Origin of the sequence: Pollutimonas nitritireducens, assembly GCF_002849615.1 — a bacterium.
GTDB lineage: Bacteria > Pseudomonadota > Gammaproteobacteria > Burkholderiales > Burkholderiaceae_B > Pollutimonas > Pollutimonas nitritireducens.
On the sequence record NZ_PDNV01000005.1, the window covers coordinates 113,688 to 228,699 of the forward strand.

Sequence of the window (115,012 nt, forward strand, 5' to 3'; positions counted from 1 at the left end):
CAAGCCTGAGAGGGGTCAGTTTGCGTTACGGCAAGACACTGGCCTTGGACAATATCAGCCTGGACCTGCCGGCGGGCATGATGGTCGGGCTGATCGGTCCCGACGGAGTCGGCAAGTCGAGCTTGCTTTCCTTGATCGCCGGCGCACGGAAAGTGCAGGATGGCAGCGTCATAGTACTGAATGGCGATATTGCTCAACGCAGGCATCGCGAACTTACGTGCCCGCAAATCGCCTATATGCCCCAGGGTCTCGGGAAAAACCTGTATCCCACGCTGTCGGTGGAAGAGAACCTGCAATTCTTCGGCAGCCTCTTCGGACATGATCTGAACGAGCGCCGTCGCCGCATTGATGCGCTCACCCGCAGCACGGGCATGTACGCCTTCCTGGACCGGCCAGCCGGTAAATTGTCCGGCGGGATGAAGCAGAAGTTGGGGCTATGCTGTGCATTGATACACGACCCCGTCCTGCTCATTCTGGACGAGCCGACAACCGGCGTGGATCCCCTGGCGCGGAGTCAATTCTGGGATCTGATCAGGCATATGCATGCCAGCCGTCCAGACATGAGTGTGCTGGTTGCGACGGCGTATATGGAAGAAGCCGATCAGTTCGACTGGCTGGTGGCCATGGATGCGGGCAGGATACTTGCAGTTGGCACTCCCGAAACATTACGTCAGCGCACCGACACGGATACACTTGAGAAGGCGTTCATCGCCTTGCTGCCCGACGATAAGAAACGCAGGCACACCCCTGTAGTCATTGCTCCGCTTTCCAGCGACATGACCGAGGACGTTGCCGTTGAAGCAGAAGGCCTGACCATGCGTTTCGGAGATTTCGTGGCAGTCGATCACGTAGATTTCCGTATACGGCGCGGCGAGATTTTCGGCTTTCTCGGCTCCAACGGTTGCGGCAAATCGACCACCATGAAGATGCTTACGGGTCTGCTGCCGGCCAGCGAGGGAAAGGCGCGGCTGTTCGGCCAAGAGATAGACCCGAGAGACATGATCACCCGCCGCCGGGTGGGTTATATGACTCAGTCATTCTCGCTCTATACCGAGCTCACCGTGCGCCAGAACCTGCTGCTGCATGCGCGCCTGTTTCAGGTGAGCCCGGCCGACATTCCGGGCCGAATTGAAGCGATCGTCGAACGTTTCGGGCTTGGTGAGGCTGTCGATGCCATGCCCGGTAGCCTGCCCATGGGCATGCGACAGCGCTTGTCCCTGGCTGTGGCCGTGGTGCATGGGCCGGAACTGTTGATTCTGGACGAGCCGACCTCCGGGGTGGATCCCATAGCCCGGGACATATTCTGGCAACTGATGATAGACCTGGCGCGCAAGGACAAGGTCACGATTTTCATTTCCACGCATTTCATGAACGAGGGTGAGCGGTGTGACCGCATTTCACTCATGCATGCCGGCAAGGTGCTGGTCAGCGACGCACCCGGCGAGCTAGTGCGTAAGCGCGGCGCAAGTACGCTCGAACAGGCATTTATCAGCTACCTGGAAGAAGCCGTCACTGCGCATGAACCTTCGACCCCGGCGAGCGCCATCGCATCGGCGGCGCCCGGTCCGGACGTGGTGCGCGCCTTGGATCAGCCCGCCGATACGCCATCGTCTGCTTCTATCGGTCCGCGCCGCTTCAGCCTGGCCAGGGCGCTGAGCTATACAAGGTTGGAGGCGATGCAGCTACGGCGCGATCCGGTGCGCAGCACCCTGGCTCTGCTGGGCACGGCCATTCTGATGTTCGTCATGGGCTATGGAATTACCCTGGACGTCGAAAATCTGACCTATGCGGTACTCGACCGCGACCAGACCACCTTGAGCCAGAATTATGCCTTGAACCTGTCGGGTTCCAGTTATTTCATTGAACGGCCCCCCATCAGCGACTACGCCGACCTGGACCGGCGCATGCGCAATGGCGAGTTGTCTCTTGCCATCGAGATACCAGCCGGCTTCGCGCGTGATCTCAAGCGTGGCAACGTGGTGCAGATAGCCGCCTGGGTGGACGGCGCCATGCCTGCCCGAGCCGAAACCGTGCAAGGATACGTGCAGGGTGTGCATCAAAGCTGGCTGGCCAGCATGACCACTGAGCGGCTGGGCTCGGGCGGGCAATCCGGGCTGGCCAATATCGAAACCCGCTTCCGCTACAACCCCGATGTTCGAAGCCTGACGGCCATGGTGCCCGCGATCATACCTATATTGCTGCTGATGATCCCGGCCATGTTGACAGCGCTGTCAGTCGTACGGGAAAAGGAGCTCGGCTCCATCATCAATCTTTACGTGACCCCCGTGACCCGCGCCGAATTCCTGCTCGGCAAGCAGTTTCCCTATGTAATTCTCGGGATGCTCAATTTTGCGTTGTTGGTGGTCTTCTCGACAACGATTCTTGGGGTTCCACTGAAAGGAAGCCTGCCGGCGCTCAGCGCGGCGGCTCTGCTGTATGTGGTGTTCTCGACAGGCTTTGGGTTGTTCGCGTCCAGCTTCACCCGCAGTCAGATTGCCGCCTTGTTTTTTACCATGATAGGCACCATATTGCCCGCCGTGCAATTCGCCGGCATGCTCAACCCAGTCTCGTCGCTGGAAGGAGCGGGAGCAGCCATAGGACATGTCTATCCGACCACCTATTTCCTGATCATCAGCCGCGGCGTCTTCAATAAGGCCCTGGGGTTCACTGACTTGGGGAGCTCCTTCTGGCCCTTGCTGGCCGCTGTGCCAGTACTACTTGGCCTGGCCATAGCACTGCTGAACAAGCAGGACCGCTGACCATGCTTACCCATCTGGCCAATATATTCCATCTGGGCATCAAGGAATTATGGAGTCTGGCGCGCGATCCCATTATGCTGGTTCTGATCGCTTACACCTTTACCATTGCCATCTATGCGTCCGCGACCGCGATGCCCGAAACGCTGCATAGGGCGCCGATAGCAATCGTCGACGAGGATGGGTCTGCGCTGTCGGCGCGTATCGCGGGAAGCTTCTATCCCCCACACTTCATGCCGCCCCGTATGATCTCCCTCGCGCAGATGGACGCCGGCCTGGACGCGGGCGACTACACGTTCGTGTTGAACATTCCGCCCGATTTCCAGCGCGACGTACTGGCGGGCAGTCAACCTGATATACAACTTAATGTCGATGCCACGCGCATGTCGCAAGCGTTCAGCGGCAGCGGCTATATTCAGCAGGTTGTCATCGGCGAGATAGCGGAATTTCTGCAAGGACATCGTGGCCCCAGTGTGCCGCCGGTCGAGCTGGCCTTGCGCATGCGCTTCAATCCTAATCTGGAGCGTTCCTGGTTCGGCTCGCTTATGGAAATCATAAACAGCATCACCATGCTGTCCATCATCCTAACCGGCGCTGCATTGATACGCGAGCGCGAGCATGGCACCATCGAACACCTGCTTGTCATGCCGGTGACACCGGCCGAGATCATGCTATCGAAGGTCTGGTCGATGGGCCTGGTGGTGTTGGTCGCGTCGGGGCTTTCGCTGATACTGATCGTGCAAGGCGTCTTGCGCGTGCCGATAGAAGGCTCCATCGCGCTGTTCCTGGCTGGCACTGCCCTGCATTTGTTCGCCACCACGTCGATGGGTATATTCATGGCCACGCTGGCGCGAACGATGCCGCAGTTCGGCCTGTTGTTGATATTGACACTGCTGCCTTTGCAAATGTTGTCCGGCGGCACGACACCCCGAGAAAGCATGCCGTCCTTCGTGCAAGACATTATGCTGGTGGCGCCTACTACGCATTTTGTTTCGCTGGGACAGGCTATCCTTTACAGGGGTGCCGACTTCACTTCGGTTTGGCCGCAGTTCCTTGCGCTCCTGGTCATAGGACTCATCTTTTTCTTGATAGCGTTGGGCCGATTCCGTAAGTCTTTGAACCATATGGCTTAACGATGTATCTACACTAATCCGCAAAGTACACGCTGCGAACATTAAGCGCCACAACGCGCGCGAGGACTATGTCATGAATGAATCCGTCAGTTACAAGCGTTTGATCCAAACCGCGGGACAGCCAAACGACAGGGTCTGCGCAGTGGCGCATCCTTGCGATAAGACCTCGCTGGCCGCGGCGCTTGAGGCAGGTCGCCTGGGTATTTTCACGCCAGTGCTGACCGGCCCGGAACGCCGCATACAAAAGCTGGCCCAGGAGTTCGATCTGGACCTCGATAACGTACAAATTATCGACACGCCGCATAGCCACGCTTCAGCTGACGAAGCCGTCGCCCAGGTCCAGGCGGGTCGTGCAAACTTGCTCATGAAGGGTAGCTTGCACACCGATGAGCTGATGTCCGCGATCCTGAATCATAGTGGCGGGCTGCGCACCGAGCGGCGTATAAGCCATGTGTTCATCATGGATGTCCCCAGCTATCCCGGACTCTTGTTCATCACCGACGCCGCCATCAATATCTTCCCGGACCTGGAAACCAAGGCAGATATCATCAGGAATGTTATCGATTTGCATGTGGGCCTGGGGCTGGGCGCGCCACGCGTGGCAATACTCTCGGCAGTCGAGCAGGTGAGCGGGAAGATCCCCAGCACCCTGGACGCTGCCGCGCTTTGTAAAATGGCGGAACGCGGACAAATCGAGGGCGGCATCCTGGACGGACCGTTGGCAATGGATAATGCCATCAGTCCAGTGGCGGCACGCATGAAGGGCATCAAGTCCGAAGTAGCCGGGCGGGCGCAGGTTCTCGTAGTACCTGACCTGGAGGCGGGCAACATGTTGGCCAAAAACCTCACCTTCCTGGCCGGTGCCTACGCGGCCGGGATCGTCCTGGGAGCTCGAGTGCCTGTTATTCTTACTAGCCGTGCCGACAGCACCGAGACGCGCCTTGCTTCGTGCGCAGTGGCGGCGCTTTACGCAGACTACCGAATACGCACTAAACCGGTCTCGGCATGATGCGTTTACGACAGATCTCAACCCGCGGGGCTATATGACGCACGATATATTGTTGGTGATCAATGCCGGCAGTTCAAGCCTGAAGTTTCACGTGTACGACCTGGGGACGGACGGCTTGTCGTTCGCCTATGGCGGGCAGCTTTCCGGGATAGGCGGCACGCATTCGGATATCACTGTCCGGAACGCGGAAAAGGTCGTGCTGGTACAGCGCGAACTGAAAGGCACCGAAGCGTGCGACCTTGCAGCCGCCCAAAAGACGCTGGGCAACTGGCTTGCCACGACAATCCATCGGGCGCCGATCGCCGTGGGCCACCGGATCGTTCATGGCGGGCCGCGGTTCGCCGACAGCGTTCTGGTCAACGACGAAGTCCTGCGATATCTGGATACGCTGGTACCGCTCGCGCCATTGCACCAGCGCAATAACCTCGCACCGGTCCGCGTTATACACGAGCAATGGCCAGACATCCTGCAGGTCGCGTGTTTCGATACGGCATTCCATCGTACGCATGACAATGTCGTCGAACGTTTTGCGCTGCCCCAATCGTTCTATGACCGTGGCGTGAGGCGCTATGGATTTCATGGTCTTTCTTACGACTACATCGCACATCGCCTGCGACGCGAAATGCCAGAAGTGGCCCGGGGCAGGATAGTAGCGGCCCACTTGGGTTCCGGAGCGTCAGCCTGTGCCATGCTGGACGGAAAAAGCGTTGAAAGCACCATGGGATTCACTGCGCTTGACGGGCTGCCCATGGGCACGCGGCCCGGACGGCTGGATCCCGGCGTGGTGCTCTGGATGTTGGAGCAAGGCATGACTCACGATGAAATCCAGCATCTGCTGTATAACGAATCGGGCTTGAAGGGCTTGTCTGGTATCAGCGCGGATATTCGCGACCTGCAGGCCAGTAGTGCCCCATCGGCGCGGCTGGCGCTGGATTATTTCTCTTACCGGACAGCCGAAAGCATTGCCGGCTTATGCGTTTCGATCAAAGGCCTCGATACCCTGGTCTTTACCGCGGGGGTCGGCGAGCACAGCGCCTCTGTGCGTTCGTCCATTTGCCGCAACCTTGGCTGGCTGGGAATCGAACTCGACGAGGCGCTGAACCAGGCCAACTCGCCCCGCATTTCGACGACGCGCAGCCTTGTATCCGTGCAAGTGGTGCCCACCAATGAAGAGTTCGTCATCGCCCAGCAGACGCTGTGCACGATAAGCGCGGAAAAGCGGCCATGATTCCAAGTATGCCAGTCGCGATGAACAGGCCCAGCCCCCACAGGGCATACTCCAGGCCCAATAAATCCACGCGCGCGTCCATGCATGACGCAAAGATACCGAATAACCACGGCAGGTGGGCGTCCAGTCCGCTATTGACCATGAATCGATCGGCAAATGTCATGTCGCAGGAAAACAAATTGGCGGCGACTGTGTATTGATACCAGGCGGCGAGCGCGCCGCCCACGCTCAAGGCGAGGGTCAGCAACGCGGCGATCCGGTGGACGGCAGCGCGGTGCCGGCCAAGCAGCAGTCCGCCTATGCAAATTGCCGCGATCGCCAGAAATATCAGGCGCTGCAGGACACACCAGGCGCAAGGCTGCATTCCGAAGACATGCTGCGAGACAAGGGCTATGGACACGGCGGCCAAGCAAAGAAGGGCGATGACAGCAAGTAGCCGGGAAGTAATCGAACTCATGGAAAATTCCTGAAGAGAGAGGCTTGGCGCAGTAGTCCCAGCAATAGTTCCTGCATGCCGTCCCATACAATCTGTACGCCGAGGCACAAAAGAATAAAGGCGGACAGCCGCATCAGCACGGCAGTGCCATTCGGACCCAGCTTGTGCAGAAACTGAGCAGCAAAGCGCAGGCAAAAATAAACGACCAGCGACGCAATGGCGATGGCCACCAGGGAGCCCGTCAGATTGGCAGCTGTATCAAATGAAGCTTCGGTGTGCAGCGTCGCGCCGACCGTCAGTGCCGCCGATATGGCGCCTGGCCCGCAGATCATCGGAAAGGTAAGGGGGTAAAATGCTTTGGAGCGGACCTGGTCCAGGGAATAGGTTTCGGCCATGTTCTGGGCGTGTTCCGCATCGTAGTCCGAAGCGCTGACCAGGCGCCAGGCCGTGGCAACGACCAGCAAGCCGCCGCCGACACGAATGATCGGCAACGATATCCCGAAAAAATCCAGCACGACGTTGCCTGCGATCATCGCGATGGCCAGCATCACGCAAATATTGACAGCCACACGATGGGCCAACTGTTCCCTCGTACCGGCACTGGCGCCTTCCGTGAGCGTCAGGAAGATTGGCGCTACCGCAGGAGGATTGAGTATGGGCAGCATCGTTGCGAGGGCGAAGAGGAAACTGCGCCCGAAGTTTATTACCAGATCATTGAAGGCCATGGTGGTCCCGGAAGGAAGGCTAGGTGATCACGTACCGGAGGTGTCGAGGGTGGCCAGTATATCGCGCTCGAATTGCAGTTGCGCCCGGGGATGCCCAAGCCTGTCGCCTTCGATGATGAAGATATCCTCGATGCGATCGCCCAGTGTCAGGATCTTGGCCATTTTTAGATTGATGGCATTCGCAGCAAATACCTGTGCCAGACTGTATAGCAGACCGGGCCTGTCGGCAGCGGTTACTGAAAGACGCCACGAGGTGCTGTGTTCGTCCGGCTGCAACTCGACGTTGGGAACGATGGGAAAGATGCGCGAGCGCCTCGACCCGGCTCGTCTGGTGACACCGCTATCTGCCTGGCGAAAGGACTGTTCACGGGCGAGCGTGAGGTGCGCATGCAGTTCATGTTCGACCAGCGAAGCATTCGAGCGATAGTCTTTATCGTGGGCGGGAAGCAGCACGATGAAGCTGTCCAGCGCCCAACCGTGGTGCGTGGTGTGGATGCGGGCATCCTGAATGCTTAGGGCTCTGTGATCAAAGTACTGGCATATCCGGACAAAGAGATCATCGCTATCGGGCACATAAACCATTACCTGCAACGCCTCGTTGTGGCCCACAACACGGGCCTTGACGACCGGTTCTGGCGAGTTCACGCGATAATACAGCTGGCGCGTGTGCCAGGCTATCTCGCTGGCTTCATGGCGAAGGAAATAAGCAATATCGAGCTGATTCCAGAACGCGTCGCGGCTCTCATCCCGCAGGCCCATCAATCTTATCTCATTCGCGGCCTGTTCTCTGCGTTGCGCCTGTACCGAACGGCTGTCGGATTGCGCACCGCCCAACGCCGCCAGCGTCAGGCGATAGAGGTTCTCGAGCAGCTTGCCTTTCCAGGAGTTCCACACCTTGGGACTGGTGCCTCGTATGTCGGCAACGGTCAAGAGGTAGAGCGCGGTAAGCTGCCTCTCGTTTCTGACGGATGTCGCGAAATCGCGGACCACCTCGGGATCGCTGAGGTCGCGCTTTTGAGCGACCGTCGACATCGTCAAATGCTGTCGCACCAGGAATTCGGCCAGTTCGCTATCCTCGCCTTCAATGCCGTGGTCTTCGCAAAAGCGCCGGACTTCCAGCGCGCCCAGCTCGGAATGGTCTCCGCCACGGCCCTTCGCGATGTCATGGAATAGCGCTGCGACGTAAAGCAGCCAATGGCGATCGAAACCTGCGATCAGCTGGCTCGCCAGCGGATATTCCTGGGCGTGTTCCGGCATAGTGAAACGGCGCAGATTGCGCACCACCATGAGCGTGTGCTGGTCCACCGTATAAGCATGAAAAAGATCGTGCTGCATCTGGCCCACAATACGGCGGAACACAGGTAGGTAACGCGGCAAAATATTCAGCATGGTCATGCGGCGCAGGGCATGTACGATGCCGCGCGGCTGCTGCAATATCTGCAGGAACTGATGGCGGTTGACCGGATTATGTCGGAACTGGGCGTCGATACGCCACCTGGCGTGCCACATCGCGCGCAGTGCCTGCGCCGAAATGCCCAGCAGTTCCGGGCGCTCCTGCATGACAAGGAAGGCGCGAAACAGCAGGGCGGGGTTGCGGTCGAAGCTGTCCTCGCGCCTTATTCCCAAGCGACCGCGTATCATGCAGAAGTCATCGTCGATGATATGCAACTGGTCGTTGGGCGGCGGAAATAGCAATTCTTCGATGCTTTGCATCAATATAATATTCAGCTGGCTTACCACCCTGGCAGCCCAGTAGTAGCGCTGCATCAGAATTTCGCTGGGCCGGCGGGCCTTGGTGCCTTCGAATCCATAGATGGCGGCCAGACCAGGCTGCAGGTCGAACAGTACGCGATCTTCACGGCGACCTGATAACAAATGCAGCTCAATGCGCAGGCGCTTGAATGCGACATCGGCGCGGCGCAAGGCGCGAAACTCCGCCGCCGTCAGCAGGTCGCTGCGGGAAATCTCGAGCCAGGTGCTGCCGAGTCCTGCCGCCTGGGCCACCCATAGAACCACTTGCAAATCGCGCAAGCCGCCGGGTGCTTCCTTGCAGTTGGGCTCGAGGGCATAGGGCGTGTCCTGATGCCGGGCATGCCGCTGCTGCATTTCAGCACGCTTTGCCTGAAAGAACGCTTGTGCATCCAGCTGCTCGCTCATTATTTTAGACAGGCTGGCAAGCAGCGACTTGTCGCCGGCAAGCCAGCGCGCTTCCATCAGCGCCGTTTCGACGGTGATGTCGTTTGCCGCTTCGTGCTTGCAATCTTCTATGGTGCGTACGCTATGGCCGGGTTCGATGCCCAGATCCCACATGGCGGCAATGAGCGCTTCGATCATTGCGTTGTCGTCGCCGCTGGGCGGCTCGTGCAAAAGCACCAACACGTCGACATCGGAATACGGGTAGAGTTCGCCGCGTCCGTATCCGCCGACGGCCGCAAGGGCAGCGCCTTGCGGAAGAGGGTAGAGCGTCAGGAGCTCAAGCAGTGTCTGGTCCATAATGCGGCGCAAGGCCGTGAGCAACAGCTCTGGCCGCAGATGCTCACGGAAGCCGCGTATGGCTTCGCTGCGTCGCTCCGCCAGCTGCGTCCGCAGCAGCATTATCGTTGGCGCGCGCATAGTGCTCCTGTTGAACAGAGTCAGCTGACCGACACGAATGGAGGAGGTGCAGGCATGCCTTTGGAGACAGTGAGTACTTCGTAGCCAGTATCGGTTACCAGAATGCTATGTTCCCACTGGGCAGAAAGGCTGTGATCGCGCGTCACGACCGTCCAGCCGTCGGCCAGCGTGCGAATTTCCTTGCGACCGGAATTGATCATGGGCTCGATGGTGAAGATCATGCCAGCTTCCAGGGCAATGCCGGTGCCCGCTTTACCGTAATGCAACACCTGAGGGTCCTGATGAAACTTGCGGCCGACACCGTGGCCGCAGTATTCGCGCACGACGGAAAAGCCATTTTTTTCGGCATGTTTTTGGATGGCATGGCCAATATCGCCCAATTTTGCACCTGGACGCACCTGCTCGATACCGAGCCACATGCACTCATAAGTGGTTTCGGTAAGCCGGCGTGCGAGGATGGAGGGTTCGCCTATGTAGTACATGCGGCTGGTATCACCGAACCATCCGTCCTTGATGACTGTGACGTCGATGTTCATGATGTCGCCGTTCTTCAGGACCTTGTCGCCCGGTATGCCGTGACAGATCACGTGATTGACCGACGTGCAGATGGAAGCGGGAAAAGGTGTGTAGCCGGGCGGTGCATAGCCAACCGTGGCTGACTCGACTTGAAGTTCGTTGGTGATGTAATCGATGCAAAGCCTGTCCAGCTCAGCGGTGGTGACGCCGGCACGTACATGCGGCTCGAGGAAGTCCAGGGTGGAGGCCGCGGCCTGACAAGCGGCGCGCATTTTATCGAGATCTGCAGGGTCTGTAACGAGACTACTCATGGTAACTTGAATTAGGTGGGATAAAAATAGTAGAATTATGGGCTTTCTTAAATTTTATTAAGAAAGCGGCTGGCTTCTGAAGTTCTTGGGCATTATAACCCTGGGGCTACTGGCCGCCTTTTGAAAAATCGCGTGCCTGGTTGACTCAGGGTGTTCGCCTTAGCCATTGTGTAATCACACAATCTGGCGGATGCAGACCTGGCACAAGACCAAACCCTCGGAGAATATTATGTCGTTAATGCGTGAAATGCTTGAAGCTGGCGTGCACTTTGGCCACCAGACCCGCTACTGGAACCCGAAGATGGCGCCGTACATCTTCGGCCATCGCAACAAGATCCACATCGTCAATCTTGAACAGACTGTCGTCAAGTACCAGGAAGCAGCAAAGTTCGTGCGCCAGATTGCTGCCCGTGGCGGCAACGTTCTATTTGTTGGCACCAAGCGCGCCGCACGCGAATTCGTGGCCGCCGAAGCAGCCCGTTGCGGTATGCCTTATGTCGACAGCCGCTGGCTGGGTGGCATGATGACTAACTTCAAGACGGTCAAGAGCTCGATCAAGCGCCTTAAAGAGATGGAAGTCCAGATTGCCGACGGCGCCACCGAGCGCATGAGCAAGAAAGAAGCCCTGATGTTCGATCGCGAACTCGAAAAGCTGAACAAGGCCATCGGCGGCATCAAAGACATGAACACTCTGCCCGACGCGCTGTTCGTTATCGATGTCGGTTATCACAAAATTGCTATCGCAGAAGCCAAGACCCTGGGTATACCGGTCGTCGCCGTAGTCGATACCAATCACTCGCCCGACGGCGTGGAATACATCATTCCTGGTAACGATGACTCAGCCAAGGCCATTGCGCTGTACGCCCGCGGCATGGCAGACGCTGTACTGGAAGGTCGGGAACAGAACCTGAACGGTCTGGTCGAAGAAATTGCCGAAGGCGACGAAGAGTTCGTCGAAGTCGAGCAAGAGCGCGAGTAAGCGCGACGACCGTCCCGGTCGTACTGCCAGGCCGGGCCAGGAGTTTGCTGTCATCAGGCGGCAAGAACCTGATCGTATCGTTGTGCACCTGCCCCGGCTATGCCGGGGAGTGTTTTAGTGAACTGGAGAAAAAAAGTGGCTCAAATTACCGCATCTATGGTTAAAGAATTGCGCGAGAAAACCGACGCGCCCATGATGGAATGCAAAAAAGCGCTCACCGAAGCCGAAGGCGACCTGGCCCGTGCTGAAGAAATTCTCCGCGTGAAATTGGGAAATAAAGCCAGCAAAGCTGCCACTCGCGTAACCGCTGAGGGCCTTATCGGCTTGCACATCTCGCCCGACAGCAAGCGTGGCACTGTGGTCGAAGTCAACTGCGAAACCGACTTTGTTGCCAAGAACGACGATTTCGTCGGATTCATCAATCAAGTCGCCGAATTGATCACCGAAAAGAATCCGGCCGATGTGGCTGCACTTTCTGAACTGCCCATGGGCGAAGCCACCGTCGAAGTCACCCGCTCCGCACTGGTAGGCAAGATCGGCGAAAATATTTCCATTCGCCGTTTTCAGCGATTTGAAACCAGCGACAAGCTGGCCAGCTACGTGCACGGTGGAAAGATCGGTGTGCTAGTTGATTTCGCGGGTCCCGAAGAGACGGGCAAAGACCTGGCCATGCATATTGCCGCGACCAAGCCACGCGCACTCGACGCAAGCGGCGTGTCGCCGGCTGATATCGCGACCGAACGCTCTGTTGCCGAGCAAAAGGCAGCCGAATCGGGCAAGCCGGCCGAAATCGTTTCCAAGATGGTCGAGGGCTCCGTCCAGAAGTTCCTGAAAGAAGTAACGCTGCTCTCCCAGCCTTTCGTGAAGAACGACAAGCAATCCATTGAACAAATGCTCAAGGAAAAGGGCGCCAAAATCACTGGTTTTGCCCTGTATGTCGTTGGTGAAGGCATCGAGAAAAAGTCCGAAGACTTCGCAGCGGAAGTTGCCGCGGCTGCCGCCGGTACTGCCTGATATTGCTTCGTCAGAAAAAAGCCTGAATTGCGCTGCCATGCAGTCGCGGTTCAGGCTCGAACATTCGTTGGACTGCCCACCTAGGATTCTATCCATGACCACCAGATCGTATAAGCGCGTTCTTCTCAAACTTTCCGGCGAAGCGCTAATGGGAGAAGATGCGTTCGGGATCAACCGCGCCACTATTTTGCGCATGACCGAAGAGATCGCCGAGGTGGCTGCCATGGGCATTGAGCTTGCCATCGTGATCGGCGGCGGCAATATTTTCCGGGGCATTGCACCCGGCGCCCAGGGTATGGACCGCGCCACGGCCGACTACATGGGCATGATGGCAACAATCATGAATGCTCTGGCCCTGCAAGACGCGCTGAAGCACCGTGGTATCGATACCCGCGTGCAGTCGGCCCTGAATATCGATCAAGTCGTTGAACCGTATATTCGCCCCAAGGCCTTGCGTTATCTCGAAGAGGGCAAGATCGTCATCTTCGCCGCAGGCACTGGCAATCCATTTTTCACCACCGATACAGCCGCCGCACTTCGCGGCGCCGAAATCGGTGCTGAGATCGTCCTGAAGGCCACCAAGGTCGACGGCATATACAGTGCGGATCCCAACAAAGATCCTACCGCCACCCGATACGCGCGTATCAGCTTCGATGAAGTGATCGTACGTCGCCTTGAAGTCATGGACGCAACGGCGTTCGCCCTGTGCCGTGACCAGAAACTGCCCATCAAGGTGTTTTCCATCAACAAGTCCGGTGCCTTGAAGCGCGCCGTGTCAGGTGAAGACGAAGGTACACTGGTACACGTTTGATAAAGGAACAATTATGAGTCTTTCTGAAGTCAGAAAATCGACTGAATCACGCATGGTCAAGTCGCTTGAAACGCTCAAGGTCGCCTTGTCCAAAATTCGCACAGGTCGCGCTCACGCCGGCATACTGGACCACATTATGGTGGAGTACTATGGGTCGCCAGTGCCTATCAGCCAAGTTGCCAATGTCAATCTGGTGGATGCGCGCACGATCAATGTGCAGGTATGGGAAAAGAACATGGCCGGCCCGGTGGAAAAGGCCATCCGTGATTCCGACCTGGGCTTGAATCCCATTTCCATGGGCGACAGCATACGTGTACCCATGCCGGCGCTTACCGAGGAGCGGCGACGCGACCTGGCCAAGGTTGTGCGCACCGAGGGCGAGGACGCCAAGATTGCCGTGCGCAATTTACGTCGTGATGCCAACGATACGCTCAAAAAGTTGGTCAAGGAAAAGGAAATTTCGGAAGACGACGAGCGTCGCATGCAGGACGAGGTCCAGAAGCTTACCGACAAGCATGTCATTGATATCGATAAACTCGTTGCTCAGAAAGAAGCCGAAATCATGACGGTCTGAACGTCATTGTCACCGAACTCTTACATGCTTCCTAGCACGACTCTGTCGGTGCCCGAATGTACGGACGTCCCGCGTCACATTGCCATCATCATGGACGGCAATGGCCGCTGGGCAACCAAGCGTTTTTTGCCCCGTACCGCCGGCCATGTCCGTGGCGTTCAGGCAGTTCGACGCGTGGTCGAAGCCTGTGGCAAGAAAGGTGTCGACTACCTTACCCTGTTTGCCTTCAGCTCCGAAAATTGGCGCCGCCCGGCCGACGAAGTTTCCTTGTTGATGCGCCTGTTCATCAAGACTCTGCAAAAAGAAGTCGACAAGCTCGACGACCGGGGCGTGAAGCTGCGCATTGTTGGCGACTTATCGCCATTCGAACCTCGTTTGCAAGACCTGATCAAGCTCGCCGAGCAACGTACAGAACACAACACAGGCCTGAATCTCACCATTGCCGCCAACTATGGCGGGCGCTGGGATATTCTACAAGCCATAAAGAGTTTGTTGCAGGCACGGCCCGACCTGGCCGTCAATCCGCAGTCCATCGATGAAACGCTTTTAAGCGACTTCCTCTGCATGGCGTTCGCTCCCGAACCCGATCTCTTCATTCGCACCGGCGGCGAACAGCGAATCTCCAATTTTCTGGTTTGGCAACTCGCCTATACTGAACTATATTTTTCCGACGACTTTTGGCCCGACTTCGGTGCCAAGGAGCTGGAAGCCGCTTTCGAGTGGTATCGGACCCGGGAACGCCGATTTGGCCGCACCAGCGACCAGATTGCAAAGAAACCCTGAACGCGGAGTCCTCCCTATGTTGAAGCAGCGCATCATAACGGCGATTGTCTTGCTCGCGGTATTGCTCGGGGCCCTGTTGGCCCCGGGACCCTGGCCCATTGTCCTACTATTTACGATCATCGCCGCGTGCGCCCTCTGGGAATGGCTCAGGCTCACCCTGCCTGGCGGAGGTTCCCAACTACCCGTGGCGCTGGCTGTGTTTACATCAGTGATTCTGCTGGTTGTGGCGCGGCAATGGCTTTCTTCGGAACCAGCGCCATGGTCTTTACATACGCAAAGCTTGCTCAACCGGTGGCTGATTCCTGGCATGGCCGCCATCTGGGTCGTTGCCGCCACGAGTTTGGTAGTACAGGGGCAGACCAAGGTGCGTACTCATGGCGCCTGGCTCAGCATGTTCGGCGTATTAGCCATTCTCGCCGTCTGGGCTGCACTTGTGCAGCTCTTTCTTGCCTATGGCGCCTGGTTCCTGGTATCGCTGCTCGCTCTGATCTGGTTCGCCGACATTGCCGCCTACTTCACGGGCAAGGCGCTGGGGAAACACAAGCTTGCGCCCCGCATCAGCCCTGGGAAAACCTGGGAAGGGGCCATCGGCGGGGTGGTTGCAGCGACAGTGTGGGTATGGGCATCCACCTTTTGGCCGGGAAGTTTCGGCGCAGTCCTATCCCAACGCTGGCCTTGGTGGGGGGTGTTGCTGATTGCGGTATTCCTGGCTGCACTGTCCATCGTCGGCGATTTGTTCGAGTCCTTGTTGAAGCGGCGTGCCGCGGTCAAGGACTCCAGCCATTTGCTGCCCGGGCATGGCGGCGTCTACGATCGCATTGACGCGCTGTTGCCTGTGGCGCCTCTGGCATTCCTGCTGGTAGAGGTGTTGCCTCGATGACGCACCAACAGATATGTGTGCTCGGTTCTACGGGTTCAATCGGCGAGAACACCCTGGATGTCATTGCAAGACACCCCGACACCATGTCGGTGTACGCCCTGAGTGCACATAGCCGGATCGAGCGATTGGCCGAACAGGCTCTGGCTACACGAGCCAAGGTGGTTGTCGTGCCGTCGGATTCAGCCCGCAGCCGATTTCTGCTCGCCTGGACGGGGCCTGGGCCCGTACCGGAACTGCGCGTCGGCAGCCAGGCACTTGCCGATACGGCAGCCGATCCTCTGGTCACCACGGTAATGGCTGCAATTGTCGGCGCGGCCGGGCTCCCAGCGGCGCTGTCCGCGGCGAAATCAGGCAAGCGTGTCTTGCTTGCCAATAAAGAAGCGCTGGTCGCCGCGGGTGGCTTGTTCATGCGGGCCGTCCGCGAAAATGGGGCCGAACTGCTTCCTATAGACAGCGAACACAACGCCATCTTCCAGTGCATGCCTCAAGGCAGCAGGGCTGCCGCGCCCACTACGCCAGCCAAAGGTGTCCGACGCCTGCTGCTCACCGCATCGGGTGGGCCGTTTCGCACGACCCCGCTGGCCCAGTTGCCAGACGTCACTCCAGACCAAGCCTGTGCGCATCCCAACTGGAGCATGGGCCGCAAGATTTCCGTCGACTCTGCAACCATGCTCAACAAAGGCCTGGAAGTCATCGAAGCTCATTGGCTGTTTGCCATGCCGGTGAATCAGATCCAGGTCGTCGTGCATCCGCAGAGCATGGTGCACTCGATGGTCGAATACGAAGATGGCTCTATCCTGGCCCAGATAGGCCAGCCGGACATGCGCACGCCCATTGCTTACGGCCTGGGATTTCCCGAGCGTATTAATAGCGGCGTGGGTCTGCTGGCCTTGACCGCCCTGGGCCGCCTCGATTTCGAAGAGCCGGATTTCGATCGGTTCCCTTGCCTGCGTTTATCCTTTGATGCGCTCCGGTCCGGCCAGGCCGCCTGCGTGGCGCTTAACGCCGCGAATGAAGTCGCCGTAGACTGCTTTTTGAACGGACAGATTCGCTATACTGAAATCGCTGGCGTGATCGAAGACTGCCTGGACCGAATGGAGGGCATGTCTCATCCAGAACTGTCGACGCTCGACGACGTCCTGGCGCTGGATGCCCAGGCTCGCAGCATAGCCACCGGGCTCTGCCACCTCCAAGGTTAGTAGCGCCGTTTTCCAGGAACTCCATGCTTTTCACTTTGCTCGCTTTTGCCATCGCACTCGGCGTGCTGATTACTTTTCATGAATTGGGCCATTACTGGGTCGCGCGTTGCTGCGGGGTTCGGATACTGCGCTTTTCGGTGGGCTTTGGCAAAGTACTCGTGCGTCGCACCGATCGGCATGGAACCGAATGGGCAGTGTCCGCAATCCCCTTGGGCGGCTATGTCAAAATGCTCGACGACGCGCCTCAGGACGGCACGGCGCAAGAGGCCGCGGGCGCCTTCAACAATAAATCGCTGATTCAACGCAGCGCGATCGTGCTGGCCGGCCCCGTGGCCAACCTCGTACTGGCCGCATTGCTGTATACCGCATTGGGTTTGGCCGGAACCAACGAGCCCGCCGCCATTCTCGGTGCCCCGCCACCCAGCACGACCGCGGCACAGGCCGGGTTCCAGGCGGGTGACCGCATCATGAGCATCAATGATGAACCGATTCAATCCTGGAGCGAAGCCCGTTGGCAGTTGCTCGACGCGCTCACCAGCGGAGGCGAGGCCCGGATACAGGTGAACACCATTTCAGGCGGGTCGCGGGAACGCCACCTGATTTTGCCGCCAGCCACGATAGAGCCAGAAGGTTCCGACCTCATGGCGGACGCTGGCCTGATGCTGGCCACTCCGCGTCCACTCATCAATAAGATCACACCGGGCGGCGCTGGAGAGCAGGCGGGCCTGCGCAATGGTGACGTGGTCATCGCCCTCGGGTCGCTCAACGAGCCGACGGCCAGTACCGTGGTGAGCGAGATCCGTAATCGTGCAGGCCAAGCGCTGCCAATAACGGTTCTCCGGGACGGTGCTCCTGTCACGCTGACCATCACGCCACATGCCCAAGCTGCAGACGATGGCGCGACAATAGGGCGGATAGGAGTTTTGCTGGGTGCCGACTTTCCAATGGTGACAGTGCGCTACGGCCTTTTCGAAAGTCTGGGCCGCGGGATTGCCAGGACCGTGGATACGGCATGGTTCTCGCTGAAAATGATGGGACGCATGGTGACCGGGGATGTTTCGCTGCGCAATGTCAGCGGTCCGGTTACCATCGCGGACTACGCAGGCCAGACCGCGCGCATTGGATTGGCTGCCTACGTTGGGTTTCTCGCACTGATCAGTGTTAGTATCGGCGTGTTAAATTTGCTGCCCGTGCCCATGCTGGATGGCGGTCATCTGATGTTCTACATCATAGAGGCGATCCGGGGCAAGCCGATACCCGACAAATGGCTGGAAAGCAGTCAACGTATCGGCCTTGGTTTGCTGGCAGGCTTGATGGGCCTGGCATTTTTCAATGATTTTTCCCGCCTTTTCACATAGAGGCATTGTGCCTTACAATCTCTCACCAATCATTCCCCCAAGGATCCTCCAGGATGTCGTTTAGCCGGAAATTCCCATTTGCCAAGCGCGCCATGCCCGTTTTGCTGGCAGCTATGCTTCTCCCCAGCCTTGCGAGCGCCTTTTCGCCATTCGTGGTGCGCGACATCCAGGTCAATGGCATCCAGCGTGTCGATGCCGGTACGGTATTCAGCTACCTTCCGGTCAAGGTGGGAGAGCAATTCACCGAAGCGCAGGCCAGCGAAGCCATTCAGCGTCTGTATGCCACTGGTTTCTTCAGCGATGTCAAAATCGATACTGTCAATAATGTGCTGGTCGTGTCGGTCAAAGAAAGACCGACCATTGCGTCCGTGACGTTCAACGGCATGCACGAATTCGACCCCAAAGCCATCACCAAATCGCTGGGCCAGGTCGGTTTCGGCCAAGGCCGCGTATTCGATCGTTCAATGTTGGAACGCGCTGAATTCGAACTCAAGCAGCAGTACCTGTCCAAAGGCAAGTACGGCGTTGAAATCAACCCCATCATCACTCCGCTGCCACGTAACCGGGTTGGCGTCAGCTTCGACGTATTCGAAGGCGACCTGGCGAAGATAAAGCAGATCAATATCGTCGGCAACGAGACCTTCTCAGAAGGAACCTTGCTTGATGAAATGGAACTCACCGATTCCGGCATGATGACCTGGTACACAGGTACAGACAAATATTCGCGCGAAAAGCTCGAAGGTGATATCGAACGTGTCCGCTCCTTCTACCTTGACCGCGGCTATCTTGAATATTCGGCCGAACCGCCACAGGTCACCATTTCGCCCGACCGCCAGGACATCTTCGTTACCCTGACTATCCACGAGGGCGAACCCTACACGCTGCGCAGCGTGAAGCTGGCGGGCGATCTTCTCGGGCTCGACGCGAACATACAACCGCTCCTGCAAGTGAAGGAAGGCGAAAAGTTTTCCGCAACGAAAACCAACGCAACGGTAAAAGCGATTACAGAATATCTCGGCAGCCTTGGCTATGCGTTTGCCAACGTGAATCCCAATCCGGTGCTTGATCGCGAAAGCCACGAGGCCGATCTGACCTTTTATGTCGATCCCGGCCGGCGTGTCTACGTTCGACGCATCCAGATCGGTGGAAACACGCGTACGCGGGACGAGGTCATTCGTCGCGAAATGCGCCAGCAGGAGGCGGCCTGGTACGATTCCTCCAACATCAAGTCGTCGCGTGACCGTGTCGATCGCCTGGGCTATTTCAACGACGTCAATGTCCGCACTACGCCAGTCGCGGGATCACCCGACCAGGTCGATGTCAACGTGGACGTGAAGGAAAAACCCACCGGCTTGATCAATCTGGGCGTGGGCTATGGCTCGACCGACAAAGTCATTTTATCGGCGGGTGTCAGTCAGGATAATATTTTCGGCAGTGGCAACACCTTGTCCTTGCAGGTCAATACCAGCAAGACCAACCGCGCGGCTATTCTTTCACATACCGATCCATACTGGACACGGGATGGAATCAGTAAAACCACATCACTGTATTACCGCCGCACCACGCCTTACGATAGCGATAACGCCTACGGCGACTACGAAGTCACGGCCATAGGTGGCGGCCTGAACTTCGGCGTACCCATTTCCGAATATGATCGCATTTTCACGGGCGTCAGCTTCGAACATAACAAGCTGGGCCGCCTGAATGAGAATACACCTCTAGCGTACGAGGAATATAAGAACGAATATGGCGAGGGCACGAACTCGTTAATTTTCAATCTGGGCTGGTCGAAAGACACACGCGATAGCGCTCTTGCACCGACGCGTGGCAGCTACACGCGCCTTTCCGGTGATCTGTCCACTGGTGATCTGCGCTATTACATGCTTAGCGCGCAGCAGCAATATTACCTACCATTGGGCAAAGCCTATACGTTGGCATTCAATGGCCTTGCCGACTGGGGTAAGTCCTATGGTGGCAAATCGTATCCGGTCATCAAGAACATATATGGTGGGGGCATCGGATCAGTGCGCGGCTACGAAGGGGCGTCGCTGGGCGGGCGTGACGAACGTACAAATGATTACCTTGGAGGTTCCCGACGGGTTGTAGGCAGTATACAGTTGTACTTGCCGTTCCCCGGGGCGACGCGTGACCGTACCTTGCGCTGGTTCCTGTTCACCGATGCGGGCCAAGTCACAACAACCGGCAGCTCCGAATGTGCTCGCGGACCTAGCAATAATCGCGCGGAAGATCCATGCGGTTGGAAATATTCGGCTGGTGTCGGTTTATCGTGGCAGTCGCCACTGGGTCCGCTGCAGTTATCTTACGGGCGCGCGCTCAATGCCAAGCCGGGCGATGACAAACAGGCCTTCCAGTTCCAGATCGGTACAGGTTTCTGATTCCCGCCATTTAATGGCACAATAGCTTTTTTATCTCTGCTACATTGCAAGGTAGATTTTCCATGAAGTCTCAATTAGCTTTAAACGTTTCTGCTTTAACCCGTAATATCGGCCGTGGCAATCGTGCACTCGTCCTGGCTGTGGCCTTGGGCGCAAGCGCCATGGCAGCGGCGCCTGTTTATGCCCAGTCGACCAAAATCGGCTTCGTTAGCACAGAACGCATCCTGCGAGACTCCAAACCCGCCAAGGCAGCACAATCCAAAATTGAAGCCGAATTCAAGCGCCGCGATGACGAATTGCAGAAAATGGCCACCAGCCTGCGCTCCCAAGCACAGAAATTCGACAAAGACGCACCGGTTCTATCCGAATCAGAGCGCGTCAAGCGACAGCGTCAACTAGCTGATCTCGATTCGGACCTGCAACGCAAGCGCCGCGAATTCCAGGAAGATTTCAATCGACGCCGCAACGAAGAGTTCTCCAGCATTGTCGAAAAGGCCGACGCCGCGATCAAGAAAATTGCAGAGCAGCAAGGCTATGACCTGATTGTCCAGGATGCGGTTACGGTAAGCCCCAAGGTAGATATCACTGACCAGGTCATGAAAGCACTGGGCGGCTAACTTCAATGCCGGTATTGCTAGCTCCTGATCAGGCGCCCACTCTTCACGAACTCCTTGCCGAAGCGAACACCGTCGGTCTGGACTGCAAACCGGTCGATACCAGCAACGAATCCGAGCCGCGCATCCAGGGGCTGGGTTCGTTGACGTCCGCGGGACGTACCGAGATCAGCTTTCTGTCCAATCCTAAGTTGCGAAATCAACTGTCCGATTGCAAGGCGGCAGCAGTCATCATGACCGACGCCGATTACCAAACGCTCGACATCGAAAATCGGTCATACCGTGTTGTGCTTTGCAGTCAGCCTTACCTGATGTATGCCTTGTTGGCACAATGGTTCGACCAACGTAGAATCAGCCGCCTGGAAACAGGGATACACCCAACCGCCATCGTTGCCTCCAGCGCCGCCGTGGCCGCCAGCGTCAGTATCGGACCCTATTGCGTCATTGAAGAGGGAGCCCGTATCGGGCAGGGCACGCGGGTGGGTGCTCACTGTACAATCGGTGCGAATTCGGTATTGGGTAAAGACTGCCTGCTGCATGCGCGGGTAACGCTCTACCATAATGTCACAATTGGTGATCGAGCGATTCTTCATTCGGGCTCGGTGTTCGGTGCCGATGGTTTCGGGTTTGCGCCCGATCCTCATAACGCTGCAGGAGCCTGGGCCAAGATCGCCCAGATCGGTGGGGTGGTTCTTGGGAATGATGTCGAAATCGGAGCCAACACCACGGTAGACCGTGGCGCGCTCGAAAATACACTGGTTGGCAACGGCGTCAAGCTGGACAACCAGATAATGATCGGACATAACGTCCAGATCGGCGACCATACCGCCATGGCAGCCTGTGTAGGCGTTGCAGGCTCGACCATCATAGGACAACGCTGCACTATAGCTGGCGCCGCCATGCTGTCGGGCCATCTCGTGCTGGGCGACGACGTCCACGTATCGGGCGGTACTGCCGTCACCTCCAATATCAGTACTCCGGGGCGTTATACCGGGGTCTATCCGTTTGCCGAACACAGCCAGTGGCAGCGCAACGCCGCGGTCTTATCTCAACTGGCTCAGTTGCGTCGTCGCCTGCGGGCGATCGAAAAAGCGCAAAACAATCAGTAATCGTATCGTACGATTCAAGCACGCAGGATATAAACAAAGATGGAACTCGACATCAAACAAATCATGGAGCGGCTGCCGCATCGATTTCCGATGCTGCTGGTTGACCGTGTCATTGAAATGGTACCGGGCAAGAGCATCGTGGCCATCAAGAATGTGACGATGAACGAGCCCTTTTTTACCGGACATTTCCCACACCATCCGGTTATGCCGGGGGTGCTGATCATCGAGGCCCTTGCCCAAGCTGCTGCCTTATTTTCATTCGAGGAAAGCGACGCCAAGCCGGCCGACAAAAAAATGGCCTACTATCTTGTAGGGGTTGATGGCGCGCGCTTCCGACGTCCGGTGGTCCCGGGCGACCAGTTGCGCCTCGAAGCAACGGCCGACAAAATCAGCCGCTCAATATGCCGATACAACGCCAAGGCGACGGTAGATGGTCAACTCGTGGCTGAAGCCAAGATCATGTGTGCGATTCGCGTCCTGGAAGATTAGCAATGCCCGGTCTGATACACCCCACGGCAGTAATCGCTGACGGAGCAGTCATTGCCAACAATGTCAGCATAGGCCCTTTCTGCGTCATCGGCGAACATGTATCGATAGGCGAGGGTACGGTAGTAGGCCCGCACTGCATGATAGACGGCCACACGACCATAGGCGTCAATAATAATTTCTACCGGTTCTGCTCGGTAGGCGGAATGCCGCAAGATAAGAAATACCGTGGCGAACCAACCCGGCTCGAAATAGGGAATGGCAATACGGTGCGCGAGTACGTCACCATCAATACCGGTACCGCGCAGGATGCCGGTGTTACGCGCATTCTGGATGATAACTGGATCATGGCGTATGCGCATATCGCGCACGATTGCCAGATCGCTAACCATACCGTCATTGCCAATGGCGTGCAGCTTGGCGGGCACGTGCATATCGGCAACTGGGCAATCCTTGGAGGCCTCTGCGCCGTCCATCAATTTGTACGCATCGGCGACCACACCATGATAGGTGGCACCAGCACCATGCGCCAGGATACACCGCCTTATCTCATCGGTGCGGGCGATCCGTTTCGTCCGGTAGGCATCAATTCTGAAGGGCTTAGCCGGCGCAACTATACGCCAGAGGCCATTGCTGCCCTGAAAGAAGCCTACAAGCTGCTTTATCGTCGCAATCTGAAACTCGACGAAGCATGCGAAAAAATGCGCGTCTTGCAGCAGGAAAGACCATTGGCCCATGACGCACTCCAAGTCATGATTGATTTCCTCGCGGCATCGACCCGCGGTATCGCGCGTTCATGACGTTGCGCGTCGGCATGGTAGCGGGAGAGCCATCGGGCGATCTCCTCGCTGCCAGGGCGATTCGGGGCATTATGCAGCACGCTCCCGACGCCCGGTGCGAAGGGATAGGCGGCCCTGCCATGAGCAGGCAGGGTTTCGACGCATGGCACCCCATGGATGCGTTGTCGGTCTTTGGGTATGTGGATGCAATCAAGCGACTGCCCAGCCTGCTTTCGACCTATTCCAATGTAAGGCGGCGCTGGCAATCTCAAACGCCGGACGTATTCGTCGGTATTGACGCGCCAGACTTCAATCTGCGCCTCGAACTCCAATTGAGACGCGCCGGAGTACCAACTGTTCATTTCGTCGGACCGTCCATCTGGGCGTGGCGCTACGAACGTGTCCACAAGATACGCGAAGCAGTGTCCCACATGCTTGTGCTGTTTCCGTTCGAAGAGGAAATCTACCAGAAAGAGAACATACCGGTGACCTACGTCGGACACCCCTTGGCCGAGCTTATTCCCATGGACCCCGACCGTGACGCGGCGCGCCGCTACTTGAAGATGGACACCGGCGCGCGCGTTCTTGCATTAATGCCAGGAAGCCGAACCTCCGAGATCAAGCTGCTTGGGCCTCGCTTCCTTCAGGCTGCGCAATTGTTGACTCAGGAAGACCCGTCGCTGCTCGTGCTGGTGCCCATGGTCAACGCACAGCGCCGACAAGAGTTCGAGGTCTTGCTTCGCGACTATCCCGTGCCGAATTGCCGTATCATTGAGCAGGCGGCGGGTGCCACGACAGCCTTTTCCTCGGCCATGCCTACACACGACAACGATGCCTTTTTCGACGCACGCCCGGCAGCATGGAATGTCATGCAGGCTGCCGACGCTGTCCTGGTTGCCAGCGGAACCGCGACGCTCGAAGCAGCCCTGTTCAAGCGACCCATGGTCATCTCCTATGTGCTTTCGCCCATGATGAAACGTCTTATGACCTGGAAATCAGGACAGGCGAGGCCTTATGTTCCATGGGTAGGCCTGCCCAACGTACTGGCCCGTGATTTCGTCGTCCCCGAGCTGTTGCAGGAAGATGCTACGCCACAGGCGCTCGCTGACGCCACCTGGAAGGCTCTCACTGATACACCCTATGCACAGCAGGTGGTTCGGCGGTTCCGTGCCATCCACGAATCGTTGTGGCGCGACACGCCCACCCTGGCTGCCAACGTCATACTCGAGCAGGCGCGGCATGCTCAAAACTGATCTTTTCTTCTCCAACCTGCCGGCGGCCATGCGCGTGGCGGGAATTGATGAAGCGGGTCGAGGTCCATTGGCGGGGCCGGTATATGCCGCTGCGGTCATACTCGACCCTGCGCGGCCCATCATGGGTCTGGATGACTCGAAAAAGCTGACTCCCCAGCGGCGCGAAGAACTTGCCCTCGAAATACGCAGTGACGCGCTGGCATGGTGTATCGCCAGCGCCACGGTGGAAGAGATCGACCGCCTGAATATCCTCCAGGCCACCATGCTGGCGATGCGACGCGCCTGCGAAGGCCTTGTCATCATGCCGGACTTGGCGCTGGTTGACGGCAATTGCCTGCCGCGCGGACTTGCCTGCCTGGCCGAAGCGGTCATAAAGGGAGATGCAACCGTTGCATCGATTTCAGCAGCATCGATACTGGCCAAGACGGCACGCGACGCAGACTGCCTGGCGCTGCATGCTGTTTATCCCGACTACGCCTTCGACCAGCATAAAGGCTATGGCACCGCCTTGCATCTTGTTCGTCTGGAAAGCCATGGTCCTTGTCCCGCGCACCGACGCAGTTTTTCGCCAGTCAGGCGTCTCTTGCCTGGATATTACGACTCGCCATGAAGCACATCAGTTCCCGCGATAATCCCGCCTACAAGCGCGTGTTGCGACTGGCTTGCGGCAAGCGCGATGAGACAGACGATGGCGGGCCGTCCGGCCACCATGCGGTGCTCGAAGGCATACATCTTTGCCAGTCATGGCTGCAGCATGCAGGCAGCCCGCAACTGGCACTGTTCGACAGCGACCGCCTTCAACATAATGATGAAGTCGCGAAACTGGCGCAGTCGGTTGATGCACGGCTATGCCTGTCCTGTGAGCCCCGCCTTATGAAATCGCTGTCCCAGGTCGAGCATGGGCAAGGCGTCTGCTTTGTGGTGGCCGTACCTTTGCGCAGCCTGCCAGCGCGCATAGACCATAACAGCATCTGGCTGGATCGCATTCAGGACCCCGGCAACGTCGGAACACTGTTGCGCACGGCGGCAGCCGCAGACATACGCAACGCCTACCTATCGCAAGGCTGCGCATCGGCGTGGTCGCCCAAGGTATTGCGTAGCGGCCAAGGTGCACATTTTGTAATGTCCATCCATGAACACGTGGATTTGCGACATGCACAAGAACGCGTCACCGTGCCGCTGATCGCCACGGCACTTGAAAACGCGACGTCGCTTTATCAGAGCCCCTTGCCACCGACAGCCGCCTGGCTGCTCGGCAACGAAGGGCAGGGCATCGATCCCGCCTTGCTGGCGCTGGCCGACAGGCGAGTGTTCATCCCGCAAGCCGAAAACGTCGAATCCCTGAACGTAGCCGTCGCAGCAGGCATCTGCCTGTTTGAACACCGCCGCCAGCACACCCGCTGATCCTAATATATTCGAACGCCGCTCAGTGGCAGGAATCCATCTCAATGCATCAGAAGGCCCGGCAGGCGGGCCTTCTGATGCGAGCGTGTTCACTCTTTCTCATCACCAAAATCAGCGGCAAAAACGCCAAGCACCCAACTCCACCCTGGTACGTCTCGTCAATTCCAACGGCGTATAAGAAAGCAGAGTCACGGATAAGAAAGCAGAGTCAGGTCTCAGGAAATAGAATGCATGCAAAGAGCGCTGCCCGTCACTTATGACCAGCAGGCGGCACGTCAATAAATCCGCCTATCCAATCCCACTTCATCCAGCACCTTGGTGGAGATCTCCTCGATCGACTTCGTCGTGGTCGACAGCCAGGGGATGTTTTCCATTCGCATCAGGCGCTCTGCTTCGGCGACCTCATGGCGGCATTGCTTGATCGATGCATACTGGCTGTTAGGCCGACGTTCGTGACGAACCTCGGCCAGACGGGCTGGCTGTATGGACAAGCCAAACAGTTTCTTCCTGAACGGGACCAGCGTGGCTGGCAGCATCCCTCTGTCGAAATCCTCGGGAATCAACGGAAAGTTTGCAGCCTTCACCGCATACTGCATCGCCAGGTACAGGCTCGTCGGTGTTTTACCGCAGCGGGACACACCCACTAGAATCACGTCTGCCTGCTCGAGGCCATGAATAAACTGGCCGTCATCGTGGGCCAGGCTGAAATTGATGGCTTCGATACGATTGTTATATTGCTTGGACAGTCCTCCCATATGGGACCGGCCAACTGAATGGCTGGACTTTACACCCAACGCCGTTTCGATATGCTGGACAAAAGTACCGAACAAATCGAGAAAAGTGCAGTTTGCCGACTGGATCTTAAGCGCTATTTGCGGATCGACCAGGGTACTGAAGACCAATGGCGGCGCGTTTTGCTCTTCGGCGCAGCGATTGATGCGCAGCGCCGCCGAGTTGGCTTTTTCTATGGTGTCCAGGAAAGGGATGCGTATGGCCTCGAATTTTATCTGTTCGAATTGGGACAGCACCGAATTGCTGAAGGTTTCGGCGGTAATGCCGGTGCTGTCAGAGACAACAAATACCGTACGCTCGATAATGGGAGTGGTCATGTAAGTTGATGCAGAAGATGCCGGAAACGGTACAATCGCAAGATTAACAGTCGCCCAACCAGCAGGCAAGGCTGGTTTGCTTAATGCGTAGCCCCTACATGCTCTCAAAAGACATGTCATGCGAGTGTTGCGCAATAAGCAAACAAGCTTTCTTCTATAGTTCAAAGGTGACTTTATGTCTTATGTTGTATCTTTCGAGCAGCTCCGCATGACGGACGTCGACTCGGTGGGGGGTAAAAATTCATCGCTCGGTGAAATGATCAGTCAACTGTCAGAGGCGGGTGTCCGCGTACCGGGCGGCTTCGCCACGACGGCCGACGCTTTCCGCGATTTCCTTAAGTCCACGAAACTTGACCAGCGCATTGCAGACCGGCTACTCACGCTCGATTCCGAAGACGTGCGCGAGCTCGCCAATGCCGGCGCGGAAATCCGTCAGTGGATCATCGACACGCCATTTCCCGCTGACTTCGAGCAATCGATCCGCGGTGCGTTTGCCAAGCTGGACGCCGACGGCAAGGGCTCGTTCGCCGTGCGTTCGTCCGCCACGGCGGAAGACCTCCCTGATGCATCCTTCGCCGGGCAGCAGGAAACCTACCTGAACGTCGTTGGAATCGACGAGGTCCTGGAAAAGATTCGCCATGTATTCGCATCACTGTATAACGATCGCGCCATCTCCTATCGGGTGCATAAAGGCTACGCCCATGCCGATGTCGCCCTGTCGGCTGGTATCCAGCGCATGGTCCGTTCCGATCGGGGCGCCGCAGGCGTCATGTTCACGCTCGATACCGAATCGGGATTCAAGGACGTCGTGTTCATCACCTCGTCCTACGGGCTTGGTGAAACCGTGGTGCAGGGTGCCGTCAATCCCGATGAATTTTATGTCTTCAAGCCCACACTCGACTCGGGACACTATCCCATCATCAGCCGTCGCATCGGGTCCAAGCTATTGAAAATGGAGTTTGATCCCCAGCGTTCGAACGGGCACGCCGTTCGAACCGTCGATGTTCCCGTATCCGAACGAAATCGTTATTCCCTGACCGATGATGAAGTCATCGAGCTCGCGCGCTATGCCGTGATCATCGAAAAGCATTATCAACGGCCGATGGACATCGAATGGGGCAAGGACGGTATTGACGGCAAACTGTACATCTTGCAAGCCCGGCCCGAGACGGTGAAGTCCCAGATGGGCCACCACGACGTTCAAGAACGCTATCGCCTGAAGGCAACTGGCGAAGTCCTCATCACGGGCCGTGCCATCGGTCAGAAGATCGGCTCCGGCCAGGTACGTGTCGTCGGCGATATTTCCCAGATGGATCAGGTCAAGCGGGGTGACATCCTCGTTACCGACATGACCGATCCCAACTGGGAGCCTGTCATGAAGCTGGCCTCGGCCATCGTCACCAATCGCGGAGGACGCACCTGCCACGCGGCCATCATTGCCCGTGAACTGGGCATTCCGGCCGTTGTTGGCTGCGCGAACGCCACCGACGTGCTTAGCGACGGAAGGGAGGTTACGGTATCGTGCGCGGAAGGCGACGAGGGGCGTATCTACGATGGTCTGATCGAAACGGAGATCGAAGAAGTCCGTTGGGGCGAAATGCCCGACATCGGTCTCAAGATCATGATGAACGTCGGCAATCCGCAGCTGGCCTTCGATTTCTCGCAGATTCCCAACCACGGTGTAGGACTGGCTCGCCTCGAGTTCATCATCAACAACAATATCAATGTGCATCCCAAGGCGGTGCTCGATTATCCGAATGTGGATGCCGAGCTCAAGAAAGCCGTAGAGTCGGCGGCTCGCGGTTATGCAAGTCCCAGAGCTTTCTTTGTCGAGAAGCTCGCCGAAGGCATCAGCACACTGGCTGCCGCCTTCTATCCGAAACCCGTCATCGTGCGCCTCTCCGATTTCAAATCGAATGAATACCGCAAACTGGTGGGCGGCTCGCGCTACGAGCCCGAGGAAGAAAACCCGATGTTGGGCTTCCGCGGCGCGTCGCGCTATGTATCGGCAGAGTTCGAAGAGTGCTTCAGGATGGAATGCGAAGCGCTCAAGAAGGTTCGGGACGACATGGGCCTGACCAATGTCGAGATCATGGTGCCTTTCGTGCGCACCTTGCCCCAGGCAGCCAAGGTTGTAGACCTGCTTGCCAAGAACGGTTTGGCGCGCGGCGAAAATGGTCTGCGATTGATCATGATGTGCGAAGTGCCTTCCAATGCGATCCTGGCTGACGAGTTCCTGCAATATTTCGACGGCTTTTCCATTGGCTCCAACGATATGACACAGCTCACACTGGGTCTGGATCGCGATTCCGGCCTGGAGTTGCTGGCTGCCGACTTCGATGAACGCGATGAGGCGGTCAAATTTATGCTCAGGCGCGCCATCAAGGCATGCCTGGCCGCAGGAAAATACGTAGGCATCTGCGGTCAAGGCCCCAGCGATCATCCAGACCTTGCGCAGTGGCTGCGCGATGAAGGCATCTTGTCGATGTCCCTGAATCCGGATACCGTAGTCGATACGTGGCAGCGCCTCGCCAACGAGTAATGATGGACAGCGTCCTGGCGCAAGATTTACCCGGACGCCGCAGCGACACTATGCGTCACCACACCGCCCAGTAAGGAATCCTTGGAGACTTTATTGGGCGGTTCCGTACAGACGCAGGAAAATATCCACAATGCAGCCTGCCTTGCGTTCCAGTTCCTTGTCGTCCATCACACGACCGGCTCCCAAGAGATTGCGTATCAGTTCTGATTCGCACAGGCTGCGCAGCAGCATTGCCATCTGGTCCGGATCGCTATTATGCAAATTCCCTTTATTCACCTCATTGCGCAAGACCTTGGCGATCTCGATCCAGACGCTATGGGTTCCCAATTCATAGAACTGGCGTCCGATGTCGGATGTACCGCCTACCGAAATGGCCACACGCAATATTTCGATAGGTTCCGAGGAACCGATGAGCTTAAGCAGCGATACGACAAAGCGGTGCAACTGGGTGGGGAAATTATCAGATTCCAGCAATAATTGCAGGACTTCCTGTGCGTACTTGTCACCGGAATGCAGCATAGCAGCAAGCAGCAACTCCTCTTTAGACGAAAAATAGTTGTACAGCGTCGCCTTCGAGCCGCCAACCCGGGCCGCAATCTGTGACATGGACGCCGCGTCAAAGCCGACTTCGCGAAAAACATCCAGGGCCACGGACATAATGGCCGCGCGTCTGGCTTCACTTTTCGTTCTCATCTCATTCTCATAATTTTGTACCAACCCGTACAGTTTTGCTTGACACCGCTATTTTGTCAAGCGTAAGATGACCGTACCGTACGGTTAATACATTCACTTTATGAGTTTCTATGACGCCACATGCACGCCAGCCGTTCATCCAAACCTTATCAGCGTTAGCGGGCGTGCTCGTTCTGGCGGGATGCAGCCAACCAACCGCTCAAAGCGGACCGCCTCCGACGCCCGAAGTCAGCGTAGTAACGATAGCCACCCAGCCCATCTCATTAACCACCGAGCTCGCCGGCCGCACCAGTGCATTCATGGTGTCCGAAGTCCGCCCGCAGGTGGGCGGTATCGTCAAGAACCGGTCATTCAAGGAAGGGAGCGATGTCAAAGCGGGGGAGACCTTGTACGAGATCGATTCCGCGAGCTACAAGGCCAGTCACAACAGTGCCAAAGCAGCGCTTACCAAGGCCCAGGCCAACCTGAAAGTCGCAGGGCTGACTGCCGGGCGCTATAAAAAACTCGTCAAGATCAACGCAGTAAGCAAGCAAGACAACGATCGGGCCGCCGCCGAACTTCTTCAGGCGCAAGCCGATGTCGCGTCTGCGAAGGCGGCTCTTGAGATGGCATCCATCAATCTTGGTTATACCCGTGTCACGGCGCCGATTTCCGGTCGTATCGGCCAATCGAGCATCACGCCGGGCGCTTTACTTTCAGCCAATCAAGCCAGCCCGTTGGCGACTATCCAGCAACTTGATCCTATCTATGTGGACGTCACGCAGTCCAGCATCGAACTGATGCGCTTGCGCCGTGCGCTGGACTCCGGGTCCTTATCGGCCTCGACTGAAGCACGGGCCAATGTCCGGCTCATCCTTGAGGACGGCATGGAATACGGCCATCCCGGCGAGCTGCAGTTCTCGGACGTCAGTGTCAATCCCGGTACAGGCATGGTCACCCTGCGTGCCGTATTTCCCAATCCAGGGCAGCAGTTGCTGCCTGGAATGTATGTGCGCGCCATCCTCGAAGAGGGAGTTCGCGACCAGGCCATATTGGTTCCGCAGCAAGGTGTGACCCGGGATTCAAAAGGTAATGCCACCGCGCTTCTCGTCAATGTCGACAGCAAGGTCGAAAGCCGAGCGTTGACGGCGACGCGTACTGTTGGCGACCAATGGCTTGTCGATACAGGCATCGCTGCTGGCGAGCGGGTGATTGTGGAAGGGGTGCAGAAAGTACGCCCGGGCGCACTGGTCCGGGCAGTTGAAATCACTGCCGGTTGAACCCGACTCACACCTGGAATACATCGACCATGTCACGATTTTTCATTGATCGCCCGATCTTCGCCTGGGTAATTGCCCTGGTGATCATGCTTGCGGGCGGATTATCCATCCTTGGCTTGCCCGTCGCGCAATATCCAAGCATTGCTCCACCTCAAGTCACCATTGCTGCAACTTACCCTGGCGCGTCGGCCCAAACGTTGCAAGATACGGTCACGCAGGTCATCGAGCAGCAAATGAAGGGTATTGACGGCATGGACTACATGTCGTCGACCAGTGACTCGTCGGGCCGCATGACGATCACTGTTACGTTCGCAGCAGGTACGGATCCCGATATTGCGCAGGTACAAGTGCAGAACAAGCTGTCAATAGCCACACCCATGCTGCCGCAAGAGGTACAGCGCCAGGGGGTTATCGTCACGAAATCGACCGCCAACTTCCTGATGGTGGTCGGCCTGATCTCCGAAGATGGAAGTATGACCGCCACCGACTTGGGCGACTATGCGGTCGCCAACCTGCGCGATCCCATGAGCCGGGTTGAAGGTGTGGGCGAGTTGGAAGTCTTCGGCAGCCAATATGCCATGCGCGTGTGGCTCGATCCCAACAAGCTGTATAGCTACAATCTGGTGCCGGGCGACGTCGTCAGTGCCATACAGGCGCAGAACGCCCAGGTTTCAGTCGGGCAGCTGGGCGCAACGCCCTCGGTTCCAGGCCAGCAGATCAATGCCACTATCACCTCCCAATCCTTGCTACAGACTCCGGAGCAGTTTGGTGAAATACTGCTGCGCACCACACCCGATGGCGCGGCGGTACGGCTACGCGATGTGGCGCGCCTGGAAATGGGCAGCGAGACCTACAACGTTGTAGCGCGCTACAACGGACTGCCGGCCGCCGGGATGGGTTTTAAACTGGCCACCGGGGCGAATGCGCTCGACACGGCAGAAGCCATCAAGGCACAGGTCAGCGAGTTGGAGAAAAACTTTCCCGCCAGCATGAAATCGGTGATCGCCTTCGACACGACGCCTTTCGTGGAAGTGTCGATCTCAGGCGTCGTGTCTACGCTGATCGAGGCGGTCATCCTGGTATTCCTGGTTATGTACCTGTTCTTGCAGAATTTCAGGGCAACGATCATTCCCACGATTGCGGTTCCTGTGGTCTTGCTGGGTACCTTTGGTATTCTTGCCGCTTTCGGCTTCTCTATCAATACCTTGACCTTGTTCGGCGTGGTGCTGGCAATTGGCCTGCTGGTCGACGATGCCATCGTCGTGGTTGAGAACGTTGAACGCCTGATGACGGAAGAAGGCTTGTCGCCGAAAGAGGCAACGCGCAAGTCCATGGACCAGATTACCGGGGCTCTGGTGGGTATCGGTCTGGTGATTTCGGCCGTCCTGGTGCCAATGGCCTTCTTTGGCGGTTCCACCGGTGTGATCTATCGTCAGTTCTCGATCATCATTGTCTCGGCCATGGGGCTGTCCGTGCTGGTCGCCATTGTGCTGACGCCGGCTCTCTGCGCAACCATGCTCAAACCAGTTGCCAAGGGCGAACACGCTCCCCGGGGCCGTTTCTTTACCTGGTTCAATCGCAATTTTGATCGCGGCACCCAGAAATACCATTCCTGGGTCGGGCATATGATTGCCCGCAGCACCCGTTATCTGCTGATTTATCTGGCGCTGGTGATCGTCGCCGTCTTGCTGTTTATCAGGATGCCTACGTCTTTCCTGCCGGACGAGGACCAGGGCGTGCTCTTTACCCAGGTCCTGTTGCCGGCCGGTGCAACCCAGGAGCGCACGCTGGCCTCGCTCGACAAGATGGAAGCCCATTTCCTGGCTAATGAAAAAGATAATGTCGAGTCCGTTTTCACCGTGGGAGGGTTCAGCTTTGCCGGCGCCGGCCAGAACGCGGGCCTGGGGTTCATCAAGCTGAATGACTGGAGCGCGCGCCCTGGTGCGGAAAATGGCGTTGCGGCGATTGCCGAACGCGCGTCGGCCGTCCTGTCGGAGATTAAAGACGGCATGATATTCGCGTTTGCTCCGCCCGCCGTACTCGAGCTGGGCAATGCCAAGGGCTTCGATATGTATCTGCAGGACCGTGCCGGAATGGGACATGAAAAGCTGACAGAGGCCCGCAATCAATTGCTGGGCCTGGCCGCCCAAAATTCCGATCTGATCGCCGTGCGCCCCAACGGGCAGGATGACACACCGCAGTATCGCATCGAGATCGACCAAGCCAAGGCAGGCGCTTTGGGACTGAGCATGGGTCAAGTCAACAGTACGCTTTCCAGTGCATGGGGCGGTGCCTATGTGAACGATTTCATCGACAAAGGGCGCGTCAAGAAGGTTTATGTGCAGTCCGAAGCCGACTTCCGCATGGTGCCCGAGGACCTGCAGAAATGGTACGCACGCAATGCGTCGGGCCAGATGGTTCCCTTTTCGGCCTTTGCAACGGCACATTGGGAGTACGGTTCGCCTCGCTTGGAGCGATACAACGGTATCCCAGCAGTGCAGATTCAGGGCGAACCGGCACCGGGCGTAAGCTCAGGCGACGCCATGGCGGCGATGGAAGAAATTGCAGCGCAATTGCCAGCTGGTTTCGGTATTGAATGGACAGGACTGTCGTATCAGGAACGCATGTCCGGCTCCCAAGCGCCGGCCTTGTACGCCATTTCCTTGCTCGTGGTCTTTCTGTGTCTGGCCGCCTTGTATGAAAGCTGGTCCATTCCAGTCGCCGTCATGTTGGTTGTGCCCCTGGGGGTACTCGGGGCTCTCCTGGCCGCCAACGGGCGGGGAATGTCCAACGACGTGTACTTCCAGGTCGGCCTGCTGGTAACCATAGGGCTGGCTGCGAAGAACGCCATCATGATTGTCGAGTTTGCACAGGGCCTCATGGACGAAGGCATGGGCCTGATTGAGGCAGCATTGGAGGCAGCAAGGTTGCGCTTGCGGCCTATTCTGATGACATCCATCGCATTCGGACTAGGGGTAATGCCCTTGGCCATCAAGACAGGTGCCGGTTCGGGCAGCCAGAATGCCATCGGTACCGGAGTGCTTGGCGGAACCATTGCGGCAACCGTTCTTGGTATTTTCTTTATCCCTGTGTTCTTCGTGGTGGTGCGCCGGCTGTTCTCGTCAAAGAAGAAGGCCGATCAACCTTTGTCCGACTCCACGGCAACGCCCTCCGAGCAGAAGATCTGACATGAAATATTTATCTTTGACATCAATCGCCGCAGCGATGCTGCTGGCTGGCTGCACAAGCATGGCGCCCAGCTATCAACAGCCAAGCGCAGCGGTGGGCGCAGAATGGCCCACCGGCGCTGCATATGGTAAAGAGGGCGGGGAAGCCGCGCCCGGGGCTCCTCTGGCCGCCGACATCGCCTGGCAGCTGTTCATAGTCGATGCCGACCTGCGCACGATTGTTTCCATGGCGCTCGAGAATAATCGCGATCTACGGGTGGCGGCCTTGAATATCGATCGTGCACGAGCGCAGTATCAAATCCGGCGTGCCGACAGCTTTCCCTCTATAGGAATGTCTGGCTCCGGCACAAGCCAGCGCTTGCCCGCTGATCTTTCCGTTACGGACGAGGCAGGGATAAGCCGTCAATATAGCGCAGGCGTAGGCATGAGCGCATATGAACTAGACCTGTTTGGCCGCGTGCGCAGCCTGAAGGACGAGGCCTTGCAGCGTTACCTCGCCACGCAGGAGGCGCGCAATGCCGTCCAGCTGTCGCTGGTCGCCGAGCTGGCCAATGCTTACCTTACCCTTGGTGCGGACCAGGAGCGTTTGCAGCTTGCCCAACAGACGTTAAGAAACCAGCAAGATGCCTATGCCCTGATCCGACGCAGCCACGAACTGGGCGTCGCCTCGATGCTGGACCTTCGACAGGCGCAAACCGTAGTCGAATCAGCCCGCGTGGACGTAGCTCGCTTTACCAGCCAAATCGCGCAGGACAAGAACGCATTGGTTCTGCTGGTGGGTGGAGACGTTCCCGACGAATTGCTGCCGACGTCACAACACGACGACAAGATGACCCTGGCGCAGTTAAATGCAGGTATCCCTTCCCAGGTCTTGCAACGGCGCCCTGACGTCGTCGAGGCGGAACGCCTGCTGCAGGCGGCCAATGCCACGATCGGTGCGGCACGAGCGGCATTTTTTCCTAGAATCAGCCTGACCGCCTCGGCTGGAACCACCAGTAGCGCTCTGTCCGGTCTGTTCGATGGCGGTTCTGGATTCTGGAGCTTCGTGCCTCAGATCAATATACCCATATTCGAGGGCGGACGAAATCGCGCCAACCTGAAGATGTCCGAAGTGGATCGCGACATCGCGCTTGCCCAGTACGACAAAGCGATACAGACCGCGTTCCGGGACGTGGCAGACGGTCTGGCCGAGCGCGGCACTCTGGACGAGCGGCTCAGCGCTCAAACGGCTTTGGTCGACGCATCGGCGGATAATCATGTGCTTTCCAACGCGCGCTTCAGAAGCGGCGTGGACAGTTATCTTAATGTGCTGGACGCCCAACGCGGCCTTTACGCGGCCCAGCAAGACCTGATAACTTTACGATTGACCAGGAACAGCAATCACGTAGCGCTGTACAAGGCCCTGGGAGGTGGATGGAATTCAGTACCCAGCGTAGCCGTTCCTTAGTATCCTGTGCAGGTCTATCGTGGGCAAAGGAAAAAAATGACGCACACAGAAGCACACCGGGTCGTGATCATTGGCGGTGGCGCCGGTGGCCTCGAGTTGGCAGCCAAGCTGGGTCAGAAGTTTGGGCCGCAACACGTATTTCTGGTTGACAAGGCGGGTGACCATATTTGGAAGCCTTCCTTGCACGAGGTTGCTGCCGGCACACTGGACATACATCGCGAAGGCCTCTCCTACTTCATGCTGGCCAAGGATAAAGGTTTTACCTTCATATTCGGCGAGGTAGCCCATATCGATCGGGAAGCCAGAAGAATACTGCTCGAACCGGTGTTCTCCGACCAGCAGATCGAAATATTTCCGGCGCGCACGTTGCCATTCGACACACTGGTCTTGGCGGTGGGCAGCAAATCGAATTTCTTCGGAACCCCGGGCGCCGCTGAATTCGCGATCGCCCTTGATTCAACGGAAGAAGCCGAGCGGTTCCGGCTCCGCCTGTTGCATCAGCTTGTCACCGCGAATCAGAAGAAATCCGATCACGCCAGCTACCAACTCAATATCGGAATCGTCGGCGGGGGTGCCACGGGGGTGGAACTCGCCGCTGAACTCCGCGAAGCATGCGCCGATGCGGTTTTCTATGGGCTCAACAGCCTCGATCCTCAGGAAGACATACAAATAACGTTGCTTGAAGGCGCCGATCGAATTTTGTCAGCACTGTCGCCCAAGATGTCCGCCGCGGCCCAGCAACTGCTGACCGACCGTGGAATTTCGGTAAAGACATCGGTACGAGTAGCCCGCATCGAGGCGGACGCCTTGTACGATTCCAACGATGTGCGATATCCTGTGGATCTGTGTGTATGGGCTGCGGGTATAGAGGCTCCTGCGTTTCTGACACTTTTGGGGCTGCCGACAAATCGCATCAATCAACTTGTCGTGGATGGTGGCTTGCGCAGCAGCGACCCTTCAGTCTTTGCCATGGGCGACTGCGCCCAGGTGCCCTGGGGGGAGCAGGGACAATTTCTGCCGGCCAAGGCGCAGGTGGCCCACCAGCAAGCTGTCTTTTTGCTGCCCATCATGGCTGAACGCATTCAAGGCAAGGAAGTGCAGGCACGCCAATTTCAGTTTCGGGACTACGGATCGCTCGTTTCCGTGGGCCACACCCGTGGCGTCGGCAGTCTCATGGGTGTGCTCACGGGAAAGAACTGGTTCGTACAAGGGCTTCTGGCCAGAATGATGTATATGAGCCTGCACCTCATGCATCATTTTGCCATACTCGGTTTTCTCCGGACGACTTCTCTGGCGCTGGGACGCCTGTTGATGAAACGGGGCAGGCCGCGGGTCAAGTTGCATTAGAAATGACGTGTCTTTATTTGCGAAGAGAAGGCCATGAGGTTTAACGCGCAGATGCCGTCGCCGCTAGGCAACATGCTGCTGTCTTCCAATGGTAGCCACCTGACTGGGGCCTATTTCATCGGTCAGAGCGACTGTCCGTCGCTCGCCGGCGCCACCTTATCCTCACGCCAACATGGGGGCCCCTCAGACGGATTGATGGCCGGGCTGCCCATCAAGAATTTCAGAGTCCGCCGGGTCGACCAGACTGATCTCTTTGCCAGCGTCATGCCACCTGAATGTGGATTCGATATTTCCGCGCTGGAACCAGGCCGACAGGTCTCGAGCCTTACGGTGCAACCCGACACCCCCGACCGCGTGCAGGCGCTTTTCGAACAGGTTCAGCAAGAGCTCAACGACTACTTTGCGGGCCGACGCCAGTCGTTCACCGTGGCACTGCATATCGAAGGGTCAGAGTTCCAGCAGCGAGTATGGCAGGCCTTGCGCGAAATCCCTTATGGGGAATCGGCAACCTACGGCGACGTTGCGCGCGCGGCAGGCCTAACGCCGCAACACAGCCGCCCGGTAGGTACGGCGGTAGGGCGCAACCCTCTCTCCATCATTATTCCCTGCCACCGCGTGTTGGGCGCAGGCAGCATCCTTACGGGCTATACCGGCGGACTCGAGCGCAAGCTATTGCTCTTGCAACGGGAGGGCTTCACATTGGGGTGATCAGCAGCTGAGCCGCATATGGTCATCAGGCGCGCGTGTCGTGCTTCATGATGCGCTGTTTTTCGCGTTCCCAGTCTTTGTCGCGCGCAACATCGCGTTTATCGTGCAGCTTTTTGCCTCGACCCAGTCCAAAATCCAGCTTGATCCGGCCATTCTTGTAATGCAGGTTAAGCGGTATCAATGTAAAACCGCGCTGCTCAACTTTACCGATAAGCTTGCTGATCTCTTCGGCATGCAACAACAATTTGCGCGTGCGCGTCGCGTTAGGATGGATGTGGGTGGAAGCAGTTGGCAATGGGCTTATATGCATGCCGATGATCCATAATGCTCCGTCACGAACAATGACGTAGCTTTCCTTGAGCTGTACATGACCCGCACGTATGGCTTTTACCTCCCAGCCTTCCAGCACGAGTCCCGCCTCGTAGCGGTCTTCAATAAAGTAATCGTGCGCGGCTTTACGGTTGTCGACAATGCTCATGAATCAATTCGGTTGTAGGCTGTAAAATCAGTACATTCTATCCATTAACTACTTTCAATGCATAAAGTCCAGCGATCCGTCCTCGTTCCCTATAGTCGTTCGCAAATGTTCGACCTCGTCGCCGATGTGGCCAGGTATCCGGAATTCATGCCGTGGTGTGGGGGCACGGTAGTACACAAGAACACTGACAAGGAAATGGAAGCATCCATTACCATTAGTATCGCCGGTATAAAACAAACATTCACCACACGTAACCAGCATGACTACCCACGCCTTATCACCTTTCATCTGGTGAATGGGCCTTTTTCCGCCCTGACGGGAAACTGGGAGTTCCACGCATTGGACGACAAAGCCTGCAAGGTGGTATATGTCATGGAGTACGCGTTTTCCAGCCGGACGCTCGAAGCGGTAGTCGGGCCTATTTTCAACCGCATTGCCAGCAGCTTCATCGACTCGTTCACTCAGCGCGCGCAGGCCATCTACGGTGACTAATGACCGACTTGAATAGCTTCTCGATACAGGTTGTGTACGCCCAGCCCGATTCCGTCTGGGACGTGACCGTACGGCTGTGGCCCGGGGCCACTGCCGCCCAGGCTCTTGAAGCCAGTCATTTCGCCAGCGACTTTCCCAATTACCCCGGTGCGGCCGTATTGATGGGCATATACGGTCAGGTATGCACTCCCGAGCATGTCCTGGTCGACGGCGACCGCCTGGAAATCTACCGGCCGCTAACGTTTGACCCTACCGAATCCCGGCAGCGCCGGGCCTTGCACCGCCAGGCTTTCATGACAAAATCAAAACATCGGCCCAAACGGCGCAAGGCAAAGGCGGCAGCCGGTATCCTGGATCCCTGAAAAGGCAGATTGTCATGCACATGACATAAAAGCGAACAATAAGGCGCTAAGGTAGGCACCACAAAAACAAGCGCGCGGCAAGCCAGGAATAAGCCGCCATTCAGGAGACAGGCAATATGGAATTTCAACTCAGCGATGAACAGCAGGCATTTGCCCAGGCGGCACGGGATTTTGCCGTTGGCGAGCTCCAGCCGCATGCGGCCCGTTGGGATGCCGAGGGCATCTTTCCCCGGGAAACCTTCGAAAGAGCCGGGGCAATGGGATTTTGCGGCATTTATGCTCCCGAGTCGATCGGCGGATTGGGGCTGCCCCGCCTGGATGCCTCGCTCGTGTTCGAAGAAATGGCCGCCTACGACCCCTCCACCACGGCCTTCCTGACCATCCATAACATGGCGACATGGATGATCGGGTCGTGGGCTACCGAGCCCGTGCGCAAGGCCTGGGGGCCGTCGCTGGCCGCTGGCCAGAAGCTCGGGTCCTACTGCCTGACTGAACCGGGTGCCGGGTCAGACGCCGCCTCGCTGTCCACCAGGGCGGAAAAACGCGGAAGCGCATACTTCCTCAACGGTGCCAAGGCATTCATATCCGGCGCCGGAGACACCGACCTGCTGGTCGTCATGGCCCGCACGGGGGTCGCCGGCGCGCAAGGCATTTCGGCTTTCGTGGTCCCGGCCGACACCCCTGGGGTCAGCTATGGGCGGAAAGAGGACAAAATGGGCTGGAACAGCCAGTCCACCCGTCCGGTGGTCTTTGAAAATGCCGAGATTCCGGCTGAGAACCTATTGGGCCACGAAGGCGAGGGTTTCAAGTTTGCCATGAAGGGCCTGGACGGCGGCCGTATCAACATCGCAGCTTGCTCGGTGGGTGCCGCGCAAGGGGCTTACGAAGCGGCGCGACGCTATATGAGCGAGCGCAAGCAATTTGGCCGTGAGTTGGCCAGCTTTCAAGCCTTGCAGTTCAAGCTGGCCGATATGCTGACCAACATTGTCGCTTCGCGGCAGATGGTGCGCCTGGCCGCCGCAAAACTGGATGAAGGCGACCAGCAGGCGTCCACCTATTGTGCAATGGCAAAACGCCTCGCCACCGATTTATGCTTCCATGTGTGCCTGGATGCTCAGCAGATCCACGGTGGCTATGGCTACCTCAAGGATTACCCGTTGGAGCGACTGGTACGCGACACCCGCGTCCATCAGATCCTTGAAGGAACCAACGAAATAATGCGCGTAATCATCGCGCGCCAGATACTGGACAAAGGAGCCGATATCCGATGAACTCCCCCTTGTTGTTCCAGGTGATCGAAACTGCCGCCACGACCAAGGTGGGTATCGCCACACTCAATACGCCGCAAACGCTTAATGGCCTGTCGCTCGAAATGTGCGAACTGTTGGCGACACAGCTTGGGGATTGGCAAGCCGACGAATCCATCGCAATGGTCATCCTTAAAGGCGCGGGAGACCGCGCATTCTGCGCCGGCGGAGACTTGCATGGGCTGTACAGGTCAATGCAGGAGAACGTCGGGAGACTGGCCTGGGACAATGTCTACGCGCGTCACTTCTTTGATACCGAATACCGGCTCGATTATCAAATACATACCTACTCCAAACCCGTGCTTTGCTGGGGTAGCGGCATTGTCATGGGAGGTGGCGTGGGCCTGATGATGGGTGCCAGCCACCGGGTCGTCACCGAAACCACACGGTTCGCGATGCCCGAGATAACCATCGGCTTGTATCCCGATGTCGGCGGTTCGTGGATGCTTGCGCGGCTTCCTGGCGGTACCGGCTTGTTCCTGGCGCTGACGGGCGCCCAATTAGGCCATAGCGATTGCCGCTACCTGGGCCTTGCCGATTACACCCTCGACTCCGGCCAGTGGGACGAACTGGTCCGTCAAATCCAAGCTGCAAGCTGGTCTGTAGCCGACAGTGAGAATCACGTCCTGCTAGAACGCCTGTTGCGCGGAATGCAATCCGCTGCGGGCGCAGAACCAGGACCTCTGGAAAAAAGCCACGCGCTTATCAGAAAGGCCTGCGATGGTAAAGATTTCGACGCCATCTGCTCAAATATTGCATCCTTCAGCGATAACGCAGATCCGTGGTTGAAGCGCGCCGCCACGACGTTCATGGCCGGGTCGCCAGGTTCGGCCCGTCTGTGCTTTGCATTGTTGGATCGAGTACGCCTCCATTCACTGGCCGATGTGTTCCGGGACGAATACATCGTGTCGTTGCACTGCGGTGTCGAAGGCGACTTCCAGGAAGGCATACGTGCTCTCCTCATTGACAAGGACAAGCAGCCCAGGTGGAATCCGGCCACACTCGCGCAAGCCACCGACGCCTGGGTACAGCGTTTCTTCCAGCCACCATGGCCAGAGTCCATCGGCCATCCGCTGGCCGACCTGGGTGAAGAACGGACTAGCGGGAAAATCTGAACCAACAATGTGCCTTCGGCATGACATCAATCGACAAGAACTAGGAGACAAACAATGAGTCGCATCGCTTTTATTGGTCTGGGTCATATGGGTGGCCCAATGGCCCTGAATTTGCTTAAAGCGGGCCATGATCTGGCCGTTTTCGACCTGGTGCCGGCGGCCATCAAGACACTGGTCGACGCCGGTGCAACGGAAGCGGATTCCGCACAAACGGCGGTCGAAAATGCAGAAGTGGTTGTCTCCATGTTGCCGGCCAGCAAGCATGTCGAGGGCTTGTACCTGGGTGAAACCGGACTTCTGAAATACGTCTCGAACAACACCCTGGTTCTGGAGTGCAGTACCATTGCACCCGAGTCCGCCCGCAAGGTTGCGCAGGCCGCACACGAGTGCAATGTACGCATGATTGACGCGCCGGTTTCGGGTGGCACGGGTGGCGCCGTGGCTGGAACACTGACATTCATCGTCGGCGGCGACGCCGACGATCTGGAAGCAGCCCGGCCTTATCTTGAGAAAATGGGCAAGAACATATTCCATGCAGGAGCCGCCGGTGCAGGACAGGTGGCTAAAATTTGCAATAATATGTTGCTTGGCATACTGATGGCAGGAACGTCGGAAGCCCTTGCGCTCGGTGTAAAGAACGGACTGGACCCCAAGGTACTGTCCGACATCATTGCGAAAAGCTCGGGCCGTAACTGGGCCACAGAGCTTTACAACCCATGGCCGGGAGTCATGGAGCATGCGCCCGCCTCCAAAGGCTATGCGGGCGGTTTCGGGGTTGATCTCATGCTGAAAGACCTTGGTCTGGCCGCCGAGGCCGCATTGACTACCCGTGCGTCGGTGCCGCTGGGCGAGCTGGCGCGCAACCTGTATTCCATGCACAGTGCTCAGGGCAACGGGGCACAGGATTTCTCCAGCATCCTGAATCTATTCAAGAAGTAGGGCGGGTGTCAGCTTTCGGTCTTGACTTGATAAGGCAAAGGAAGCAGTTCGATGGCAGGGCCGTCGGCCTTTCCCAGGCGAAAGGCCGACGTGGGAAGGTCGGATAGCTGCACCTCCATCAATAGATGCAAATCGCCGCAAATTGCCGCGTTGATGATACGCCCGCAAGGCATGTCGGGGTTGCCCGCCTTATAGATATCGGCGCCTGGCAGTGTTACGGATTCGATATCGCGGGCGCCAGTAACAACGCCATAAGCCATACGACGCTTGACTGTGCCTCGGTAATGGCTGCGCGCCACCACTTCCTGGCCCGGATAACATCCCTTGGAAAAACTTACCCCATCGATCAGATCGAAATTGAGCGTTTGAGGAATGAAAAAATCCTGGGTGGCTGTACCCACCCAAGGCAAACCGGCGGCAATATCCCCCGCACGCCAGCATTCACTGGAAGTGTCGGCGGCCGGCGTCCCGGGGGCCGGGGCTTTGGCATCTGGCGTGTCGAGCTGTTCAGCGTACTCCTGGGGATCAGACGCCGCGAACCACCAGCGAGCCGTATCGACCGTGGCGGAAGGCGCTGAAATCCACGTGCCGGCGGCGCTACGAACAACATCCCACGTACTCTGTTGCGCCGACATAATGGCAGCTTGCTTCATGATATCCGTGGACGGTATGTTCTTATCGGTTCCCGATTTATTGAACGTTACGCCCAGCACCTGCAATGGTGACTGCCTGAAGACGACCTGGGCGCGCAATACGAACATCGAGAGTCGCTTGATGAGGGCGGACGCGATATCGGCCTTGACAAGCGCATACAGCTGGGTGGCTCCGTTAGTTCTATGTTCAGACCAAATCACCATGCTGCCCAGCAAACGTCCCTTGGCAGTGCAATAACCAGCCAGACGGGCCTGGTCGGACGCCATTCCCGTGATGTCATGGGTGAGTTGACCATGCAAGAAAGAAGCAGCGTCCGATCCGGAAACTTCAATGACGGCGAGGTCATCCAGGAGAGCAACAAAATTCGGGAGGTGAGTCATGGGTAAAAGTGGGCTCGCGACAAGAGACATAGACAGAGGTAGCGTTTATGATAACGGGCTTCGGCAGATTATGCAGTGAAACTCATTATCGGGCGATGTGTCCGATTTCCACCGGCTCGTTAGTTCCCGGCCGGGATACACTTTGGTTCAATGACAAAATTCAAATCTTTCGTGCTGTATACGCTTTTACTGCTGGCACTGATCGCCACTGGTCTGAGTGGAGCGGCTTGGTACTGGGTCGAGCGCCCCGTCGCCATGGACACCGAACGCGTCGACTTTGTGGTCGAATCGGGAAGCCGCCCGCGGACCATCGCCCAGTTGATGAACAAATCAGGCATAAAGATCAACGAAGACGCCTTTGTCGCTCTGGCGCGGCTGACAGGACGCGATACGTTGATCAAAGCGGGGGCCTACGAGGCGGTGCGCGGCGACACGCCCCGTGCCTTGCTCGAGCGCATGGCCAATGGCGATATGTCCCAAACGCAGATCACCTTGGTGGAAGGGTGGTCTTATCAGCGCATCCGCCAGGCCCTGGAGCAGAATCCACAGGTCAAGCAGACACTTGCCTCAGTGTCCGACGAAGAAATCGCACAAAAACTGGCCATTACTGAAAGTAGCCTGGAAGGGTTGTTCTATCCTGACACCTATGTATTCGTTCCCGGCTCGTCCGACTTCGATATTCTGCGACGCGCCTATCATGCACAGCAACAGCTCCTTGCTTCCGCCTGGGAGGAGCGTGATCCTGACCTGCCTCTGACGAAACCCTACGACGCCCTGATCCTCGCCTCTATCGTAGAAAAAGAGACCGGTCACAGCGCAGACCGACAACGCGTGGCCGGGGTGTTTATCAACCGGCTTCGACTAGGCATGCCTTTGCAAACCGACCCGACGGTCATATACGGGATGGGCGATACATATCAGGGCCGAATACGCAAGAAAGACCTGACCACCGACACGCCATGGAACACCTACACACGTGGTGGCTTGCCGCCGACGCCCATTGCCAGCGCCGGTAAGGCTGCCCTGTTGTCGGTCCTGCATCCTGAAGCGCACAAGTTTCTCTATTTTGTATCCCGGGGCGATGGGTCCAGCGAATTCTCCCAGAATCTTGCGGATCATAATCGGGCCGTATCTAAATATATATTGGGACGACGCAACTGATGCAGGTTCAGCGTGGCTGTTTTATTACTCTGGAAGGATTGGACGGGGCGGGAAAAAGTACGCATGTCCAATGGATTGTCGACCAACTGCAGAGTCGCGGCCTCCCGGTCGTTTCAACCCGCGAACCAGGCGGTACGATGTTGGGCGAACAACTGCGACAATGCGTGCTGACCCAACCTATGAACCTTAAAACGGAAACGCTGCTCATGTTTGCAGGGCGGTGCGAGCATATCGAGACGGTGATCAAGCCTGCACTAAATGCCGGCAGGTGGGTCGTCTGCGACCGTTTCACCGATGCTACCTATGCCTATCAGGGCGGCGGACGACAACTGGGCGAAAAAAGCATCAACTGCCTGGAACAATGGGTGCATGCCGACCTGCAACCCGATCGCACCTGGCTTTTCGATATTCCGCTAGCCGTGGCGCGCGAGCGCCTTGGCAGGACCCGGGAATTGGACCGATTCGAACAAGAAGGCGACGCTTTTTTCGAACGGACTCGCTACGCTTATCACGAACGCGCGCGCCAGCATCCGCAGCGCATGCGTATCATTGACTCAACTGAATCCATTGCAGCGGTACGCCGTACCCTTGTTGCCCAACTCGACGACCTAGTCCTGGCACATCAGAATGGTGGTGGGGCATGAGTGAGCCGGCGTCTTTCCTGCCCTGGCAGGAGCCGCTGGCGGCTTTGTGGCTTGCGCAACGCGAAAGGTTTGCGCATGCCTGGCTGATCCACGGTGTGCCCGGTATCGGCAAGCGGCAATTCGCTCTGGCGGCAGCAGCCAGCCTTCTATGTGAATCGCCACTGAACGGCCTAGCCTGCGGCCGATGCGCCGCGTGTCACTGGATGGCCAGTGGCAATCACCCTGACTTGCGCCGTATCAGACCCGAGGCCATGGCTCTCGAAGAGGGGCCGGCCGCAGCGGATTCAGACGATGAAGGCCTCGCCCCTGGCACGTCCAAGAAGGCGCCGTCCAAAGATATCCGGGTCGAACAACTACGAGGATTGAGTTCCTGGTTCAATACGGCGACCCACCGTGGCGGCTGGCGGGTAGCCGTGCTGTATCCCGCTCAGGCGATGAACAGCATTTCTGCGAATGCCCTGTTGAAAGTGCTTGAGGAGCCTCCCGAACATACGATTTTCCTGCTCGTGGCGGACGCCCCCGATCGTCTGTTGCCCACATTGCTTTCGCGCTGTCGGCGCCTGCCTTTGCCGGTTCCGGACAAAGCAGCAAGTCTTGCATGGCTCGACCAGCACCAAGTAAACGATGCGCCACTATGGCTTGCGGCAGCGGGCGGAGCGCCCTTGTTGGCGTTGCAATTGGCTCAAACGAGTGCAAGTCCATGTCCCGAGTGGCTTGGCGACCTGATCACGCCATTGGTCCAGGGCTGCGCAATCGACGTCGGACCCCTCGCTGACCACCTGGAAAAAGTGCCCGCCGAAATATGGATAGACGCGCTTCAACGCCTGTTCATGGATCTTCTGCTGGCGGCCAGCGATGCACCGCTGCGCTATTACCCTGGCCTGGAAAAAACCATACGTTTGGCGGCTGGGCACGCAACATTGGTCAACCTGGCTGAAACAGCAAAATGGCTGGCGCAGCAGCGGGCCGTTGCCCGACATCCCCTCAACGCCAAGTTACTTCTACACAGCACTCTGCAACGGGTGGCGCTGGCGTGCCGCCCATAGGAACGAACATGTATGTAGACTCTCATTGCCACCTCGATTTCCCTGAGCTGGCTCAGAACTTGCCTGATATCCTCGACCGCATGGTCCAAAACCAGGTTGGCCATGCATTGGTGGTGAGTGTAAACTTGCCGAATTGGCCCCGGCTCATGGAGCTGGTTGCACCGCATTCCCATCTCCATGCATCGGTAGGGGTGCATCCTGACTACGAAGATACGCCCGAACCGTCAGTGCAAGACCTGGTCGACATGGCCCAGTCGCCAAAAGTGGTGGCCATAGGAGAAACAGGGCTGGACTATTTTCGTCTAGCCGAACCCCTGGATTGGCAACGCGACCGTTTCCGCACGCATATCCGGGCGAGTCACGGCAGCGGCTTGCCCTTGATCATCCATACCCGCTCCGCCAGTGCAGACACCCTGCGCATCATGAAAGAAGAGGGCGCCGACCGATACGGGGGCGTCATGCACTGCTTTACTGAGTCCTGGGAAGTGGCGCAAGCTGCAATGGAAATGAACTTTTATATTTCAATTTCGGGTATCGTTACCTTCAAGAAGGCACAAGCACTGCAGGAGCTGGCCACCAAGCTTCCGCTGGATCGCCTGCTGATTGAAACCGACTCCCCATATCTGGCGCCGGTTCCTCACCGCGGTAAACTGAACGACCCGTCCAACGTCATGCATGTGGCCGAAAAAATCGCCGAACTGCGCGGCATTCCCGCCGGCGACATAGCAAAACACTCAACTGATAACTTCTTCAGACTTTTCAATAAGATAAGACGATAACCTAATGAATTTTATAGATCAAGAGGAACCGGCTTTAAAAGCAATGATGTGTAGAATATAAACATTCAAAACAATGACTTGTACAACATTGTTAAATCATAATGTTTAAAGTTAAATAGTTAAAGTACTTTGTTTAAAGTGAATTATGAGATCTAGTCTTTCCGCAACCGTCATCGTTCGTTCCTGGGCGCTGGGCCTGGCAATGGCCTTCCTGTGCGTGGCCGTCCAGGCGGCCAACCCTGCCGACTGGTGGGTGGACATAGCGAATGATCGCGTCTCCAATGTCAAGACCATGCTGGCACAAGGCGCCGATCCAAATGAACTCAGCTCAAAAGGACAACCGGCCATCATGCAGGCCATTCGCGACGGTGCCTGGGGCGTCTACGACGTCCTGGCGGCACATCGAAAGACCTCACTGAATGCCATCAACATCAATCGCGAGACACCATTGATGTATCTGGCAGTCCTGGGCGAAACGAAGCGGGCAAAAGATCTGATCCGACGTGGAGCAATGGTGAATCGCCTGGGCTGGACGCCCCTGCACTACGCAGCATCGACGGGCAAGCTGGAGACGGCCAGGATGTTGATAGCAAACAAAGCCATCATTGATGCGCCTGCGCCGGACGGAACGACCCCGCTGATGATGGCGGCACATTCCGGAAGCGAGGCCATGGTGCGGTTGCTGCTGGACCACGGGGCAGAAGTCACGACACAAAACCTTCAGAAGCTGGACGCCGCCGACTGGGCCGTCAACAATAAGCATGTTGCGCTGGCCACCATGCTCGAGACCATGATCGATAAGACCTTGAAACAGCGCGCTGCCGCGCGCCAGGGCGAAAGCCAGGCCCCCGGATCCGGCAACATTGCACCGGATATCAGGGCGATAGATCCGCTTGAGATTGATGCAGGCGCCACAGCACCCGAACGCAACGTTCCCCAAGTGAAGACCGACAAGCCGTCATCGACATCACCCTATTTCGACCTTGAGCGATTCAAATAAAATGCATGGTCTGTTAAATGCCCTGCGTTACCCAGATCTCGTCGAGCAACGCAGATAGGCGCAACGCAGATGCCTCCCGATCGTCAAGTCGGGATAAATTCGGGGCGCAATATTCCTCGTAACCGTTCATAGGGAATCAGCAGCTCCGGCTGTCCAGACGAATAGGGCGCGATCTGGTAAGAATCATATTTCACCAGCAGCCCGCCATCCGTGAACGCAAAATTACTGCTCGCCTGGAACGGCCACAAGCGGTCGTAGGCAGCCGGATCGCGCATGGCATCCGGGTTGGACGCCAGCCATTGCGCATGCACCTCTTTCAAGGCGGCCTGAAAGGCGTCCTGTTTTCCATCTTCCAGCACATGGGTCAAGCCGAGCACCTTGCCGCTGTCGTTGTCCCAATTCAAAAACTGGGTGGCTGATATTCCGTGAGCGGCCCCAGTGTAATACTGCCAGGTATTCAATTCAACGACTGTCAAGTACTTGTTGCGGTAACGTGTTTTGGCTGCCAGCAACGTTGAATCACGAGGTGCCGCAGTCTTCCAGAAGTAAGCCTCGTACTCCTCTACCGTTGCATAAGGAGGAGCGCCGCTGCTGCCGACGCCGGTCATGACGGCTAGAGCGTGATCCACCAATTCCGTCAGCCTGGCTATGCCTGGAAAAACAATGGAGTCCAGTTTCACGGTTGGGCATTCGCCCTCGCACCCAGGCTTCTTGTGTTCCCACTTGACGTCTTGCGTGAACAGGCCGACTTTGCTGGTTTGCGCAGCGGTCTCCGCAGGGATGAGCGAAATGTTGTCAGGCGGTCCACTGGCACACGCCGTCATCAGAGATGCAGCGCCTATGGCGAGGGCCAGGCGCACGGATACTGCAGGAATCATTTTATTCATTTGATTGTGGTGGCATCCTGGCCGAAAAGAATTTGACGGGACGCTTCGTCGCTCACTGAAGGCGTCGTGTTGATTTCGTCGGCGAGTGCGTACGCGCGAGTGGTGGCCGGGCGCTGACGTATGGCGTCGAACCAGCGCCGCAGGTTGGGGAAATCATTCAATTCTTGTGCCTGGCGTTCGTGCGGAACAATCCATGGATAGCATGCCATATCGGCGATGGAATAGTCGCCGGCAATGAATTCACGACCCTCAAGCCGCCGGTCCAGCACTTTGTACAAGCGTGCGGTCTCTCGCACATATCGGTCTATGGCGTACGGGATCTTCTCGACCGCATAATTATTGAAATGATGATTTTGTCCGGCCATGGGGCCCAAACCGCCCATCTGCCAGAATAGCCATTGCAAGGTATCGACCCGGCCTCGCAACGTATCCGGAATGAATCGGCCTGTTTTTTCCGCCAGGTATAACAATATGGCGCCCGACTCGAATACCGGGATTGCAGAAGCGCCGTCTGCAGGCGCATGATCGACAATGGCAGGGATACGGTTATTGGGCGCAACCTGGAGAAATTCGGGCTGGAATTGATCACCCTTGCCAATATTGACCGGAATGATTTTATAAGGCAATCCTGTCTCTTCAAGAAACAGAGTGATTTTGTGTCCGTTCGGAGTCGTCCAGTAGTACAAGTCGATCATGCTGATCCTTTATTTCGTTGCGAGCGAGGCTGCCTGCGCCTTCAAGGCCTCTTCGATATCCTTGCGCAAGGCATCGGGCTTGGTGGTCGAACCGTAGCGTCGCAGTACCTGCCCGTGGCGGTCCACCAGAAATTTCGTGAAATTCCATTTGATATTGCGCGTGCCCAGGACACCTGCTTTCTCACCTTTGATCCAGGCGAACAGGGGATGGGCACCCGGCCCATTAACCTCAACCTTGTCGAACATGGGAAAGGAAATTTCGTAGCTGCTGGAACAGAAGCGGGCAATTTCATGAGCGTCGCCGGGCTCCTGGTGCCCAAACTGATCGCAGGGGAAACCCAATATGGAAAACCCGCGATCGCGGTACTCACGGTAAAGCGATTCCAGTCCCTGATATTGCGGCGTGAATCCACACTGGGAGGCCACGTTGACGACAAGCAATACCTGGCCTCCATAGCGGGAGAGGTCAATAATTTCGCCACTCAGCGCCTGGGCCGAAAAAGAATAGATTGATGTCATCGCTTACGTATCGCGTCCTGGCTATTGATTTTTGTACTTTACCATTGAAGCGATCGCCTTAAGACAATGGATGCCGTGCGCGTACAAACCCAGTTCAGGCAAGCTGAACGTGCTCATTTATTTTTGGCTACCCAATCCTTTACCGCAGCCATGGTGTTGGCTACGTGACCGTCCGGACTCATGCTGCTGTAGTGATAGTAAATTTTCTGATCCGGCGTTATGACATAGGAAATACGATTGGCCATATCGGGCTTGAACGCCATTTGCGCATCGTAGGCCTTTATGACCTTTGCATGCGGGTCGGCGCCAACGGCGAACTTGCTCTGGCAAGCACTGACGGAGAACTTCTTCAATTTATCGAGATCGTCGGCCGACACGCCGAGCACCGTCGCGCCGTGCGCTTTATATTCGTCAGTCGCTTCGGCGAAATCATGCGCCTCAATCGTACAACCCTTGGTGAACGCTGCAGGATAAAAATACAGTACGACAGGGCCTTTCTTCAGGGCATCGTTCAACGAGAACGCGAAGGCGTTGCCCCCAAGGGCAGCATCTATCGAGAAGGCTGGCGCGGTGGCGCCAACCTTGAGTTGTGCGTGGGCAACGAATGGCAATGCGAACAACAAGGCGATGGCACCACACACGATGATCTTGAGTTGGCGAAAAGAATTCACGATTGCTCCCGATGGACGAATCAAAGCGCTAAGATAGCGGACCTTACAAGATTTCAAATTTATGTCGATGACCACGATCTATCATAATCCTCGTTGCGGCACGTCGCGCAATGTGTTGCGAACACTGCAAGACCGCGGCATAACGCCCACGATTATCGAGTATCTCGAGACTCCGTTGTCGAGCGGTGAATTACAAGGGCTCATACGCAATGCGGGCCTGGCCGTGCGGGACGCCATACGCAACAAAGAACCGCTGTTCGACGAACTTGGCCTGGGCGATCCCGCATTGACGGACGGTCAGTTGCTCGATGCCATCGCGGCACATCCCATCCTGTTGAATCGGCCCTTTGTCGTCACCGAAAAAGGCACACGTCTGTGTCGACCCGCTACGGCCGTGGAAGAAATTCTGTAGACACGCCGCAACAATCAAGACCCACAGAATCTCGATGACGCTCCAAGTATTCCTGTTGGTCGTCGCCGCAGCCGCGCTGCACGCGTCCTGGAACCTGATATCCAAACGTGCGGCCGGCGCCGGGGCGTCGTTCGTCTTTTGCTATCGATTGATGTCCACCGTCCTTTACGCCCCATGGGTGGTCTACATACTGTGGAATGAGGGCATGACGTGGACCTGGGAAGTGGCCGCATTCATCGGTATTTCCAGCGCCCTTCATCTGGGGTACAGCATCTGCCTGATGCGCGGTTATCGTGCGGCCGACCTGTCCGTGGTCTATCCGGTAGCGCGCGGCACCGGCCCGCTGCTGGCCAGCGCAGGCGCTTTCCTATGGTTGGCGGAAACGCCCTCCGCCCTTGGAGTCCTGGGCATCTGCAGCGTGGTGGCAGGCATACTGCTTATCGCCACTCAGGGAAACTGGCGCAAGTTTGCGCAAACCGAGGCCTGGGTGGGAATACGCTGGGGCTTGTTGATAGGCATGTTCATCGCCGCCTACAGCCTGAGCGATGCCTACAGCGTCAAGGTCTTGCTGGTCGCGCCGGTTCTGCTGGACTGGCTGTCCGCCTGCGGCGGGACAATATTGCTGGCCCCAAGCACCTGGGTGCGCCGCAGGAGCATGATGTTGCAAATGCAGGGAAAATGGCATCTAGCGCTGGCTGTGGGTGCGCTGTCGCCCATGGCATATATTCTGGTCCTGTATGCCTTGCAACAGGGCGCCGATGTAAGTGTCGTAGCCCCTTTGCGCGAGATGTCGATGATGATGGCAACCTTCGCCGGCTTCCTCATACTCAAGGAGAAAGTGCCGCCGACAGGATGGCTCGGATGCATCGTCATCATTGCGGGTGTAATCCTGCTGTCTGTCCGCTAAGGACCGAGCAAGCACTCTCGGCGATAACTATGCCGCATGGTCCAGGAAAATATGTACCTGGCGCGGCTGGACCACAAGGGACTCGCTCTCTTTCAGCTGCAGATGCCGCAACCTGTCCTGCGATATCACCACCTCGATCAATTCGTCGGTATCGCTGCGCAGCAGCTCGAGCTGTGCCAGCGGACCGACAGCATGGATGCGTTCCAGACGAACGACCAAGCCCTTGGCGCCCGCCGTGTATCGTTCAATATCGATGTCATGCGGACGCACATAGGCCGTGCCTTGTATGTCACGCACATCCTGGTGGGTCGGCGCATGAAAAGAGGCGTCCCCGGTCTCCAGGTAACCATTGTGCACGCGCCCCCGGAATAGGTTTACATCGCCCAGGAAGCTATACACGAACGGCGTTGCGGGCTGGTTGTACACCGATGCGGGCGTGCCCACCTGCTCGACCTTGCCATGATTCATGACAACGATTTCGTCGGCAACCTCAAGCGCTTCCTCCTGGTCATGTGTCACAAATATGCTGGTAACCTGGAGCTCGTCGTGCAGACGGCGCAGCCAGCGGCGCAGTTCCTTGCGGACCTGTGCGTCCAGGGCACCAAAAGGCTCATCCAGGAGCAGCACCCGCGGTTCGACTGCCAAGGCGCGTGCAAGGGCGATACGTTGTCGCTGGCCGCCCGACAAGGCGGCAGGTTTGCGGTCCGCCAGCCAGTCCAGCTGTACAAGTTCCAGTAGTTGCGCCACTTTTTCGCGTATGGCGGCTTCGGATGGACGAAGCTTGCGGGGCTTTACCCGCAGGCCGAACGCAATGTTCTCGAACACGGTCATGTGTTTGAAAAGTGCGTAATGCTGGAACACAAAACCTACGTGGCGTTCGCGCACGTGCCGCTGTGTTGCACTTTCATTGTCCAACAGAATATGGCCCGAGTCCGGATGCTCGAGTCCCGCCACAATCCTCAACAAGGTCGTCTTGCCGCAGCCTGAGGGACCCAGCAGGGCGGTCAGCTTACCGTCGGGAAACTTCAGCGTCACGTTGTCCAAGGCGGTAAAATCGCCAAACTTCTTATGTATATTGCGTACTTCGATGCTCATGACCCATGCTCCCGCGCATATTGTGATGGCAGTGCGTGCCATTCAATCCACGACTTCAGACCCAGCGTCAACAGGGCCAGCAACGCCAGTAACGACGCTACGGCAAACGCGGCAGAGAAGTTGTATTCGTTATAGAGAATCTCCACGTGCAGTGGAATCGTGTTGGTGAGGCCTCGTATATGGCCTGATACGACCGATACGGCGCCAAACTCGCCCATCGCCCGGGCGTTGCACAGGATGACGCCATACAGTAATCCCCACTTTATGTTCGGAAGGGTGACATGCCAGAACGTCTCCCAGCCGGAAGCGCCCAGCACCAGCGCTGCCTCCTCTTCTTCGCTGCCTTGCGACTGCATCAACGGGATGAGTTCGCGGGCGACAAAAGGAAAAGTGACGAAAATGGTCGCCAGCACGATGGCCGGCAAGGCGAAAAGGACTTTGATGTCGTGCACATACAGCCACGGTCCCAGCCATCCCTGCGCACCGAAAATAAGCACATAGATCAGGCCAGAAATAATTGGCGACACGGAGAACGGAAGATCAATTAAGGTGACCAGCAGATTCTTACCACGGAATTCGAACTTGGCCACTGCCCAGGCGGCGCTCACGCCGAACACAAGATTCAACGGCACTGAAATCAAGGCAGTCAGCAAAGTCAGCTTGATGGCCGACACCGCGTCCGGCTCAATGATGGCCGCAATATAGGCATCCCAGCCTTTACGAAGCGCCTCTGTAAAAACCGCGAACAAGGGGATGAACAGGAACAAAACCAGGAAAAGCAAGGCAATTGTTATCAATCCTACCTGGACCCAGCGAGGTTCGACGGTGGCCGCCGTCGCGCGGGCGGAAGGAACATTAGGGATCACCGCAGCGGGCAGGGCGAAGTCGGGGTTGGACATATTCAATTTCTCGCTACTTTGGTGCGTCCGCGCGTCCAGGCTTGCAACAGATTGATAGCCAGAAGAAGCAGGAAAGAAATCGAAAGCATGACGACAGCAATGGCCGTCGCTCCAGCGTAGTCATACTGTTCGAGCCTGGTGACTATCAACAAAGGAGTGATCTCCGAAATCATCGGCATGTTTCCAGCTATGAAGATCACCGAGCCATACTCGCCTGTGGCGCGGGCGAACGCCATGGCAAAGCCGGTAAGCAAGGCGGGCAGCACGGTCGGGAATATCACCCGGGAAAATGTTTGCCAGGGTCTCGCACCAAGACTGGCGGCGGCTTCCTCAAGCTCGCGTTCCGCCTCCTCCAGCACCGGCTGCACGGTCCTGACGACAAAGGGCAAGCCGATGAATGTCAATGCCACCACGATGCCCAGCGGGGTAAACGCAATCTTGATGCCCAGTGGCTCAAGATGTTGGCCGATCCAGCCGTTGGGCGCGTACAGAGCGGTAAGGGCTATTCCTGCGACCGCTGTCGGAAGTGCAAAAGGCAGGTCGACCAACGCATCGACCAACCTTTTTCCGGGAAAGCGATAACGAACCAGAACCCAGGCGACAATGCCGCCAAAGACGACATTGATAGCAGCCGCTATGAGCGAGGCCCCGAAGCTCAAGCGATATGAAGCCATGACGCGGTTCGACATTACGGTTTCCCAGAATCCGTCCCAGCTCATGGTGAACGTCTTCAGGAAGACCGCCGACAACGGAAGTAGAACAATCAGGCACAGATAAACCAATGTGAATCCCAGGGTAATGTTGAATCCGGGGATAACACGAAAGGGTGTGGATCGCGTGGCAAGTATGCCGGCAGTGTTGGACATGAATCAGGCTCTTCGATGATGCTCTATTTCTTTCCGGGGACGTATATCTGGTCGAAGATGCCGCCATCGCCAAAATGTGTCTTCTGGACCCTGTCCCACCCGCCGGCCACGTCCTCGATGGTGAAAAGTTTTACGTCGGGGAATTGCTGCGCATACTTCGCCGCGATTTTCTCCGAGGTGGGGCGGTAGTAATTCTTGCCCGCAATATCCTGTCCTGCATCGGTATAGAGGTATTGCAGATATGCCTGTGCAACGTTACGGCTGCCTTTCTTGTCGACCACTTTGTCCACGATGGCCACAGGCGGCTCGGCCAGGATGCTGACCAATGGCGCAACGATTTCCACTTTGTCCGGACCCAGTTCCTTGATGGCCAACAAGGCTTCGTTCTCCCAGGCCAGCAGTACATCGCCGATGCCACGTTCCACAAAAGTAATGGTCGAGCCTCGCGCACCGGAATCCAGCACTGGCACTTGCTTGAACAGCTTGGCCACGAATGCTTTTGAGCTCTCTTCACTGCCGCCCGGTTGCTTCATCGCGTAACCCCACGCCGCCAGGTAATTCCACCTTGCGCCTCCGGACGTTTTAGGGTTGGGGGTGATGACCGAGATACCCGGCTTGATCAGGTCATTCCAGTCTCTGATTTGTTTTGGATTGCCTTTTCGCACAAGGAATACGATGGTGGAGGTGTAGGGTGAACTGTTGTGCGCAAAGTCTTTCTGCCAATCCGTCTTGATGACTCCGCGCTGCGCGATGGCATCGATATCCGACGCCAATGCCAGCGTGATCACATCGGCGTCGATGCCGTCAATGACGGATCGGGCCTGCTTTCCTGAACCGCCGTGCGATTGCTTAATGGTTACGGTGTCGCCCGTGGCGTTTTTCCAGTATTTGGCGAAGGCCTGGTTGAACTCCTGGTAAAGCTCGCGTGTGGGATCATACGAAACGTTAAGCAGTGAGATCTCGACAGCGCCGACCGACTGCGCAGCGAAGGCGCTTGCCATGAGCAAAGCTTTGATGAAAAGTGGCGACAACATGAATGCTTCCTTGTTTTACTGCTATTTTTGAATACAGTCTCAAGGCTAAGCGGCCGCGCAGGAAAACAGAACGAATAGTTTGGTCATTGTTAATAAGCCCAGGCCATAAGATTCGTACGCTATATGTTGATATAGCGCCAGGATAGTAAGCGAGGTGTGGAATATCGTGCCCGAGGCTTGCATACTCCTTATATGGAGCATAGAATAACCACAAAAGGAGTTTCATCATGAGCCTCGCTTACGCTTATCCATCTAGCCGGTTCGAACCGGCACCTGTTATCGACCTCAGCGACAAAGCCACGCGCGAACGGCTATCGAAATCCGCCTTGCAAGGCTTTTTCAAGCTCGCACAGGCATGGAAGCTTCGAGACGAAGATGCCTGCATTTTGCTGGGCGGGGTTTCCAGCAGTGCTTTCTACGAATGGAAAAAAAAGCCCGGCCGTGTACTCGAGGTAGACCGCATTACTCGCATTTCCTATCTCCTGGGTATCTATAAAGCGCTGCATATTCTGTACGGCGACCAGCTCGCCGATCAATGGGTAAGCATGCCTAACCGGAACGTCATCTTCGGCGGCAAGACACCGTTGCGCTACATGCAGGAAGGCGGCTTGCTCGCCATGCAAACGGTGCGCACCCTGCTGGATGCACGGCGTGGGGGCATGTAACGTGCGCGTGCCGCCTCTTGCACTGATACGCCAGCTGGATACCTGCCGTTTGCTGCCTTCGCGCTTCGTCGATCAAGAAGACTCTGTACTGGCGCCGCTGGCTGAAAGCGCAGCCCATCTCAAGGATTTGTTCGACCTCGACAACGCAAGCAACCGGCGCCTGGCGGCCGAACGCGGTGCCATGCCTGGCATCGGTATCGACGAACTCGTGTTTGGCGTGCCAAATTTCCGGATGATCAATGCGGCCTATGCCTATGCCAGACCAGAAGGCAGTCGATTCAACACCGGTGAGCGCGGAGCATGGTATTGCGCTTTTGAACTTGAAACAGCATTGGCCGAAATCGTATTCCATAAAATTGTCGAGTATGCCGAAATCGATTATTTCCACGATACGGTCAGCTATCAACTGGTGCTGGCCGACTTCAGCGCCGAATTTCACGATCTGCGCAGCACTGCGTCGTTCGCAGCTTGCCTCGATCCCGCCAGTTATGTTGCCTCGCAAAAGCTCGCCAGCCGTTTACTCGAGCTAGGTTCCCTGGGTATTGTCTATCCCAGTGTCAGGCGCAAGGGGGGCACCAATCTGGCCTGTTTTCGCCCGGCGTTGGTTGGCAATGTAAGGCGGGGGCCTGCCTACACACTATGCTGGACAGGTGATCCGCAGCCTTCCATCGCAGCAGTTGCCAGCACACCCAAAACCAAAGTAAAAACACGATCCAAGCCGTCCAAATAATAATTCCCGACAGGTGGAGACCTCATGAGCCTATACGCGCAGCTTCAGCAACGAGCCGCAACGAATAATCCGATCCGGATCGGCCTGATTGGCGCCGGAAAATTCGGTTCCATGTATCTTGCGCAACTTCCTCGCACACCAGGAGTTCATCTGGTGGGCATAGCCGATCTCTCGCCAGAGACGGCCCGTCGAAATCTGGCGCGTGTCGGTTGGAAACCCGAACAAAGCGAAGCTCCATCCGCCCAAGCCGCACTGTCGACGGGTGGAACGTGGATCACCGACGACTGGAAAGCGCTTGTGAGCCTGCCTCAGCTCGATGTTATCGTCGAATGTACCGGTAACCCGATAGCCGCCGTCGAACACTGCCTGGAAGCATTCGCCTACGGAAAACATGTCGTCAACGTAACCGTCGAAGCGGATGCATTCTGCGGCCCGCTGCTGGCATCCAGGGCGGCAGCCGCCGGCGTTATTTATTCCATGGCATTTGGCGACCAACCGGCCCTGATCTGCGATTTGGTCGACTGGGCTCGCACCTGCGGCTTCCCCGTGATCGCGGCTGGCAGGGGACACAAATGGCTGCCTCATTATTCAGAATCGACGCCAGAGACAGTTTGGGGTTACTACGGCCTCAGCCCCGAGCAAGCTCGGCGCGGCGGCTTGAATCCCAAAATGTTCAATAGTTTTCTGGACGGTTCCAAACCCTCCATCGAAAGCTGCGCTGTAGCCAACGCAACGGGCCTGTCCGTTCCTTCCAACGGCCTGCAATACCCTCCGGCAAGCATAGAAGATATCCCTTTCGTTACGCGGCCCGTCAGCGAAGGCGGCGTACTGGAACGCAAAGGGATGGTTGAAGTAGTTTCGTCTCTGGAGCCCGACGGACGGCGCATACCGTATGACATCCGCATGGGCGTGTGGGTAACGATAGAAGCCGAAACCGACTATATAAAGAATTGTTTTGAAGAATACAATGCGCACACCGATCCTACCGGCCGGTATTTCACCCTGTATAAGCGGTGGCACCTCATCGGTCTAGAAGTCGGCATGTCGGTCGCATCCGTCGCGCTGCGCGGCGAAGCCACGGGCGTAGCCACTGCCTGGTCGGCGGACGTCGTTGCCACCGCAAAGCGCGATTTGCGTGCGGGCGATGTACTGGACGGCGAAGGCGGTTACACGGTTTGGGGCAAACTGCTGCCGGTTGAAACGTCGACCCGCATGGGCGGCGTACCGCTTGGCCTCGCGCACGATGTCAAACTGCTGCGGACAGTAAAAAAAGGACAATGTGTGACCTGGGACGACGTTGCCATAGACACGACAACAGCCGCCTACGCCTTGCGCAAAAGCATGGAACTCCTGACTAAATCCGATTAGAATCCCACAACTCCTCGGCGCTTCTGAAAGAATCTGAAATTGAATAAACAATGGCTTACACGCGGCGCCTGCCTGTTATTCCTGGCCGGCGCAATCACTGCCCACGCGGGGCCGGCATTTGTTCAATGCAATGGCATCAAAGACCTCGTTTTTGTCGCACATCAGGACGACGATCTGCTGTTCATGAATCCCGATATCCAGTCCACTATCGATTCAGGCGGGTGCGTTCAAGTGGTATACCTTACTGCCAGCGAAAGAGGTGAGGGCGAAGGCTACATGCTGGGCCGCGAACGCGGGGTACGGTCTGCATATTCCTATATGGCGCAGGAACCCAATATATGGGCCGAGGATTTCGCGACCATCCATGCCCGACGCGTGGCACGCTTTACTTTGCACGGGAACAAGCGGCTGCAATTGTTGCACCTGCGTCTTAAGGACCCATGGCTGGGCAAAGGTTGGGGTAGCTTGACACCCCTCAGCCGGACCGAATCGGTCGTCGGAGCAACGGTCGAATCATTAGGGCCCGCTGCCCAGACCTATTCCCGGTCCGACCTGGTCGAATTTATCGAATATATCATTCAGGACTACCAGCCTTCCACCATCCGGCACATGGATGACAGTGTTACGGTTCCCTACGAGCGCTTGTGCTGGGGCTGCGCCGGCCACTCCCATCCCGACCATATCGCAAGCGCGCGATTGGTTCACGATGCAATTACCGGGCATCCGGGTAATTATGCCGAAGTGGCTTATCTCGATTATCCCAGCCAGGAACGTGCGGCAAACCTCTCAGCCACGGAGATCAACCAGAAGACTGAAGCTTTTCGACGTTACGCCTGGGATGACTACCGTTACTGTGCCAATGCCTCGCTATGCCGGGAACCAGCGGGCCCTGCGGCGGCCTGGGTGGGGCGTGCTTATTATGTTTCGCGTCACGACGAAGCACCGTCCCTGCTAAGTCGATCCGAGGGCGGTTTCTTGTTGTTTGCAGTAGGCGAAGCGAATGCTGCGGCCAATACATGGCAGAGCGTTGCGAACCAGTGGATCAGCCTGGGCGGACGTACTGCAGACTCCATTGCAGCGTTCAAGCGCAATGACGGCCGTGCGGCGGTCTTTGCACGGGATGCAACTGGCCTGGCATGGGTCAGCAACCAGACTCCAGCTGGAAGTTGGACAACTTGGCAACAGGTAGCCGGCAGCCGGATCACTTCCTTGCCTGTCGTTTCGACGCAAGGGCCATTGCTCGCGATTGCAATGGGCAACGATGGCTTCCTCCGCTATGCCGCAGCGCAATCAGGCACGGGTACGTGGGCGCCGTGGCGGGTCATGCCGCCACTACCTGGGGTCCTTCCGCAAGTGGCGCTCGCGTACGACAATACAGGTGCATCCATAGTGTTCGCCACTGACGGGGAGGGACGTCTGTGGCATGGCAGCTACCGGGGCGACTGGTCCCCATGGCGCCAAATGGAAGTGCCCCAGACTGACGGGGGCCTGGCGGCAATGCAAAATGCCGATCATGTCATCGAATTGTATTTACGCGAAAAATCAAGCGGCCACCTGCTCCGGATCACGCAGCAGGCCGACGCCGTGTCGGGTTGGTCGCAACCGATCGATTTGGGCGTCGTCTTTATCAACCACCCAACTATCGCCTTGAACGAAGCAGGGGAGGTCGCGGTGGCGACCCTCGAAAGGCGCGACGGACCCTTATGGTTGATTGAGGCAGGCCGGACTATAAAAGTCGCGACAAAAGTGGGTTCACTGCCTGCGCTTCAAACCATAGACGGAGCGTTCCACGTGGCGGCGAGGAGTCCTGAGGAACCGCAGGCTTACTGGGTTCGTGTCCGGCGCCATGGCGTCTGGGAAGCGCCGCTGTTGCTTGCAGCGCCACCTGCACATGGCGGTGGAGCCTTCCAACCAGTACCGGCCACAGATGTTGTTCCGATAAAGCCATTGCCTTCGCGCTATGCCCTCCAACCCCCACTACCCGTGACAGCGGCTACCCGCACGGTCGCGACCGTGTCCGCGCGGGTACAGCCTTAGCATCGATAATTCCGCCTAGTCCCAATAAGTTCGACGGCCGTAATGTTCGTGCAGTTGCACTTCATATGGGCGATCCAATGGAATGTCTTCATCATATTCCGGGCTGTTCTTTATTTGCTCGCGCGTCAATTTGGTCTGAACCGTGGAGTCCGACCAGTCAATGCGCTCGATCCATTGGGTACCCAGCAATACTTTCTTGCCTCCGGGCCACCAATTGCGGGTATCGACCAGCAGGTACCTGACCGCCCAATCCTTATCATCAAAGATGAAGTCCTTGACATGGCCAATCTCGTCGTCAGTGCCCAGGATATGGTATCCGCTGGTTTTGTCGCTGCTGCGCAGGTGCGTGTCCTGCTGCGCGTCATTGATCCGTTCGGCCAAGTCTTCGGGCCGCTGGTTCATCGGAGGGGTGCCCACCGTGTCCGCCGCGGGATACTCTGGATGGCCGGCAGCTCCCCAAAGATAAGGACCCGTCCAATAGTTGCCGTAGCCGTAATACTGTGAATAGTCGCCTTCCAACTGGCGCGAAATAGGCTGGTGCGTGTCGATGTCGGGGCTGTTCTTGACTTGCTCGCGGGTCAGTGAAACCTCGATGATTCCATCTTCGTCGTTGATACCCACAACGGAATAGGGAGAGATCAGCACTTTGCGACTCGACAGCCAAGAACCCGTTTCTACCACGAGGTAACGTACGCCCCATTGTTCATCGTCGAAATAGACCTCTTCCACGCTACCCAATTCGTCGTCGGTGGCCTGGATGGTATAGCCGTGCACACTGTCTATGGTACGTAACATTAGCATTCTCCTTTGTTAATCTCGACAGCCTTCGAGCAAGCGCCGTGCCTGCCCGGATCCAAGTTAGCCTTGACCTTACCATCGTTGTAGCGTTTAGCCTATCTGGACATTAGCACTAACTGTTCAACCACAAGGGTCTCTCCATGAATGCTGTCCCGTCCAACTTAGCCTCGGCTTCAACAGCCCGCCTCGATATTGAGGGAATGACCTGCGCGTCCTGCGTGGGCCGCGTGGAGCGTGTGCTCAAGACCGTGCCGGGTGTCGTCAGTGCCTATGTGAACCTCGCCACAGAGCGCGCGGATCTGACTTTCGCGGGAGTGGCAGACACGGTCGCAGCAGTCAGTGCTGTTGAAAAGATCGGATACAAGGCGTCCGTGGCGAGCGAAGCTGGTAACGATGCCGTGGCGGATAGACATGACGCAGAAGCTTCCAGCCTTCAACGTGATCTGCTGATTGCCCTGATTTTCGCCTTGCCGGTTTTCGTACTGGAGATGGGTTCGCATCTGATACCGACGCTTCACGACTACATCATGCGAACAATGGGAATGCAGGCAAGCTGGTATATCCAACTGACATTGACCACCATTGTGCTGGCCATTCCTGGCCGGCGTTTTTTTAGCAAGGGAATACCCGCCCTGATGCGGGCAGCGCCAGACATGAACTCTCTGGTTGCGCTGGGAGCCGGGGCGGCCTATGCCTATTCCCTTGTTGCCACTCTTGCGCCGCAGTGGCTGCCCGCCGCCACCGTCAATGTCTATTATGAAGCTGCCGCAGTAATTGTTGCTCTCATCCTGCTGGGGCGGTTCCTGGAAGGACGAGCCAAGGGACGTACCTCTGAAGCGATAAAGCGGCTGGCTGGCCTGCAGGTCAAAACGGCACGAGTCTCCCGCAATGGCCAAATCGTGGAAGTACAAATTGCTGAAGTGAATCCCGGAGACATGATCGAATTGCGCCCCGGCGAGCGCATACCCGTCGATGGACTCGTCGTCCAAGGTACAAGCTTTGTCGATGAGTCTATGATCAGTGGCGAACCAGTCCCGGTGGAAAAAAGCGCGGGCACCCAAGTAGTCGGTGGCACCGTCAACCAGAATGGCGTACTGAATATCCAGGCGACGAAGGTAGGTAGCGACACCGTGTTGTCCCAAATAATACGGATGGTCGAAGATGCCCAAGGTGCCAAGCTGCCTATACAGTCGCTGGTCGATCGAATCACGATGTGGTTTGTGCCTGCCGTCATGGCGGCCGCGGCACTGACTTTTGTCATTTGGTTTTTAGTTGGACCCGATCCGGCACTCACCTTTGCTCTCGTGAATGCGGTCGCGGTGCTTATTATTGCCTGTCCGTGCGCCATGGGGCTTGCCACCCCCACATCCATCATGGTTGGTACCGGACGTGCAGCCCAGATGGGCGTCTTGTTTCGCAAAGGAGAAGCCTTGCAACAACTGAAAGACACCAAAGTGGTTGCTGTCGACAAGACTGGTACTCTGACACAAGGCAAACCGGCATTGACCGACTTCATTCTGGCAGCAGGATCCGACCGAAGCAGCGTTTTGGCGGCTGTGGCTGCCGTTGAATCCAGGTCGGAGCACCCCATTGCCCGTGCCATCGTCGAGGCGGCCACTGGGGAAGGCCTGATGCTTCCCGCCATCGATAATTTCACATCAGTTACCGGATTCGGCGTTCAGGCCGACATCGACGGTCATCGTGTTCAGGTGGGCGCCGACCGCTACATGCACAAGATCGGCCTGGACGTGGCACTATTCGAAGACGAGGCAAGGCGGATGGGTGACGAGGGAAAAACGCCCTTATACGCGGCAATAGAAGGCAAGCTTGTTGCGATGATCGCGGTTTCGGATCCCATCAAGGACACCACCGTAGCCGCCATCAAAAGCCTGCATGACCTGGGCCTGACGGTCGTGATGATCACCGGCGACAACCGGCGCACCGGAGAAGCGATTGCGCGCAAGCTCGGCATAGACCAGGTCATTGCCGAAGTGTTGCCGGACGGAAAGGTGCTGGCCGTCAAGCGCCTGAAGGAACAGTATGGCCTGATCGCGTATGTCGGAGACGGGATCAACGATGCACCGGCACTGGCGCAGGCCGACGTTGGAATAGCTATTGGAACGGGAACGGACATAGCGATCGAGGCCGCCGACGTCGTGCTGATGTCAGGCGACATGGGCGGGGTTGCCCGTGCCATTGCCTTGTCGAAGGCCACGATCAGGAATATCCAGCAAAACCTCTTCTGGGCCTTTGCCTACAACACTGCGCTCATTCCCGTTGCGGCCGGAGTACTGTATCCGCTTAACGGCACCTTGCTCTCACCGATATTCGCCGCGGGAGCCATGGCTTTTTCCAGTGTGTTCGTGTTGGGAAATGCCTTACGGTTGCGGCGCCTGAAGTTCTGAACCGGCTGCGTTACGATTGATGCGATGGCGAATAGCCCGCATCGCGTATCGCCGCAATGATTGCATCTGGATCGCTTGCACCATCGACCTGTACACGATGGCGGGACAGATCGATATTAACCACCGCTCCCGGGGATGCTGCCTGGACGGCCTTGGTAATGGCCGCCACACAATGTCCGCAGGTCATATCATTTACTTCGAAATCAAGCATTGCATTCTCCTTGATATGCAGCGACGTGCTGCATATGTGAGATAGCATAGGGGTTCCCATTATGGTAATGTCAAGTGAACAATCGCACCTACAGGGCACGAAATTGAATATTGGACAAGCTTCGGCTGAATCGGGTGTTACCGCCAAAATGATTCGTTATTACGAGAGCATAGGGTTGCTGGCTCCGGCGGAGCGCAGCGAGTCCGGCTATCGGCAATATTCTCCCAAAGACGTGCAGTCGCTGCGCTTCATCAAACGTTCCCGCGACCTCGGTTTTCCACTGGAACGGATCAAGGCATTGCTCGGCCTATGGCAAGATACCAGCCGCAAGAGCCGCGACGTCAAGTACCTGGCGCGTGAACACATTGCCGGACTCGACGAGCATATCGCCAAATTGCAGTCCATACGCGACGAACTTGAACATCTGGCCGACTGCTGCCATGGCGACAACCGCCCGGACTGCCCGATTCTTGCCGACCTGGCCAAGCCATATTCGTCCGCACGGGCCGATGCACGGAAGGAATGACATGCATCTCAAGACCATCAAGCGCATCCATGATGCCCATCGCGACGATATCGCGAATCTCATCACGCGTCGTCCGGTCCCGGGCCCACAGTTGGACCAGGTAGATCCCTTCCTGTTTCTCAACCACCATGGCCCGCAAACCTACGGTCCCGACAATTCGGGGCTACCTTTCGGCCCACATCCGCACCGTGGATTCGAAACCGTAACGCTCATCCTCCAGGGGGAACTCATGCATCGGGACAGCGCCGGCCATGAGAGCGTCATCAGGGAAGGCGGCGTTCAATGGATGACAGCGGGAAGTGGCCTGACACATTCCGAACTCTCGTCTGACGATTTCAAGCAGCATGGAGGCCCGCTTGAAATTCTGCAGCTATGGATCAACCTGCCTTCACATCTTAAAATGACACCTCCCGCCTACACGGGACTACAGGCCGATGCCATACCCATCGTCACGGCATCAAACGGGCTGGCCCGGATTCACCTCGTATCGGGTAGCTTGCCTGGTCATACCGGCCCGATACGCTCGCTGACCGGCGTCTTTATGTCGTGGGTGGATCTGCAGCCGGGCGCACAGCTTGAGTTTGCCGAGCTGGCGAATCGAAATGTATTCCTGTATATCGTCCGGGGTTCCGTGAAGATTCATGGGCAGGGCGTACCGGCCTTTACGCTGGTCGAGTTCAACGATGCAGGCGACAGTATCGCGCTGTCGGCCACCGACCATTCCACCATACTGTTCGGCCATGCAGAACCCATCGGCGAACCGGTCGTGTCCCATGGTCCATTCGTCATGAACACACGCGAAGAAATCATTCAGGCAATACACGACTTTCAGGCGGGCAAATTTTCATAGCAGTCAAACAGGACGGCGCGCGTCACCACCACCAATCGCAACGTCGAGAACCGGCAAGGGCGGGCTATGATCGCCCACTTGATGAATTTCGACGATGGCAGCACGCGCCTAACGCTTCTGGGAAAGCTGGACACGACCGGAGCCATCTTGACCCGCAAAGAAGCTATCCAAGCTTTCCCCAGTCGGGGGAGCGTGGCGTTGGTATTTGTTAGTAGTTTCCGAGGTAGGCAGTAGAAACAAAGTGTAGTATGTTGATGAACTGTCTCATTTTGGCCCCGGGGCCTTCAAGGATACTCGACATGCGGCGCCCATACTCTCGATTGACCATCCTTGCCGCTTCAGTCCTGTCGGCAACGTCGCCAGTCTTGGCGCAGCAGCCCCCCGAAACCCTTGCGCCCATCATTGTGCAAACCACGCGTACCGACGCCACGCTGCTGGAAACACCCGCGTCAGTGTCGATCATCGACGGTGACAGCATGCGACAAGGCAAACTCCAGGTCAATTTATCCGAAAGCCTGGGCAGCGTACCCGGTCTACAGATACAAAACCGCCAAAACTATGCGCAGGACCTCCAGATTTCCATACGCGGATTCGGCGCCAGGTCGGCTTTTGGCGTGCGCGGCCTACGCCTGTATGTAGACGGTATTCCTGCCACCATGCCGGATGGCCAAGGCCAAACATCCAATATTGATATCTCCTCCATTGACCGTGTCGAAATTCTGCGCGGCCCTTTCTCGGCCCTGTATGGAAACTCATCCGGCGGCGTCATCCAGGTCTTCTCTGAAGACGGTTCGTCTCCGGCTACGTTGTCAGCAGGTTTGGCTGCAGGCAGCTATGGCACCTATCGCTATTCGGCCAAAGCCAAAGGTCTTGCCGAACTTGGAAGCACGGAGCTCGATTACGTACTAAGCACGAGCCGTTATACAACGCAAGGCTACCGGGATCACAGCGGTACGCGCAAGAATCTGGGCAACATGAAACTGGGCCTTCAATTCAGCGACGACAGCCGCCTCACCCTGATCGGCAATAGCGTAGACATCAAGGCAGATGATCCCCTGGGCCTGGGGCGGTCAGCATTCGAGAACGACCCGCGCAGTGTTCATACCGGCGCGATCGACTACAACACGCGCAAAACCGTCAGGCAGACGCAAGGCGGCCTGATCTACGATCAAAGAATCAACACAAATCACGAACTGCGTGCCATGGTTTATTTTGGCCAACGAAAAACAACGCAATACCAGGCCATTCCTTTCTTTGCGCAAACCAGTTCCGCCAATCCCCTGCATGCTGGCGGCCTTATAGACCTCAAACGCGAGTATGGCGGCGCAGACCTGCGTTGGACCTCAAAGCTGGCGTTCGCCGGCAAACCCCTGACGCTTGTCGGAGGGATGGCCTACGATGAAATGACCGAGCAACGAAAAGGTTACTTCAATTTCGTCAACGCTCCAGCGGGGCGCCAGCTTGGTGTGCAAGGAGACCTGCGCCGTAACGAAACCAACAAAAGCTGGAATCTCGACCCCTATCTTCAGGCGTCCTGGCAGTTTGCCGAGCAATGGACACTAGACGCCGGACTGCGTTACAGCACGGTCGACTTCTCGTCAAATGATCACTACATTACCCAAATCAATAATGATGGCAGCGGCGATGCGCGTTACCAAAAGGCCTTGCCGATCGTCTCGTTGCGTTACGCCGCGACACCCGATTTCAGCCTTTACGCATCGGCGGGGCGGGGGTTCGAAACGCCCACTTTCAACGAAATCTCGTACAGGTCCGGGGGTCTGGCCGGTCTGAATTTTGGCCTGCAGCCATCAGTCAATACCAGCGTCGAGCTCGGCGCCAAGGTCCAAACCAAGGCGGGCCTGATCACGGCGGCATTATTCCAGACTCGTACCGAAGACGAAATCGTCACTGCCGAAAGTATTGGAGGCCGCACCGTATACCAGAATGCTGGCGGGACGCGCCGGAACGGCTTCGAGTTAGGCTGGACCGGAAAATTCCTCCATAATTGGCGCAGCGATCTGGCCTACACCTGGCTGGACGCCGAGTATCGCGACGACTGCGTTGCCCCCGCCTGTTCCAGTGCCATCCATGCCGGCAATAAAATACCAGGTATCGCGCGCCAGGCTGCTTATGCGGCCGTGGGTTGGGCACCACCCACCGGATGGCGAGCGGGTCTCGAAGCCCGCTATTTAAGCGATATTCAGGTCAACGATGCCAATAGCGAAACCACGCCTGCTTATTTCGTCGCTGCCATCAGTGCTGGGTACTTATGGCGTACCGGTCCTTGGGAAGTCAGTACCTTTGCACGCCTCGACAACCTGTTCGATCGGCATTATGCCGGTTCAGTCATCGTGAATGAAGGAAACCAGCGCTACTACGAGCCTGCTCCGGGCCGCCATTGGACCGCGGGTACGAATATTAGCTATTCCTTCTAATACAAGGATTGCAGTACGCCAGTGCGGCGTTACCTGACGACGCCACCGCCCAGAGCTTGAAATAAAGCAACGCTATCGGCCAAGCGTTGCGCCTGGGCCGCAACCATATCGATCCGGATTTGCTGTACCTGTTGCTGCGCGATGAGCAGCTGCAGGTAGCTGGCCGCGCCCAGCCGGAATTGCCGCTCAATCGACTGCAAGGAAGCCTGTGCAGCCGAATCAGCGACAGCGAGGGCAGTCAAGGTCTGGGCATCGCTTTCGACCGCGCGCAGGGTATCGGCGACGTTACGTAAAGACTCCAATACGACACTCTGGTAATTGGCTGCCGCCGCATCAAAAGCGGCTAGTGCCGCCCTTTTCTCAGCGGGCAGCCCTGGGTTGAAAAGAGGCTGTGTGAGCTGTGCAACCAGGCCCCACACCGCAGACCCGCCGCCGAACAGGGCACCGGCAGTCAGCGCTTGAGTGCCAAGGTCGGCGCTCAATGTGATCTGTGGGTAAAGCTTGGCGACTGCCACACCATAGTCTGCATTGGCCGCACGCAACAACGCCTCTGCCGCCTGAATATCCGGTCGCCGACGCACCAATTCCGATGGCACGACTAGCGGTAACTCGACGGGCAGCGTGAAATCCGCCAGAGTGAAGGAGGGGACACCACCCGTGCCCGGAGCGCGACCGGCAAGCACCGCCAGTAGATGGTCGGTTTGTTGCAGCTGTTTACGCAACGCAGGCAATCCAGCCCGTGTTTGCTCCGCCTGAGTTCGCAGGCTCAACGCTTCGTCAGGCGAGGCCTGGCCGATACGCACGCGTTCATGGGCTAACCGCAGTTGCTCATCTTGCGCATGCAGGATCGCGGTAGTGGCGTCCGATTGCGCGGCAAGGCGTGCTCGGGTGATGGCAGCGGTTGCCATGTTGCCGACGAGAGTCAGGCGCGCAGCATTCAGTTCGAAGCGGCGATAGTCGACACGGGCAGCCAAGGCCTCGAGTGCGCGCCGGTTGCCGCCAGCCAGATCCAGCGTGTAATGCGCGCCAACGCTGGCATTGTAGAGGCTGAATTGACGAACGTCTCCGCTCAACCCTTGGCTGCTGGGACTCATTTGCTGACGCTGGGATCCCAGTGCCAGGTCCAGCTGTGGATAGTGTGTCGAACCTGCTTTTGCGGCAAGAAGCTCCTGCGCCTGTCGTAAGTTGGCTCTGATGTTTGCCAACGTCGGGCTGGCAAGGAGTGCTTCATTCACCAGCCCGTCAAGTGCGTATGAACCCAAGCCCCTCCACCATTGCGTTTCGATCGGAAGCCCTTCAACCAGACGTTGTGCTGCGCCGAATTCCGTGGGTGCGGATGCGGTTCTGTCAGCCACCGATGTTGCCGTGTAGCGAGCAGCTTGGGGTGCGGCGGGTGACTGAAAATCGGGACCGGCGGCACAGCCGGTCAAACCGGTGACGACCAGCCCGACGATCAGGCCGGTTGCCGCAAGCCGCCTTCCGAGACGGATGGAACTCAGGAATAGAAGCGCTGGCATGTTTTGGCGCACGGGATGTGAACTTGACCGGCAGTGCAATCGTTCTCTCATTCGAACTCCCGTCCTTCGCCAGCTTCTTCATGGGTCACACCGTCGCGAATGTGATAGATGCGTTTAAAAGTAGGGATGATTTTTTCGTCGTGGGTAACCACGATGATGGCAGTCTTGAACGTCTTTGCCATGTCGTTGAGAATACGAATCACAGCCATGGCGCGCTCGCTGTCGAGGGGGGCGGTGGGTTCATCCGCCAGGATCACCGGCGGACGATTGACCAGTCCGCGGGCGATGGCGACCCGTTGCTGCTCTCCACCGGAGAGTTGCGAAGGCATGGCGCGAGCCCTGTGTTGCACATCAAGCGCCGTGAGCAGTTCCAGTGCCTTCGCGCGTGACGCCCCATTCGCGACACCTGCAAGCATGGGCAGCAGCGCCACGTTGTCGGTGACATCGAGAAACGGAATCAGGTACGGTGCCTGGAATACGAAACCGATCTTGTCGCGCCGCAAGGCGCGCAGGTCGCGGACTTTCCAGCCATTGTCGTAGATCACTTCATTGCCCAGCGTCATGCGACCGGCAGTCGGATCGATCACGGCACCCAGACACTTGAGCAGCGTGCTCTTGCCGGAGCCCGAAGGGCCGATCAGTCCGACCACCTCGCCGGGTGCCACCTGCATGTCTACATTCTTCAAGGCATCGACAGCGGTGTCGCCCTCGCCGTAGCGTTTTCTTAAACCTTCGATTCGAATGCCGTTGCCACCCATCTCATCCTCCAATAGCCTCGGCCGGGTCGACCTTGAGCGCGATGCGAATGGCGACGATGCTAGCGAGTGCGCAGATCACGAGCACGGCAAAAAAACCGACAATGGTATCAACCGGCATCAACAACACATACTTGGGAAAAAGGGGAGCGGTAAAGGTGGCGGTGATCTTGCCGACGACAAAGCCGATCACACCCAGTGCTAACGCCTGCTGCATGATCATCGCGGCAATAGTACGATTACGAGTGCCAATGAGCTTCAAGACTGCGATCTCGCGAATTTTGTCCATGGTCAGCGAATAGATGATGAAGGCCACAATGGCCGCGCTAACAATGGCCAGAATCACCAGGAACATACCGATCTGCTTGGCCGAGGTGGCAATCAGCTTGCCGACGAGGATGTCTTCCATCTGAATCCGGGTGTAGACCGTCAAACGTTTCCAGCGCCGAATCGATTCGGCCACCTCGTCCGGAGCATGGCCTGGTTTCAGTGTGACGAGTACTGCGTTAACGAATGCGTTGGTGTTCTGTGAGGCAATCACAGCATCCAGCAAGCCTGGAACTCCGGGTTGATTGAAAGCCGGGTTGGCTTCGGTGCGACGCCGACTTTGCCAGATGGCGTCGTTGTCCTTCACGAATTGAGCCTCTTGGGCATCCTTGAGCGGAATGAATACCATCGGGTCACCGCTGGACGACACCATGCGCCGGGTCAACCCTACGACGGTGTATTGGTTGCGGCGGATCTTCACCACCTCACCGAGCTTAAAACCGGTGGCGATGTCAGCTACAGCCTCATAGTGACCTCGCGTGATCTGACGTCCAGCAATGAGATAGGGCGGCCATCCTGGGACAGCCCCCAACGCGCCTGGCGCAATTCCAACCACCATGCTGCGTACATCGGTCTCGCCCTTGCGTACTTGCATGGTCAGATAGGTCACGTTTGCTGCCAGAGCGACTCCCGGCATGGCGAGGATGGCGCGATGCGCGTCATCGGTAAGGCTGGACGGCTCCGCATAGGGACCAAGAGTGTCCTTTTGCACCACCCAGAGGTCGGCGCCACTGTTGTCGAGCAGCGCCTTGCCATCGTCCACCATGCCCCGGTACACCCCGGCCATGACCAGGGTGACGCCGATCAGCAGACCCAGACCAATACCAGTGAAGACGAATTTTCCCCAGGCATGGAGAATGTCGCGGCCAGCCAGGCTAATCATCCTGACACTCCCGGGATGTGGTCGACCACATGGATGCGGCTGCGCGCCGTCAATGCCTTTTCGCTATAGGTCACCACTTGATCGCCTATCTTGAGTCCGTCGAGCACCTGTACGTTGCCGTTAAGGTCAGAGGCGCCGAACGTGACTGGGGAGAAGCGCAGGTCACCGTGCACGATTTGCCAAACACCGACTTTATTGCCTTCTCGCTGGATGGCAGCGTTCGGGACCAATGGCGCGGCTGGGAGTGCTGGCAAGTCAACCGTGACTTCCGCCAGTTCACCCACCGGCGGCAACTGTTCTGGTTTAGTATCGAATGTGACCTTGGCGAGCATTTCCTCGGTTACCGCATCGGCCTTGGGTTCCACACGCAACATGCGACCTGGCAACGTCTGCCCGCCACGCGAACGCAGGACGATACGAGCCGGTAGCCCCCCAGCCAGCCCTGTTGCGTTGATCTGGTCGAAGCGCACATTGATCCATAAACTTGCAGGGTCGATCACTTCCACCACGGCTTGGCCTGCGACGACGGTCGTGCCGGGATCAGCATCGCGTACGACAACCACACCGTCGGCGGGGGCAATCAGGCGCAGATTGCTTCTCTGCGCGATGAGTCCTTCGCGGTCGGAGCGCGCCCGGGCAATGTCTTCCCGCGCGGCGGATAGGGCAGCGTCGGCAATCTGGAGTTCCTGCCGCTTCGTCGTGACGATTTCCTCGCTGGTCGAGCGCACTGCAAGCAATCGCTCGTAGCGCCGCGCCTGGGTCCGCGCATAGACCTGCCGGGCTACCGCTTCGCGCAACACGGCTTCGGCACGTCTGAATGCCGATTCTTGGGCGCGAACCCGATCATCGATATCGACTGGCTCCATCTCGCCGAGCACCTGTCCGGCGTTGACCTGGTCGCCCACATGCACATCCAAGCGTCGCACGCGCCCCGCGAATGTCGGCCCGATCTTGTAGGTGTAACGTGCCTCCACCGAGCCGATTCCGAAAAGCGCTGGCGTGATGGCCCGTGACTCCACGCTTGCCACCATCACAGCGACCGGGGCGAGCGGCCCTGACCGCAGACCGACATAAATGAAGAGCACCAGCAAAGGAATGATGACGGCAAGCAGCGCCAGGGTGCGGCCTTGCAAGGGTGCTTTCTTCATTACACGCTCTTCGTTATGCCACGTCGATAAATTGCAAAGACACGCGGTGCATCGCGGTGCATACGTTCCACATCGCCGGCCAACAGCGATTGCATTACCAAGCCCTGGATCGTGCCGATGAACAGCGTGACCGCCGCTACGTTGTCAAGCTCGGGAGACAGCTCGCCGATGGCCTTGCCTTTGTCGATGAGACGATGCAAACGTTCGCCGTAGCGCTGGATCAGGATTTGCACCATGTTCTTCGCTGGTGTCGATTCGGCACGCTGAAGTTCACCAAATATCATCCTCGGCACGCCCGGGTGCTCGACCACAAATTCGATGTGACTCAGGAACATCGCCTCCATGGCTGCCAACGGCGACTCGATTCCATGTGCGGACCGATCGATTCTGGCTAATAGATGCTCTGCTACCCACTCCATGACCGCCCGCCAGATAGCTTCCTTGTTCGGGAAGTGCCGAAACAGCGCGCCTTGTGTCAAGTTCATATGCTTGGCGATAGCCGCAGTCGTGATATCGCTTGGATTTTGTGAGCCCGCAAGCGCCACGACAGACTCGACTGTGACGGCACGACGCTCATCGGCCGGCAGGTGTTTCGGATGTGCATCCATGAATAATCCTGATAAGATAGTAATTAATTACTATCTTATCAGGTTAAACTGCCATATACAAGAAAGAAGCTTCTTAGCGATTTGCAAGGTAGCGGCCGCTATGCTGCACTAAAGACAGCCGCGCCAATGCCTGGATCGGCCACGGCCGGCGGCCTTTGTACTGCCTTCAGCTTTTCAATGCTTTTTCCAGCAAAACGCCCATCAATTCGTTGGTGCTGATATTTTGCGCAGTCGCCATGGCGCGGATCTGATCCGCGTGTGTTTGCTTGATTTTGACGGGAAAGGCAACCAGCCCCTGGGCTTGATCGAGCTTGCGCTGTTCGCGCCGATCAATAGGGGCTCCAGCCGAATCACCTGAAAAACGGTCTGGCGTACCGCCTTTCTTCATCTTTTCCACAATTTTCAACGCTTTGTTCTTCTCGAGATCGGTCTTCTTCATGTGGTTCCATTGCTAAGGTTCTACGGCAACCAAATTGTGCCATGACCCGGATTATACGGGGTGAGAGGAAGTCAACGGAGAAAGTGGCAAGCACGGGCAGCCACCAGGTCAATCGAAAAGACCCGGAAGCAACAGCAGGCTCCGGACACTAGGATAAACGGCCTAGTGTCTCAAAAGTGAATGGGAGTAGCATCAATACGCTTGCAGTCCTGCACACACGCTGCGCTTATCACACACTGGGAGACAATATAATGAACATCACAATGCGTATTTCGGCTGTTTTGGTGGGTGTTGCCTGTAGTGCTATGGCAGGTGCGGCAACTGCCCAGGACAACGTTGAAAAACTCATGAATATGAGCACCACCGGGGCATCGCTCGATATCGAATCGGTGCCGCAAACCGGGCCAAATGCCGATACTATCAAGCGCAATCTCGAGAAAATAACGCTGCCTCCGGGTTTCAAGATTTCGCTTTACGCCATTGTCCCCGACGCGCGTCACATGGCCGTCGGCCCATCCACCGGAGTGGTGTTTGCCGGAACGCGCAAGACCAAGATCTGGTCGGTCACCGACCGGACCAAAAGCCGGGTCGCCGACGACGTGAAGCTATTCGCGCCCTCTGTAACCATGAAGGTGCCGAACGGCGTCTGCTTCTCGCGTGACGGTATGCTTTACGCCGTCGAGCATAATCGCGTACTGGTGTATCCCGCCGCCGAGTTCTTCTATGAAGGCCCGGATGTCGCAGCAGGTATCGTGGTGCCGCAAGGAGAACTGGTTCCAGTTGAAGAAGAGAGCTTCAACCATGGCGCTCGGGCCTGCCGTGTCGGTCCTGACAATAAACTCTATATAACCTTGGGTAATCCATTCAACGTACCGACGCCGGAAAAAGCCGAGCTCTATAGCAAAAACGGAATGATGGGCATCATACGCATGGACCAGAACGGCGAAAACCGCGAGGTCTACGCACACGGCGTGCGCAACTCGGTAGGGCTGGATTTCAATCCCAAGGACAAGACGTTGTGGTTCACCGACAACCAGGTTGATGGGATGGGCGACGACATTCCTCCCGGGGAACTGAATCGGGCAACTGAAATGGGTCAACATTTCGGCTTCCCATACTATGGCGGCGGGAAAGTCAAGACAGTTGAGTTCAAAGACGCCGCAGTGCCTGCCGACGTGGTGTTCCCGCAAGTTGAAATGGATGCCCACGCTGCCGATTTGGGAATGATGTTCTACAACGGCAAGATGTTTCCCGAGCAGTACCAGGGTGGTATTTTTTCCGCACAGCACGGGTCCTGGAACCGCACCACGCCGATAGGTGCCCGGGTGATGTTCACCAGTCTGAACGAAGACGGCACAGCCGCCAAGACCGAGGTATTCGCCGAGGGATGGCTTACTCCTGACAACGAGTATCTGGGCCGCCCGGTCGATGTAGCCATGTTGCCGGACGGATCCTTGCTGGTCTCGGACGACTACGTCGGTGCCATCTACAGGATTTCGTATGAAAGGAAGTAGTGGCGCTGCAGCCGTGGCAAAGGTGCTGTTTCTGACTTCGGCTGCGCTGTCACCCGGAACGCCGGCATGGTCTGCCGACCTGGCGGCCGGCCGGTCCAAAGCCGTGCAATGCGCAACCTGCCATGGCACCAACGGAATTGCGACGCTGCCCGAAGCTCCAAACCTGGCGGGCCAGAATTCGATTTACCTGGAAAAAGCGTTGCGCGACTTCAAGTCGGGGATGCGCAAAAACGAGATGATGTCTCTGATGGCAGAAGGTCTGACAGACACGGACATCGAGAACCTCGCCGCCTATTACGCCAGTCTGGGATGCAAGCCCGGATAGCGCCCTGGATTAACATCGTGAAACGCGCCCTCAAATGAACTGCACCCCAAAGGTTGGACATTCATCCAACTTCTGGGGTGCAGTTCACTCAAACGCGCGTTTTTTGAAATCCGGCGGGATCCGTCTACGGCGAATCGCCTCAGTAAAGAGGAATGGCCTGATGTTCAGTTTTCCAGCAAGATTTTTGACCCATCCGCGAGGATGAACCACGCTTTGACGTCCATAGTCCGAACGATTGTTTCAGCGGCTGGCAATGCCAAGTTTGAAAGCCCTGTAGACAAGGCATCGGCCGTGGTGGCGTTCGACGCCAGTACGGAGACGCTGCGATACCGCGGCTGGCTCGAACCGGTTCGCGGATCGAAGATATGTGCGAAGCGACCCGCTGGATCGAGATGAGTACCGTAACCGCCAGACGTAGCCAACGCTTGGTTGCGTATCAATACTGTCTCGACTATTTGTTCTGGATGTTCCGGATTGGCAAGGCCCACACGCCATGGCAGGGCACGTTCGTTGTGATCCATACCCTGGATCTCGCCCATGTCGACAAGCGCGCGATCCAGCCCCCCTTTGCGCAACAGGTGAGTGACCCGGTCAGTAATATAGCCCTGGGCAATACCGTTCAGGGTAAGCGCCATGCCAGGACGGCGCAATTGAATTCGATCCGTGCCTATCTGGACGCTTTCGTGATCCACCAAAGCAAGGGCCCCTTCTATGGCGGCTTTTGAGGGTCCGGCCGGATCAGCCTGGGGCTTGGAGAAGTGTTCTGCATACAACGACCACAAAGGCTGCACCGTGGGGTCGAATGCGCCAGCCGTCAACGTACTGAAATGTCGACTTGTGCTGAGCAAGTTCAGCAAATCTGCCGGAGGATGCTCAAGATACCCTTGGCGGTTGAGCACGGATAACGCGCTGTCGTCCTGATACAGGCTGAATACCTTCTCCAGACGATGCACCTCGGCCACAGACTGCTCGATCAGGGTTCTGGCGACACCCGTGTCTGCATGATAAATGTGCAGCTCTGCGTCGGCGCCTAACGCTACGCCGCGCCAGCTCGTCAGGGGAGGGGCAGCAGACGCATACGCGAGAGCGCCGCGCCAGGCGCCAGGAGCCAGGAGGATGCCCGTACTGGCGGCAAGTATTCCGATAAAGCGCCGCCGGGAAGATAGATTTTTCAATGTGAAGACTCTCCATGTGGTGCTGCGGGTGCCGATCCCATTCCTTCTGCCGCGTCATTGTGGCTGAGAATGTAATCCTCCGGCATATCGTTGAAGGCCACGACACGTCCGCGATACTTGTCGGCAAAATCCAGAGCCTTGGCTTTATCGCCAAAGGGCAATGCATCTTCGGCGCCCATGCCTCCGATGAACTCGCTCTCGATCACATAAAAGGCGCTGCGCGCATCGATCCATGTGCCGGCCTCGGGTTGATTCCAATTACTTACCTTGCCCATATCGTGCACATAGATGGCGCGGATTCCCTTGGGTTCTTCGGGCAACAGCGTGTAGGCGAACACTTGCTTGATGGTGGTAAACCAGACAGGACTTTCGCGACCATTAACGAAGATCTGCCCCTTGGGTCCTGAGTGTTCAACCAAATTCATCCCGCAATAGTGACCAACCGAATCGAGGGTGACTTCTTGCGCGGCGGGCGGCGGCGCATTGGAGCCATCCTCGCTGCCGCATGCTGACAGCAGCAGAACAACGAGAAAGATACCTGCAAGCCGGCGCGGCGTCATAACTGCCTCCGTTGAAAGAAAGCGGCAGCAAGTGAAAACGGAATCACTATCCATAATAACTGTGCAATGACCAGCACGGGCATGCCCAGGCTCGTTTGGCTGCTTAAACCTGCCATGCCTGCGAACATGGATACATTCTCGTAACCTGTCAGGTTAAGGAGCCTGTACACGTCTGAAGGGTTGAACAGCAGGACGTTATTCAGCAGCTCGGCAGTGACGAATTTTCCCTGGTCTGCAACCAGAACCCCCAATAAAGCCATGTCGTAGATCACCACGAAAAAGAGCCAGACTCCAATCGCGATTCCTGCTGCGGTGGCACGCTCGCGCACCACCGCGCTGATCATGTACCCCATGGCCAGAAAGCTCGCGCCCAGCAATACACTGGCCAAGATGAGGAACGCAAACGCCTGCCATGCGGCAGGATCGGGCGCGCCGTGCACCCATTGCAAAGCTATCCCGGCCGAGCCATAGCCTACTGTAGTCGCCACGGTGAGAACAGCCAGATGCCCGACGAACTTTCCAACCATGATTTGCCAGCGCGATACCGGATAGCTAAGCAGCAGGGCCATCGTTCCCCGGTCTATTTCACCCACAATGGCGTCATACGCCAGCAACATTGCGATTAAGGGCACAAGGAATATGGACAAGCTCGAGAGGCTGACGACCGTGACGGTCAGTGGGTCGACCTTGACGGCGCCAGTAGGCGAACTGCCTAGAAAGCCCAGCGAGAGCGCCAGCATGGCAAGCAGCAATGCCGTGGCAAGCACCCAGCGATTTCGCAGTCCGTCGCGGATTTCCTTGCCAACAATGATAAAAACAGCGTTCATAAGTCTTCTCGCCTGAGAAAATGTGCGTACATATCATCCAGGCTAGGGGTATGTATTTCAATGTCGTCGATGGCCATGTTAAGCGCGCCTATGCTGCGTATGGCTTCAACCTTGCTGCGTTCGGTGCAGGCCAGCTCGAACTTCGATTCATCGATTCGCTGCCACGCGTCGGGTAGCAGGCCGGCTGGCGAGGCGTTCTGGGCAAGTTTCAGACGGATGCGGATGGGCAGGTCGGCTGTGTGCCGCAACTGAGACATTGAGCCGTCAGCAATTTTGCTTCCATTCTTCATGACCACGATGCGGTCCGTATGACCATCAAGTTCGGATAAGGCGTGTGTGCTGAGCAACACCGTCGAACCACCATTACGCAGTTCGCGCACGATCTCGTAGAACATTAAGCGCGACGCAGGATCCAGGCCAGTAGTAGGTTCATCGAACAGCAGCACTTTGGGTGTGCCCAATAACGCTTGTGCCAAAGCCAATCTTTGTCGCATGCCTTTCGAATAAGCGCCGACCCGTCGTTGCGCGGCCTGTGCGATGCCCACCCGGACCAGGAGAGCCGTATTAGCCGATACCGGCTGGCGCTTGAGCCGGGCATAGAACGCAAGCGTCTCGGCGCCGGTCAAGGAGGGATGCAGGGCTACGGTTTCCGGCAGATAACCGACGTTTCTGCGCATGCGCACGGCGGTACTGCTGGAGGCTTCGTGGCCCAACAGCATCACTTTCCCCGAACTGGGACGTATCAGACCCAGTATAAGTTTGATCAGCGTACTTTTTCCGGCACCGTTGTGTCCGGCCAAGGCCACGCACTCCCCGGCACGGAGTGTCAGATCCATATTATTGACAGCGCGTTGCTTGCCATAGTCCTTCGTGACGCCTGACAGCGACACATGAAACTCTGTCATGGCAGGTCCTTGTATTTCTTGAGCGTCTGCAGGGCAGGAGCTTCCATCAGGGGAGCGCTGTCCACCACACCTCCCGGCAATATGGCCGGGAATTGAGACTGCGCCCAGCGGACAATCGAAACCGCCGGACTGTTGAGCAGCACGCGGGCGGAAGGCGCTCGCCATATCACCTGATCTATTACATCGTTGGGCCGATAAGCCGTATCGGCAATCCCGTTGCCATCCAGATCGAACGCGGTGTTATCGCTCCAGTAGTTGCCCCGACCGTTTCTGGACCAATCCAGGTATCGCGTTCCAACATACTTGACCTGATTGCGATTGTTGACAAAAGCGTTGTTGCTCATGTGGTTGCCCTCGGATCCAGCCGTGAAGTGTATCCCGATGGCACAGTCCTGGAAGTGGTTGCCGTCAAACAGATTCTGATTCGCGTTATAGATAAAAACGCATTTTTCACCACCTTCGACGACGTTGCCGGTAATGGTTGAGTTATTTGCATAATTGAGCATTAAGCCCTGATCATGGCTTTTGATGGAGATATTGTCCTTGATGACCAACTTGTTCGAGAACATGATGGCATAGCCAATATCATTGCCCACGGAAACGTTTTCGCTGACTTCGCTATCGTTCGTGTACATATAGTGCACGGCATAGCGCAAATCGCTGAAGCGATTCCCACGGAAGATATTGTGTTTGCTTGCATTGACGAAAATGCCGTCACGGCCTTTCGAAATATCGTTGCCAATTACGCTGGTTCCCGGCGTATTCCATAGGGTGACACCGTTGCCGCGTTCGGCGACCCGCAGGTCGGTATTGCCGACGATGCGGTTATTCTGCACGATGGCGTCATGAGGACCCCATACATAGATGCCCACCGAATTATCGAGCACATCGTTTCTTTCGATGCGAGCGCGGTGGGCGGGTTTATCAAGAAAAATGCCTGCATCCATCTCGGAAAGACTGAGGCCCGAGTTTTTAACCGTGATATTGCGTATCGTGACATCTGGCGCCTGGACCCACATGGTGCGGCCCCGACGAGTGCCGATGATGTTGGCTGAACGGTCCGCTGGCCCTTCGATGACCAGCGGCTTGTCGATGACAATATTGCCCGCATATTCCCCAGACTTAAGCCGGATAACATCGCCCGACGCCGCCGATGCGATGGCGGACTGCAAGTTAGCGCCGTCGCCTACATCGATGGTCTTGGCGATGCTGGCCCCGGACAGGCCAAGTCCGAGCAGCGCTACGCTGAGCGGGGCCAGCCATTGAGCAAGAGAATATGCAGGCAGCCTCATACAGTTTTATACGGATGCCTTGGGACGGACAATCATCTGGCCCGACATTTCCATATGCAAGGCATGGCAGAACCACTGGCAGTAATACCAATGAACTCCCGGCCGACCCGCCTTGAATGTAATCGACGACGTCGCCTGAGGCCCGATTTCCATGGCGACACCATGTCCTTCCATTGTAAATCCGTGAGTCAAATCTTCAATGACTTCCATATTGGTGACGACGACGGTGACCTCATCACCTTCATTGACTTCGAACTTCTGAAGACTGAACATGGGGGCCACGGCAATCATGTAGACACGCACCTTATTACCATCGCGAATCACATTACTGGCACCTTCCAGCGTTACACCATCCTTCTTGGCCATTTCCCGGGCGTCTTCCCACATGGGATCGTCACGCTTCCATACGCTTAATGGACGGACCTTCGTACGGTGGACCAGGCACATATCGTGTGGCTCGGCGAAACTAGGGCCGTCGTGCACGAGCTTCATTTCATCGCCCGATATATCGATAAGCTGATCGTTTTCGGGCTTCAAAGGACCGACATTCAGGAAGCGGTCTTTGGAGAATTTATTCAGCGAGACCATCCACTTGCCATCGGCTTCTTTCGTCTCGCCCATGGTCGTATGGTTATGACCCGGCTGATAATGGACGTCGAGCTTCTGAACGATGGGGTCGACTTTTTCTCCCTTGTAGGCACGCTTGGCCTTGTCTATGTCCCATTTGACGATCTGACTGTCGATGAACAGGGTGGTGTAGGCGTTGCCCCGACCATCGAAAGCTGTGTGCAGCGGTCCGAGTCCGAGCTGGGGTTCTGCCACCACGCAATCACGCGGCTTGATCTTGTCTTCAAACAGGTCATCCAGCATGCGAACGTCAAGGACAGTGACTGTAGGCGAAAGCTTGCCGTTCAGTACGATATGAATACCATCTGGCGCGGCATTGCAGCCATGTGGCGAGTTGGGTACGGGTATGTAGCGGGTGTATTTTGAACCATGGCGACCATCGATGACAGGCACGCCACCCATTTCCTTGAAATCACCGTTCTTGACGGCTTCTTCAATACGCTTGAGGTTGAATACAACAACCCAATCCTGCTCGTTGGCTGAAATCTCTTCGACAGTGAGACCTTTTTCAGAGTTGTAGCATGTCGAAAATGAGTACTTGCCTTGGTAGTCTGCATCTCCGTTGTCCAGATTTCCATCCACCATCACTTGCCACGCCACCTTCATGGTGTCGCCGTCCAGCGCTGTGTAGACTGCAAAGAAGTTCTTCTTCGGATCGTCGGTGATTTTTCCATCGTTGGGCAGAGGGATTATGTGTTCGCCATTGGCAAACACATAACCGGTACGTGGGTAACGCTGAGGACGCAAGCCGTGCACACCCGACACATTGGGTATTTCGGTGATCTTGTCCGTTTTCATGACGTCAAGACGAATGCGCGCGACGCGGGTGTTGGCCTTGTCGTTAATGAACAGAAAACGCCCGTCGTACGTTCCGTCGGTAAAGGACAGGTGAGGGTGGTGTGCATCGCCATTAAGGTATACACCGCCTTGGTCCTTCAGATATTCCTTGGTCTGCGGAGTGAGCCCTTCGGTCAGGATCTTGCGACTTTCATTGGTGCGGCCCCAGCCGGTCGCGCTGCAATGATTAAAGACAGGTATGCGCACAAACTCGCGCATCGATGGCAAACCCATTACACGAACTTCCCCGGACTGACCGCTGGAATTAAATGCATAGTATTCATCGAGCTCGCCTGGACCCACATGCGCGGACTGTCCCTTCGAACCTTTTTTATCGTCCTTGGCATACGCCGAGGACAATTGTGTACCGCCCACCAAGCCGGCGGCTCCGGTAATCGCGGCGGTTCCGAGGAAGCCCCGACGACTCAGCCCCGGCTTCTCTAATTTTTGATCAGACATGAAAAACTCCTTGCGTTGTTAGGCGTCCGTATGCGAGCTGTCGAATGCCGGCGCCGTAGTGAAGTGCAGCTATATATATTCAGTGGCAAAGTGATGTGTGCAAAATCAGGATTCCGGTTCGGCAACAGACCGTTTGGACGCTGCCGGTATGAAACGGATCACTGTTTCCCCAGGCATGGCATCGGGCGGTGGCACGTGGCGTTTCTGCCGCTTGGCATTCTTTTGGATCAGGTGTGGGCATTTCGTTTCGTGGTGATACAACATCTGGCAATGAAGACATTGAATGCATTCGTTGGGGTTGATGTCGCCTTCGGGATTGATAGCCTGCACCGGACATTCGATATTGCAGCGCTGGCAGGGATTACCGCAAGTACGATAGCGGCGCAACCAGTTGAATACCCGTAACCTGGCTGGAATTGCCAAGGCGGCTCCGAGCGGGCAGAGGTAGCGGCAGAAAAAACGCTCAATAAACAGGCCTGCCACCAAAAGCAGCACTGCAAACAGCACGAAGGGCCAATAGCGCACGAATTTAAGGATGATGGCGGTCTTGAAGGGCTCTACTTCGGCCAGCTGTTCGGCGACAGAAAGCTCGTACAGCGAGAACCCGAACAACACGATGAAAATAACGTACTTGATTGTCGAAAGCCGCTGATTCACGCCATGCGGCACGTTGATCTGCTTGACGCCCAGGCGTTTGGCAAGGCGGTTGGTAAGTTCCTGCAATGCTCCGAATGGGCAGAGCCAACCACAGAACGCACCACGGTTCCAGAACACCATGGATATGGCCGTTGCGCACCACAAGATGAAAACGACGGGATCCATCAGGAAATATTCCCAGCGGAAGTCTGTGCGCAATGCCGAAGTAAAAGTCAGGACGTTGACCACGGAAAGCTGCGCCTGTCCGTACCACCCGATCCAGAAGAGGGTGAATGTAAGGAATACCAGCCGGAAGCGATCGTAGAACACAGGGCGGCTGGCAAGTTGATCCTGGAAGAAAAATACGCCCACCAGCAGCAGCAGGGCGGCCAGCACTGCGGAAACCTGGCCCGTCTTGGCACGCCAGATCTGTTTCCACAAGGGGGGAGCATTTTCAAATTCGGCGGCTATCTCGGCATTACTGCCGCCCGGAGCGGAGGCGGCTGGAGATGTCGAATCCCCCGTACTTCCTTGGGCGGCCGCCGGCTCGGCCACCACTGCAGTCGGATCGGTGCGCGTATATTGCTGCGGCAATTGGTAATCGAGGTCAAATGTAAGAAACGCTTTCTCTTTGACGCTGACCACGCGTTGGACCATAAGCTGCAGGCGCCAAGGCGCCACGGGATCCAACGTTGCATCCTCGGGAACGACAAACAAGGCAACTTCCTTGAAACCAGGCGCGCCCTGCGCAAAAACATCTGCCAGGCGCTGATGATCGCGATCTCTGAAGCGAAAGCTGCTTTCCTGCTGAACTAGCTCAATACGGTCGAAAATACCGCCGCGCACGTAACCTGAGCCCTTGAAGGAGTAGTGCCCATCGCCAGCGACAAGAATGGCTTGCTGGCCCGGCTTCAGTCGTTCGCTTAATATTTTCCATTCCGTCTCGCCCAATAGGCTACGCCCAATTGCTGGAACGCTTACGAGTGCGGTGTACAGGTCGATGAAATCATCGTCCGGCTCGCCCGATTCAGGACGATCGATGGCGCCTTGCCTTCCCGTCGCCTCGAATGCCTTGTTGATGTCCTCTACCGTCAAATGCAGGCGGCGCACAGCACCATTTGCGACAAGTTCGTCCCAGCTCTGGACCGTGCTCTGCGTTTCATCGACGATTCGGGCCGCCACCGGCGCTGCTTTAGTCTCGCTGCTTTTTTGGCTGCCTATGCCATAAGTACGCGCGACACTCATGGCCGAACGCGTAATGGTATCTCCGATGACCATCATGGTCACGGTGGCTCCGCTGATGATGTCCACCGGTGTGGGCGCGCCGTGACGCGGAGGGGTCTCGACAAAGTTGAGCCCGACATAGCCTTGGATAAAATCGTCGACCTTGGCTTGAGGAATGCCTATCAAAACAATGGGTTCGTGGTGCTTGACCAGCTTGGCGCCAACGATTTCACCATTATCAGCGATGGCGACGAGGGTATCGATGGGTTTGCTGGAATAGCCACGTGTATTCACGACATCGGTCGTGAGGTAGACAAGACCTAATTGACGATCACCCGCGTACGCGCGGGCTATCATGGGTTTGCCCTCGGGCGGCCCAACCCGGTCAGCGCCCGGGAAGATTTCGGCGGGTTTGAGTGTGTCGAGAAATTCAGGGAGACGCTGGGCATGCGAGGTCTGGAGGATCACGCTGACTGCCAGCAATAAGGCAAGAAAAACAAACTGTGCTGTTCGGACTAGCCCATGTGGTCGGGGAAGGCTGATCATGCGGCTACTCTTTCAACGATTGACTGTTTCGAATCTTACGCACTTTTTAACTCCGTCATATTGACTTGGGTCAATTTGCCTGGGGATTCACTACAAGTAAAAGCAGGGAAGCACGATGTGGGGTGATCGGGACCTGCTAACAGCCGACGGTCCGGACGCCATTGAAGTTTTTGTATCGAGCGCAAAGAGCAGATGGAGGGAAAAGCAACGCGGTGACGGGCACCGCGTTGCTGCATGCACTTAGCTGCTGAGTTTCAGCGTGCCTGTCATGATGGCCCAGTGTCCGGGGAATGAGCAAAAGAATGTGTAGTTTTCACCCGCCGCCAACTTGCTGGTATCGAATGTGACGGAATCGGATTCACCGCCACCGACGACTTTGGTGTGCGCAATGACGCGCGCATCGTCGGCCTTGACGTAGTCCTTTGTAAGGCCGGCGGTCATGCCGTCTGTTGCAACGCCTTGTTTATCAGCGGTTTTTGTCAACACCCAGTTATGACCCATAGCGGCCTTGGGCAGTTTACCTGTGTGTTTCAGGTGCACGGTGAATTTGGTGCAACTTTTGTCGACGGTCATTTCCTTCATGTTGAACTGCATCGCGTCATTGCCTTCGATGGTGGCTTCGCAATCGGCGGCCAGCGCTGGCAAGGTCATGGCGGACAGCAGTGCGGCAAAAGCAACTTTAGCAAACATAATAATCTCCGATAACAACAGTAGTGAATAGAAAGCGAACGTCCAGATGGATAGAACGACTATATCGTAAAGTGATATTTAATACTACGAATCGGCGCTTGCTCTTGATCGGTATCAAACTTCAGTATGTAGAGCGATGCGATGCGCCGCCAACATGGTAGGGCCGCCCATCCGATCTTCCACATTGTACGTTAAACATATAGGCTTATTCTCCCAAAAACGCCTTTCCCCTAGGAGGGTTATGCGCCAAAAAGAGTGGCTCCGGATCCGATCAGGCTTAGGCATACTACTTGCTAAAACAGTACTCGTGGGGCTGACCCGGGGCGCGTGGATCCGCTAGCCTTGCCAACCAGCACATATCGTAAAAAATTGTGATGTATGGGGAAGACAACCATTAATGCCAATATGCCCTCGTCCAGGAAGGGCTTGATCTATGTCTCTGACGACGTTGCGGGCATAACCCGCGAATTCTCACAAGGCATGTTCATCTATCGCGGTACCGACGGCAAGTTGATCGAGAACGCCGGAATGATCGATCGCATCAATGCTCTGGCAATCCCGCCTGCGTACACTGAAGTATGGATATGCCCGGATCCGCAAGGACACATCCAGGCAACGGCGAGAGATGCGCGTGGTCGTAAACAATATCGATACCACGAACAATGGAGAGCAACGCGCGACAACACCAAATATGAGCAGCTGGGGGCTTTCGGCCTCGCGTTGCCGCGTATCAGGAGACGTGTGGCACGCGACATGAAAGGCCCTCTTTTGACTCGCGAGAAAACGGTGGCCGTCATCGTGCGACTGCTTGAATTGACACTGATACGGGTGGGTAACCGATACTATGCGAAAACCAATAAATCCTACGGCTTGACGACATTGCGCTGCCGCCACACCTCAGTCATAGGAAATCAGGTGCGCTTCCAGTTCCGGGGCAAGGGGGGCATCGAGCACGACGTCAAGGTTTCAGATCGTCGTATAGCAGCGGTCATAAAGCGTTGCATGGAAATTCCAGGTCAAGAACTTTTCCAGTTCAAGACTCCCGATGGGACCAGGTGCCGCGTTGATTCGGGCTGCGTCAACGATTACCTCAAAGAGGCGGGGGGAGGCGATTTCACCGCGAAACATTACCGTACGTGGGCGGCGTCCGTCTTGACGTTGAACCAGCTGCAACGACACGCCGGCGTAAATCAAGATCCGGACTCCAAACGACGCATCGTGAACGAGGTGGTCAAGGCGGCGGCCAAACTTCTGGGCAACACGCCCGCGGTCTGCCGCGATTGTTATATTCACCCGGCTGTCGTAGAGGCATATCTTGAAGATCGACTGCCTTCTAGGCAGGCTATTTCCACGCCCCGGGGCTTGAACGCCGATGAGAGACGATTTTTCGCCTTCCTGCGAACACTTAAGAATGGCGAAACGAGTGTGAATAGGCGTTAAATGTCCGTGCTTAATGTCGCCGGGCAACACAGTGTCCCGCCAGCATGCCCAATAGTGTGGCGGCGCCGATCGCCGACCAGGTATGTTCATGCACGCACTGGTTCACCGCTCTGGACAGAGGCGCTCCGCACAGAGCCGCAAGCCACCCTTGGCGCGCTTTCAAGTCCTGCACGGCTTCGAGTTGCTGTCTTAGACGTGCTCGAGCGGCCTCAATGTCCGCTCCGGTATAACTAGCCGTATCCTGGAGCAGTTGTGTGGCCTTTTTCAGCATCTCATTGAGATCAGGTGCGGTGTGGTCTGTCATGGTGCATTCTCCTCGGAAATTCAAGTGCGTTTGGCGTCGCATCAGCTCGCCCACCATTGTTTGATGGTCGAGCGCAGTACGGCACCGCCTGACGCCCTTTCCTTGCTTATCGCCTGTAAATAGGCTTTGGCCTGTTTCAATTCGATATGGGGCGGAAGCGGCGGCACATTGGGGTCTGTTACCATCTCAAGCAGCGTCGGGCGATCCGCGTTGATCACCGCGTCCCACGCCGCGCCAACATGTGCTGAGTCTGTTATCTTGATTCCGTCCAGCCCGAGCAGTTTCGCGTATTCGGCATAGGGAAAAGTCGGCAGCAACTGGGAGGTATCAAACCGTGGGTCGCCACCCATGGCACGCTGTTCCCAGGTCACTTGGTTCAAATCCCCGTTATTCAATACCATGATGACAAAAGCGTGCGATTTCCACTGCTTCCAACGATTCGCCACGGTGATGAGTTCGTTGATGCCGTTCATTTGCATGGCGCCATCGCCCACCAATGCAAAGACCGGACGATCGGGGAATGCAAGCTTGCCTGCCAACGCGTAGGGCAGGGCACAGCCCATCGATGCCAGGCCGCCCGATACCGATCCGAGCATGCCGTCGCGAAATTTCAAGTCGCGCGCGTACCAGTTGGCAGCTGATCCGGAATCGCAGGCAAGAATACTGCGATCCGGTAACCGGCTTGAAAGCTCCCAGAAAACACGTTGAGGATTGACTGGCTCTGCCTGTACCATAGCGCGTGCTTCCATAGTCTTCCACCATTGGGAGATGCTTTTTTCGATGTTGTCTCGCCACGTACGGTCCTGCTTTTTACGCAGCAATGGGAGCAGTGCAAGGAGGCTTGCCTTGCTGTCTCCCACCAAGCCTACCTCCACGGGATACCGCATGTTCAAGTTTCGTCCGTCCCGGTCTATCTGGACAGCTCTGGCCTGGCCCTCGGCCGGCAGGAGCTCCGAGTAGGGAAACGACGTTCCGATCAGCAAAAGCCGGTCGCAGCCATTCATGAGCTCCCAACTGGGCCGTGTACCCAATAAGCCTATCGACCCTGTCACATAGGGAAGGGAGTCGGGGATGGCTGCCTTGCCCAGCAATGCCTTTGCCACGCCCGCACCCAGGCGGTCCGCGGTCTGCTCGATTTCATGGGTGGCATGCAAGGCACCGGCACCCACCAGTATCGCGACTCGCTCGCCGCTGTTCAGAACATCGGCCGCCGCGTGCAGGCCTTGTTCGTCAGGCACATTGGAATGTACGGTATAGCCTATACCGCTATGTACTGTTCCGTGTTCATGCGGAGGCGTTTCCACCGCCGGTAAATCTTGCACATCGTTAGGCACGATGATGCACGTCACGGCACGACGCTCCATGGCGATGCGCATCGCCCGGTCCAGAAGATGCCTCACCTGGACCGGGCTGCTGGCCACGTGCACGAAATCGCCGGCAACGTCCTTGAATAGATTTAGAAGATCGACTTCCTGTTGATAGTCACCGCCCAATGCGCTACGCGCCTGTTGTCCCACGATCGCGACAACCGGTTGATGATCCATTTTCGCGTCGTACAGGCCGTTCAGGAGATGAATCGCGCCGGGCCCCGATGTTGCCATGCACAGGCCAACTTGCCCTGTGAACTTCGCGTGACCGCAAGCCATGAACGCCGCCATTTCCTCGTGCCGTACTTGCACGAATTCCGGTCCATCCTTTGTACGCCCAAATGCGCCGATCAGCCCGTTTATACCGTCGCCCGGATACGCAAATATGCGCTTTACTCCCCATTCCGAAAGACGCTTTAGAATGAAATCCGAGACTGTTTCCATGCCCGCTCCTGAATCGATCGATACATGGGTATTCGAGCAACCCGCATGCCCGCGCGCGTCGGATGCAGCGGTCTTTCAGAATGGGATCTGTAGCCAGCAAAGACAAAACTGGTTCTGCGCATCCGTCCATACAGGTCCCAGCTCGAACCCTGTTTTGACCGCCATGCTTCGCAAGCCGTCCACCGTATATTTATGGGAATTTTCAGTGTGCAATGTTTCCCCTTGCGCAAAAGAAAAGGTCTGGTCGCAGACACGAACCCGTTGGGACCGCAGGCTCATCAAGTGCATCTCGACGCGTTGTAATGGCGCGTTGAAGAAGGCACTGTGGGCGAACGCGTTGATCTCGAAATTTGCATCCAGTTCGCGATTTGCGCGAATGAGCACATTACGGTTGAAGGCCGCCGTGACTCCCTGACTATCGTTATACGCGGCATGGAGAATCGCTGGATCCTTGATCAGATCGACACCCAGCAACAGTCCTCCGCCGCGTAAAAGGTGACGTGCCTGCTTCAAGAATGTCAAGGCTTCGGACGGACACAGATTCCCTATGGTTGAACCGGGAAAAAAACCCACACGTCGATCGCAGTTGCGGTGCATTGCCGGCAGCCGCAAAGGACTGGTGTAATCGCCCACGACTGGTCGCACGTCAAGCTCGGGATAGCGACGCTGCAAAGTTTCAGCCGCCGCTGCAAGATGGGAGCCGGAGATATCAATGGGGACATAACAATGCGGAGTATCCATGGCATCCAGCAGCAGTTGTATTTTCTGCTGGGAACCTGCCCCGAATTCCACGATCTCCACATCCTTTCCCAGGAACTCAGCGATCTCCTGCGCGTGCAACTTCAATAGTGATAATTCCGCGCGCGTGGGGTAGTACTCGGGCAGCTCGCATATCTGATCAAACAAGGAAGAGCCTTGCTCGTCATAAAAATGCTTGGGGGATAAATACCGCGGGCGGCTTGCGAGCGCCTTGAGCATGTCCGCTGAAAAGTCGTCCGTCGGAGCCTTGCCCGCGGACACGCTGAACAGCGTAGTGCTGCGATGAGCCTGTTGGCCTATGGTCATATGTTGTCCCTTGCCAATCGCAACCCCGAGAATTGCCAGCGCGCGCTCGGCTGGAAGAAATTACGATAGGTCACCCGCGTATGCCCGGGGGGGGTTGCGAAACTGCTGCCTCGCAATACCAGCTGGCCGACCATGAATTTACCGTTGTATTCGCCGACCGCGCCCGGTGCAGAACGAAAACCCGGATAAGGATCGTAGGATGACCTCGTCCACTGCCAGGCATGTCCGGTCACTTGCGCCATTCGTGGATCCCGAGCCGCCGCCTCCCACTCAAACTCAGTCGGCAGCCGGGCTTGCGCCCATTCAGCGTATGCCGCCGCCTCGTAAAAACTGATATTAGTGACTGGTGCTGAGGGATCCAGAGGCCGCACACCGTCAAGTCCAAACGTTTGCCAGCCCTCTATTCCGGCTTCGGGTTCATCCGGTGCCATCCAGTATGCCGGCGCCGTCCAGCCCCAAGATTCGACCGCAGCCCACCCATCAGACAACCACAATCCGGCATGCTGATAGCCGCCGTCGAACACGAATTCCGCGAATTCACCACAGGTTACAAGGCGGTCAGCCAGCCTGTAAGGAGACAACAACACATGGTGTCTTGGTGTTTCGTTATCGAATGCAAAATCCTCCTCACCGGCAGTGTCGATGCAACCGATTCCAACGGTTCCTCCCGGTTGAGGCAACCATGTGAGCCCATGTTCCGTAGCCATGGAAGCGGGGGACAGGGAATCTTTGTCGCTGCCAGATCGGTAGGCCGGCAGCAAGGGATTGCAGGAGAACAAGTGCAGGATATCGGTGAGCAGCAGCTCCTGGTGTTGCTGCTCGTGGTTCAAACCGAGTAAGAGCAATGGCCTGATCTTGAACCAGGCGTCCGGTCCAGCATGTTCGATCAATTGCTGCATGGCGGCGTCCACATGTCGGCGGTAGTCGATCACCTCGTCCACGGTAGGACGCGTCAATAGCCCACGCCGCGGCCTTGGATGCCGCGAGCCGAGGCTTTCATAATAAGAGTTGAAGAGGTAGTGGTACCGATCATTGAAAACCTGGTAATGCGGCGAGAAAGGCCGCAGCAGCATTGTTTCAAAAAACCAGGTGGTGTGGGCCAGATGCCATTTGCTTGGGCTTGCATCGGGCATGGATTGGACGCATTGGTCCTCAGGCGACAAAGTCGCGGTGAGCTCCAGGCTGTAGTCTCGGACGCGAGTGTATTGCCTCAGCATGAAGGTGCGCGGCAAGGTCGCGGCTTGCGGCTTGAGAGCCGCCGAGGGGATTGCTGACATAGGCCGTCGTTCCCCGGATCAGCGAGTGGGACCGCGACGCACCGCGAGGCGTAGCACGCCATAGGCAATCGCCAGGCCCGCGCTGGTAAGGGTGAGGGCACGCCAGCGAGTGTTCATATCGGTGTAAACGCTGAAGCTGCGTGCATGTTTATCGGTATCACGACTTTCTCTTGCCAGGTCATCGCCCGCATCCCATAGGGCGTCATGGCGCGCCTGCGCTGGCCTATCACTACGCTGCGCGCGAATCATCGACCTGCCTAACAATTTGTCGGCAAACGAGGGCATCCGCTGGCCGAATGCTGAAATGGCCTTCGAAGCGCTGCCGACAAATACATCCCGCATAGGATGTTCCGCAGCATAGAGGATGGCTTCCGCCACAACCTTTGCGTCATAGACGGGTGGTGCAAGCTGCGGCTCCACATCCAGATAATTCTTGGCATGCTGTAAAAAGCCGGTATCGATCGAGGCGGGTTTGATCAATGTGACCGAAACCGGGGCACCATCGGCTTCGAGTTCCATGCGCAGTGCGTCCGTGAATCCCTTTACCGCATGTTTGGAGGCCGAATACGCACCTTGAAGGGGCACGGCGCGGTCGGAAACTTCACTCCCCACGTTGATCAAGGCGCCTCCTGTCAGGCGCAGTTGGCTGATGGCTGTCAGCGAGCCGTAAACCACACCCCAGTAATTGGTCTCGAACAATTGGCGCTGATCATCAATAGCGACTTCTTCCAGCTTACCGAAAATGGATACGCCGGCGTTGTTGACCCACGTTTCTACGCCGCCGAAAGCAGTAATCGCCGCATCCAGAATCTTCCGATGATCCTCCTGTATGCCGACATCGGCCTTGACAGCGATGGCGTCGGCCCCCTCCGCTTTAAGCTCCTCGACCAGCCGGTCGAGCGCGGGCTTGTTTCGGCAGGCGAGCACAAGTCGGGCGCCGCGCCGCGCCGCGATGCGCGCGGTGGCCAATCCAATGCCGCTACTGGCACCGGTAATGACGATAACCTGCTGTTTCAGGGGTTTTAGCGTCTTTTTCAATTTATTTCTCCTTACCGCGTTGAGCGTCAATATGCCTCGGCTTCTGAAGGACCTGGAACCTGAGCGCAGTACTCGCCAGCAACTGGCGGTCCCGCATAAATGGGTATGACGTTTGCTCGGCGCTCAAGCTTGCCGGCGTCTGGTCCTTATAATAAGCACCGAGGGTTGGGGAAGGGTTGGCGCCTGCCCATTGTTTGCTTCATTCCGGAATTCGTATGGAAGAACTCGTATCAAAGGTTGCTGCGTCGGATCGACCGAATGGCAAGCAAATTTCGAAGTTGCGTTACTGGCTGGTGCTATCCATCCTGGCTATCGCGACGATTCTTCTATGCGTGGCTCTCTATACAACCTTGATCGACCCAAACCAGAAGATGGTGGGCGCCCTATGGGGCGGATCGATGGCGGCGTTGGCCACCGCACTTGGCACCTTGCCCATACTTTTCTCTTTAAATTTCTCCCAGCGCTCCTACGACAGCATGCTGGGATTCGGCGCAGGCGTCATGTTGGCCGCGTGTTCATTCTCCTTGATTATTCCGGCATTGGACGCCGCCGAGTCCCAAGGGTTAGGCCCCTGGAGTGGTAGCGGCGTCGTGGCGGGTGGCCTGCTGATCGGAGCACTCGTCCTGCTCTTGATTGATCGCGTAATGCCGCACGAGCACTTCGTGAAAGGACTTGAAGGCGGACATGCACGTAAACTCAAACGTGTCTGGCTGTTTGTGCTCGCCATATCGCTGCACAACCTGCCGGAAGGTCTTGCCATAGGCGTGGGTTTCACCGGCCCCGACGCACTTGCCGCGCAGGCTCTCGCCATGGGGATCGCCATTCAAGACGTTCCGGAGGGTATGGTGGTCGCTTTGGCACTCCGTGGCGTCGGATACGGTCGAGGACTGTCGGCTGGGGTGGCTGTATTATCTGGGCTGGTAGAACCTTTGGCCGCCGTGTTCGGGGTAGCCATAATCGGTATTTCGGCCGCACTCTTACCTTGGGGCATGGCCGCCGCAGCGGGCGCGATGCTTTTCGTGATCAGTCACGAAATCATCCCGGAGTCTCACCGGCAAGGCCACGAATCTTCGGCAACGATTGGACTCATCATTGGTTTTGGCCTGATGATGGTTCTGGATACGGCTCTGGGATAGGGCTATACGTATCCCAATGCGAGCAGCACAAGAAGTATCACGAGCAGGATACCTATTCCGCCTGTAGGCCCGTACCCCCAACCTCGGCTATGGGGCCAACTGGGAAGCACTCCAATGAGTATCAAGATAAGTATGATCAGCAATATTGTTCCGACTGACATATCATTCTCCGTTACGGTTACCCCACACGATAACTCGGCTACGCTTCCATCGTGGCAAGCCAAGCCAGCCCGCCGTAACCCCAGCAAGTGTCATGCCACACGAAGGCCATGCGGGTATGCGGTTTGCTCCGGGACGGAATTCTTTCAGACTACGACTGCTTATATTTGAATCAATGCTTATGCCTTTGCTCCGTCGGAATATAACGCTCCTCCCTGCTTTATTGATAACCCTGTTGGTGATCTTCTCCATCGCGGGCGATGCCCATGCGGTCGAACCTGCGGGTCCGGCCAGCGCAGCCCAGACCGACGCCACCACAACACTGACCCCCGCCCAGGCTCGACATGCGTTGTCCATTCTTCAGGACGACGCCAAGCGTGCAGAGCTAGAACAGACTTTGCACGCTATTGTTCTGGCCAGCGGTGGCGAGCAGCCCGCTGCCACCCTCGCGGAACCGAGCAAAGAAGAGGACGCACCGGTCGCACTTACCCGGGGAGGGCTGCTCGATCAGTTGCTTGCCGCGACCAGCCAACGATTGGCTCAAGTGTCAGATTGGTTCCAGTCCAGCGCTCGCTCGCTCACCAAATTAAGAGATCCGGCCCAGTGGTGGCAAGCATCAACGACCGCAGCCAGAGACCAGAAAGGTCTGTTTGTCTCGTTCGCGAAGGCAATACTTGTCCTGGCCGGCGCGCTTTTGGCGGAATGGCTCTTGATTCGTGGATTGAAGCGAGGCCGCGATATCCTGTCACCCTCGCTCGGCACAACGACGCAACTGGCAACGGATGGTCGGCCACTGGAAGCGGAACGATACTCGAGCCTGCTTCGACGCATTCCATATGCCTTGGGACAAGGTGTGCTCAATTTGCTGCCCTTACTCGGCTTCGTTGCCTTGGCCAGTATTCTGGGCAGCGTCGTAAGCCAGCAAGGTTCCGCGCTCCATGAGGGGTTACTGATCATCGTGGGCGCCTACGTGTCGACGCGGATAGCACTTGCAATCTTGAAGCTGTTCGTATCACCCGTTCACGAGAACCTTCGCTTGATGCACATAAGCCAGTCCAGCGCCGTGTGGGTGTATCACTGGCTCCGCTGGATCATAGTAATCGCAGTATTCGGCACAGCACTTGCCAATATACTTCTCGCAATGGGAGCAAGCCCGGACCTGTACGAGACCATTTCCAAGCTTGTCGCGTTGATTGTTCACGTACTTTTACTGATGATGGTTTGGCGCAGCAGGAGAGCGATAGCGGCATTGATTCGAGGCACGCCGACCGGCAGTGTCGGATTGTTCGGCATCAGGCGGGTCGTTGCTGACGTATGGCCATTCCTGGCAACTGTACTCATTGTCGGGGTCTGGCTTTTGTGGTCCGCGGGGACGCCTGGCGGCTTTGAGCGGCTTGTACAGTTGTTCGCATGGTCGGCCGCCGTCATGGTTGCGGCAGGTTTGCTCGCGATTTTCGTACTGGGGGCAGTGGACCGGGCTTTCGCACGGGACAAGGAAAATTCACCTGAGCAGCCCGTAACAAGGGAAGCTCCTCGCAATCTCTACCGCAGTCTTGTACACCGCCTGATCCACATCACCATCGCCGTTGTCACCGGCCTTGTATTGCTGCAAGTCTGGGGCTTCGATGCATGGAACTGGTTCAGGGAAGGTTCGGTAGGGCGACGTCTGGCCTCCGCTGCGGTGACTATTGCCATCACTTGTGCGCTGGCTGCCATCGCGTGGGAAAGCTTGAATACAACGATCACCCGGCGCCTTGACCGTTGGCGCGCCGCGGAGGAGTTCGCGCGCGCGGCGAGGCTGCGCACACTGGTTCCCATGATGCGCACCGCGCTATTCGTCGCGATTGCTCTGGTAGTGCTATTGACGGCCCTCAGCCAGTTGGGCGTCACCATTGCACCCTTGCTGGCCGGCGCCAGCATTATCGGGGTGGCGTTGGGATTTGGGTCGCAGAAACTGGTCCAGGACTTTATCACTGGGATCTTCCTGCTTATGGAAAATGCCATGCAAGTGGGTGATTGGGTCACAGTTGCCGGACTTTCAGGGAGTGTCGAATACCTGTCGATCAGAACCGTGCGGCTGCGGGCGGGCGACGGCGCGCTGCACGTGATCCCATTCAGCGCCGTGTCGACCGTTACGAACACCAACCGTGGCGTGGGCAACGCGTCCGTGCGGGTCAGCGTCACCGCGGACTCCAATGTGGAAGAGGTATTCAATGCGCTCAAGAGCGTGGGTGCGGACCTGCGCGCCGATCCGAGGTTCAAGGATCTGATTCTGGCCGACCTCGATATCTGGGGCGTCGACCAAGTGGACGGAAACATGATTACCGTAGCAGGCCAGATACGTACATTGGACAAGGGTCGGTGGCCGGTGCAACGGGAATTCAACCGTCGCATCCTGCAGTGTTTCCGTGATCGCGATATTCGGCTCGTCAATCCCAAGGAAACGATGGTGATCAATGCCGGGTAAATACCCCACAGCGCCGATGGCGGCGTAGCGATCAACATCATGGACGCCTTGCTACTAGTGGCCCTGGTCATCGCCGCCATTGTGCTGGTCGATCTTGTACCGAAACTGAAGTTGCGCCATGCAATTCGCTCTCCGTTCCCTCCTCACTTTGAGAAGATACTGGAGAAAAACGTTCCAATCTACAGAAAGCTCCCTGCGGATTTGCGTCAGCAACTGCATCGCCTGATCCAACACTTCCTTCACACGAAGGACTTTCACGGGTGCGGCGGGCTGGAAATCAACGACGAGATCCGGGTGACCATAGCCGGCATAGCCTGCCTCCTTTTATTGAATCGCAAGACGCGTGTCTATCCCGAACTTACGTCCATTTTGGTTTATCCGTCGGCATTTCTCGCCCCGCGGACTGAAATAGACACCGTGGGAGTAGTCTCGTACCACGAAGATGATTTGCTCGGCGAATCGTGGGGCGATGGTCGCGTGGTACTGGCATGGGATCATGTCAAACTGGGCAGCCGCGATTTCACAGATGGCCATAATGTGGTGCTGCACGAATTTGCGCATCAGCTCGATGAGGAATCCGGCGGAGCCGACGGTGCGCCAATACTGGGGAGCCGCAACAACTATCAACGCTGGGCTTCCGTCTTCTCCCACGAATTCGCTAGTCTCCAGGCCATGATTGACCACGACCATGACACGGTCATCGACGAATATGGTGCAACCGACCCTGCCGAATTTTTTGCTGTGGCAACCGAAACTTTCTTTGAAAAGCCCCGGGAAATGGCAGCGCACCATGCTGCACTGTACGAGGAATTAAAGAGGTACTATCGGGTGGATCCGCGTGAATGGCTGTAGGTGTAAAAATGAATGACCCTTATGATTTGCAACGCTACGTGCTTGCCCAGGACCCCGTTCTTGACGAGGTCTACGAAGAATTGCGCAAGGGCCGAAAAAGCAGCCACTGGATGTGGTTCATCTTTCCGCAGATGAAAGGGCTGGGAAACAGCGACATGGCACGCAAGTTCGCCATTGCATCGAAAGAAGAGGGCAGGGCCTACCTGGACCATCCTCTGTTAGGTACGCGGTTGCGTGCATCCGCAAAACTGGTAAATGCGGTCAAGGGTCGAACCATAGAAGACATCCTGGGGCATGTCGACGCCATGAAATTTCGTTCTTCCATGACCTTGTTCTCTTATATTGCTCCAGCAGAAGAAGTTTTTGCAGCCGCACTGAAAAAGTATTTCGACGGCAAAATGGACGCCGCCACACTGGCGCTGCTTGCAAGCACCGGTGAGCCAGGTTGACGCTCCCATGACGTCCGTAAATACCCGTATCGAATCCAGCCCATGGTCGATCTTCCTGATCTTCCTCCGCCTCGGGCTCACCTCTTTTGGCGGTCCGGTCGCCCATCTGGGCTACTTTCACCATGAATTTGTAACGCGTCGCGCCTGGCTGTCAGAACGCAGCTACGTTGATTTGGTGGCCTTATGCCAGTTTTTGCCGGGCCCCGCCAGCAGTCAGGTCGGAATCGCGATCGGCTTATCACGTGGCCGCTACGCTGGAGCCATAGCGGCTTGGGCTGGCTTCACGCTGCCTTCGGCCATAGCCTTGCTCTTGTTCGCTCAAGGGCTTTCAATGTATGGCGACGGCCTCGGCGCCGGTGCACTGCATGGCCTGAAGGTGGTGGCCGTAGCCGTCGTTGCTCAAGCGGTATGGAGCATGGCGCGAACTCTATGTCCGGATGCCCCGCGTATCACCATCATGGCCATCGCGGCGTGCGTTTGCTTGCTTATCCCTTCCGCATGGGCGCAAGTGGGTACCTTGGCCGTGGCAGCACTTGCTGGGCTCATCATGTTCAAGCCGCCAACAGATAATGTGCACGACCCTTTGCCCATCGCGATCAGCCGGCGGACCGGCATGATTTCCCTGTCACTATTCGTTTTACTGTTGGGCGGATTGCCAATACTCGCACAGATAATGCCCAATCAAACCATTGCGGTGATTGACGCTTTCTTCCGCGCCGGATCACTGGTCTTTGGCGGCGGCCACGTCGTGCTGCCATTGTTGCAAGCCGAAGTCGTGCCTGCTGGATGGATCAGCAATGAAACATTTCTGTCTGGATATGGTGCCGCTCAGGCGGTGCCAGGTCCGCTGTTCACGTTTGCATCCTTCGTTGGCGCATCCTTGTCAGGGGCGGTCCACGGCTGGATGGGCGGCATGATCTGCCTGATCGCCATCTTCGCGCCATCTTTTCTGTTGGTGGTGGGTGTATTGCCATTCTGGGATCAAGTGCGCCGCAATACGCGCAGCAGGGCCGCACTCACGGGTATTAACGCCGCCGTGGTCGGATTGTTGCTGGCGGCCCTTTATCAACCGGTGTGGACCGGCGCCATCCATGAGCCCAGCGATTTCGCCCTCGGGCTAGCGGCGTTCATCGCACTCGTGTACTGGAAGCTGCCGCCATGGCTGGTTGTCTTGGCCTGCGCAGTGGCCGGATGGATATTGAGCAGGGCGGCGTGAAGGCGTCAACAATCTTAGGTCGACCGTTCCTGCTCCATGCGTGATACATGCAGTGTGACTATACGCCGATTGGTGGTTTCGACGACTTCGAAACGCAGACCATCCAACTCGATCACCGCGCCGGTTTCGGGAAACATTTCAAAATGATCCAGTAGAAAACCTGCAATGGACGTAAACGAGTCATCATGGCTCAATACGGCATCCGTCTCAAGCATCTGCGCGAAATAATGGAGATCAGTGGCCCCATCTACCCGCCAGCGTCCAGGGCCTATAAGCTGAATTGTCGGCTGTTCGTCCTCGTCGGGAAACTCACCCGCGATAGCCTCCAGGATATCGATGGGAGTCAGCAGCCCCTGAATTGTCCCGTATTCATCACAAATCATAACCAGTTGTCCATGCGAAGCTTTTAGTATCTCCATGGCCTTAAGCACACCGGTTGATTCATGCAGCATGATGGGCTGGCGCATGTCCGAGAGCTGGTTAATATCCTTTCCATCCATCATGTCGGCCATCAGATCCTTAGCCCTGACAACGCCCAATATCGTGTCGAGCTGGCCGCGGCATACGGGAAAGAGACTATGTGGCGTCTCTCGCAAATGACGCTGTATCGTTGCTACGTCGTCATTCAGGTCGATCCACGAAATTTCCGTACGTGGCGTCATGATGGATCGAATCGACCGTTCGGCCAACGTCAAGACGCCACTCACCATACTGCGCTCTTCGGCACCGAACGCGGACTCGCGCCCGGGTGTGTCATTCCTGGATTCGGCTTCTGCCGTTTCAGTACGGTTCCTGCTGCCCAGCATGCGCAGCACCGCCTCCGCAGTTCGGTCCCGCAAAGGCAACCGGGCGTCAGACTTAAGCAGGCTGCGCCGCGCAAGTTGATTAAAAAACTCAATGACAATGGAAAAGCCTATGGCAGCGTAGAGATACCCTTTGGGAATCTTGAAGCCCAGTCCTTCAGCCGTCAGGCTCAGCCCGATCATCAACAGGAAGCTCAGGCACAATACGACGACGGTAGGGTGCGCATTCACGAAACGCGTGAGCGGCTTGGACGCCCACATCATCATGCCCATGGAAATGACCACAGCGGCCATCATCACTGGCAATTCGTCTACCATGCCGACCGCGGTGATGACGGCATCCAAGGAAAATACAGCGTCCAGAACGACGATCTGCGTGACCACCACGGCGAACCCGGCATAGGCTTTACTGGTGCCATGGTGCTGAGTCGTCCCTTCCAACCGTTCATGAAGCTCCGTAGTCGCCTTGACGAGGAGGAACACACCGCCCAGCAGCAGAATCAAGTCTCTTCCCGAAAACGAAAAGGACATGACGGAGAACAAGGGGGTAGTCAGTGTGACCAGCCAGGATACGATGGTCAATAATCCCAGTCGCATGATGAGAGCCAGCGACAGACCTATCAATCGCGCCTTGTCGCGCTGATGCGGCGGTAGCTTGTCCGCCAAAATGGCGATGAAGATCAGGTTGTCGATCCCAAGCACAATTTCCAGCACGACCAGCGTGAGCAGGCCCACCCAAATGTTGGGGTCTAAAAGCCAATCCATATAAAAATCCAGTGAAAATACTTACCGCGAATATGTCAACGTATTCCGGAAACGGACGCCGGAGTAGTGTGAGTCAAGTTAAACGGCGTGTCGCATCGTACACGCGAGACCGTGGCGGCTAGATTACTGGGGGCTTTATGATAGCCAGGAAAACGTCTGAGATAATGGTATCGACGTAACGGGATCGGGTAAAAACCGAGAGAACCCGCGCCGAGCAATGGACGTCGGCGGTATCAACCGAATCATTCAGATCAGCATGGACAGATGGTTGATTTCCCGGTTCCGACGGCATAAGCGCCTGTACCGTATGAATGTCGGCGTCGCCGGCGACCGAACAGGCACAGACCGCATTGGCAGGGGTTGGCAGGTTCCGTTCGGCGTTCAAGTCGTCAACGGAAGCCGACAGCACTTGCAGGGGTAATAAAAACAGGAGAAAGAGGACGATAAATCGTCTCATACAAGCAGAGTGAATGGATGAAGCGGTCGATTATAGCGTGGGAACCGTGCTGTTTCGCGTGATCGGCACACAATCAGGCTCGCGGACATCACTGTATTTAATGCTTACGAATAGCGCTTTCAATGCAATCAAGGGATTCGACATGGGATTACTCGTAGACGGGAAATGGCACGACCAATGGTACGACACAGCAATTACAGGAGGGCGTTTCGTACGCAATGACGCCCAATTCCGCAACTGGATAACGCCTGATGGGCGGGCCGGCCCCAGTGGAGTTGGCGGCTACAAGGCCGAAGCTGGCCGCTATCATCTGTATGTCTCCTTGGCCTGCCCCTGGGCAAACCGGACGTTGATCCTGCGTGCGTTGAAAGGCCTGGAATCGATCATCGGCGTGTCGGTGGTCAACCCCTTCATGGGTGAGAATGGCTGGACTTTCGAACCCGGGCCCGGGGTGATCGCTGATCCCGTGGCCGACGCCAAATACCTTTACGAGGTCTATCTGCAGGCCCAGCCAACTTACAGCGGCCGTGTGACAGTGCCGGTGCTATGGGACCTGGAACGCAATACCATCGTGAATAATGAGTCCGCAGAAATCATTCGTATGTTCAATTCGGCGTTCAATGATGTTGGGGCGAGGAAGGGCGACTATGCCCCCAAGGAGCTTATCCCTGAGATCGATGCGGTCAACGCGCATGTGTACGACACCATCAATAATGGCGTCTATAAGGTAGGATTCGCCACCGATCAGCAGGTCTACGACCATGAAGTCCATAGCCTTTTCGCCTCTCTGGACGAACTGGAAACACAGTTGGGAAGGCAGCCGTACCTGCTTGGGCAACGGATTACCGAGGCGGATTGGCGCTTGTTCACGACACTAATCCGGTTCGACGCGGTCTACCACGGCCATTTCAAGTGCAACATAAGGCGGCTGGTCGATTACAAGAACTTGTGGCGCTACACGAAAGAGCTTTATCGACAGCCAAGCGTGGCGTCGACGGTGAACTTCGAACATATCAAGCAGCATTATTACCGAAGCCACACGACGATCAATCCCAACGGGATCGTTCCGGCGGGTCCTGCAATCGAATTGCCGGATGTGGCACCGGAAGATCTGCCTTGATGGGAAAAGGGATAGCGAAAGTGAACATGCAACTTAAAGATATCCATTGTGCTGCCGTAAACTGAAGTACTACTCACGTGCAGCGAAAGCTTGAACGACCTGACTTGTATTTCGCTTTTGCAAAACGCCCCAGGACGAAGCTCAAGCGCCGTAAACAGGAACCAGCGTGTCAGAATCTATAAAACCTATATTGCGCAAAGCGATCGTACCGGCAGGAAAAGTTGACGCCATTCAGGACGCTACTGGGAAAATATTGAGCTACGTTGCACGGTGCACAGACATCAGCGAACGGTTGCAATACGAAGAGCGCGTGTCCCAGCTTGAATTACGCGACGGCCCAACCGGACTGGCCAATCGCAACCTTCTGACGGAGCGAACAAATCAAGCCTTGCTGCAGGCTGAACGCTACGGAAGAAATCTGGGCATGCTCTGTATTCGTCTGGATTGGTCCGACGCAGTCAGCGATGCCAACGCCGTGAACGACGAATCCTTTAAGTTGGTAGCGCAGCAGCTGGCTGCATGCGTGCGGGCAAGCGATACCGTAGCAAGGATTACCGCAAACGAATTTGCAGTGCTTCTGCCAGAAATCGAGGATGCAGACCATGTCCTGCTTGTCGCGGTCAAAATCACCCATGCACTGGAGCAGCTGTCGGATCTAGGCGTAAACACCAGCACAGGCGTTGCGCGATATCCCGCCGACGGACTCGACATACACGCGTTACTACGGCACGCTGATGAAGACCGACGGCGCAAGGCGCCCACGCGGCGAGCCGGCGTGGTGCCAGCGTAAGGAAAGATCCAGCTGAAATCCACGCTAAATCACACTCGTAATCGCTGAATATTCATGTGTATTTCTCCAATAAATGTTTTCCGAGCAGTTGTTGAACCGACTGCGCAGGATGTTCGACGGCGAGTCAGTAGGTCTATGATGAGTGATATATTCATTTTTTCAGGAGATTACGCATGGACGACGCGATGTATCCCAACCCGACAGCAGAAATTGCCCGCAAGCGCGCGGAACTCGCGCCCGAGCCGTTGGCGGCTTTCAAGGCGTTCAGTAAGGCAGTCATGGCGCCCGGCGCTCTTGACGTCCGAACGAAACAGCTGATTGCAATCGCCGTGGCACATGTCACCCAATGTCCCTATTGCATCAAGGGCCATACTGAAGGCGCGGCCCGAGCAGGAGCGAGTGATGCCCAGATCATGGAAGCGATCTGGGTGGCTGCAGAAATGCGTGCGGGAGGTGCCTATGCGCACTCAACCCTCGCCCTGCAGACCCTCGATCATCTGCATGGGCAGAACCCCGGCCAAGAGGACCGCTCGGCCGCGTCGTCTGACAACACCGACACGCCCAGGACAGACTGATCCGGGCTTGTGCGACGGCTCATGAAGGCACCACGGTTTTCGTTATTCGCAACAAGAATTCCGGTCTTCGCTTCTGGCGCTGGAAGCTTGCACGAACCACCTTATCGAGGGGGCTCCGATGTAGTGTGCCCATGTATCGATGTCCCGTACCAACGCCTCCTGGTCGTTGCCGAATGAACATAGGTACGCTTGCAAATCCCCATACTGGCAGCTGTAGGCCTTCAGCTCTCGGGCATTCAAGAGCGTCGCACGAATCTTCTTCGTATTTCGGATCATGCCCTCGAACTCCATCAGCTCTGCCAGCTTTTCATCCGGCCAACTTGCGACGACTTCCAGCTCGAAGTGCATGAAGCCCTCACGAATGTTCGGCCAGCGCTTTCGAACCACGTCGGGCCGGAAGCGCGCCTGGAAGACGGCGGCCGTCAGCAACTCAAAAACCTGGTCGTCCTTTGAAGGAAAGTCGCCGGCCAATGGATTCCAGCCGGTCACGATATGAGGAGCCATAGATACCCATGACAGCAAGAGGAGCTAGACTGCAATGAAAACATTGAGCTATAAGATTACTGTAAATGCCACTGTCTAGTCTCGATAAAGGCGTCTTCCATGCGTACCCCTGCAAGTATTAGCAAACATCCGATTCATCCCATGCTGGTGGTATTTCCGATTGGCCTGTGGGTTTTCTCTTTTATATGTGACTTGATCGGGCTTGCCATGGGCATGCCGAGCACGTGGACTACGGTCGCGTTCTATACCATGGTGGGCGGCTTGGTCGGTGCTCTTTTGGCCGCCGTTCCGGGGTTTATCGATTTACTTTACTATCAGGGCGGCAAGCCACCAGTCAAAAAAATTGCGCTTACCCATATGGCGATCAATTTGGCGGCGGTGGTACTGTATGCGGTCAATATCTGGTTGCGTACCGCCGATTCCGTCGACCTCAAAACACCTATCATCCTGTCAGCTGTTGGGGTACTCATGATTACCATTTTCGGGATGGCTGGGTGGGCAAATGGTCCATGTCTACGGAGTAGGGGTGGAAGGGCGCGAGTAAGCCTGCCTGCCAGTGTTCATTGATAGACTAGCCGATCGGTCAGCGTGATTTGCCAACAATCCGCGAAGCGCGACGTTCGCGAAGTGCTCGCTCGATGAGTAGGAAGACGAACTATATTCACAGAAATCTGAACTGAAAGGTCGCAATATGACGAAGAAATTCAAGGTCGATGATCATGTAAGCTGGAATTCCGAAGCCGGGCGGGTGTCGGGGACAATCGTTAAAGTTCACACCCGCGATTTCGATTACAAGGGACACACGCATCACGCCTCCGAAGATGACCCTCAATATGAGATCAGGAGCGACAAGACCGATCACATCGCAGCGCATAAGGGCAGCGCGCTTGATCGCATATAAGGGCGACGTGTGATGCTGCCGTTTTTCACCATTGGGCAATCCAATCGGAGCCTTGAGGAATTTGCCGAGTTGCTTCGGGAACCGCGAGTTGAACGGATCGTCGATGTCAGGATACGAAGCGCGATCTGAATGCAAAATATCTGACTTTACATAATACACATTATGCGTTTATTAGTTTGCCGCGAGGCTGGTAATTATGGCCCTCACCGGTGCCGAGGCGCCTTACACAGATAATGGTTTTTTTGGCTAGGCAACAGACTCAGCGAGCGTAGTTCTGCGCCGTCTTCCCGTCGCGCAATACGCCTTTATGTGCCGCAATTGCGGAGCAGCTCGTCCCGAAGCACAGCGAACGGTCCTTGGAGCGGACTTCCCTCCCGCCAAATCAATGAAATCGGAGGCAACGGGGTCTGTAACTTCAAATCCAAGATACTAATTCCGTGGAGCGTTGCATATTTGCGAGCGGCCGATGCAGGCACGACCGTAAGCAGTGTTCCTTGTTCCACTAAGCTAAGATTTGAGAAGAAATTCGCACATTCAATAACCGGTACGGGCGGCGAAATTCCGGAATACAAGAACTCGTCTACCAGCAAATTCCGAGTCACTGAGCCTTTTGGCGGAAGTGTCCAACCCCAATCCAGAGTGTCTCGCAAAGTTATCCGCTTTCTGTTCGAAAGTGGATGGCGCTTTCCGGCAACAACGCACATGCCCTCCTCGTACAGCACCTGAAACCTGAAAGGACGGCCACCATCCTTTACGACTACGGCATCCCGCGTGAACCGCGCTACGACACAGTCCAATCGGTTGTCGCTAAGCTCGCGCAGGAGGATGTCCGATGTAGCTTCTGTAACGGAAAATTCCAGTCCGCGATGTTGTTCGACGATTTTCGCGAGTACTTGCGGCATGTAGTTCTGCATGCTCCTCGGGAGAACACCCAACCGATAGGTCTGTCGATCTCGACTTTGGAGGGCATTCGCATCCTCATGTAACGCTAGAAGTTCATTATCGATAACTTTTAGACGTTGAAGCAATGACACAAGAGCAGGCGTAGGCGTCATGCCGCTACGAGACCGCGCGAACAGTTCAAGCCCAAGTGCCTGCTCAACCTCCTGCAGCATTGAGCTGGCGGCCGGCTGAGTCACGCAAAGGACGTCGGCTGCCTTGCGGACCGATCCCTCGTCAATAATGATCTGCAGCAACTTAAGGCTCTTGAACCTCAACGAGGACAAACGAGACGTAACGGCAAGCTCCAAGTGAAAACCCCTTCTTATCACGCGACCAATTTTTTTAATTTTTGTTTATAACGTCTTTGACGTACGATGTCCACATTAAATATAGGGACTCAATGATGAAACGTCGTAAGTTCATAACCGCCGCCGCGATGGTGGCAGTTGCCCCCCTCCTCGGCTCCGCAACCCCGGCACTCGCCCAAACTTGGCCCGAGCGGCCCATTACGTTGATAGTTCCGTTCGCTCCGGGCGGCGCGACAGATATCGTTGGCCGAATCATGGCAGACCAGCTGGGAAAGAATTTGGGCCAGACCGTCATCATCGAGAACAAGGGCGGTGCGGCCGGTGCGATAGGAATGGCAGAGCTCGCCCGCTCAAAACCCGACGGCTATACCTTTGCCTTGATCACTGATTCGATCCCTATCCAGCCATTGCTTAACCGGTCACTTGCCTGGGATATGAGCAAGTTCGAACCTGTAGCAAAGATTGCGACCTCCCCCGAGGTGCTGGTGGTCAATGCTGGTTTGCCGGTAAGTTCAGTAGCGGAATTGGTCGAGCTCGCGAAATCGAAACCTAGTGAGTTAACGTTCGCAGCCTCTAGCGCAGGCTCCGTGCATCATCTAGCCGGTGAAATATTCCAGCAGCAAACCGGCATCGACATGGTCCACATCCCCTACAAAGGCGGCGGCCAATCACTCGTTGATTTAGCCTCGGGCAGGGTTGATACAGCATTTATCGGGCTTGCTCCCGTACTGTCTCATCTTAAAAGCGGGCAACTTAAGGCCCTTGCGCTAACTGGCCGGGAAAGAAACCCGCTCGCGCAAGACGTACCTACCTTTAATGAGGCCGGTTACGGGAATTTCGATGTAGAGCTGTGGATTGGCCTTGTGGGACAAAAAGGAACGCCTAACGAGGTGATTTCGGCCATGAGGAACGCGATCAGTCAGATCCTTTCCTCCGAGGTGATTCAAAAAAACCTGCGCGATCTCGGCTTCGAGCCGGTCATGCAAGGCAAAACAGACTTTGCCGTCTGGTTGTCTCAACAACAGAAAGGCTGGGCAAAAGTGATCGACCAGATCGGAATGAAAAAGGGCTAGGCTATGCAGGATATATTCGGGGAAAGGGCCACCGTCGCCACGATCATGCAGATAGAAGCTGCCCTTGCCCGAGCTCAGGCTCGCCTGGGCATCATCCCTCAGGCGGCATCCGATACCATCAACGACAAAGCACACCCCGATTTCGCGCCATCTGAATCAATTCAGAGAAACTTGGAGATCGTTGGCCATCCGTTAGTGGCATTGCTCAAAACCTGGTCAGTGGCACTCGGCGATGAAGCGGCCGCCTTCTTGCATTACGGGGCAACCACACCGGATATCCGGCTCACGACTCAAGTCATCCAGATGCGCCGCGCAATGGAGCGTTTCCATTCGCTCTCCCTGGGCATCGAATTGCGTCTGATGACGCTTGCGCAAACCCACCGATCAACTCCCATGATGGGTCGCACAGTGGGACGTCACGCCCTACCTATTACCTTCGGCCTCAAAACGAGCACCTGGATGCTTGAAAATCGTCGCAACATCGACCGGATGGAGGGGTGGCTTTCAAGAACCAACACCGGTGTGCTCGCGGGTGCTGTTGGCACCTACGCCGCGCTCGGAGATCGGGGTTTCGAAGTCGAAGCGTTGACAATGCAGGAGCTTGGCCTGGAAAGGCCCGAACCGGCTGACTGGAAGGGTACGCGTGACAAGCATGCTGAATGGGGATGCATCCTTTCCATCATGGCCAAGAGTCAGGCCCGCATGGCGCAAGACATCTTCTTGCTCCAAGGCGACGATTTTGCCGAGTTGGATGAGGGTAACGCCGAAGTCGGATCAAGCACAATGCCACATAAGTCCAACCCGCGCAAAGCAACTGCTGTCATCGGGTTGGCCCGTCAGATCGCCCATGAGTCGGGTGTGTTGCTCGATTGGATGGTTTCGATCTACGAGCGCGATCAAATCAGCAACGACAGTTCGCTTGCATCCATTGCGACAAACATGGACAAGCTTCTAGTAGCAGGCGATGGGCTCTTGGAAGGACTCATCGTTCGCCCTGTCAACATGGAGCGAAACCTCGGACGTACCGGCGGTTTGATTATGGCGGAACGGATCATGTTTGCGTTGGGCCGGCACATCGGCAAGCACAGAGCCCACACCGTTATCCGAGAGGCCGCAAAACAAGCGGGCGCAGGCAGCAGCGTGGGATTTCGTGAGGCGTTGCTCACACATGAAGAGCTTGCATCCCACCTGAGTGCAGCGGAAGTGGACGAGTTACTCGATCATCGGACGTACCTTGGCTTGGCACCCCAAGCGGTGGACCGCGCCATCGAGTACATCACAAACCGGCGGGCTGTAAACGGCATAACGACTAAATCATAAGGATGTAAGAATGCAAGACAGCATCAACAAGCGGCCTGAACACGCCCATGTACCAAGCGGGCTCGCCTTGCCAACCCGAGACCTAAAGCCCCGCAAGAAAGGCATTACCTCAGTTATCGATTGGGGTCCCGACACTTTTGGTTGGGGTGGCAGCGAAATTGGGATTCGCTCGGCTCTCGAGTGCACGTCAGACTATATCGATTTCGTCAAAATCTTTGCGCCCAACCTGCTTCTTCTACCGGAGCAGACTATCAAGAAGGCGGTTGCTTGCTACAAGGATTACGGCGTGTCGGTCTATGCCGGCGGAATTATCTTTGAATATGCCTACCGCAAGAACCAAGTCGACTCGTTTCTTCAACTATTACGTCGGGTCGGTCTGGACGCACTTGAGGTTTCCGAAAACTGCGTGTCATTGAGCCGCGATGAACGGATGAAAGTCATCGATCAGCTTCAAAAACAAGGCTTTCAAGTGGTATACGAGTACGGGACCAAGGATCCGGATGTGCCCATGCAGCTTGATGATTTAGACCAAATCGTCGCGGACTTGCTAACCCTCGGCATTGACTACGTAACATTGGAGCAGTCGGAGCTCGACCTGCTCGCGTCCGAGAGGCCGACAGACATGGCACAGCTCAAGGCTCGTGAGTGGTTCAGCCGGGCGCTCATCGAGGCGGACCCTTACCGGTTTCCCAAGCAGCACGCCACGATGCTTGTCGAATTCGGCAGTGATGTGAATTTGGCTAATATCACTCTAGGCCAAGCGTTGCGATTGGAAGGCATGCGACGCGGCATAGGGCGTGCCGTCAATTATTCTATTTTCGCCGATCTCTAGTACATTACATCAATAGCTTATCCTCGCGAAAATTATGGGAATCGGTGTTCTCCTCGGTCTGCTGGTGGGCGCGGTTTTGGGTTTGACCGGCGCTGGCGGAGGCATTCTTGCCGTGCCAGCGCTTGTCTTCGGCCTTGACATGAGCATGCCTCGCGCCGTGCCGATTGCACTTATTGCCGTAGGCATGGGTGCCGCGCTTGGCGCCATTTATGGCTTGCGCCGTGGCACGGTGCGTTACAAAGCGGCGTTGCTTATGGCTGCCACGGGCGGGCTGGGATCGCCACTTGGCGTAGCCATGGCATACCGACTGCCGGCCGATTGGCTCAGCGTCCTCTTCGCAGGCATCATGGTATGGGTCGGCTACCGAACGTTCCGGCAATCACTTGCAACGAGCTATCAAGCCGATCACCTTGAACCGGCAAAGGCCTGCAGAATTTCGTCCAACACGGGGCGGTTTGTGTGGACCGCCAGAACAGCGCTCACGCTCGGGTCCATCGGCATCATCTCCGGTATCTGTACGGGAATGCTAGGCGTCGGGGGTGGCTTTATTATCGTGCCCGCTTTAGCCCGCTACACTGAACTACGCATGCAAAGTATCGTGCCCACGTCGCTAACCGTAATTGCACTTGTTTCCGCGTTCACTGTGGCTTCGTTCCTGGTTCGGGGTTTTGCCGTCTCTCCTTTAGAAGCGAGTTTCATTGGGGCGGTCGTGGGCGGCATGGCTATAGGTCAGTACTTCGTCAAACACTTGCCGACAGTTATGCTGCAGCGGGGATTTGCTTCAGTTTGCATTCTGGTAGCTTGCCTATTGCTAGTGCGCAGCCTCATGTAGTTTTCACCGGCTCATTGGGAAGTCCCTCGCAACCAAGTACCACCGTAATGGTCACGACGACTGGGCAAACCGTTGCAGTGCAGTCCGTTTTCTTCATTTGGACTGCGCATTAGCGCGGGCCTAGCACTTCAGCCAGCTCACCTTCCTGCGGCATACCGTTGTATTTCTTAATCAGGCCATCTTCATCTCGAATGACGATACCCGGGGTGCCACGGAATCCTAGGGATAACATCAGAAGCTGGTGGTCTTCGAGGACTTTATGCACATCGTCGGGAACGCTACTGGCGGGCGTAATACCGCCCTGCTTAAACTGCACTTCGTTTTCGCGGAGCGCCGCTGAAGGATCGGATGCTTTGAGGATTGCTGCCGCTTTGGCCGGACTATCCTCCTTGATGATTCCGACCAACACGTGTCGGAGCTGGACTTTTCCGGCGTCTACCCATGGGCGCGCCGCCTCCCAGAAGAGGTGACAATAGGGACAATTTGCATCGGTGAAGCTATATATAACGCGCGGCGCGTCAGCTTTGCCATCCAGCACCCAGGTAGCCGACTCCAACTCCGCCCAAGCCTGATCACTTATCGGCTTGGCAACCAGGTTCTGCAGTGTCGCGTGATCAACCGGCTCACCTTTAGCGTTCACGCGTGTGCCCACAATGGCATTGCCATCAGCCAGGACGTATACCGCAATTGGCCTGTCGCCCGCGACACCGGCAAAAGCGCGAATCCCCTTATTTACATCAAACTCCTTCTTGATCTTCATGCCTTGGTTTTCCAGTGCCTCGAGTACCGGTGGCCTGTCACTGCTTTTCGCCTGGCTACCGGCTGTCATGAACATAAGGGGAGCGGCCGCGACGAGAGAAAAAATCAAACGCTGTGCAAACATAGTTATTCCTTGTCTGTAGTGAACTCGATGATTAGGATGAAAAGTGCGTGACAGCCGCCAACAGGAGGCTAACGGCAGCCGTAAAGGATAGGCATAAAGGCTGGGCATACATGGTGGTCACTTATCGGTACCTCACTTAGTAGATGGAATGAAGCGACGTAGCACTTTGTCCTTGAGGCTGGGCATGGTGATTTCGCCAAGATGCGAGTCTACCAAGCGACCCTTTGCGTCAAAAAACAATGTAGTGGGCAGGCCGCGCGAGTTCATTGATCGCATGGCCTCCGAAGCGGGATCGAGTAGAACATCCGTCAAATCCAGACCTTCGGTTTTAAGGTAGGCCAGCGCCTGTTGCGCACTTTCGCCTTGGTTGACCAGGACGAAGGCGATATCCGGAAATTCCGTTTGGGCCTTCTCAAATACTGGCATCTCGCGGCGGCATGGCGGGCACCAAGTCGCCCAGAGATTGAGCACGATTGGACGACCTGCATACGTGCTGAGGGAAATGGGACGTCCATCCAGTGTCGCCAACCGCAAGTCCGGCAGAGGCGGTGCGGAACGCTGCATCGAATCGAGCACGCCGCCCGCGACGGCCCAGACTACGACACCTGCCATGACGCCCGCCAGCACGGGGCGGCGCAACCCCCTGACCAACCGCGTTCGCCGCCAGATGTAGGCAATCGCCACCACGACGCCGACCCACCAAGTAAAACCGCCATCGCCGATGGCGATCATGGACATCGGCGCGACCGCGTACTCGTCCCACCATTGGGCGATGTAAGCCAGACGAGACGCCAACAATCCCCAAAACAGTGCATCAAGAATCATCGACCCGGCGGCCTTATAAAACACATCGGGCAAGCGCCGGGCCATAATACGGGCACTCACCCAGGCCAACAGCACAGCGACGATTACAGTGATGGTTTGTACAGGAAACGGACCTATGCCGATCATGACACACCCGCCGCGTCCAACCGTTCCAAAAACCCGCGCGCGCCAATCTCACCGACCACGCGCAGATCCCGACGTTCGGTGCCATCCGGCTCGACGGTTATGAGCGTGGTTGGCCCCATGACATTCCAGCGTTCGAGCAGCGCCTGGTCAGCGACATCGTTGCGGGTCACGTCCGGGCGCACTATCTGCATACACGCGAGACGCGCCGCAACCGCGGGATCGCCGAATACATTACGCTCGATCACATGACAACTGACGCACCAGTCAGCGTAGAAATCAATCAGGGTCCACTCGCCTCGCATCGCCGCTTCGGCTACGCGCGCATCGACATCCGCCACCGATTTCGCGTGAACATAAGTCGTCCGGGTAGCCTCTACGGACCACAGGCCAGCAAATACCGCCCCGGAACGCAAGGCCCATGCCAGTTGCTGCCTGGCCGCCACGGCTTGTGCCCACGCAATGAGGCCGACTGCGATCGACAATATCCACGCGCTCCCAAGGGACAAGCAACATAGAACGAGGACAGCACGACCAATCCGGTGAACAAACAAGCTTAACTCCTGCAAATGATTTGCGTGCATAGTGCACTTACAGGATTAAGGGAACCTTAAGGCTTGCACCGATACGCGGCTTATAGAATCACCGTAAATGGGTCGCAGCGCCTCAATCGCGCGCCACGACATCCAGGGGCCGATTACCGTTTGCAGCGATATCCTGGGGCTCTGGAAACTGGGCCATCAGCCCGGCCACCATCCGGGCAGAGGCTGCGAGCCTGTTGTCGAGCGCGTTGCGCAAGGACTGACGTGCATCCATGAACATCCAGCCCGTACAGCTACCCACAACACGGTCAGCGACACACCGATAACAAGCAAAAGCCGCAGGCGCAGACTCATCCTTACTCTACCTTGACGGCCGGGCCAAGCCTGTAGCCCAACCCCCGCACGGTTTCAACAATATTATTTCCCAGCTTGCGCCGCAAATGATAAATATGGACGTTGATGGCATTGCTTTCCAGATTTTGTTCGTAGCCATAGACACTATCGCAGAGTTGCTCGGTACTGAGTATCGCTCGGGGGTTCTGCAGCAGTGCGCGCAAAAGCGCGAGTTCCCGACGAGCCAATGTTATCGGTGCACCAGCCAAGCGTACCTCGCCTGTCGAGGAGCAGAAAGTCAGCTCTCCGTGATCGATGCAGTCTTTGCTGCGGCCGGCGATTCTGCGCGTCAACGCATGCAGACGCGCCTGCAACTCATCCAAGTCGAAAGGCTTGATCAAGTAATCGTCACCGCCCCCAAGCAGTCCATCCACACGATGAATCAGCGCGTCGCGCGCGGTGAGGATAAGGACGGGGACGTTGCGGCCCTGTTCGCGCCAGCGGCGCAACAACCCCATACCGTCTTCGTCTGGCAATCCCAGATCCAGGATGCAAACGTCGAAATCCGAAGTCGCTAAGGCAGTATCAGCCAGGCTGGCAGTACCGACATGATCCACTGTCAGGCCGTGCAGCTTCAGGCCCGCCACAATACCGCTCGCCACCAAGGGGTCGTCTTCGACGAGCAAGATATGCATTTTATTTTCCTTTTCCGGCCGGCGCTGAACGGCCAACCTGATCAAAGTGCTATAGGTAAAAAATTAACTGGTTTTCCCGCCACGTTCGATCCCGTCATTTCATCATGCTGTCTTGATATCAACCGGTGATTATGAATACGGGGCTCAGCGTCGGGCTTCTGTACTCGAGAAAGAAATATCAACGTGGCCTGGCGAAACATGACCGCGGTCAATGATTGATGTCGATGGTATTCCTAAGATGGAGTCGTGGCCACAACCTGACTACCTAACTTCTGGAGTAAACAATGATATCCACTAAGAAATTGATTTTGACCATGGCTCTGGCATTTTCCCTCGGCAACCTGGCAGCCCCGGCCTTCGCCGCAGAGACTGCGTCGCACGAGCAACATGCTACAACGATCAATGCGCTTGAGCTGAATGCCGGCCAAAAATGGACGACTGACGCCCCCTTGCAAAAAGGCATGAATACAATTTATGCCGCCGTATCCAAGGCATTGCCAGCCGCTCACGAAGGAAAACTGACGCCGACTGAGTACGACGCTTTCAGCAAGGAAATTGACACGCAATTTACCTATATCGTAGAGAACTGTAAATTGGAACCCCAGGCTGATGCCCAACTTCACATTCTGCTTGGGCAGATGGTTGGTGGCCTGGAAACCGTGAAAGGAAAAGAACCAAGCCAGGACCGCGCACTCGGTGTCGTCAAGATCGCCGAGGCGGCTAATGCCTACGGCGAACATTTCGATCATCCGGGCTGGAAAAAAATCGAACTGCCGCACTAAACGGTAGTTGTAGCGGTCTATTCATGACTCGGTCAGGGGCGGCGCCGAAATAGAAGCTGCCCAAAACCCGGCT

At 56.7% G+C, this 115,012-nt stretch carries 110 protein-coding genes (1 of these 110 running past the window's edge); 64 read left to right on the forward strand and 46 right to left on the reverse strand.

The annotated features are described in order from the left end of the window. From rbbA to CR155_RS08575, 4 genes are all read left to right on the forward strand, one after another. Positions 1–2,759, forward strand: the 3' portion of a protein-coding gene (gene rbbA / locus CR155_RS08560) for a ribosome-associated ATPase/putative transporter RbbA (protein ID WP_102069600.1). It extends 16 nt beyond the left edge of the window; 2,759 of the gene's 2,775 nt are visible here — the last part of the coding sequence; the start codon falls outside the window, past its left edge; it ends in the stop codon at positions 2,757–2,759. 2 nt (positions 2,760–2,761) lie between these two features. Continuing rightward, positions 2,762–3,889, forward strand: a complete 1,128-nt coding sequence (locus tag CR155_RS08565) for an ABC transporter permease (protein ID WP_102069601.1) — start codon at positions 2,762–2,764, stop codon at positions 3,887–3,889. A gap of 73 nt (positions 3,890–3,962) precedes the next feature. Beyond that, positions 3,963–4,898 carry a phosphate acetyltransferase gene (locus tag CR155_RS08570; protein WP_102069602.1) on the forward strand — a complete coding sequence of 312 codons (936 nt, stop codon included), beginning with the start codon at positions 3,963–3,965 and terminating at the stop codon, positions 4,896–4,898. A gap of 34 nt (positions 4,899–4,932) precedes the next feature. Further along, entirely contained in the window at positions 4,933–6,126 is a 1,194-nt protein-coding gene (locus CR155_RS08575; protein WP_102069603.1) for an acetate/propionate family kinase, read from the forward strand. Here CR155_RS08575 and CR155_RS08580 read toward each other — a convergent pair. The 4 genes from CR155_RS08580 to map are packed head-to-tail and all read right to left on the reverse strand — an operon-like array spanning position 6,077 to position 10,727. Further along, positions 6,077–6,583 carry a disulfide bond formation protein B gene (locus CR155_RS08580; RefSeq protein ID WP_102069604.1) on the reverse strand — a complete coding sequence of 169 codons (507 nt, stop codon included), beginning with the start codon at positions 6,581–6,583 and terminating at the stop codon, positions 6,077–6,079. The two genes, CR155_RS08575 and CR155_RS08580, sit on opposite strands and share 50 nt — an antisense overlap. After that, positions 6,580–7,287 (reverse strand): MarC family protein, encoded by a 708-nt coding sequence (locus CR155_RS08585; RefSeq protein WP_102069605.1) that lies wholly within the window; start codon positions 7,285–7,287, stop codon positions 6,580–6,582. The genes CR155_RS08580 and CR155_RS08585 overlap by 4 nt, the downstream gene beginning before the upstream one ends. Positions 7,288–7,314: 27 nt before the next feature. Further along, positions 7,315–9,882, reverse strand: a complete 2,568-nt coding sequence (locus CR155_RS08590; RefSeq protein WP_439650428.1) for a [protein-PII] uridylyltransferase — start codon at positions 9,880–9,882, stop codon at positions 7,315–7,317. A 38-nt stretch (positions 9,883–9,920) separates the two neighbouring features. Continuing rightward, positions 9,921–10,727, reverse strand: a complete 807-nt coding sequence (gene map, locus CR155_RS08595; RefSeq protein ID WP_102069607.1) for a type I methionyl aminopeptidase — start codon at positions 10,725–10,727, stop codon at positions 9,921–9,923. Between the two features lie 229 nt (positions 10,728–10,956). Here map and rpsB point away from each other — a divergent pair, with 229 nt between their 5' ends. The 16 genes from rpsB to CR155_RS08675 all read left to right on the forward strand — a co-directional run bounded on the left by rpsB (position 10,957) and on the right by CR155_RS08675 (position 26,366). Beyond that, positions 10,957–11,706, forward strand: a complete 750-nt coding sequence (rpsB, locus tag CR155_RS08600; protein ID WP_102069608.1) for a 30S ribosomal protein S2 — start codon at positions 10,957–10,959, stop codon at positions 11,704–11,706. Positions 11,707–11,841: 135 nt separating this feature from the next. Further along, positions 11,842–12,720 carry a translation elongation factor Ts gene (tsf, locus tag CR155_RS08605; RefSeq protein ID WP_199171712.1) on the forward strand — a complete coding sequence of 293 codons (879 nt, stop codon included), beginning with the start codon at positions 11,842–11,844 and terminating at the stop codon, positions 12,718–12,720. 94 nt (positions 12,721–12,814) lie between these two features. Beyond that, the gene (gene pyrH / locus CR155_RS08610; RefSeq protein WP_102069610.1) at positions 12,815–13,531 is read left to right on the forward strand and encodes a UMP kinase; all 717 of its coding nucleotides are present in this window, start codon (positions 12,815–12,817) and stop codon (positions 13,529–13,531) included. Positions 13,532–13,544: 13 nt separating this feature from the next. Next, positions 13,545–14,105 carry a ribosome recycling factor gene (gene frr, locus CR155_RS08615; protein ID WP_102069611.1) on the forward strand — a complete coding sequence of 187 codons (561 nt, stop codon included), beginning with the start codon at positions 13,545–13,547 and terminating at the stop codon, positions 14,103–14,105. A 24-nt stretch (positions 14,106–14,129) separates the two neighbouring features. Continuing rightward, positions 14,130–14,888 carry a polyprenyl diphosphate synthase gene (gene uppS, locus CR155_RS08620; protein WP_102069612.1) on the forward strand — a complete coding sequence of 253 codons (759 nt, stop codon included), beginning with the start codon at positions 14,130–14,132 and terminating at the stop codon, positions 14,886–14,888. 16 nt (positions 14,889–14,904) lie between these two features. Continuing rightward, complete coding sequence (locus tag CR155_RS08625; protein ID WP_102069613.1) at positions 14,905–15,768, forward strand: phosphatidate cytidylyltransferase; 864 nt, start codon at positions 14,905–14,907, stop codon at positions 15,766–15,768. Further along, positions 15,765–16,967, forward strand: coding sequence for a 1-deoxy-D-xylulose-5-phosphate reductoisomerase (gene dxr, locus CR155_RS08630; protein ID WP_102069614.1), 1,203 nt, complete (start codon positions 15,765–15,767; stop codon positions 16,965–16,967). The genes CR155_RS08625 and dxr overlap by 4 nt, the downstream gene beginning before the upstream one ends. A gap of 23 nt (positions 16,968–16,990) precedes the next feature. Next, positions 16,991–18,325, forward strand: a complete 1,335-nt coding sequence (gene rseP, locus CR155_RS08635) for an RIP metalloprotease RseP (protein WP_102069615.1) — start codon at positions 16,991–16,993, stop codon at positions 18,323–18,325. A 53-nt stretch (positions 18,326–18,378) separates the two neighbouring features. Then, positions 18,379–20,721 carry an outer membrane protein assembly factor BamA gene (bamA, locus tag CR155_RS08640; RefSeq protein ID WP_102069616.1) on the forward strand — a complete coding sequence of 781 codons (2,343 nt, stop codon included), beginning with the start codon at positions 18,379–18,381 and terminating at the stop codon, positions 20,719–20,721. A gap of 62 nt (positions 20,722–20,783) precedes the next feature. Continuing rightward, positions 20,784–21,338, forward strand: a complete 555-nt coding sequence (locus CR155_RS08645; protein ID WP_102069617.1) for an OmpH/Skp family outer membrane protein — start codon at positions 20,784–20,786, stop codon at positions 21,336–21,338. 5 nt (positions 21,339–21,343) lie between these two features. Next, positions 21,344–22,444 carry a UDP-3-O-(3-hydroxymyristoyl)glucosamine N-acyltransferase gene (gene lpxD, locus CR155_RS08650; protein ID WP_102069618.1) on the forward strand — a complete coding sequence of 367 codons (1,101 nt, stop codon included), beginning with the start codon at positions 21,344–21,346 and terminating at the stop codon, positions 22,442–22,444. A 39-nt stretch (positions 22,445–22,483) separates the two neighbouring features. After that, a complete protein-coding gene (gene fabZ, locus CR155_RS08655) occupies positions 22,484–22,933 on the forward strand; it encodes a 3-hydroxyacyl-ACP dehydratase FabZ (RefSeq protein WP_102069619.1) in 450 nt (149 codons plus the stop codon). A gap of 2 nt (positions 22,934–22,935) precedes the next feature. Continuing rightward, a complete protein-coding gene (gene lpxA / locus CR155_RS08660; protein WP_102069620.1) occupies positions 22,936–23,730 on the forward strand; it encodes an acyl-ACP--UDP-N-acetylglucosamine O-acyltransferase in 795 nt (264 codons plus the stop codon). Further along, positions 23,727–24,962, forward strand: a complete 1,236-nt coding sequence (gene lpxB / locus CR155_RS08665) for a lipid-A-disaccharide synthase (RefSeq protein WP_102069621.1) — start codon at positions 23,727–23,729, stop codon at positions 24,960–24,962. The genes lpxA and lpxB overlap by 4 nt, the downstream gene beginning before the upstream one ends. Then, complete coding sequence (gene rnhB / locus CR155_RS08670) at positions 24,949–25,572, forward strand: ribonuclease HII (protein ID WP_102069622.1); 624 nt, start codon at positions 24,949–24,951, stop codon at positions 25,570–25,572. The genes lpxB and rnhB overlap by 14 nt, the downstream gene beginning before the upstream one ends. Further along, positions 25,569–26,366 (forward strand): TrmH family RNA methyltransferase, encoded by a 798-nt coding sequence (locus tag CR155_RS08675; RefSeq protein WP_102069623.1) that lies wholly within the window; start codon positions 25,569–25,571, stop codon positions 26,364–26,366. The genes rnhB and CR155_RS08675 overlap by 4 nt, the downstream gene beginning before the upstream one ends. A 275-nt stretch (positions 26,367–26,641) precedes the next feature. Here the strand turns inward: CR155_RS08675 and ppsR are convergent, their stop codons facing one another. Beyond that, entirely contained in the window at positions 26,642–27,475 is an 834-nt protein-coding gene (gene ppsR, locus CR155_RS08680) for a posphoenolpyruvate synthetase regulatory kinase/phosphorylase PpsR (protein ID WP_102069624.1), read from the reverse strand. Positions 27,476–27,650: 175 nt separating this feature from the next. Between ppsR and ppsA the strand changes: the two genes are divergently transcribed. Further along, a complete protein-coding gene (gene ppsA / locus CR155_RS08685) occupies positions 27,651–30,017 on the forward strand; it encodes a phosphoenolpyruvate synthase (protein ID WP_102069625.1) in 2,367 nt (788 codons plus the stop codon). A 90-nt stretch (positions 30,018–30,107) separates the two neighbouring features. Here ppsA and CR155_RS08690 read toward each other — a convergent pair whose 3' ends face one another. Continuing rightward, positions 30,108–30,710: a TetR/AcrR family transcriptional regulator gene (locus tag CR155_RS08690; RefSeq protein ID WP_102069626.1), complete on the reverse strand. Its 603-nt coding sequence runs from the start codon at positions 30,708–30,710 to the stop codon at positions 30,108–30,110. Positions 30,711–30,820: 110 nt separating this feature from the next. Here CR155_RS08690 and CR155_RS08695 point away from each other — a divergent pair, with 110 nt between their 5' ends. From CR155_RS08695 to CR155_RS08715, 5 genes are read left to right on the forward strand one after another with little or no spacing between them, the layout of a single operon-like run. Then, positions 30,821–31,969 carry an efflux RND transporter periplasmic adaptor subunit gene (locus CR155_RS08695; protein ID WP_102069627.1) on the forward strand — a complete coding sequence of 383 codons (1,149 nt, stop codon included), beginning with the start codon at positions 30,821–30,823 and terminating at the stop codon, positions 31,967–31,969. A 29-nt stretch (positions 31,970–31,998) separates the two neighbouring features. After that, entirely contained in the window at positions 31,999–35,157 is a 3,159-nt protein-coding gene (locus CR155_RS08700) for an efflux RND transporter permease subunit (protein WP_102069628.1), read from the forward strand. A gap of 1 nt (position 35,158) precedes the next feature. After that, complete coding sequence (gene adeC, locus CR155_RS08705; RefSeq protein ID WP_102069629.1) at positions 35,159–36,604, forward strand: AdeC/AdeK/OprM family multidrug efflux complex outer membrane factor; 1,446 nt, start codon at positions 35,159–35,161, stop codon at positions 36,602–36,604. Between the two features lie 36 nt (positions 36,605–36,640). Further along, positions 36,641–37,951, forward strand: a complete 1,311-nt coding sequence (locus CR155_RS08710; protein ID WP_102069630.1) for an NAD(P)/FAD-dependent oxidoreductase — start codon at positions 36,641–36,643, stop codon at positions 37,949–37,951. A gap of 33 nt (positions 37,952–37,984) precedes the next feature. Then, complete coding sequence (locus CR155_RS08715) at positions 37,985–38,659, forward strand: methylated-DNA--[protein]-cysteine S-methyltransferase (protein WP_233214054.1); 675 nt, start codon at positions 37,985–37,987, stop codon at positions 38,657–38,659. A 25-nt stretch (positions 38,660–38,684) separates the two neighbouring features. Here CR155_RS08715 and smpB read toward each other — a convergent pair whose 3' ends face one another. Further along, positions 38,685–39,137, reverse strand: a complete 453-nt coding sequence (smpB, locus tag CR155_RS08720) for an SsrA-binding protein SmpB (protein ID WP_102069631.1) — start codon at positions 39,135–39,137, stop codon at positions 38,685–38,687. Between the two features lie 57 nt (positions 39,138–39,194). On the opposite strand from smpB, the gene CR155_RS08725 reads away from it, so the two are divergent. From CR155_RS08725 to mmsB, 5 genes are all read left to right on the forward strand, one after another. Continuing rightward, positions 39,195–39,629, forward strand: coding sequence for a type II toxin-antitoxin system RatA family toxin (locus CR155_RS08725; protein ID WP_102069632.1), 435 nt, complete (start codon positions 39,195–39,197; stop codon positions 39,627–39,629). Then, positions 39,629–39,991, forward strand: coding sequence for an RnfH family protein (locus tag CR155_RS08730; RefSeq protein WP_102069633.1), 363 nt, complete (start codon positions 39,629–39,631; stop codon positions 39,989–39,991). The genes CR155_RS08725 and CR155_RS08730 overlap by 1 nt, the downstream gene beginning before the upstream one ends. Positions 39,992–40,107: 116 nt before the next feature. Next, positions 40,108–41,262 carry an acyl-CoA dehydrogenase family protein gene (locus CR155_RS08735; RefSeq protein ID WP_102069634.1) on the forward strand — a complete coding sequence of 385 codons (1,155 nt, stop codon included), beginning with the start codon at positions 40,108–40,110 and terminating at the stop codon, positions 41,260–41,262. Then, positions 41,259–42,413, forward strand: a complete 1,155-nt coding sequence (locus CR155_RS08740) for an enoyl-CoA hydratase/isomerase family protein (protein WP_102069635.1) — start codon at positions 41,259–41,261, stop codon at positions 42,411–42,413. The genes CR155_RS08735 and CR155_RS08740 overlap by 4 nt, the downstream gene beginning before the upstream one ends. Positions 42,414–42,467: 54 nt before the next feature. Beyond that, a complete protein-coding gene (gene mmsB / locus CR155_RS08745; protein ID WP_102069636.1) occupies positions 42,468–43,352 on the forward strand; it encodes a 3-hydroxyisobutyrate dehydrogenase in 885 nt (294 codons plus the stop codon). Between the two features lie 8 nt (positions 43,353–43,360). Here mmsB and ygfZ read toward each other — a convergent pair whose 3' ends face one another. Continuing rightward, positions 43,361–44,386: a CAF17-like 4Fe-4S cluster assembly/insertion protein YgfZ gene (ygfZ, locus tag CR155_RS08750; protein WP_102069637.1), complete on the reverse strand. Its 1,026-nt coding sequence runs from the start codon at positions 44,384–44,386 to the stop codon at positions 43,361–43,363. 150 nt (positions 44,387–44,536) lie between these two features. Between ygfZ and mltG the strand changes: the two genes are divergently transcribed. The 5 genes from mltG to CR155_RS08775 all read left to right on the forward strand — a co-directional run bounded on the left by mltG (position 44,537) and on the right by CR155_RS08775 (position 49,016). Then, the gene (gene mltG, locus CR155_RS08755; RefSeq protein WP_102069638.1) at positions 44,537–45,547 is read left to right on the forward strand and encodes an endolytic transglycosylase MltG; all 1,011 of its coding nucleotides are present in this window, start codon (positions 44,537–44,539) and stop codon (positions 45,545–45,547) included. Then, positions 45,547–46,191: a dTMP kinase gene (tmk, locus tag CR155_RS08760; protein ID WP_102069639.1), complete on the forward strand. Its 645-nt coding sequence runs from the start codon at positions 45,547–45,549 to the stop codon at positions 46,189–46,191. Before mltG ends, tmk begins: the two co-directional genes overlap by 1 nt. Next, positions 46,188–47,237, forward strand: a complete 1,050-nt coding sequence (holB, locus tag CR155_RS08765) for a DNA polymerase III subunit delta' (protein ID WP_102069640.1) — start codon at positions 46,188–46,190, stop codon at positions 47,235–47,237. The genes tmk and holB overlap by 4 nt, the downstream gene beginning before the upstream one ends. A gap of 8 nt (positions 47,238–47,245) precedes the next feature. Beyond that, on the forward strand, positions 47,246–48,016 hold the full coding sequence (locus CR155_RS08770; protein WP_102069641.1) for a TatD family hydrolase: 771 nt from the start codon (positions 47,246–47,248) through the stop codon (positions 48,014–48,016). Positions 48,017–48,161: 145 nt separating this feature from the next. After that, the gene (locus CR155_RS08775) at positions 48,162–49,016 is read left to right on the forward strand and encodes an ankyrin repeat domain-containing protein (RefSeq protein WP_102069642.1); all 855 of its coding nucleotides are present in this window, start codon (positions 48,162–48,164) and stop codon (positions 49,014–49,016) included. An 83-nt stretch (positions 49,017–49,099) separates the two neighbouring features. Here the strand turns inward: CR155_RS08775 and CR155_RS08780 are convergent, their stop codons facing one another. The 4 genes from CR155_RS08780 to CR155_RS08795 all read right to left on the reverse strand — a co-directional run bounded on the left by CR155_RS08780 (position 49,100) and on the right by CR155_RS08795 (position 51,788). Beyond that, the gene (locus CR155_RS08780; RefSeq protein WP_199171713.1) at positions 49,100–49,903 is read right to left on the reverse strand and encodes an RsiV family protein; all 804 of its coding nucleotides are present in this window, start codon (positions 49,901–49,903) and stop codon (positions 49,100–49,102) included. Next, positions 49,900–50,598: a glutathione S-transferase N-terminal domain-containing protein gene (locus CR155_RS08785; protein ID WP_102069643.1), complete on the reverse strand. Its 699-nt coding sequence runs from the start codon at positions 50,596–50,598 to the stop codon at positions 49,900–49,902. Before CR155_RS08785 ends, CR155_RS08780 begins: the two co-directional genes overlap by 4 nt. Positions 50,599–50,607: 9 nt before the next feature. Continuing rightward, on the reverse strand, positions 50,608–51,117 hold the full coding sequence (locus CR155_RS08790) for a glutathione peroxidase (RefSeq protein WP_102069644.1): 510 nt from the start codon (positions 51,115–51,117) through the stop codon (positions 50,608–50,610). Positions 51,118–51,230: 113 nt separating this feature from the next. After that, positions 51,231–51,788 (reverse strand): peroxiredoxin, encoded by a 558-nt coding sequence (locus CR155_RS08795; RefSeq protein WP_102069645.1) that lies wholly within the window; start codon positions 51,786–51,788, stop codon positions 51,231–51,233. 67 nt (positions 51,789–51,855) lie between these two features. Here CR155_RS08795 and arsC point away from each other — a divergent pair, with 67 nt between their 5' ends. Both arsC and CR155_RS08805 read left to right on the forward strand, forming a co-directional pair. Then, positions 51,856–52,200, forward strand: coding sequence for an arsenate reductase (glutaredoxin) (gene arsC / locus CR155_RS08800; RefSeq protein ID WP_102069836.1), 345 nt, complete (start codon positions 51,856–51,858; stop codon positions 52,198–52,200). Between the two features lie 34 nt (positions 52,201–52,234). Continuing rightward, positions 52,235–53,107, forward strand: a complete 873-nt coding sequence (locus CR155_RS08805) for an EamA family transporter (protein WP_102069646.1) — start codon at positions 52,235–52,237, stop codon at positions 53,105–53,107. A 27-nt stretch (positions 53,108–53,134) separates the two neighbouring features. On the opposite strand, the gene CR155_RS08810 is transcribed toward CR155_RS08805, so the two are convergent. The 4 genes from CR155_RS08810 to CR155_RS08825 are packed head-to-tail and all read right to left on the reverse strand — an operon-like array spanning position 53,135 to position 56,968. Continuing rightward, positions 53,135–54,202 carry a sulfate/molybdate ABC transporter ATP-binding protein gene (locus CR155_RS08810; protein WP_102069647.1) on the reverse strand — a complete coding sequence of 356 codons (1,068 nt, stop codon included), beginning with the start codon at positions 54,200–54,202 and terminating at the stop codon, positions 53,135–53,137. Then, positions 54,199–55,101, reverse strand: a complete 903-nt coding sequence (cysW, locus tag CR155_RS08815) for a sulfate ABC transporter permease subunit CysW (RefSeq protein ID WP_102069648.1) — start codon at positions 55,099–55,101, stop codon at positions 54,199–54,201. Before cysW ends, CR155_RS08810 begins: the two co-directional genes overlap by 4 nt. A 2-nt stretch (positions 55,102–55,103) precedes the next feature. Continuing rightward, a complete protein-coding gene (gene cysT, locus CR155_RS08820; protein WP_102069649.1) occupies positions 55,104–55,967 on the reverse strand; it encodes a sulfate ABC transporter permease subunit CysT in 864 nt (287 codons plus the stop codon). 23 nt (positions 55,968–55,990) lie between these two features. Next, positions 55,991–56,968 (reverse strand): sulfate ABC transporter substrate-binding protein, encoded by a 978-nt coding sequence (locus tag CR155_RS08825; protein WP_233214091.1) that lies wholly within the window; start codon positions 56,966–56,968, stop codon positions 55,991–55,993. 260 nt (positions 56,969–57,228) lie between these two features. Here CR155_RS08825 and CR155_RS08830 point away from each other — a divergent pair, with 260 nt between their 5' ends. Genes CR155_RS08830 through CR155_RS08845 form a run of 4 tightly spaced genes read left to right on the forward strand, consistent with a single transcriptional unit; the run spans position 57,229 to position 61,801 of the window. Beyond that, a complete protein-coding gene (locus CR155_RS08830) occupies positions 57,229–57,666 on the forward strand; it encodes an MbcA/ParS/Xre antitoxin family protein (RefSeq protein ID WP_102069651.1) in 438 nt (145 codons plus the stop codon). Beyond that, positions 57,653–58,396, forward strand: coding sequence for an RES family NAD+ phosphorylase (locus CR155_RS08835; RefSeq protein ID WP_233214057.1), 744 nt, complete (start codon positions 57,653–57,655; stop codon positions 58,394–58,396). Before CR155_RS08830 ends, CR155_RS08835 begins: the two co-directional genes overlap by 14 nt. Before the next feature lie 24 nt (positions 58,397–58,420). Then, a complete protein-coding gene (locus CR155_RS08840; protein WP_102069653.1) occupies positions 58,421–59,764 on the forward strand; it encodes an NAD(P)H-dependent oxidoreductase in 1,344 nt (447 codons plus the stop codon). 39 nt (positions 59,765–59,803) lie between these two features. After that, a complete protein-coding gene (locus CR155_RS08845; protein WP_102069654.1) occupies positions 59,804–61,801 on the forward strand; it encodes a DUF8189 domain-containing protein in 1,998 nt (665 codons plus the stop codon). Between the two features lie 15 nt (positions 61,802–61,816). Here CR155_RS08845 and CR155_RS08850 read toward each other — a convergent pair whose 3' ends face one another. After that, entirely contained in the window at positions 61,817–62,596 is a 780-nt protein-coding gene (locus CR155_RS08850) for a PRC-barrel domain-containing protein (RefSeq protein ID WP_102069655.1), read from the reverse strand. Positions 62,597–62,739: 143 nt separating this feature from the next. On the opposite strand from CR155_RS08850, the gene CR155_RS08855 reads away from it, so the two are divergent. Then, positions 62,740–65,004 carry a heavy metal translocating P-type ATPase gene (locus tag CR155_RS08855; RefSeq protein WP_143705190.1) on the forward strand — a complete coding sequence of 755 codons (2,265 nt, stop codon included), beginning with the start codon at positions 62,740–62,742 and terminating at the stop codon, positions 65,002–65,004. A 10-nt stretch (positions 65,005–65,014) separates the two neighbouring features. Here CR155_RS08855 and CR155_RS08860 read toward each other — a convergent pair whose 3' ends face one another. Then, a complete protein-coding gene (locus CR155_RS08860) occupies positions 65,015–65,215 on the reverse strand; it encodes a heavy-metal-associated domain-containing protein (RefSeq protein WP_102069657.1) in 201 nt (66 codons plus the stop codon). 103 nt (positions 65,216–65,318) lie between these two features. On the opposite strand from CR155_RS08860, the gene cueR reads away from it, so the two are divergent. The 3 genes from cueR (at position 65,319) to CR155_RS08875 (ending at position 69,026) form a co-directional block, all read left to right on the forward strand. Beyond that, positions 65,319–65,741, forward strand: coding sequence for a Cu(I)-responsive transcriptional regulator (gene cueR / locus CR155_RS08865; RefSeq protein ID WP_102069837.1), 423 nt, complete (start codon positions 65,319–65,321; stop codon positions 65,739–65,741). 1 nt (position 65,742) lies between these two features. Continuing rightward, complete coding sequence (locus tag CR155_RS08870; protein ID WP_102069658.1) at positions 65,743–66,591, forward strand: pirin family protein; 849 nt, start codon at positions 65,743–65,745, stop codon at positions 66,589–66,591. Between the two features lie 299 nt (positions 66,592–66,890). Beyond that, on the forward strand, positions 66,891–69,026 hold the full coding sequence (locus tag CR155_RS08875; protein WP_102069659.1) for a TonB-dependent receptor domain-containing protein: 2,136 nt from the start codon (positions 66,891–66,893) through the stop codon (positions 69,024–69,026). A 29-nt stretch (positions 69,027–69,055) separates the two neighbouring features. On the opposite strand, the gene CR155_RS08880 is transcribed toward CR155_RS08875, so the two are convergent. From CR155_RS08880 to CR155_RS08905, 6 genes are all read right to left on the reverse strand, one after another. Further along, positions 69,056–70,543 carry an efflux transporter outer membrane subunit gene (locus tag CR155_RS08880; RefSeq protein WP_439650429.1) on the reverse strand — a complete coding sequence of 496 codons (1,488 nt, stop codon included), beginning with the start codon at positions 70,541–70,543 and terminating at the stop codon, positions 69,056–69,058. A 47-nt stretch (positions 70,544–70,590) separates the two neighbouring features. Next, positions 70,591–71,301, reverse strand: a complete 711-nt coding sequence (locus CR155_RS08885) for an ABC transporter ATP-binding protein (RefSeq protein WP_102069660.1) — start codon at positions 71,299–71,301, stop codon at positions 70,591–70,593. Position 71,302: 1 nt separating this feature from the next. Continuing rightward, positions 71,303–72,508: an ABC transporter permease gene (locus CR155_RS08890; RefSeq protein WP_102069661.1), complete on the reverse strand. Its 1,206-nt coding sequence runs from the start codon at positions 72,506–72,508 to the stop codon at positions 71,303–71,305. Beyond that, on the reverse strand, positions 72,505–73,656 hold the full coding sequence (locus CR155_RS08895; protein WP_102069662.1) for an efflux RND transporter periplasmic adaptor subunit: 1,152 nt from the start codon (positions 73,654–73,656) through the stop codon (positions 72,505–72,507). Before CR155_RS08895 ends, CR155_RS08890 begins: the two co-directional genes overlap by 4 nt. Then, positions 73,656–74,264 (reverse strand): TetR/AcrR family transcriptional regulator, encoded by a 609-nt coding sequence (locus CR155_RS08900; protein ID WP_102069663.1) that lies wholly within the window; start codon positions 74,262–74,264, stop codon positions 73,656–73,658. The genes CR155_RS08895 and CR155_RS08900 overlap by 1 nt, the downstream gene beginning before the upstream one ends. 166 nt (positions 74,265–74,430) lie before the next feature. Further along, the gene (locus CR155_RS08905; RefSeq protein ID WP_102069664.1) at positions 74,431–74,703 is read right to left on the reverse strand and encodes a hypothetical protein; all 273 of its coding nucleotides are present in this window, start codon (positions 74,701–74,703) and stop codon (positions 74,431–74,433) included. A 263-nt stretch (positions 74,704–74,966) separates the two neighbouring features. Between CR155_RS08905 and CR155_RS08910 the strand changes: the two genes are divergently transcribed. Together CR155_RS08910 and CR155_RS08915 are read left to right on the forward strand one after the other, a co-directional pair. Further along, entirely contained in the window at positions 74,967–76,217 is a 1,251-nt protein-coding gene (locus tag CR155_RS08910; protein WP_439650430.1) for a PQQ-dependent sugar dehydrogenase, read from the forward strand. Continuing rightward, on the forward strand, positions 76,204–76,542 hold the full coding sequence (locus tag CR155_RS08915) for a c-type cytochrome (RefSeq protein WP_102069666.1): 339 nt from the start codon (positions 76,204–76,206) through the stop codon (positions 76,540–76,542). Before CR155_RS08910 ends, CR155_RS08915 begins: the two co-directional genes overlap by 14 nt. A 164-nt stretch (positions 76,543–76,706) precedes the next feature. Here the strand turns inward: CR155_RS08915 and CR155_RS08920 are convergent, their stop codons facing one another. The 8 genes from CR155_RS08920 to azu all read right to left on the reverse strand — a co-directional run bounded on the left by CR155_RS08920 (position 76,707) and on the right by azu (position 86,320). After that, the gene (locus CR155_RS08920) at positions 76,707–77,717 is read right to left on the reverse strand and encodes an FAD:protein FMN transferase (RefSeq protein ID WP_102069667.1); all 1,011 of its coding nucleotides are present in this window, start codon (positions 77,715–77,717) and stop codon (positions 76,707–76,709) included. Next, entirely contained in the window at positions 77,714–78,277 is a 564-nt protein-coding gene (locus CR155_RS08925; RefSeq protein WP_102069668.1) for a nitrous oxide reductase accessory protein NosL, read from the reverse strand. The genes CR155_RS08920 and CR155_RS08925 overlap by 4 nt, the downstream gene beginning before the upstream one ends. Beyond that, the gene (locus tag CR155_RS08930) at positions 78,274–79,104 is read right to left on the reverse strand and encodes an ABC transporter permease (protein ID WP_102069669.1); all 831 of its coding nucleotides are present in this window, start codon (positions 79,102–79,104) and stop codon (positions 78,274–78,276) included. The genes CR155_RS08925 and CR155_RS08930 overlap by 4 nt, the downstream gene beginning before the upstream one ends. After that, positions 79,101–80,009: an ABC transporter ATP-binding protein gene (locus CR155_RS08935; protein WP_102069670.1), complete on the reverse strand. Its 909-nt coding sequence runs from the start codon at positions 80,007–80,009 to the stop codon at positions 79,101–79,103. The genes CR155_RS08930 and CR155_RS08935 overlap by 4 nt, the downstream gene beginning before the upstream one ends. Beyond that, positions 80,006–81,301, reverse strand: a complete 1,296-nt coding sequence (locus CR155_RS08940) for a nitrous oxide reductase family maturation protein NosD (RefSeq protein ID WP_102069671.1) — start codon at positions 81,299–81,301, stop codon at positions 80,006–80,008. The genes CR155_RS08935 and CR155_RS08940 overlap by 4 nt, the downstream gene beginning before the upstream one ends. 6 nt (positions 81,302–81,307) lie before the next feature. After that, positions 81,308–83,224 (reverse strand): TAT-dependent nitrous-oxide reductase, encoded by a 1,917-nt coding sequence (gene nosZ / locus CR155_RS08945; protein ID WP_102069672.1) that lies wholly within the window; start codon positions 83,222–83,224, stop codon positions 81,308–81,310. 105 nt (positions 83,225–83,329) lie between these two features. After that, complete coding sequence (locus CR155_RS08950) at positions 83,330–85,630, reverse strand: NosR/NirI family protein (RefSeq protein ID WP_102069673.1); 2,301 nt, start codon at positions 85,628–85,630, stop codon at positions 83,330–83,332. Positions 85,631–85,870: 240 nt separating this feature from the next. Then, entirely contained in the window at positions 85,871–86,320 is a 450-nt protein-coding gene (gene azu, locus CR155_RS08955) for an azurin (protein WP_102069674.1), read from the reverse strand. A 378-nt stretch (positions 86,321–86,698) separates the two neighbouring features. On the opposite strand from azu, the gene CR155_RS08960 reads away from it, so the two are divergent. Further along, complete coding sequence (locus CR155_RS08960) at positions 86,699–87,760, forward strand: DNA topoisomerase IB (RefSeq protein WP_233214060.1); 1,062 nt, start codon at positions 86,699–86,701, stop codon at positions 87,758–87,760. A 10-nt stretch (positions 87,761–87,770) separates the two neighbouring features. On the opposite strand, the gene CR155_RS08965 is transcribed toward CR155_RS08960, so the two are convergent. The 5 genes from CR155_RS08965 to CR155_RS08985 form a co-directional block, all read right to left on the reverse strand. After that, positions 87,771–88,064 (reverse strand): ElaB/YgaM/YqjD family protein, encoded by a 294-nt coding sequence (locus CR155_RS08965; RefSeq protein ID WP_102069839.1) that lies wholly within the window; start codon positions 88,062–88,064, stop codon positions 87,771–87,773. Positions 88,065–88,105: 41 nt separating this feature from the next. Continuing rightward, on the reverse strand, positions 88,106–89,875 hold the full coding sequence (locus CR155_RS08970) for a thiamine pyrophosphate-requiring protein (protein WP_102069675.1): 1,770 nt from the start codon (positions 89,873–89,875) through the stop codon (positions 88,106–88,108). A gap of 75 nt (positions 89,876–89,950) precedes the next feature. Then, complete coding sequence (gene egtD, locus CR155_RS08975) at positions 89,951–90,940, reverse strand: L-histidine N(alpha)-methyltransferase (RefSeq protein ID WP_102069676.1); 990 nt, start codon at positions 90,938–90,940, stop codon at positions 89,951–89,953. After that, positions 90,937–92,157 (reverse strand): ergothioneine biosynthesis protein EgtB, encoded by a 1,221-nt coding sequence (egtB, locus tag CR155_RS08980; RefSeq protein ID WP_233214094.1) that lies wholly within the window; start codon positions 92,155–92,157, stop codon positions 90,937–90,939. The genes egtD and egtB overlap by 4 nt, the downstream gene beginning before the upstream one ends. A gap of 78 nt (positions 92,158–92,235) precedes the next feature. Further along, entirely contained in the window at positions 92,236–93,255 is a 1,020-nt protein-coding gene (locus CR155_RS08985; protein ID WP_102069678.1) for an SDR family oxidoreductase, read from the reverse strand. Positions 93,256–93,470: 215 nt separating this feature from the next. Between CR155_RS08985 and CR155_RS08990 the strand changes: the two genes are divergently transcribed. Continuing rightward, positions 93,471–94,391, forward strand: coding sequence for a ZIP family metal transporter (locus tag CR155_RS08990; RefSeq protein ID WP_102069679.1), 921 nt, complete (start codon positions 93,471–93,473; stop codon positions 94,389–94,391). 2 nt (positions 94,392–94,393) lie between these two features. Here the strand turns inward: CR155_RS08990 and CR155_RS08995 are convergent, their stop codons facing one another. Further along, positions 94,394–94,552: a DUF3309 family protein gene (locus tag CR155_RS08995; protein WP_102069680.1), complete on the reverse strand. Its 159-nt coding sequence runs from the start codon at positions 94,550–94,552 to the stop codon at positions 94,394–94,396. 236 nt (positions 94,553–94,788) lie between these two features. On the opposite strand from CR155_RS08995, the gene CR155_RS09000 reads away from it, so the two are divergent. The 4 genes from CR155_RS09000 to chrA are packed head-to-tail and all read left to right on the forward strand — an operon-like array spanning position 94,789 to position 99,534. Continuing rightward, positions 94,789–97,017, forward strand: coding sequence for a mechanosensitive ion channel domain-containing protein (locus CR155_RS09000; RefSeq protein WP_158238252.1), 2,229 nt, complete (start codon positions 94,789–94,791; stop codon positions 97,015–97,017). Positions 97,018–97,056: 39 nt separating this feature from the next. Continuing rightward, positions 97,057–97,869 (forward strand): M90 family metallopeptidase, encoded by an 813-nt coding sequence (locus CR155_RS09005; protein ID WP_102069684.1) that lies wholly within the window; start codon positions 97,057–97,059, stop codon positions 97,867–97,869. 8 nt (positions 97,870–97,877) lie between these two features. Continuing rightward, entirely contained in the window at positions 97,878–98,318 is a 441-nt protein-coding gene (locus CR155_RS09010) for a DUF1810 domain-containing protein (RefSeq protein WP_102069840.1), read from the forward strand. Positions 98,319–98,325: 7 nt separating this feature from the next. Then, positions 98,326–99,534, forward strand: a complete 1,209-nt coding sequence (gene chrA, locus CR155_RS09015) for a chromate efflux transporter (RefSeq protein WP_102069841.1) — start codon at positions 98,326–98,328, stop codon at positions 99,532–99,534. 14 nt (positions 99,535–99,548) lie between these two features. Here chrA and CR155_RS09020 read toward each other — a convergent pair whose 3' ends face one another. Continuing rightward, positions 99,549–101,102 (reverse strand): TerC family protein, encoded by a 1,554-nt coding sequence (locus CR155_RS09020; protein WP_102069685.1) that lies wholly within the window; start codon positions 101,100–101,102, stop codon positions 99,549–99,551. A 599-nt stretch (positions 101,103–101,701) separates the two neighbouring features. On the opposite strand from CR155_RS09020, the gene CR155_RS09030 reads away from it, so the two are divergent. From CR155_RS09030 to CR155_RS09040, 3 genes are all read left to right on the forward strand, one after another. Next, a complete protein-coding gene (locus CR155_RS09030) occupies positions 101,702–102,679 on the forward strand; it encodes a glutathione S-transferase family protein (RefSeq protein ID WP_102069842.1) in 978 nt (325 codons plus the stop codon). 166 nt (positions 102,680–102,845) lie between these two features. Next, on the forward strand, positions 102,846–103,469 hold the full coding sequence (locus CR155_RS09035) for a GGDEF domain-containing protein (RefSeq protein WP_102069687.1): 624 nt from the start codon (positions 102,846–102,848) through the stop codon (positions 103,467–103,469). A 173-nt stretch (positions 103,470–103,642) separates the two neighbouring features. Then, positions 103,643–104,044 carry a carboxymuconolactone decarboxylase family protein gene (locus CR155_RS09040; RefSeq protein ID WP_102069689.1) on the forward strand — a complete coding sequence of 134 codons (402 nt, stop codon included), beginning with the start codon at positions 103,643–103,645 and terminating at the stop codon, positions 104,042–104,044. A gap of 42 nt (positions 104,045–104,086) precedes the next feature. On the opposite strand, the gene CR155_RS09045 is transcribed toward CR155_RS09040, so the two are convergent. Beyond that, positions 104,087–104,548 (reverse strand): DNA-3-methyladenine glycosylase I, encoded by a 462-nt coding sequence (locus CR155_RS09045; protein WP_102069691.1) that lies wholly within the window; start codon positions 104,546–104,548, stop codon positions 104,087–104,089. Between the two features lie 99 nt (positions 104,549–104,647). On the opposite strand from CR155_RS09045, the gene CR155_RS09050 reads away from it, so the two are divergent. Together CR155_RS09050 and CR155_RS09055 are read left to right on the forward strand one after the other, a co-directional pair. Continuing rightward, on the forward strand, positions 104,648–105,115 hold the full coding sequence (locus CR155_RS09050) for a DUF2231 domain-containing protein (protein ID WP_233214062.1): 468 nt from the start codon (positions 104,648–104,650) through the stop codon (positions 105,113–105,115). 124 nt (positions 105,116–105,239) lie between these two features. Continuing rightward, on the forward strand, positions 105,240–105,449 hold the full coding sequence (locus tag CR155_RS09055; RefSeq protein ID WP_102069693.1) for a hypervirulence associated TUDOR domain-containing protein: 210 nt from the start codon (positions 105,240–105,242) through the stop codon (positions 105,447–105,449). Between the two features lie 305 nt (positions 105,450–105,754). Here CR155_RS09055 and CR155_RS21350 read toward each other — a convergent pair whose 3' ends face one another. Next, on the reverse strand, positions 105,755–106,720 hold the full coding sequence (locus CR155_RS21350) for a LysR family transcriptional regulator (RefSeq protein WP_102069694.1): 966 nt from the start codon (positions 106,718–106,720) through the stop codon (positions 105,755–105,757). A gap of 71 nt (positions 106,721–106,791) precedes the next feature. Here CR155_RS21350 and CR155_RS09070 point away from each other — a divergent pair, with 71 nt between their 5' ends. From CR155_RS09070 to CR155_RS09085, 4 genes are read left to right on the forward strand one after another with little or no spacing between them, the layout of a single operon-like run. Then, positions 106,792–107,772, forward strand: a complete 981-nt coding sequence (locus CR155_RS09070) for a Bug family tripartite tricarboxylate transporter substrate binding protein (protein WP_102069696.1) — start codon at positions 106,792–106,794, stop codon at positions 107,770–107,772. Between the two features lie 3 nt (positions 107,773–107,775). After that, positions 107,776–109,092 carry a lyase family protein gene (locus CR155_RS09075; protein WP_102069698.1) on the forward strand — a complete coding sequence of 439 codons (1,317 nt, stop codon included), beginning with the start codon at positions 107,776–107,778 and terminating at the stop codon, positions 109,090–109,092. Positions 109,093–109,102: 10 nt separating this feature from the next. Next, entirely contained in the window at positions 109,103–109,924 is an 822-nt protein-coding gene (locus CR155_RS09080) for a phosphosulfolactate synthase (RefSeq protein ID WP_102069699.1), read from the forward strand. Positions 109,925–109,958: 34 nt separating this feature from the next. Then, the gene (locus CR155_RS09085) at positions 109,959–110,756 is read left to right on the forward strand and encodes a sulfite exporter TauE/SafE family protein (protein WP_102069700.1); all 798 of its coding nucleotides are present in this window, start codon (positions 109,959–109,961) and stop codon (positions 110,754–110,756) included. Between the two features lie 109 nt (positions 110,757–110,865). Here CR155_RS09085 and dsbG read toward each other — a convergent pair whose 3' ends face one another. From dsbG to CR155_RS09110, 5 genes are all read right to left on the reverse strand, one after another. Next, the gene (dsbG, locus tag CR155_RS09090) at positions 110,866–111,639 is read right to left on the reverse strand and encodes a thiol:disulfide interchange protein DsbG (RefSeq protein ID WP_102069701.1); all 774 of its coding nucleotides are present in this window, start codon (positions 111,637–111,639) and stop codon (positions 110,866–110,868) included. A gap of 132 nt (positions 111,640–111,771) precedes the next feature. After that, positions 111,772–112,590 (reverse strand): TlpA disulfide reductase family protein, encoded by an 819-nt coding sequence (locus CR155_RS09095; protein WP_102069702.1) that lies wholly within the window; start codon positions 112,588–112,590, stop codon positions 111,772–111,774. Beyond that, entirely contained in the window at positions 112,587–113,072 is a 486-nt protein-coding gene (locus tag CR155_RS09100) for a thioredoxin family protein (RefSeq protein ID WP_233214065.1), read from the reverse strand. The genes CR155_RS09095 and CR155_RS09100 overlap by 4 nt, the downstream gene beginning before the upstream one ends. Before the next feature lie 181 nt (positions 113,073–113,253). After that, the gene (locus CR155_RS21020) at positions 113,254–113,403 is read right to left on the reverse strand and encodes a hypothetical protein (protein WP_233214066.1); all 150 of its coding nucleotides are present in this window, start codon (positions 113,401–113,403) and stop codon (positions 113,254–113,256) included. Positions 113,404–113,485: 82 nt separating this feature from the next. Continuing rightward, entirely contained in the window at positions 113,486–114,157 is a 672-nt protein-coding gene (locus CR155_RS09110) for a response regulator (RefSeq protein ID WP_102069704.1), read from the reverse strand. Between the two features lie 284 nt (positions 114,158–114,441). Here CR155_RS09110 and CR155_RS09115 point away from each other — a divergent pair, with 284 nt between their 5' ends. Beyond that, a complete protein-coding gene (locus CR155_RS09115; RefSeq protein ID WP_102069706.1) occupies positions 114,442–114,939 on the forward strand; it encodes a hypothetical protein in 498 nt (165 codons plus the stop codon). Positions 114,940–115,012 lie beyond the last annotated feature (73 nt).

Excerpts from the sequence above, each read along its gene's own strand:
- CR155_RS09050 (WP_233214062.1), top strand. The coding sequence starts at position 104,648 with ATGCGTACCCCTGCAAGTATTAGCAAACATCCGATTCATCCCATGCTG.
- map (WP_102069607.1), bottom strand. The coding sequence starts at position 10,727 with ATGAGTAGTCTCGTTACAGACCCTGCAGATCTCGATAAAATGCGCGCC.
- CR155_RS08840 (WP_102069653.1), top strand. The coding sequence starts at position 58,421 with ATGAGCCTATACGCGCAGCTTCAGCAACGAGCCGCAACGAATAATCCG.
- CR155_RS08830 (WP_102069651.1), top strand. The coding sequence starts at position 57,229 with ATGAGCCTCGCTTACGCTTATCCATCTAGCCGGTTCGAACCGGCACCT.
- CR155_RS08970 (WP_102069675.1), bottom strand. The coding sequence starts at position 89,875 with ATGGAAACAGTCTCGGATTTCATTCTAAAGCGTCTTTCGGAATGGGGA.
- CR155_RS08625 (WP_102069613.1), top strand. The coding sequence starts at position 14,905 with ATGTTGAAGCAGCGCATCATAACGGCGATTGTCTTGCTCGCGGTATTG.
- CR155_RS08770 (WP_102069641.1), top strand. The coding sequence starts at position 47,246 with ATGTATGTAGACTCTCATTGCCACCTCGATTTCCCTGAGCTGGCTCAG.
- cysW (WP_102069648.1), bottom strand. The coding sequence starts at position 55,101 with ATGTCCAACCCCGACTTCGCCCTGCCCGCTGCGGTGATCCCTAATGTT.
- CR155_RS08590 (WP_439650428.1), bottom strand. The coding sequence starts at position 9,882 with ATGCTGCTGCGGACGCAGCTGGCGGAGCGACGCAGCGAAGCCATACGC.
- CR155_RS08870 (WP_102069658.1), top strand. The coding sequence starts at position 65,743 with ATGCATCTCAAGACCATCAAGCGCATCCATGATGCCCATCGCGACGAT.
- CR155_RS08855 (WP_143705190.1), top strand. The coding sequence starts at position 62,740 with ATGAATGCTGTCCCGTCCAACTTAGCCTCGGCTTCAACAGCCCGCCTC.
- CR155_RS08675 (WP_102069623.1), top strand. The coding sequence starts at position 25,569 with ATGAAGCACATCAGTTCCCGCGATAATCCCGCCTACAAGCGCGTGTTG.
- CR155_RS09110 (WP_102069704.1), bottom strand. The coding sequence starts at position 114,157 with ATGCATATCTTGCTCGTCGAAGACGACCCCTTGGTGGCGAGCGGTATT.
- CR155_RS08875 (WP_102069659.1), top strand. The coding sequence starts at position 66,891 with ATGCGGCGCCCATACTCTCGATTGACCATCCTTGCCGCTTCAGTCCTG.
- CR155_RS08735 (WP_102069634.1), top strand. The coding sequence starts at position 40,108 with ATGGAATTTCAACTCAGCGATGAACAGCAGGCATTTGCCCAGGCGGCA.
- CR155_RS08565 (WP_102069601.1), top strand. The coding sequence starts at position 2,762 with ATGCTTACCCATCTGGCCAATATATTCCATCTGGGCATCAAGGAATTA.
- CR155_RS09095 (WP_102069702.1), bottom strand. The coding sequence starts at position 112,590 with ATGATCGGCATAGGTCCGTTTCCTGTACAAACCATCACTGTAATCGTC.
- CR155_RS08950 (WP_102069673.1), bottom strand. The coding sequence starts at position 85,630 with ATGATCAGCCTTCCCCGACCACATGGGCTAGTCCGAACAGCACAGTTT.
- CR155_RS08825 (WP_233214091.1), bottom strand. The coding sequence starts at position 56,968 with ATGGCAAGCGCCTTCGCTGCGCAGTCGGTCGGCGCTGTCGAGATCTCA.
- CR155_RS08585 (WP_102069605.1), bottom strand. The coding sequence starts at position 7,287 with ATGGCCTTCAATGATCTGGTAATAAACTTCGGGCGCAGTTTCCTCTTC.
- CR155_RS08780 (WP_199171713.1), bottom strand. The coding sequence starts at position 49,903 with ATGAATAAAATGATTCCTGCAGTATCCGTGCGCCTGGCCCTCGCCATA.
- bamA (WP_102069616.1), top strand. The coding sequence starts at position 18,379 with ATGTCGTTTAGCCGGAAATTCCCATTTGCCAAGCGCGCCATGCCCGTT.
- CR155_RS09055 (WP_102069693.1), top strand. The coding sequence starts at position 105,240 with ATGACGAAGAAATTCAAGGTCGATGATCATGTAAGCTGGAATTCCGAA.
- CR155_RS08580 (WP_102069604.1), bottom strand. The coding sequence starts at position 6,583 with ATGAGTTCGATTACTTCCCGGCTACTTGCTGTCATCGCCCTTCTTTGC.
- rpsB (WP_102069608.1), top strand. The coding sequence starts at position 10,957 with ATGTCGTTAATGCGTGAAATGCTTGAAGCTGGCGTGCACTTTGGCCAC.
- CR155_RS08900 (WP_102069663.1), bottom strand. The coding sequence starts at position 74,264 with ATGGATGCACATCCGAAACACCTGCCGGCCGATGAGCGTCGTGCCGTC.
- CR155_RS09070 (WP_102069696.1), top strand. The coding sequence starts at position 106,792 with ATGATGAAACGTCGTAAGTTCATAACCGCCGCCGCGATGGTGGCAGTT.
- pyrH (WP_102069610.1), top strand. The coding sequence starts at position 12,815 with ATGACCACCAGATCGTATAAGCGCGTTCTTCTCAAACTTTCCGGCGAA.
- lpxA (WP_102069620.1), top strand. The coding sequence starts at position 22,936 with ATGCCCGGTCTGATACACCCCACGGCAGTAATCGCTGACGGAGCAGTC.
- dxr (WP_102069614.1), top strand. The coding sequence starts at position 15,765 with ATGACGCACCAACAGATATGTGTGCTCGGTTCTACGGGTTCAATCGGC.
- CR155_RS08965 (WP_102069839.1), bottom strand. The coding sequence starts at position 88,064 with ATGACAGACCACACCGCACCTGATCTCAATGAGATGCTGAAAAAGGCC.
- CR155_RS21020 (WP_233214066.1), bottom strand. The coding sequence starts at position 113,403 with ATGGATGCACGTCAGTCCTTGCGCAACGCGCTCGACAACAGGCTCGCA.
- egtB (WP_233214094.1), bottom strand. The coding sequence starts at position 92,157 with ATGCTGAGGCAATACACTCGCGTCCGAGACTACAGCCTGGAGCTCACC.
- CR155_RS08960 (WP_233214060.1), top strand. The coding sequence starts at position 86,699 with ATGGGGAAGACAACCATTAATGCCAATATGCCCTCGTCCAGGAAGGGC.
- lpxB (WP_102069621.1), top strand. The coding sequence starts at position 23,727 with ATGACGTTGCGCGTCGGCATGGTAGCGGGAGAGCCATCGGGCGATCTC.
- CR155_RS08850 (WP_102069655.1), bottom strand. The coding sequence starts at position 62,596 with ATGTTACGTACCATAGACAGTGTGCACGGCTATACCATCCAGGCCACC.
- tmk (WP_102069639.1), top strand. The coding sequence starts at position 45,547 with ATGCAGGTTCAGCGTGGCTGTTTTATTACTCTGGAAGGATTGGACGGG.
- CR155_RS08925 (WP_102069668.1), bottom strand. The coding sequence starts at position 78,277 with ATGACGCCGCGCCGGCTTGCAGGTATCTTTCTCGTTGTTCTGCTGCTG.
- CR155_RS08710 (WP_102069630.1), top strand. The coding sequence starts at position 36,641 with ATGACGCACACAGAAGCACACCGGGTCGTGATCATTGGCGGTGGCGCC.
- CR155_RS09085 (WP_102069700.1), top strand. The coding sequence starts at position 109,959 with ATGGGAATCGGTGTTCTCCTCGGTCTGCTGGTGGGCGCGGTTTTGGGT.
- CR155_RS09020 (WP_102069685.1), bottom strand. The coding sequence starts at position 101,102 with ATGGATTGGCTTTTAGACCCCAACATTTGGGTGGGCCTGCTCACGCTG.
- CR155_RS09075 (WP_102069698.1), top strand. The coding sequence starts at position 107,776 with ATGCAGGATATATTCGGGGAAAGGGCCACCGTCGCCACGATCATGCAG.
- rnhB (WP_102069622.1), top strand. The coding sequence starts at position 24,949 with ATGCTCAAAACTGATCTTTTCTTCTCCAACCTGCCGGCGGCCATGCGC.
- CR155_RS08805 (WP_102069646.1), top strand. The coding sequence starts at position 52,235 with ATGACGCTCCAAGTATTCCTGTTGGTCGTCGCCGCAGCCGCGCTGCAC.
- ygfZ (WP_102069637.1), bottom strand. The coding sequence starts at position 44,386 with ATGACTCACCTCCCGAATTTTGTTGCTCTCCTGGATGACCTCGCCGTC.
- CR155_RS08775 (WP_102069642.1), top strand. The coding sequence starts at position 48,162 with ATGAGATCTAGTCTTTCCGCAACCGTCATCGTTCGTTCCTGGGCGCTG.
- CR155_RS08730 (WP_102069633.1), top strand. The coding sequence starts at position 39,629 with ATGACCGACTTGAATAGCTTCTCGATACAGGTTGTGTACGCCCAGCCC.
- fabZ (WP_102069619.1), top strand. The coding sequence starts at position 22,484 with ATGGAACTCGACATCAAACAAATCATGGAGCGGCTGCCGCATCGATTT.
- CR155_RS08905 (WP_102069664.1), bottom strand. The coding sequence starts at position 74,703 with ATGAAGAAGACCGATCTCGAGAAGAACAAAGCGTTGAAAATTGTGGAA.
- CR155_RS08995 (WP_102069680.1), bottom strand. The coding sequence starts at position 94,552 with ATGTCAGTCGGAACAATATTGCTGATCATACTTATCTTGATACTCATT.
- CR155_RS08740 (WP_102069635.1), top strand. The coding sequence starts at position 41,259 with ATGAACTCCCCCTTGTTGTTCCAGGTGATCGAAACTGCCGCCACGACC.
- CR155_RS08790 (WP_102069644.1), bottom strand. The coding sequence starts at position 51,117 with ATGACATCAATCTATTCTTTTTCGGCCCAGGCGCTGAGTGGCGAAATT.
- frr (WP_102069611.1), top strand. The coding sequence starts at position 13,545 with ATGAGTCTTTCTGAAGTCAGAAAATCGACTGAATCACGCATGGTCAAG.
- CR155_RS08645 (WP_102069617.1), top strand. The coding sequence starts at position 20,784 with ATGAAGTCTCAATTAGCTTTAAACGTTTCTGCTTTAACCCGTAATATC.
- CR155_RS08935 (WP_102069670.1), bottom strand. The coding sequence starts at position 80,009 with ATGACAGAGTTTCATGTGTCGCTGTCAGGCGTCACGAAGGACTATGGC.
- CR155_RS09010 (WP_102069840.1), top strand. The coding sequence starts at position 97,878 with ATGAATGACCCTTATGATTTGCAACGCTACGTGCTTGCCCAGGACCCC.
- CR155_RS09040 (WP_102069689.1), top strand. The coding sequence starts at position 103,643 with ATGGACGACGCGATGTATCCCAACCCGACAGCAGAAATTGCCCGCAAG.
- CR155_RS09030 (WP_102069842.1), top strand. The coding sequence starts at position 101,702 with ATGGGATTACTCGTAGACGGGAAATGGCACGACCAATGGTACGACACA.
- mltG (WP_102069638.1), top strand. The coding sequence starts at position 44,537 with ATGACAAAATTCAAATCTTTCGTGCTGTATACGCTTTTACTGCTGGCA.
- cysT (WP_102069649.1), bottom strand. The coding sequence starts at position 55,967 with ATGTCCAACACTGCCGGCATACTTGCCACGCGATCCACACCCTTTCGT.
- CR155_RS08890 (WP_102069661.1), bottom strand. The coding sequence starts at position 72,508 with ATGATTAGCCTGGCTGGCCGCGACATTCTCCATGCCTGGGGAAAATTC.
- smpB (WP_102069631.1), bottom strand. The coding sequence starts at position 39,137 with ATGAGCATTGTCGACAACCGTAAAGCCGCGCACGATTACTTTATTGAA.
- ppsA (WP_102069625.1), top strand. The coding sequence starts at position 27,651 with ATGTCTTATGTTGTATCTTTCGAGCAGCTCCGCATGACGGACGTCGAC.
- CR155_RS08915 (WP_102069666.1), top strand. The coding sequence starts at position 76,204 with ATGAAAGGAAGTAGTGGCGCTGCAGCCGTGGCAAAGGTGCTGTTTCTG.
- CR155_RS08570 (WP_102069602.1), top strand. The coding sequence starts at position 3,963 with ATGAATGAATCCGTCAGTTACAAGCGTTTGATCCAAACCGCGGGACAG.
- CR155_RS08880 (WP_439650429.1), bottom strand. The coding sequence starts at position 70,543 with ATGCCAGCGCTTCTATTCCTGAGTTCCATCCGTCTCGGAAGGCGGCTT.
- dsbG (WP_102069701.1), bottom strand. The coding sequence starts at position 111,639 with ATGTTTGCACAGCGTTTGATTTTTTCTCTCGTCGCGGCCGCTCCCCTT.
- azu (WP_102069674.1), bottom strand. The coding sequence starts at position 86,320 with ATGTTTGCTAAAGTTGCTTTTGCCGCACTGCTGTCCGCCATGACCTTG.
- holB (WP_102069640.1), top strand. The coding sequence starts at position 46,188 with ATGAGTGAGCCGGCGTCTTTCCTGCCCTGGCAGGAGCCGCTGGCGGCT.
- lpxD (WP_102069618.1), top strand. The coding sequence starts at position 21,344 with ATGCCGGTATTGCTAGCTCCTGATCAGGCGCCCACTCTTCACGAACTC.
- CR155_RS08810 (WP_102069647.1), bottom strand. The coding sequence starts at position 54,202 with ATGAGCATCGAAGTACGCAATATACATAAGAAGTTTGGCGATTTTACC.
- CR155_RS08725 (WP_102069632.1), top strand. The coding sequence starts at position 39,195 with ATGCATAAAGTCCAGCGATCCGTCCTCGTTCCCTATAGTCGTTCGCAA.
- CR155_RS09005 (WP_102069684.1), top strand. The coding sequence starts at position 97,057 with ATGGACGCCTTGCTACTAGTGGCCCTGGTCATCGCCGCCATTGTGCTG.
- egtD (WP_102069676.1), bottom strand. The coding sequence starts at position 90,940 with ATGACCATAGGCCAACAGGCTCATCGCAGCACTACGCTGTTCAGCGTG.
- chrA (WP_102069841.1), top strand. The coding sequence starts at position 98,326 with ATGACGTCCGTAAATACCCGTATCGAATCCAGCCCATGGTCGATCTTC.
- uppS (WP_102069612.1), top strand. The coding sequence starts at position 14,130 with ATGCTTCCTAGCACGACTCTGTCGGTGCCCGAATGTACGGACGTCCCG.
- adeC (WP_102069629.1), top strand. The coding sequence starts at position 35,159 with ATGAAATATTTATCTTTGACATCAATCGCCGCAGCGATGCTGCTGGCT.
- CR155_RS08940 (WP_102069671.1), bottom strand. The coding sequence starts at position 81,301 with ATGAGGCTGCCTGCATATTCTCTTGCTCAATGGCTGGCCCCGCTCAGC.
- CR155_RS08785 (WP_102069643.1), bottom strand. The coding sequence starts at position 50,598 with ATGATCGACTTGTACTACTGGACGACTCCGAACGGACACAAAATCACT.
- CR155_RS08575 (WP_102069603.1), top strand. The coding sequence starts at position 4,933 with ATGACGCACGATATATTGTTGGTGATCAATGCCGGCAGTTCAAGCCTG.
- rseP (WP_102069615.1), top strand. The coding sequence starts at position 16,991 with ATGCTTTTCACTTTGCTCGCTTTTGCCATCGCACTCGGCGTGCTGATT.
- CR155_RS08885 (WP_102069660.1), bottom strand. The coding sequence starts at position 71,301 with ATGGGTGGCAACGGCATTCGAATCGAAGGTTTAAGAAAACGCTACGGC.
- CR155_RS09080 (WP_102069699.1), top strand. The coding sequence starts at position 109,103 with ATGCAAGACAGCATCAACAAGCGGCCTGAACACGCCCATGTACCAAGC.
- CR155_RS08910 (WP_439650430.1), top strand. The coding sequence starts at position 74,967 with ATGCGTATTTCGGCTGTTTTGGTGGGTGTTGCCTGTAGTGCTATGGCA.
- mmsB (WP_102069636.1), top strand. The coding sequence starts at position 42,468 with ATGAGTCGCATCGCTTTTATTGGTCTGGGTCATATGGGTGGCCCAATG.
- arsC (WP_102069836.1), top strand. The coding sequence starts at position 51,856 with ATGACCACGATCTATCATAATCCTCGTTGCGGCACGTCGCGCAATGTG.
- CR155_RS08695 (WP_102069627.1), top strand. The coding sequence starts at position 30,821 with ATGACGCCACATGCACGCCAGCCGTTCATCCAAACCTTATCAGCGTTA.
- CR155_RS08700 (WP_102069628.1), top strand. The coding sequence starts at position 31,999 with ATGTCACGATTTTTCATTGATCGCCCGATCTTCGCCTGGGTAATTGCC.
- CR155_RS08715 (WP_233214054.1), top strand. The coding sequence starts at position 37,985 with ATGAGGTTTAACGCGCAGATGCCGTCGCCGCTAGGCAACATGCTGCTG.
- nosZ (WP_102069672.1), bottom strand. The coding sequence starts at position 83,224 with ATGTCTGATCAAAAATTAGAGAAGCCGGGGCTGAGTCGTCGGGGCTTC.
- CR155_RS08690 (WP_102069626.1), bottom strand. The coding sequence starts at position 30,710 with ATGAGAACGAAAAGTGAAGCCAGACGCGCGGCCATTATGTCCGTGGCC.
- CR155_RS08990 (WP_102069679.1), top strand. The coding sequence starts at position 93,471 with ATGGAAGAACTCGTATCAAAGGTTGCTGCGTCGGATCGACCGAATGGC.
- CR155_RS08860 (WP_102069657.1), bottom strand. The coding sequence starts at position 65,215 with ATGCTTGATTTCGAAGTAAATGATATGACCTGCGGACATTGTGTGGCG.
- CR155_RS08895 (WP_102069662.1), bottom strand. The coding sequence starts at position 73,656 with ATGAAGAAAGCACCCTTGCAAGGCCGCACCCTGGCGCTGCTTGCCGTC.
- CR155_RS08930 (WP_102069669.1), bottom strand. The coding sequence starts at position 79,104 with ATGAACGCTGTTTTTATCATTGTTGGCAAGGAAATCCGCGACGGACTG.
- ppsR (WP_102069624.1), bottom strand. The coding sequence starts at position 27,475 with ATGACCACTCCCATTATCGAGCGTACGGTATTTGTTGTCTCTGACAGC.
- CR155_RS09045 (WP_102069691.1), bottom strand. The coding sequence starts at position 104,548 with ATGGCTCCTCATATCGTGACCGGCTGGAATCCATTGGCCGGCGACTTT.
- CR155_RS09115 (WP_102069706.1), top strand. The coding sequence starts at position 114,442 with ATGATATCCACTAAGAAATTGATTTTGACCATGGCTCTGGCATTTTCC.